The organism is Amycolatopsis sp. NPDC059235, assembly GCF_042754125.1.
GTDB lineage: Bacteria > Actinomycetota > Actinomycetes > Mycobacteriales > Pseudonocardiaceae > Amycolatopsis > Amycolatopsis albidoflava.
Genome location: NZ_JBHZAG010000013.1, coordinates 54,066 through 146,800, shown reverse-complemented (window position 1 = coordinate 146,800; position 92,735 = coordinate 54,066). Strand labels below are relative to the sequence as shown.

Annotated in this window: 91 protein-coding genes, 1 tRNA gene and 1 pseudogene (1 of these 93 only partly in view); 39 read left to right on the top strand and 54 right to left on the bottom strand. The window is 68.9% G+C overall.

Annotated elements, in window-relative coordinates:
* The first annotated feature begins 123 nt into the window (after positions 1–123).
* Positions 124–1,530: an AAA family ATPase gene (locus ACFXI3_RS12400; protein ID WP_378399569.1), complete on the top strand. Its 1,407-nt coding sequence runs from the start codon at positions 124–126 to the stop codon at positions 1,528–1,530.
* Here ACFXI3_RS12400 and ACFXI3_RS12395 read toward each other — a convergent pair.
* Positions 1,506–2,927 carry a M1 family metallopeptidase gene (locus tag ACFXI3_RS12395; protein ID WP_378399568.1) on the bottom strand — a complete coding sequence of 474 codons (1,422 nt, stop codon included), beginning with the start codon at positions 2,925–2,927 and terminating at the stop codon, positions 1,506–1,508. The genes ACFXI3_RS12400 and ACFXI3_RS12395 overlap by 25 nt on opposite strands.
* Positions 2,928–2,984: 57 nt before the next feature.
* On the opposite strand from ACFXI3_RS12395, the gene ACFXI3_RS12390 reads away from it, so the two are divergent.
* Positions 2,985–3,737 (top strand): alpha/beta hydrolase, encoded by a 753-nt coding sequence (locus ACFXI3_RS12390; RefSeq protein ID WP_344265415.1) that lies wholly within the window; start codon positions 2,985–2,987, stop codon positions 3,735–3,737.
* Between the two features lie 46 nt (positions 3,738–3,783).
* Here the strand turns inward: ACFXI3_RS12390 and ACFXI3_RS12385 are convergent, their stop codons facing one another.
* The 4 genes from ACFXI3_RS12385 to ACFXI3_RS12370 form a co-directional block, all read right to left on the bottom strand.
* Positions 3,784–4,737, bottom strand: a complete 954-nt coding sequence (locus tag ACFXI3_RS12385; protein ID WP_378399567.1) for an N-acetylmuramoyl-L-alanine amidase — start codon at positions 4,735–4,737, stop codon at positions 3,784–3,786.
* 91 nt (positions 4,738–4,828) lie between these two features.
* Entirely contained in the window at positions 4,829–5,704 is an 876-nt protein-coding gene (locus ACFXI3_RS12380) for an A/G-specific adenine glycosylase (protein WP_370933637.1), read from the bottom strand.
* A 23-nt stretch (positions 5,705–5,727) separates the two neighbouring features.
* On the bottom strand, positions 5,728–6,219 hold the full coding sequence (locus ACFXI3_RS12375) for a carbonic anhydrase (RefSeq protein WP_344265407.1): 492 nt from the start codon (positions 6,217–6,219) through the stop codon (positions 5,728–5,730).
* A gap of 162 nt (positions 6,220–6,381) precedes the next feature.
* A complete protein-coding gene (locus ACFXI3_RS12370) occupies positions 6,382–7,482 on the bottom strand; it encodes a LacI family DNA-binding transcriptional regulator (protein WP_037809317.1) in 1,101 nt (366 codons plus the stop codon).
* Between the two features lie 178 nt (positions 7,483–7,660).
* On the opposite strand from ACFXI3_RS12370, the gene ACFXI3_RS12365 reads away from it, so the two are divergent.
* The 3 genes from ACFXI3_RS12365 to ACFXI3_RS12355 are packed head-to-tail and all read left to right on the top strand — an operon-like array spanning position 7,661 to position 10,296.
* Positions 7,661–8,572: a metal ABC transporter solute-binding protein, Zn/Mn family gene (locus ACFXI3_RS12365; RefSeq protein ID WP_378399566.1), complete on the top strand. Its 912-nt coding sequence runs from the start codon at positions 7,661–7,663 to the stop codon at positions 8,570–8,572.
* Positions 8,572–9,408 carry a metal ABC transporter ATP-binding protein gene (locus ACFXI3_RS12360; protein ID WP_344265395.1) on the top strand — a complete coding sequence of 279 codons (837 nt, stop codon included), beginning with the start codon at positions 8,572–8,574 and terminating at the stop codon, positions 9,406–9,408. The genes ACFXI3_RS12365 and ACFXI3_RS12360 overlap by 1 nt, the downstream gene beginning before the upstream one ends.
* A gap of 3 nt (positions 9,409–9,411) precedes the next feature.
* Positions 9,412–10,296, top strand: a complete 885-nt coding sequence (locus ACFXI3_RS12355; RefSeq protein ID WP_378399565.1) for a metal ABC transporter permease — start codon at positions 9,412–9,414, stop codon at positions 10,294–10,296.
* Here the strand turns inward: ACFXI3_RS12355 and ACFXI3_RS12350 are convergent.
* Positions 10,293–10,988, bottom strand: a complete 696-nt coding sequence (locus ACFXI3_RS12350) for an NAD(P)-dependent oxidoreductase (protein ID WP_378399564.1) — start codon at positions 10,986–10,988, stop codon at positions 10,293–10,295. The two genes, ACFXI3_RS12355 and ACFXI3_RS12350, sit on opposite strands and share 4 nt — an antisense overlap.
* Before the next feature lie 58 nt (positions 10,989–11,046).
* Here ACFXI3_RS12350 and ACFXI3_RS12345 point away from each other — a divergent pair, with 58 nt between their 5' ends.
* Positions 11,047–11,457 carry a winged helix-turn-helix transcriptional regulator gene (locus ACFXI3_RS12345; RefSeq protein ID WP_378399563.1) on the top strand — a complete coding sequence of 137 codons (411 nt, stop codon included), beginning with the start codon at positions 11,047–11,049 and terminating at the stop codon, positions 11,455–11,457.
* On the opposite strand, the gene ACFXI3_RS12340 is transcribed toward ACFXI3_RS12345, so the two are convergent.
* The 4 genes from ACFXI3_RS12340 to ACFXI3_RS12325 all read right to left on the bottom strand — a co-directional run bounded on the left by ACFXI3_RS12340 (position 11,411) and on the right by ACFXI3_RS12325 (position 16,550).
* Complete coding sequence (locus ACFXI3_RS12340) at positions 11,411–12,727, bottom strand: hypothetical protein (protein WP_378399562.1); 1,317 nt, start codon at positions 12,725–12,727, stop codon at positions 11,411–11,413. The genes ACFXI3_RS12345 and ACFXI3_RS12340 overlap by 47 nt on opposite strands.
* A gap of 65 nt (positions 12,728–12,792) precedes the next feature.
* Positions 12,793–14,016 (bottom strand): DUF445 domain-containing protein, encoded by a 1,224-nt coding sequence (locus tag ACFXI3_RS12335; protein WP_378399561.1) that lies wholly within the window; start codon positions 14,014–14,016, stop codon positions 12,793–12,795.
* Positions 14,017–14,062: 46 nt separating this feature from the next.
* Positions 14,063–15,238, bottom strand: a complete 1,176-nt coding sequence (locus ACFXI3_RS12330) for a DUF445 family protein (RefSeq protein WP_344266677.1) — start codon at positions 15,236–15,238, stop codon at positions 14,063–14,065.
* An 82-nt stretch (positions 15,239–15,320) separates the two neighbouring features.
* Positions 15,321–16,550 carry a DUF445 family protein gene (locus ACFXI3_RS12325; protein WP_344265377.1) on the bottom strand — a complete coding sequence of 410 codons (1,230 nt, stop codon included), beginning with the start codon at positions 16,548–16,550 and terminating at the stop codon, positions 15,321–15,323.
* Between the two features lie 130 nt (positions 16,551–16,680).
* Between ACFXI3_RS12325 and ACFXI3_RS12320 the strand changes: the two genes are divergently transcribed.
* Positions 16,681–18,387 (top strand): hypothetical protein, encoded by a 1,707-nt coding sequence (locus tag ACFXI3_RS12320; RefSeq protein WP_378399560.1) that lies wholly within the window; start codon positions 16,681–16,683, stop codon positions 18,385–18,387.
* 287 nt (positions 18,388–18,674) lie between these two features.
* Positions 18,675–19,145: a hypothetical protein gene (locus tag ACFXI3_RS12315; RefSeq protein ID WP_378399559.1), complete on the top strand. Its 471-nt coding sequence runs from the start codon at positions 18,675–18,677 to the stop codon at positions 19,143–19,145.
* 110 nt (positions 19,146–19,255) lie between these two features.
* Here the strand turns inward: ACFXI3_RS12315 and ACFXI3_RS12310 are convergent, their stop codons facing one another.
* From ACFXI3_RS12310 to ACFXI3_RS12295, 4 genes are all read right to left on the bottom strand, one after another.
* On the bottom strand, positions 19,256–20,695 hold the full coding sequence (locus ACFXI3_RS12310; protein WP_378399558.1) for an FGGY-family carbohydrate kinase: 1,440 nt from the start codon (positions 20,693–20,695) through the stop codon (positions 19,256–19,258).
* Positions 20,692–22,023, bottom strand: coding sequence for an MFS transporter (locus ACFXI3_RS12305; protein ID WP_378399557.1), 1,332 nt, complete (start codon positions 22,021–22,023; stop codon positions 20,692–20,694). The genes ACFXI3_RS12310 and ACFXI3_RS12305 overlap by 4 nt, the downstream gene beginning before the upstream one ends.
* 76 nt (positions 22,024–22,099) lie before the next feature.
* The gene (locus ACFXI3_RS12300) at positions 22,100–22,894 is read right to left on the bottom strand and encodes a DeoR/GlpR family DNA-binding transcription regulator (protein ID WP_344265361.1); all 795 of its coding nucleotides are present in this window, start codon (positions 22,892–22,894) and stop codon (positions 22,100–22,102) included.
* A 7-nt stretch (positions 22,895–22,901) separates the two neighbouring features.
* On the bottom strand, positions 22,902–23,513 hold the full coding sequence (locus ACFXI3_RS12295) for a histidine phosphatase family protein (protein WP_344265359.1): 612 nt from the start codon (positions 23,511–23,513) through the stop codon (positions 22,902–22,904).
* A gap of 104 nt (positions 23,514–23,617) precedes the next feature.
* Here ACFXI3_RS12295 and ACFXI3_RS12290 point away from each other — a divergent pair, with 104 nt between their 5' ends.
* From ACFXI3_RS12290 to ACFXI3_RS12265, 6 genes are read left to right on the top strand one after another with little or no spacing between them, the layout of a single operon-like run.
* A complete protein-coding gene (locus ACFXI3_RS12290) occupies positions 23,618–24,301 on the top strand; it encodes an HAD family hydrolase (RefSeq protein ID WP_378399556.1) in 684 nt (227 codons plus the stop codon).
* Between the two features lie 3 nt (positions 24,302–24,304).
* The gene (locus ACFXI3_RS12285) at positions 24,305–25,990 is read left to right on the top strand and encodes a dihydroxyacetone kinase family protein (protein WP_378399555.1); all 1,686 of its coding nucleotides are present in this window, start codon (positions 24,305–24,307) and stop codon (positions 25,988–25,990) included.
* On the top strand, positions 25,990–26,445 hold the full coding sequence (locus ACFXI3_RS12280) for a ribose-5-phosphate isomerase (RefSeq protein WP_067576815.1): 456 nt from the start codon (positions 25,990–25,992) through the stop codon (positions 26,443–26,445). The genes ACFXI3_RS12285 and ACFXI3_RS12280 overlap by 1 nt, the downstream gene beginning before the upstream one ends.
* A gap of 53 nt (positions 26,446–26,498) precedes the next feature.
* Entirely contained in the window at positions 26,499–27,539 is a 1,041-nt protein-coding gene (locus ACFXI3_RS12275) for a 2-hydroxyacid dehydrogenase (RefSeq protein WP_378399554.1), read from the top strand.
* A complete protein-coding gene (locus ACFXI3_RS12270) occupies positions 27,536–28,984 on the top strand; it encodes an FGGY family carbohydrate kinase (protein WP_378399553.1) in 1,449 nt (482 codons plus the stop codon). The genes ACFXI3_RS12275 and ACFXI3_RS12270 overlap by 4 nt, the downstream gene beginning before the upstream one ends.
* Positions 28,985–29,635: a class II aldolase/adducin family protein gene (locus tag ACFXI3_RS12265; protein ID WP_378399552.1), complete on the top strand. Its 651-nt coding sequence runs from the start codon at positions 28,985–28,987 to the stop codon at positions 29,633–29,635.
* Between the two features lie 1,036 nt (positions 29,636–30,671).
* On the opposite strand, the gene ACFXI3_RS12260 is transcribed toward ACFXI3_RS12265, so the two are convergent.
* The 11 genes from ACFXI3_RS12260 to ACFXI3_RS12210 all read right to left on the bottom strand — a co-directional run bounded on the left by ACFXI3_RS12260 (position 30,672) and on the right by ACFXI3_RS12210 (position 42,283).
* The gene (locus ACFXI3_RS12260) at positions 30,672–31,037 is read right to left on the bottom strand and encodes a hypothetical protein (protein WP_101437200.1); all 366 of its coding nucleotides are present in this window, start codon (positions 31,035–31,037) and stop codon (positions 30,672–30,674) included.
* An 86-nt stretch (positions 31,038–31,123) separates the two neighbouring features.
* Entirely contained in the window at positions 31,124–32,557 is a 1,434-nt protein-coding gene (locus ACFXI3_RS12255; protein ID WP_344265325.1) for an MBOAT family protein, read from the bottom strand.
* A 515-nt stretch (positions 32,558–33,072) separates the two neighbouring features.
* Entirely contained in the window at positions 33,073–33,744 is a 672-nt protein-coding gene (locus tag ACFXI3_RS12250) for a TetR/AcrR family transcriptional regulator (protein WP_378399551.1), read from the bottom strand.
* A gap of 36 nt (positions 33,745–33,780) precedes the next feature.
* Complete coding sequence (gene rlmB / locus ACFXI3_RS12245) at positions 33,781–34,737, bottom strand: 23S rRNA (guanosine(2251)-2'-O)-methyltransferase RlmB (RefSeq protein ID WP_378399550.1); 957 nt, start codon at positions 34,735–34,737, stop codon at positions 33,781–33,783.
* A gap of 31 nt (positions 34,738–34,768) precedes the next feature.
* Positions 34,769–36,154 (bottom strand): cysteine--tRNA ligase, encoded by a 1,386-nt coding sequence (gene cysS, locus ACFXI3_RS12240; protein WP_378399549.1) that lies wholly within the window; start codon positions 36,152–36,154, stop codon positions 34,769–34,771.
* Between the two features lie 43 nt (positions 36,155–36,197).
* Positions 36,198–36,884 (bottom strand): HAD family hydrolase, encoded by a 687-nt coding sequence (locus ACFXI3_RS12235; RefSeq protein ID WP_344265313.1) that lies wholly within the window; start codon positions 36,882–36,884, stop codon positions 36,198–36,200.
* Between the two features lie 55 nt (positions 36,885–36,939).
* Positions 36,940–38,412 carry a hypothetical protein gene (locus ACFXI3_RS12230; RefSeq protein WP_344265310.1) on the bottom strand — a complete coding sequence of 491 codons (1,473 nt, stop codon included), beginning with the start codon at positions 38,410–38,412 and terminating at the stop codon, positions 36,940–36,942.
* Positions 38,409–40,406: a hypothetical protein gene (locus ACFXI3_RS12225; RefSeq protein WP_378399548.1), complete on the bottom strand. Its 1,998-nt coding sequence runs from the start codon at positions 40,404–40,406 to the stop codon at positions 38,409–38,411. The genes ACFXI3_RS12230 and ACFXI3_RS12225 overlap by 4 nt, the downstream gene beginning before the upstream one ends.
* A gap of 203 nt (positions 40,407–40,609) precedes the next feature.
* On the bottom strand, positions 40,610–41,074 hold the full coding sequence (gene ispF / locus ACFXI3_RS12220) for a 2-C-methyl-D-erythritol 2,4-cyclodiphosphate synthase (protein ID WP_344266674.1): 465 nt from the start codon (positions 41,072–41,074) through the stop codon (positions 40,610–40,612).
* 5 nt (positions 41,075–41,079) lie between these two features.
* Positions 41,080–41,736, bottom strand: coding sequence for a 2-C-methyl-D-erythritol 4-phosphate cytidylyltransferase (locus ACFXI3_RS12215; protein ID WP_377926727.1), 657 nt, complete (start codon positions 41,734–41,736; stop codon positions 41,080–41,082).
* Between the two features lie 55 nt (positions 41,737–41,791).
* A complete protein-coding gene (locus ACFXI3_RS12210) occupies positions 41,792–42,283 on the bottom strand; it encodes a CarD family transcriptional regulator (RefSeq protein ID WP_009084200.1) in 492 nt (163 codons plus the stop codon).
* A 274-nt stretch (positions 42,284–42,557) separates the two neighbouring features.
* Between ACFXI3_RS12210 and ACFXI3_RS12205 the strand changes: the two genes are divergently transcribed.
* Positions 42,558–43,250, top strand: coding sequence for a hypothetical protein (locus ACFXI3_RS12205; RefSeq protein ID WP_378399547.1), 693 nt, complete (start codon positions 42,558–42,560; stop codon positions 43,248–43,250).
* A 43-nt stretch (positions 43,251–43,293) separates the two neighbouring features.
* Complete coding sequence (radA, locus tag ACFXI3_RS12200; protein WP_344265295.1) at positions 43,294–44,655, top strand: DNA repair protein RadA; 1,362 nt, start codon at positions 43,294–43,296, stop codon at positions 44,653–44,655.
* Here the strand turns inward: radA and ACFXI3_RS12195 are convergent, their stop codons facing one another.
* The 6 genes and pseudogenes from ACFXI3_RS12195 to ACFXI3_RS12170 all read right to left on the bottom strand — a co-directional run bounded on the left by ACFXI3_RS12195 (position 44,656) and on the right by ACFXI3_RS12170 (position 52,672).
* Positions 44,656–45,750, bottom strand: coding sequence for a hypothetical protein (locus ACFXI3_RS12195; protein ID WP_378399546.1), 1,095 nt, complete (start codon positions 45,748–45,750; stop codon positions 44,656–44,658).
* Positions 45,747–46,351: pseudogene (locus tag ACFXI3_RS12190) on the bottom strand (RNA polymerase sigma factor). The gene ACFXI3_RS12195 and the pseudogene ACFXI3_RS12190 overlap by 4 nt, the downstream one beginning before the upstream one ends.
* Positions 46,352–46,390: 39 nt before the next feature.
* Entirely contained in the window at positions 46,391–46,924 is a 534-nt protein-coding gene (locus ACFXI3_RS12185; protein WP_378399545.1) for a hypothetical protein, read from the bottom strand.
* Positions 46,925–47,054: 130 nt separating this feature from the next.
* A complete protein-coding gene (gene otsB, locus ACFXI3_RS12180; protein ID WP_378399544.1) occupies positions 47,055–49,589 on the bottom strand; it encodes a trehalose-phosphatase in 2,535 nt (844 codons plus the stop codon).
* A gap of 41 nt (positions 49,590–49,630) precedes the next feature.
* The gene (locus tag ACFXI3_RS12175) at positions 49,631–51,082 is read right to left on the bottom strand and encodes a trehalose-6-phosphate synthase (protein ID WP_378399543.1); all 1,452 of its coding nucleotides are present in this window, start codon (positions 51,080–51,082) and stop codon (positions 49,631–49,633) included.
* Between the two features lie 84 nt (positions 51,083–51,166).
* Positions 51,167–52,672 (bottom strand): threonine/serine exporter family protein, encoded by a 1,506-nt coding sequence (locus tag ACFXI3_RS12170; RefSeq protein WP_344265275.1) that lies wholly within the window; start codon positions 52,670–52,672, stop codon positions 51,167–51,169.
* Positions 52,673–52,881: 209 nt separating this feature from the next.
* Between ACFXI3_RS12170 and ACFXI3_RS12165 the strand changes: the two genes are divergently transcribed.
* Positions 52,882–52,954, top strand: a tRNA-Thr gene (locus ACFXI3_RS12165).
* Positions 52,955–53,166: 212 nt separating this feature from the next.
* On the opposite strand, the gene ACFXI3_RS12160 is transcribed toward ACFXI3_RS12165, so the two are convergent.
* From ACFXI3_RS12160 to ACFXI3_RS12115, 10 genes are all read right to left on the bottom strand, one after another.
* Entirely contained in the window at positions 53,167–53,445 is a 279-nt protein-coding gene (locus tag ACFXI3_RS12160) for a hypothetical protein (RefSeq protein WP_378399542.1), read from the bottom strand.
* Positions 53,446–53,605: 160 nt separating this feature from the next.
* Positions 53,606–54,229, bottom strand: a complete 624-nt coding sequence (locus tag ACFXI3_RS12155; RefSeq protein WP_378399541.1) for a DUF4190 domain-containing protein — start codon at positions 54,227–54,229, stop codon at positions 53,606–53,608.
* 73 nt (positions 54,230–54,302) lie between these two features.
* On the bottom strand, positions 54,303–54,872 hold the full coding sequence (locus tag ACFXI3_RS12150) for an XRE family transcriptional regulator (protein WP_344265266.1): 570 nt from the start codon (positions 54,870–54,872) through the stop codon (positions 54,303–54,305).
* 146 nt (positions 54,873–55,018) lie between these two features.
* On the bottom strand, positions 55,019–56,344 hold the full coding sequence (locus tag ACFXI3_RS12145; protein WP_344265263.1) for an MFS transporter: 1,326 nt from the start codon (positions 56,342–56,344) through the stop codon (positions 55,019–55,021).
* Positions 56,345–56,525: 181 nt separating this feature from the next.
* Positions 56,526–57,482 (bottom strand): PDR/VanB family oxidoreductase, encoded by a 957-nt coding sequence (locus ACFXI3_RS12140; protein ID WP_378399540.1) that lies wholly within the window; start codon positions 57,480–57,482, stop codon positions 56,526–56,528.
* Positions 57,483–57,509: 27 nt separating this feature from the next.
* Positions 57,510–58,253, bottom strand: coding sequence for an SDR family NAD(P)-dependent oxidoreductase (locus ACFXI3_RS12135; protein WP_378399539.1), 744 nt, complete (start codon positions 58,251–58,253; stop codon positions 57,510–57,512).
* A complete protein-coding gene (locus tag ACFXI3_RS12130) occupies positions 58,250–58,753 on the bottom strand; it encodes an aromatic-ring-hydroxylating dioxygenase subunit beta (RefSeq protein WP_378399538.1) in 504 nt (167 codons plus the stop codon). Before ACFXI3_RS12130 ends, ACFXI3_RS12135 begins: the two co-directional genes overlap by 4 nt.
* Complete coding sequence (locus ACFXI3_RS12125) at positions 58,746–60,017, bottom strand: Rieske 2Fe-2S domain-containing protein (protein WP_378399537.1); 1,272 nt, start codon at positions 60,015–60,017, stop codon at positions 58,746–58,748. The genes ACFXI3_RS12130 and ACFXI3_RS12125 overlap by 8 nt, the downstream gene beginning before the upstream one ends.
* A 14-nt stretch (positions 60,018–60,031) precedes the next feature.
* Positions 60,032–60,412 carry a hypothetical protein gene (locus ACFXI3_RS12120; protein ID WP_344265248.1) on the bottom strand — a complete coding sequence of 127 codons (381 nt, stop codon included), beginning with the start codon at positions 60,410–60,412 and terminating at the stop codon, positions 60,032–60,034.
* Between the two features lie 32 nt (positions 60,413–60,444).
* Complete coding sequence (locus ACFXI3_RS12115) at positions 60,445–61,566, bottom strand: acyl-CoA dehydrogenase family protein (protein WP_378399536.1); 1,122 nt, start codon at positions 61,564–61,566, stop codon at positions 60,445–60,447.
* 135 nt (positions 61,567–61,701) lie between these two features.
* Here ACFXI3_RS12115 and ACFXI3_RS12110 point away from each other — a divergent pair, with 135 nt between their 5' ends.
* The 4 genes from ACFXI3_RS12110 to ACFXI3_RS12095 all read left to right on the top strand — a co-directional run bounded on the left by ACFXI3_RS12110 (position 61,702) and on the right by ACFXI3_RS12095 (position 65,247).
* A complete protein-coding gene (locus tag ACFXI3_RS12110; protein WP_344265242.1) occupies positions 61,702–63,159 on the top strand; it encodes a PAS domain-containing sensor histidine kinase in 1,458 nt (485 codons plus the stop codon).
* 96 nt (positions 63,160–63,255) lie between these two features.
* The gene (locus tag ACFXI3_RS12105) at positions 63,256–63,762 is read left to right on the top strand and encodes a flavin reductase (RefSeq protein ID WP_344265239.1); all 507 of its coding nucleotides are present in this window, start codon (positions 63,256–63,258) and stop codon (positions 63,760–63,762) included.
* Positions 63,763–63,784: 22 nt separating this feature from the next.
* Positions 63,785–64,033 (top strand): hypothetical protein, encoded by a 249-nt coding sequence (locus ACFXI3_RS12100; protein WP_344266668.1) that lies wholly within the window; start codon positions 63,785–63,787, stop codon positions 64,031–64,033.
* Positions 64,030–65,247, top strand: a complete 1,218-nt coding sequence (locus ACFXI3_RS12095; RefSeq protein ID WP_378399535.1) for an amidase — start codon at positions 64,030–64,032, stop codon at positions 65,245–65,247. The genes ACFXI3_RS12100 and ACFXI3_RS12095 overlap by 4 nt, the downstream gene beginning before the upstream one ends.
* Here the strand turns inward: ACFXI3_RS12095 and ACFXI3_RS12090 are convergent.
* Together ACFXI3_RS12090 and ACFXI3_RS12085 are read right to left on the bottom strand one after the other, a co-directional pair.
* Positions 65,237–65,851, bottom strand: a complete 615-nt coding sequence (locus ACFXI3_RS12090) for a response regulator transcription factor (RefSeq protein ID WP_378399534.1) — start codon at positions 65,849–65,851, stop codon at positions 65,237–65,239. The genes ACFXI3_RS12095 and ACFXI3_RS12090 overlap by 11 nt on opposite strands.
* The gene (locus ACFXI3_RS12085) at positions 65,848–66,456 is read right to left on the bottom strand and encodes a nuclear transport factor 2 family protein (RefSeq protein ID WP_378399533.1); all 609 of its coding nucleotides are present in this window, start codon (positions 66,454–66,456) and stop codon (positions 65,848–65,850) included. The genes ACFXI3_RS12090 and ACFXI3_RS12085 overlap by 4 nt, the downstream gene beginning before the upstream one ends.
* Positions 66,457–67,368: 912 nt before the next feature.
* Here ACFXI3_RS12085 and ACFXI3_RS12080 point away from each other — a divergent pair.
* The gene (locus ACFXI3_RS12080) at positions 67,369–67,914 is read left to right on the top strand and encodes a TetR/AcrR family transcriptional regulator (RefSeq protein WP_378399570.1); all 546 of its coding nucleotides are present in this window, start codon (positions 67,369–67,371) and stop codon (positions 67,912–67,914) included.
* 727 nt (positions 67,915–68,641) lie between these two features.
* On the opposite strand, the gene ACFXI3_RS12075 is transcribed toward ACFXI3_RS12080, so the two are convergent.
* Positions 68,642–68,854, bottom strand: coding sequence for a hypothetical protein (locus ACFXI3_RS12075; RefSeq protein ID WP_344265227.1), 213 nt, complete (start codon positions 68,852–68,854; stop codon positions 68,642–68,644).
* A 330-nt stretch (positions 68,855–69,184) separates the two neighbouring features.
* Here ACFXI3_RS12075 and ACFXI3_RS12070 point away from each other — a divergent pair, with 330 nt between their 5' ends.
* Complete coding sequence (locus ACFXI3_RS12070; protein ID WP_378399532.1) at positions 69,185–69,739, top strand: hypothetical protein; 555 nt, start codon at positions 69,185–69,187, stop codon at positions 69,737–69,739.
* 19 nt (positions 69,740–69,758) lie between these two features.
* On the opposite strand, the gene ACFXI3_RS12065 is transcribed toward ACFXI3_RS12070, so the two are convergent.
* Together ACFXI3_RS12065 and ACFXI3_RS12060 are read right to left on the bottom strand one after the other, a co-directional pair.
* Positions 69,759–70,583, bottom strand: a complete 825-nt coding sequence (locus ACFXI3_RS12065) for an acyl-CoA thioesterase (protein ID WP_378399531.1) — start codon at positions 70,581–70,583, stop codon at positions 69,759–69,761.
* A gap of 21 nt (positions 70,584–70,604) precedes the next feature.
* Positions 70,605–71,333: an alpha/beta fold hydrolase gene (locus ACFXI3_RS12060; protein ID WP_378399530.1), complete on the bottom strand. Its 729-nt coding sequence runs from the start codon at positions 71,331–71,333 to the stop codon at positions 70,605–70,607.
* Positions 71,334–71,380: 47 nt separating this feature from the next.
* Between ACFXI3_RS12060 and ACFXI3_RS12055 the strand changes: the two genes are divergently transcribed.
* Entirely contained in the window at positions 71,381–72,652 is a 1,272-nt protein-coding gene (locus tag ACFXI3_RS12055) for a cytochrome P450 (RefSeq protein WP_378399529.1), read from the top strand.
* Positions 72,653–72,657: 5 nt separating this feature from the next.
* On the opposite strand, the gene ACFXI3_RS12050 is transcribed toward ACFXI3_RS12055, so the two are convergent.
* Both ACFXI3_RS12050 and ACFXI3_RS12045 read right to left on the bottom strand, forming a co-directional pair.
* Entirely contained in the window at positions 72,658–73,416 is a 759-nt protein-coding gene (locus ACFXI3_RS12050) for a maleylpyruvate isomerase family mycothiol-dependent enzyme (protein ID WP_378399528.1), read from the bottom strand.
* A gap of 86 nt (positions 73,417–73,502) precedes the next feature.
* The gene (locus ACFXI3_RS12045; RefSeq protein ID WP_378399527.1) at positions 73,503–74,501 is read right to left on the bottom strand and encodes a small ribosomal subunit Rsm22 family protein; all 999 of its coding nucleotides are present in this window, start codon (positions 74,499–74,501) and stop codon (positions 73,503–73,505) included.
* Between the two features lie 135 nt (positions 74,502–74,636).
* Here ACFXI3_RS12045 and ACFXI3_RS12040 point away from each other — a divergent pair, with 135 nt between their 5' ends.
* The 3 genes from ACFXI3_RS12040 to ACFXI3_RS12030 are packed head-to-tail and all read left to right on the top strand — an operon-like array spanning position 74,637 to position 76,750.
* Entirely contained in the window at positions 74,637–75,062 is a 426-nt protein-coding gene (locus ACFXI3_RS12040; protein WP_344265209.1) for a YciI family protein, read from the top strand.
* Positions 75,062–75,418: a YciI family protein gene (locus ACFXI3_RS12035; RefSeq protein WP_344265206.1), complete on the top strand. Its 357-nt coding sequence runs from the start codon at positions 75,062–75,064 to the stop codon at positions 75,416–75,418. Before ACFXI3_RS12040 ends, ACFXI3_RS12035 begins: the two co-directional genes overlap by 1 nt.
* 54 nt (positions 75,419–75,472) lie before the next feature.
* Positions 75,473–76,750, top strand: a complete 1,278-nt coding sequence (locus ACFXI3_RS12030; RefSeq protein ID WP_344265202.1) for an RNA polymerase sigma factor — start codon at positions 75,473–75,475, stop codon at positions 76,748–76,750.
* Positions 76,751–76,936: 186 nt separating this feature from the next.
* Here ACFXI3_RS12030 and ACFXI3_RS12025 read toward each other — a convergent pair whose 3' ends face one another.
* The gene (locus ACFXI3_RS12025; RefSeq protein WP_081684630.1) at positions 76,937–77,716 is read right to left on the bottom strand and encodes an IclR family transcriptional regulator; all 780 of its coding nucleotides are present in this window, start codon (positions 77,714–77,716) and stop codon (positions 76,937–76,939) included.
* 242 nt (positions 77,717–77,958) lie between these two features.
* On the opposite strand from ACFXI3_RS12025, the gene ACFXI3_RS12020 reads away from it, so the two are divergent.
* From ACFXI3_RS12020 to ACFXI3_RS12005, 4 genes are read left to right on the top strand one after another with little or no spacing between them, the layout of a single operon-like run.
* Entirely contained in the window at positions 77,959–79,185 is a 1,227-nt protein-coding gene (locus ACFXI3_RS12020; protein ID WP_344265193.1) for a MurT ligase domain-containing protein, read from the top strand.
* Entirely contained in the window at positions 79,178–79,885 is a 708-nt protein-coding gene (locus ACFXI3_RS12015) for a glutamine amidotransferase (protein WP_344265190.1), read from the top strand. Before ACFXI3_RS12020 ends, ACFXI3_RS12015 begins: the two co-directional genes overlap by 8 nt.
* Before the next feature lie 29 nt (positions 79,886–79,914).
* Positions 79,915–81,303 carry a HAMP domain-containing sensor histidine kinase gene (locus ACFXI3_RS12010; RefSeq protein WP_344265187.1) on the top strand — a complete coding sequence of 463 codons (1,389 nt, stop codon included), beginning with the start codon at positions 79,915–79,917 and terminating at the stop codon, positions 81,301–81,303.
* A gap of 2 nt (positions 81,304–81,305) precedes the next feature.
* Complete coding sequence (locus tag ACFXI3_RS12005; RefSeq protein WP_009084133.1) at positions 81,306–81,974, top strand: response regulator transcription factor; 669 nt, start codon at positions 81,306–81,308, stop codon at positions 81,972–81,974.
* A 45-nt stretch (positions 81,975–82,019) separates the two neighbouring features.
* On the opposite strand, the gene ACFXI3_RS12000 is transcribed toward ACFXI3_RS12005, so the two are convergent.
* The 3 genes from ACFXI3_RS12000 to ACFXI3_RS11990 are packed head-to-tail and all read right to left on the bottom strand — an operon-like array spanning position 82,020 to position 83,576.
* The gene (locus ACFXI3_RS12000) at positions 82,020–82,421 is read right to left on the bottom strand and encodes a CoA-binding protein (RefSeq protein WP_378399526.1); all 402 of its coding nucleotides are present in this window, start codon (positions 82,419–82,421) and stop codon (positions 82,020–82,022) included.
* Positions 82,422–82,463: 42 nt separating this feature from the next.
* The gene (locus tag ACFXI3_RS11995) at positions 82,464–83,030 is read right to left on the bottom strand and encodes a hypothetical protein (RefSeq protein ID WP_378399525.1); all 567 of its coding nucleotides are present in this window, start codon (positions 83,028–83,030) and stop codon (positions 82,464–82,466) included.
* Positions 83,031–83,072: 42 nt separating this feature from the next.
* On the bottom strand, positions 83,073–83,576 hold the full coding sequence (locus tag ACFXI3_RS11990) for a VOC family protein (RefSeq protein ID WP_378399524.1): 504 nt from the start codon (positions 83,574–83,576) through the stop codon (positions 83,073–83,075).
* Between the two features lie 152 nt (positions 83,577–83,728).
* On the opposite strand from ACFXI3_RS11990, the gene ACFXI3_RS11985 reads away from it, so the two are divergent.
* Positions 83,729–84,526, top strand: coding sequence for a 2-keto-4-pentenoate hydratase (locus ACFXI3_RS11985; protein WP_378399523.1), 798 nt, complete (start codon positions 83,729–83,731; stop codon positions 84,524–84,526).
* Positions 84,523–85,284: a 2-keto-4-pentenoate hydratase gene (locus ACFXI3_RS11980; RefSeq protein ID WP_378399522.1), complete on the top strand. Its 762-nt coding sequence runs from the start codon at positions 84,523–84,525 to the stop codon at positions 85,282–85,284. The genes ACFXI3_RS11985 and ACFXI3_RS11980 overlap by 4 nt, the downstream gene beginning before the upstream one ends.
* Here ACFXI3_RS11980 and ACFXI3_RS11975 read toward each other — a convergent pair.
* Both ACFXI3_RS11975 and ACFXI3_RS11970 read right to left on the bottom strand, forming a co-directional pair.
* Complete coding sequence (locus ACFXI3_RS11975; RefSeq protein ID WP_378399521.1) at positions 85,274–86,131, bottom strand: alpha/beta fold hydrolase; 858 nt, start codon at positions 86,129–86,131, stop codon at positions 85,274–85,276. The two genes, ACFXI3_RS11980 and ACFXI3_RS11975, sit on opposite strands and share 11 nt — an antisense overlap.
* Positions 86,132–86,135: 4 nt before the next feature.
* A complete protein-coding gene (locus tag ACFXI3_RS11970) occupies positions 86,136–86,606 on the bottom strand; it encodes a DUF1579 family protein (RefSeq protein WP_378399520.1) in 471 nt (156 codons plus the stop codon).
* Positions 86,607–86,659: 53 nt separating this feature from the next.
* Between ACFXI3_RS11970 and ACFXI3_RS11965 the strand changes: the two genes are divergently transcribed.
* The 6 genes from ACFXI3_RS11965 to ACFXI3_RS11940 form a co-directional block, all read left to right on the top strand.
* Positions 86,660–87,094: a MarR family winged helix-turn-helix transcriptional regulator gene (locus ACFXI3_RS11965; RefSeq protein WP_378399519.1), complete on the top strand. Its 435-nt coding sequence runs from the start codon at positions 86,660–86,662 to the stop codon at positions 87,092–87,094.
* Between the two features lie 62 nt (positions 87,095–87,156).
* Positions 87,157–87,594, top strand: a complete 438-nt coding sequence (locus tag ACFXI3_RS11960) for a hypothetical protein (RefSeq protein ID WP_378399518.1) — start codon at positions 87,157–87,159, stop codon at positions 87,592–87,594.
* A gap of 32 nt (positions 87,595–87,626) precedes the next feature.
* A complete protein-coding gene (gene boxC, locus ACFXI3_RS11955) occupies positions 87,627–89,264 on the top strand; it encodes a 2,3-epoxybenzoyl-CoA dihydrolase (RefSeq protein ID WP_378399517.1) in 1,638 nt (545 codons plus the stop codon).
* 4 nt (positions 89,265–89,268) lie between these two features.
* A complete protein-coding gene (boxB, locus tag ACFXI3_RS11950) occupies positions 89,269–90,690 on the top strand; it encodes a benzoyl-CoA 2,3-epoxidase subunit BoxB (protein WP_344265151.1) in 1,422 nt (473 codons plus the stop codon).
* 10 nt (positions 90,691–90,700) lie between these two features.
* Positions 90,701–92,263, top strand: coding sequence for a benzoate-CoA ligase family protein (locus ACFXI3_RS11945; RefSeq protein WP_378399516.1), 1,563 nt, complete (start codon positions 90,701–90,703; stop codon positions 92,261–92,263).
* A gap of 13 nt (positions 92,264–92,276) precedes the next feature.
* Positions 92,277–92,735: the 5' portion of an amidohydrolase family protein gene (locus tag ACFXI3_RS11940; protein ID WP_378399515.1), read on the top strand. Its footprint extends 396 nt past the window's final position; the window shows 459 of its 855 coding nt (coding positions 1–459); the start codon lies at positions 92,277–92,279; its stop codon lies beyond the right edge, outside the window.

Below are 92,735 nucleotides of genomic sequence, written 5' to 3'. Positions count from 1 at the left end.
GCTGCGCGCCCGGCCCGGGGGGCCGTGCACGCAGCTCCGTCAGACGCCGACGCGATCCCGCGTTGTGGCTGGGTTGGGTGGCTGCGGCTGGCCCGGGTTCGCGGGTCGTGCCACTCTGTTTGCATGGGGGACGACGGAGTCTTTGGCACTGAATTGGCCCGTAACCTGCAGCGGCTCGTGAAAGCTGCGGCGGAGTCGGCCGGTTCGGGTAACGGGAATGAGCTGATCGGGCGCGTCACTGGGCACCTTGGCGTGCCGCTCGCGCAGGCGCTCGTGGTCACGCGCAATTTCGAGGACTGGGAACACGCGACTATCCAGGCCGGGGTCGACGCGTATCTCTCCGAGCACGGGGTCGGCACCGACTGGTTCGGCATCGTCGGCGGGCTGCGCGGCCACGAAGACCTGGTCGGCATGCTGTTCACGGCCAAGCAGCACGGCCACTACGAGCTGGGCGCGGTGGACTACGCGACGGTCGCGGTCGGCCCGGACGAAGCGGCGGATGTCGTTCAGCTCGGGCTGGTCGGCACGACCGCGCCGGACGGTTCCCCGGTGCTGGTCGGCATGCGCGGCGCGGCCCCGCAGTACGGGCAGGCGAACTGTCGGCTCGAGGTGATCGCCGAAGACCGGCGGGCGGCGACCGAGACCCGCGACCGCATCGAAACGTTGATGACCGAACACGACGTGCTGCGCGGCCAGGTGATCGCCTTCGGCCTGAGCGAGCACCGCAACAACGAGCTGATCACCTTCCTGCCGCGGCCGGAGCTGAGCAGCGAAGACGTGGTGCTGCCGGACGGCATCCTGGAATCGATCGAGCGGCACACCATCGGCATCGCCGAACACGGCGCGCGGCTAGCTGCGGCGGGTCAGCATCTGAAGCGCGGCCTGCTGCTGCACGGCGCGCCCGGCACTGGAAAAACGCACACCGTGCGATACCTGATGGGTCAGCTCCCGGAGTGCACGGTCGTGATCCTCACCGGCACCGCGATGCGGTTCATCTCGAAAGCCGCTTCCCTGGCGCGCCGCCTGCAGCCGAGCATCATGGTGCTGGAGGACGTCGACCTGATCGCCGAGGATCGCGACCTCGTGCACGGCCCGACACCGCTGCTGTTCAGCCTGCTCGACGCGATGGACGGCGTCGGCGGCGACGCGGATGTCACCTTCCTGCTCACCACCAACCGGGCGAGCAGCCTGGAGAAAGCGCTGGCAGACCGGCCAGGCCGAGTCGACCTGGCGGTCGAGGTGCCGCTGCCGGACGCGGCGGGCCGGGAAGCGTTGCTGCGCCTCTACTCCCGAGGTCTGGAGCTGACGGCTGATCTCGCACCGGTGGTCGAGGCGACCGACGGCGTCACGGCGTCGTTCATGAAGGAACTGCTCCGCCGGGCATCACTGCACGCGCTGGCGCTTCGGCCGGACGACGAAGTGCGGGTCGGCGACGCCGAGCTCGGCGAGGCCCTGGCCGAGATGAACGATGCTCGCAGCAGCCTGACCAGGTCGTTGCTCGGCAGTCAGGGTCGCAACCCGCCCGGGTAAAGATCGGCATCCGACGGCACCTTCGTCCCGTGGAACCAGTCGTTGAGGAACCCGCTCACATCGCGGCCGGCGACCTTCGACACCAGCTTTTCGAAGTCCGCCCACGTCGCGTTGCTGTTGCGGTGCTGGCCCACCCATTCGTGCAGCACCTTCTCGAATCCTGGCTCGCCCAGTTCCCGGCGCAGCGCGTGCACGGCGAGGATGCCCTTGTCGTACGCGCCCTCGAACAGGTGCTCCGGCCCCATGTCGACGAGCTTCTGACCCCAGAAATCCGTGCTGCCCTTGGTGATTTCGACGGCCGCGCGATAACGGTCGTCCAGATTCTGGCCCTCGCGCTCGCCCCACATCCACTGCGCGTACGACGCGAAGCATTCGTTCAGGCAGATGTCCGCCCACGAGTTGAGCGACACCGAATCGCCGAACCACTGGTGCGCGTTCTCGTGCACCATGGTCAGGATTTCCGCCCATTTCGCATAAGTGGGACGGGTTTGCGTTTCCAGGGAGAAGTGGATGTCCTCGTCCAGATAGATCCCGCCGGCCGCGCTCTGCGGGTATTTGCCGAACTTGCTCTCCAGGAACGAGAGCACCTCCGGCAGCCGGTCGCCGGTGGCCTCGCGGGGTTCCGCGCCGGGCGCGTACCCGGAAACAACCGGCGTGCCGTCCGGGAGCGTGGAGCGCTGCACGGTGAACTTGTCGATCGCGATCGTCGTCAGGTAGCTGGCCACCGGATTCGGATCGGCCCACGTCGTGGTCGTTTTGCCGTCCTTGGCGCTGGTGCCCTGTTCGCGGCCGTTGGACATGACCGTCCAGCCGGTGGGCACGTGCGCGGTCAGCGTGAACGTCGCCTTGTCGCGCGGGGTTTCGTTGACCGGGTACCAGAACGACGCCGAATGCGGCTCGCCGACCAGGTACGCGCCGCCGTCCTCGGAGCGGGCCCAGCCGTTTTCGGACCCGCCGTCGTGCGGGGTTTTCGCCGGAACACCCGAATAGCGCACGCGCGTCCGAAACGTCGAACCCGACCGCAGCGGTTCGGCCGGAGTCACGATCAGCTTGTTCTTTTCCCGGCTGTACTTCGCCGGTTTTCCGTCGATCTCCACCGCGGCGACGTCCAGCCCGCGCAGGTCGAGATCGAAGCGGCTGAGGTCTTGGGTGGCTTTCGCGGAGACCGTGGTGTCGCCGTCGAGACGGCCGCTCGGCGGGTCGTAGCTGACGTCGACGTGGTAGTCGAGGGCGTCGTACCCGCCGTTGCCGTCGTCGGGGAAGTACGGATCGCCCGCACTGCTCGCGCCCGGCGCGGGATGCATCGGCGGCGGAGCGGCGGCGGGCTCGGCGGGGCTGCACGCGGACAGCGCGAGCACGCCGATGAGGGCGAGGACGGCGGTCTGGCGGCAGCGCATTCCTTCACCCTAAGCGCAGGTTTGTGATGAAGTGGCAGTGAAAACCCAGGAGGACTAATGCGACCAGGCCTGATCGACTTCGGTGGCGACGAACGCCCCGGCGTGTCGATCCTGCTGCTGCACGGGCTGATGGGCCGCGCCCGCACCTGGTGGCCGGTCGCGCAATGGCTCAAGCGGTACGGCCGCGTGCGCGCCCTCGACGCCCGCGGTCACGGTCGCGCGCCGCACACCGGGCCGTGGACGACCGAGCGGTTCGCCGAGGACGTCGCGGACGTGCTGGCCGATCTCGGTCCGTCCGTGCTGATCGGGCATTCGATGGGCGGCCTGCACGCCTGGGCGACGGCGGCGAAGTACCCGGAGCTGGTGCGCGCGGTGGTCAGCGAGGATTTCGCGCCGGACCAGCGCGGACGCACCGTCGAGACCTGGCGCGGCTACTTCGAGAGCTGGCCGGTGCCGTTCGAATCGCTGGCGCACGTGCGCGAGTTCTTCGGCACCGCGGGCGGCTACTTCACCGAATGCGTCGAGGAACGCGAAGACGGCTATCACCTGATCGCCGACCTGGAGAACCTGTACGAGATCGCCGCCGAATGGGGCCGCCGGGACTACTGGTCCATTGTGGACGGCATCCGCTGCCCGCTGCTGCTGGTCGAGGGCGAGCACACCGCGATGCCGGCCGGTCAGCAAGCCGAGGTCGCGGCGCGGGTGCCCGGCGCGAAGCACCTGATCGTGTCTGGTTCGGCGCATCTGCCGCACGCTGAGGCTCCGGAGACGTACCGCGGCGCGGTGGAGGCGTTCCTGTCCGGCCTGTGACGCCTCACGCGTGCTGCCCTCGCTGGCACACGTGAGGCGTCCCCGGTCAGCGGGCCAGCTCGGTGCGCCACGCGGCGGTCGAGCGGTCCGCCGGCACGATCAACGGCCAGACGTCCGAGCCGAGGTACGCGGACTCGTCGCTGGCCCGAGCCGCGGTGCAGCTGTCACGGGAAAGCCTGTGCGCAGCCGCCAAAGAGGACACCGCATCGGCGGTCGCCTTGCCGAACACGCCGTCGGTGGGCACGTCGAACCCGGCCGCGCGCAGGAACCCTTGCGCGGTCCTCACCTGCGGCCCGGTGTCACCCGGCTTGAGCAGCGGCCACTCCGGCGCGTCGAGCCGCGCGACGGACAGGCCTAGCTGCTGCCCGACCGCCTTGCGCAGCTCCGGCAGCCGGTTGTAGAGCACCTGGCCGCAGCACTCGGTCGAGTTGAAATCCCGGTGGCCCTTGATGAATTCGGGGGTGATGCCGTATTGGTGCGCGATGTAGGCGATCAGCTGCACCAGCGAATTCCACAGCGCGACCGGCACGTCGACCGTGCTGTAGAGGCCCTCGTTCTCGATGCCGAGGCATTCGCTGTTGTGGTTGGCGACGTTCGCGCCCTGCACGTGTTGCTTCCCGCCGCGCAGGATTTCGAGGCTGCGATGCCGCCCTTCGGTGACGAAGCCGCCGCGGCTGTTCGTGAACTGCTGGCCGGTGTCGATCCAGCCGCGGGTGTCCATGTGGAAATTCTGGATGTCCCGCGAGATCTGCAGGGCGTGCGCCAGCGAGTAGTCGGTGTTGTTGCCGGGATCGACGGTGTGGTGCACGACGATGTAGGTCGGCTTGTGGTTCTCCACCACGATCGCGCCCGAGGCGGGCCGGGCGTTCCATTCGGCCGTCGAATGGATGACCGGCGTGGTGACGGCGGCCGCGGATCTCGCCGTGGCGAACCCCAAAGCGCCCACGGCAGTGACGGTGAGGCCGCCCTTCAAGACGGCACGACGCGTTGCTTCCCCCATGCGGAACTCCTCAGCCCGGAAGTGCGACGGGAGGAAAGCTAACCCGGCGCCCCGGAGGGGACAACTTTTTGCCGACTTTCGTCGTAGTGCGTCAGTGTTCCCCGGGGAGCGCGAAGAGCCCGTCGGGCGTTTGCTCCAGCAGACCGTCCACGAGCAGCGAATCCAGGCACCGGTCGCGCTGGCCGGATTCGTGCCACACGAGGTCGAGCCGCGCCTTCTCGACCGGCCCCTCGCTGCCGCGCAGGACGTCCAGCAGCAGCCCGCGCACCTGCCGGTCGGTGCCGGCGAACTTCTGCACCGGCTTGGCCGGACCGGCGTATTCGGGACGGCCGTTGTGCTGCCAGGCGCATTCGGCGTAAATCGGGCAGTCCGCGCACTTCGGCGACCGGGCGGTGCAGATCAGCGCGCCCAGCTCCATCAATGCAGCGGACAGCTTGGCCGCCGGCGCGTCTTCGGCGGGAAGCAATGCCTCGACGTCCGCCATGTCGCGGGTATTCGACGCTGGGCCTGCATCTCCCGCGCCATGCACGGCGCGCGCGACTACCCGCCGGACGTTCGTGTCCACGACCGGCGCGCGCTTGCCGTACGCGAACGCCGCCACCGCACGCGCCGTGTACGCGCCGATGCCGGGCAGCGCGAGCAGAGTGTCCACATCGGACGGAACGACGTCGCCGTGCTCCTGAGCGATGACGGTGGCGGCGGCATGCAGCCGAAGCGCGCGACGCGGGTAGCCGAGCTTGCCCCACGCACGCACGACCTCGCCGGTGGTCTCCGCGGCCAGCGCCGAGGGCACCGGCCAGCGGGCCATCCACTCCAGCCAGATCGGCTGGACGCGCGAGACCGGCGTCTGCTGCAGCATGATTTCGCTGACCAGCACGCCCCACGCCGAGCAGTCCGGTTCCCGCCACGGCAGGTCGCGGCCCACCTCGGCGAACCAATCGATCAGAACGTCGGTGTCTACTGCCACCCCGCCATTGAATACGACGGCTCTTACTTGACCTCGGTCAGGCTCCCGGCCTTCACGTCGTAGACGAATCCGCGCACGTTGTCGTTGTGCAGCAGGAAGTCGCTGCGCCGGGCGCGCTCGATCGAGGTGCGCACGCTGTCCTCGACCCTGCGGAACGCCTCGACCGCCCAGGTCGGCCGCAGCCCGGTGGCGGACTCCAGTTCGTCCTTGAACTCGTCCTCGGTGACCGTGGAGAGGCCGCAGTCGGTGTGCTGGACGATCAGCACCTCGCGGGTGCCGAGCTTGCGCTGGCTGAGCGCGAGCGAACGGATCATGTCGTCGGTGACCACGCCGCCCGCGTTGCGCAGCACGTGCGCCTCGCCCTGGAGCAGGCCGAAGATCTCGAACACCCGGATCCGCGCGTCCATGCAGGTCAGGATCGACACCTGCAGCGACGGCTTGGGGGAGGACCGGTCGCCGGGGACGATGTCGCCGATTTCCTGATTACGCTTGAGCAGCACGTCGATGGAGGTCATGGGGCACCTTTCGGCCTGCGCTTCCCCGCGGGAGCGGGCGGTTCTTCCCATGGAACCGGCCCGCGGGCGCGCACACAATGCGGTGGGCCCGAAATCACGGCAAAGGCTGGGGTGACTTGTGAGTGTTTACGCCGGTTCTAACCGGCGTAAACACTCACGACGTCAGCCGCCGAACCAGGGCTCCTCGACCGTCCGCGGCGGCGCCGACGTGCGTCCCACCCGCAGCTCCGTCGGCAGTGTGATGACCTTGGGCCCGACCCGTTCGGCCGAGCTGAGCAGCAGCCGTCCGGCCACCTTGCCCTTCTCCAGCACCGGCTGATGCACCGTGGTGAGCCCGGAGCGCTCCGCCTCGGCGATGCCGTCGAAACCGGTCACCGTGAGGTCGAGCGGCACTCGCAGCCCGCGTCGCGCGGCCTCGGCCAGCGCACCGAGCGCGAGAATGTCTGAGGTGCATACCAGGGCGGTGACCTGCGGATACGCGTCCAGCAGCTGGCGTGCGGCAGAGGCGCCGTCGTCCACCGTGTGGTCGAAGCGCTCGACCACCGGCACGGTCGCCCAGTCGACGCCCGCCGAGGAGAACGCCGTCGCCAGTGCCTCCAGCCGGGTGCGCTGCACGTGGAAGTGCGCGCCGCTCTGGCGTTCGGAAGTCACGAAGTCGTCGTTGCGCTCGCGGCCGAGCCGCATGCAGAGGACGCCGATCTGCCGATGGCCCAGCGCCACCAGATGGTCGGCGAGCTGCGTGACCGCGGCGGCGTCGTCTGGGCCGACCCGGTCGACGCCCTCGATCCGGGGCTGGTCGATGATCACCGTCGGCACGGGCCGTTCTAGTACGGCCGCGAGGTGCGGATCGTCGTCCGGCACGGAGTACACGACGAACCCGTCCACGCCCGCGCGGTGCACCGCGGCGAGGTCCTCGCGACCGGGACTGGCTGGCACGAGATGCAGGCCGACGCCCGCGTCCTCGCAGGCCAGCGCGAGCCCTTCGAGCACGCCGACGGCGGCCGGGTCGCGGAAAGCGTAGGAGAGGTTCTCGGTCAGCAGCAGCCCGACCGCGCCTGCCTTGCGGGTGCGCAGCGAGCGCGCGACCGGGTCCGGGCCGGGGTAGCCGAGCCGCCGCGCGGTCTCGAGCACCCTGCGGCGCAGTTCCGGGGAGAGCTGATCCGGGCGGTTGTAGGCGTTGGACACGGTGGTCCTGGACACCCCGAGTTCCGCCGCGAGCGACGCCAATGTCGCCTGCCTCCGGGTGCGAATAGGACGGCCCATCCGCAAACCGTAACGGTTCAGATCGTTTTCCAGAAGCGACACCCCTGTGGTGAGTGTCTCGATCCTCTCGGTGATCAAGAGCGGGTACGGCCACCCGGTGGAGTGAGGCTCGCCGTTCGGATGGGGTAAAGTGAATCTGACAACGGTTTCCATTAGCAGTTCGACCCAGGAGTGCCCGATGACTTCCCGCCGCACCACGAGCGTTCTCGCCGCCGCGTCGGCTTTGGCCGTGTTCGCGCTCGGCGCGTGCTCCAGCACGTCCTCGACCGGTTCCGGGGCGGGAGGGGGAACGGGCGACCAGGTGAAGGTCGTCGCCTCCACCGACGTCTGGGGCAGCGTCGCGTCCGCCATCGGCGGCGACAAAGTGCAGGTCACGTCGATCATTCACGACCCCTCCGCCGACCCGCACTCGTACGAATCCACCGCCGACGACGCGCTCGCCGCCAAGAAAGCGCAGCTGACGCTGGCGAACGGCGGCGGTTACGACGAGTTCTTCACCAAGCTGTCCGGTGAGGCGGCCTCGGCGAAGAAACTGGTCGCTTACGACATCGCCAAGCCGGGCGAGGAGAACGAGCACGTCTGGTACGATCTGCCGGGCGTCGAGAAGGTCGCCGACCAGGTCGCGGCCGCGCTCGGCGAGATCCAGCCGGCGTCGAAGCAGACGTTCGAGGACAACGCCAAGAACTTCAAGGGCCAGCTCGACGGCCTGATCAAGAAGGCGGGCGCGCTCGGCGCCGCGCACCCGGACACGAAGGTCGTCGTCACCGAACCGGTCGCGCACTACCTGCTCAAGACCGCGAACATCGGCGACGCCACCCCGAAGGCGTTTTCCGACGCGATCGAGAACGAGACCGACGTGCCCGCCGCGGCGGTGTCCGAGTTCACCAAGCTGATCAAGGAGAAGCAGGTGAAGGCGCTGGTCAACAACGTGCAGACGGTCACCCCGCTGACCAAGCAGGCAGTCGCCGACGCGAAGGCGTCCGGGGTCAAGGTGGTCGACGTATCCGAGACGCTCCCGGCGAACGTCACGGGCTACATTGACTGGATGACCAAGGATGTGGACGCGCTGTCGGGGGCTCTGAACAGCTGATGTCCGTCCAGCTTCCCGATGCCGGCCCCGCGGTCCGCGTGCGCGGGGCCGGGCTCGCCTTCGGCGACCGCACCCTCTGGTCCGGTTTGGACTTGGACGTCGAGCCGGGCGAATTCCTGGCGGTCCTCGGTCCGAACGGTTCCGGCAAAAGCAGCTTCCTCAAGGCGTTGCTGGGCATGCAGTCGCTGTCGGCGGGCACGGTGGAAATCGCCGGCGGCCGTCCGGGCGGCGCGAACCGCAAGGTCGGCTACATCCCGCAGCAGCGAGCGATCGACGATTCGCTCACGTTGCGCGGCGTCGACCTGGTCGGCTTAGGACTGGACGGCCACCGCTGGGGCCCCGGCCTCGCCGGAATGCGCGCACGGAAACGCCGCGTCGCCTCGGTGATCGAATCGGTCGGCGGCACGCGCTACGCGAAACAGCCGGTCGGCCGCTTGTCCGGCGGCGAGCAGCAACGGCTGCGGGTGGCGCAGGCGCTGGTCGGCGACCCGACCGTGTTGCTGTGCGACGAACCGCTGCTGTCGCTGGACCTCGCGCACCAGCGCGCGGTCAGTGAATTGATCGACGCGCGACGGCGCGAAGCCGGGTCCGCGGTGCTGTTCGTGACGCACGAGATCAACCCGGTGCTGCAGTTCGTCGACCGCGTGCTGTACCTGGTGAACGGCCAGTTCCGGATCGGCAAGCCGGACGAGGTGATGACCTCGGAGACGCTGTCGGATCTGTACGGAACGAAGATCGAGGTGCTGCGCGTCGGCGGGCAAATCCACATCGCGGGTGCGCAAAGCGCGCTGTGCGAGGACGAACCGCATCACCACGAGCAGGAAGCAGTGGGCTGAGCCTTGGACGGCATGTTCGACTTCGCCAAGACGTGGGAGCTGATCGCGGAACTGGACAGCGTCCGGATCGCGCTGATCGCCGCCGCGGTGCTCGGCTTGCTGGCCGGGGTGCTCGGCCCGCTGATCGTGATGCGTCGCATGTCCTTCGCGGTGCACGGCACGTCCGAACTGGCCTTCACCGGCGCGGCCGGCGCGCTGTTGCTGGGCGTCGGAGTGGAATACGGCGCACTGGCCGGTGCGGTGGCTGCCGCGCTGTTGCTGGGAATCCTGGGCATCCGCGACTCCGACCGCGATTCGGTCATCGGCGTGATCCTGTCCTTCGGGCTGGGCATGGGCGTCCTGCTGCTGTCGTTCTACAAAGGACGGTCGGCGAACAAATTCGGGATTCTGACTGGTCAGATCATCACCGTGGACAGCACGAACCTGACCGCCTTGGTGATCGCCGCGGTGGCGGTTCTGGCGGTGCTGTCGCTGATCTACCGCCCGCTGCTGTTCGCCAGCGTCGACCGCGCGGTGGCCGAGGCGCGCGGGGTCCCGGTCAAGACCTTGACGGTGCTGTTCTCCCTGCTGGTCGGCGTTGCGACGGCGCTGAGCGTGCAGGTGGTCGGATCGCTGCTGGTGGTCGCTTTGATGGTCACTCCCGCCGCGGCCGCCGCGCGAGTGACCGCCAGTCCGCTGCGCGCGACGGTGTTGTCGGTGGTCTTCGCGGAGATTTCCGCGCTGGGCGGGATCGTGCTGTCGCTGGCCCCGGGGCTGCCGGTGAGCGCGTTCGTGACTTCGATTTCGTTCTTGATCTATCTGGTGTGCCGGGTGCTCGCGTGGGTCCGCGACCGTCGGCGCGGGGTTCGGACCAGCCCGGTGGAAGCAGCCCCGGTTCCGGTCGGCTAGCGGTACACGCTCACCTGCTGGCGCGAAATCGTCGGCTGGTCGATCTGGTCGAGGATGGCTGTCGCAAGATCCGCGTAGGACAACGGGATTGACGCTGTTTGGGCGTCGAGCACGTCGCCCCCAATCCGGTACTCGCCGGTCGCCGGTGCTTCGAGCGACAACGCGGGCGGCGGTGTGACGACCAGCCAGTCCACCTCGGCGGGCTGTTCCCGCCAGGCGGCCAGACTCTTCATCCGGGCTTCGGCGAAGGGGCGCAGGAAAGCGGGAAAGACCGCGGGATCCTCGAACATTCGGCCGCTGCCGGTACGAAGAGTCGCGGCGAGGCCGATTTCGATCAGCCGGGCTCCCCTCGCGCCCCGAACCAGGTTCTCGACCAAACGCACGTAGTGCTCAGGGTCGAAGCCATCGAACGACTCCGGCGGGCCAGGAAACGGCGCCACCGCATTCACTAACGCCGCGACCTCGCCCGACACACCAGCCAGCACAGCCGCGACACTGTCCGAGTCGGTCAGATCTCCTGCGACGACCGTGACGTCGTCCCCGAGGGCGGAGATTTCGGAGTGCCGGGCGGGATCGCGAACCACCCCGAGCACCGGGCGTCCGCGTCGCAGCGCCTCGGCGACTACGGCGAGCCCAGCCCGCCCGCCAGCACCGAAAACCACGACCGGACTGTTTCGCTTCTCAGGCACCATGTGCGCGAAGGTATCTTCGGAAAACTGGTTACTTCAACGAAACCGGAGGCTCGCGGACATGTCTGCCGATGCCCAGCTCAGCGCCCGGATGGACCCGGCGTGCCCGATGGCCGCTTTCCCCTTCCACGTCGGCGGGAAGTGGACCGGGATGGTCGTCGTCGCGTTGCTGGACGGCCCGCGGCGCTTCGGCCACCTCCGGCGAGTCCTGGGCGCCAGCAGCGCCAAAGTCCTCACCGAAACCCTGCGCGACATGGCCCGCGACGGTCTCCTCACCCGCACCGACCACCAGGCCAATCCGCCGCACGTCACCTACGAACTGACCGACCTGGGCCGCAGCCTCCTGCCCGTCATCGACGCCATGCGAGAGTGGAGCGATCAGCACCTGGCCGATCTCCTTGCCCACCGCCGAAACCACCCGCTGGCTACCGGATCGGATGCTGCGCCAACGCCGTCTTCACCGCCGAAATAAACCCCTCGTCGGTGAACGGCACCAACCCGCCGGCGACATTCCGCTCCACCGCCTGCAAAACCACCACGTGCGAGTTCACGAACTGGTCCACTGCCTGCGATTGCGGCGTCTTGTCCGTCGAATACGCGAGATACGTGAGATTCGTGAACGCCGCCTCCAGATACCGCGACGACGCGAGGCTGAACGAGTCGCCGTAGACGAGGGTCGGCTGGTCGATCGTGCCGACGATCGGCGCGGCCGAGCGGTGCACCGGCTGGTCGATGCTTCCGACGAATTCTCCCGCGCGGTCGGTGACGCCGTCCGGGCGCAGGTTGTACCGGGTGTTCGTCTTGACGCCGGTTTGGCCGAGCAGCAGCGGCAGGTCCGCGACCGCGTCGTACTGGCCGTCCGGGGCGCTCAGCCAGCTGTTGGTGGCGCCCGGCTTGAGCGTCTCGGCGAGCGCGCGGGTCAGGACGAGGCCGCCTTCGTCGCGCCAGTGCGTGTCGTTGGGGGCGTAGATCGGGTGCCCGACCCTGGCCGCTTCGGCGGCGAGCTGCGGGCGCAGGTCGAGCGAGTGGCCTTCGGTGGTGATCTTGTACCAGTCGTTCGGCGAGGCGGCCTGCGAGCATTCCTTGCCCGGGTAGCTCGCGGGCAGGAACTGCGGCACCATCGTTGTCTTGTCCGGCGTCACCACGAACACGAACTTCCGGCCGGACGCCTCGACGGCCGCGCGCAGTTCGTCGATCCGCTTCATCGTGGTGTCGATGTCCTGGGTCGGCGTGCACTTCGCCTCGGAGTCGTAGCCGTAGTACAGCCAGCCGTCGGCACCCTGAACCACCTTGCGGTATCCGGCCTGGCTGGAACCCGGTCCGCTCGGCACGGCCGGACCCGTGTTCGGTGCGCCCGGCTGCTGCAGCGGCGGTGCCGGGATCGGGCCGTTGTTCGACGCCGAGCCCTGGTCGAGCGGCGCGGCCTCGCCGAAGACGCCCTCGCTGATCCCGTTGGCCGCGTTGATCGCGCCCGCCCGGAACGACAGCTGGTCCGTCGCCCATTTGGGGAGGTTGGTGAAGAACCTGAACCCCTCGCCGAGGCTGGGGAATCCGGCGAGCTTGTGGTTCTCGATCTCGCTCGGCCGGACCCCGACGACCCACAGCAGGGTCGGCGTCACGAAGAACAACAGGGCGCTGACCAGCGCGGTCAGCTGCCGCTTGCCGTGCCGCGGGCGATGCAGCGCGTGCTCGCGGGGCAGGTAGGCCTCGTGGACTGCGGGCAGCTGCGGTGGCTCGGACACGTCACTGAGGTTAGTCAGTTCGAGTGAGCCCGGCGCGAACAACCACCGAAAAGTCAGCCGAGCATTCAGCCGAGCATGAGGAGGACTTGCAGCTCGCCGACGAGGAACCCGATCACGCCGCCCACCGCGATGAGCTTCCATTCGTCCTGCCGGAACGCCGGCCGCAGCAGGCCCTCGAACTCCAGCGGCGTCAGCGCGAGCATCCGCTGCTCCACCATCTTCGCCACGTCCATCGCCTCGGTCAGATACCCCTCGGCGTACCGCGCGGTCAGCGGCAGCTCAGCCAGTGCCCGCTGCGCCGCGGCGTGCTTCATCTCCTGCAGCCGCTGCGCGCCGACAGCGAGCGCGACCACCGGTTTCGCGGCGCTGACCTGCGTGTCCACCGCGTGCCCGACGGCGCGTTCGACCATCGCCACGAGCCGGTCCGACTTCGGGCCGCGCAGCAGGGCGTCGAGCAGATTCGGGACGGTCAGCACCTCGTTGGCGACGAGTTCGCCGTACTGCCGGGCCACCTCGGCCCGCCGCCGCTGGAACTTGCCCTGCAGGATCACCCGGCCCAGCCGCACCGGTTCGCGCGGCAGGAAGATCATCTTGATCGCCAGCCAGTCGGTGAACAGCCCGATCGCGCCGCCGAAGATCGGCAGCACCAGCGGCTGCCGGGTCAGCGCCCAGACCAGGGCCTGAACGAGACCGAGCACGAAACCGAACACGATCCCGGCGCGCGCGATGAACGTCATCTCCGGCCGGGACGTCTCCCGGATCAGCCGGACCAGCAGCGCGCGGTCGCGGGTGAGCCGTTCGACGGTCATGTGCCGGACGTCGAGGACCTCGTCGAGATTTTCGCGGACCTCGTCCAGGAATTCCCGGACCAGCTGCGGCGCGCTGGCCTGCACTTGTTTGATCAGCAGTTCCTGCGCGATCGTGGGCATCACTTCCCACAGCCGCGGGTGATGCTGCTCGAGCACGTCGCGGGCGATCCCGTCGACCGCGCGCAGCAGCGGCTGTTCGAGTTCGCGGGTGATGATCACCGGGTCGACGCGCGCGAAGACCTCGTCGATGTCGAGCAGGTTGGCGGTGAGCAGGTCGGTCGCGATCGCGGCCATCCGCCCGCCGTGCTTGGGCACCACGCCCTGCCAACCGAGGAACGGCCGGATACCGACGAATTCGAGCGGCCGGAACATCATCTCGATCGCGACGCGCTTGGTGACGTAGCCGATCAGCGCGGCGACGAACGGCATCGAGACGTACACCGGCCAGTGCCGCGCGAAATCGTCCAGCACCGCGTCCACCGGGTCTCCCTCCCCGCTCCGGAAGGAAACCGTATCGCGTGCCTGGCTACCCGAGGAGAAGCAACGCCTGCAGCTCGCCGACCAGCCCGCCGATCACCGCGCCGACCGCGATCAGCTTCCATTCGTCCTGCCGGAACGCGGGCCGCAGCAGCTGCTCGAACTCGAGCGGGCTGAGCCGGCGCATCCGGTCCACGATGGTGTTGCGGACGTCGAGCGCGTTGATCGCGTACGTCTCCGCGTGCCGGATGGTGTCCGGCACCCGCTCGGCGGCTTTCGCGGCGGCGACCTGCTTCATTTCCTGGAACCGTTTCGTGCCCACCGCGATCGCGACGAACGGCTTCACGACGCTCGCCTGCGCGTCGATCGTCTTCTGCACCTCGCGGCTGATCAGCGAGAACAGCCGGTCCGCCTTCGGCCCGCGCAGCACGGCTTCCAGCAGATTCGGCACGGTGATGATCTCGCGCGCGATCATGTCGCCGTAGTCGGCGGCCACCTCGTCGCGGCGCTTCTGGAACACGCCCTGCCAGTTGTAAAAGCCGAAGAACCGTTTCGGCTCGCGCGGCAGGAAGATCATTTTGAGCGCGAGCCAGTCGGTCAGCCAGCCGATCGCGAGTCCGAACAGCGGAAGCACGATCGGCGACTTGGTCAGCGCCCACACGAGCAGCTGCACGCAGCCGAGAATGAACCCGAACCAGATCCCCGACCGCGCGATGAACCGCATTTCCGGGCGCGAGATGTCGCGGATCAGCCGGTTGAGCAAAGCCTTGTCGCGCACCAGGTTCGTGACGACCATGTGCTTGAGGTCGAGCACGTCCTCGATGTTCTGGGAGATCTCGCGCATGATCTTCGTGATCGCCCGCGGCGCCTCCGCCTGCACGCGTTTCAGCAGCAGCTGCTGCGCGCCGGACGGCAGCATTTCCCACAGCCGCGGCTGGTAGGTCTCCATCACCTCGCGGGTGACGTCTTCGACCACGCGCAGCAGCGGCTGTTCGATCTCCTTCGCGACCTGCGCCGGGTCGAGCCGGGCGAAGATCTCCCGCGGATCGACGAGATTGGTCGTGAGCATTTCGGTCGCGGTCGTCGCCATCCGCTCGGCGTTCGCGGGCAGCACGCCCTGCCAGCCGAGGAAGGGCCGCAGGCCGACGAATTCGAGCGGCCGGAACATCATCTCGATCGCGACGCGCTTGGTGACATATCCGATGAGCGCCGCGATGAACGGCATGGAGACGTACACCGGCCAGTGCTCGGCGAATGTGTGCACGCGCGTCCCCTCCGTGTTGCCTACGGAACGGTAACCCGCGCGTTCAGTGGAGCAGGAGCAGGACCTGCAGTTCGCCCACCAGCCCGCCGATCACCGCGCCGACCGCGATCAGCTTCCATTCGTCCTGTTTGAACGCCGGCCGGAGAATGCCCTCGAACTCCAGTGGCGTCAGCTGCTGCATCTTCTCGACGATGGTGTTGCGGACGTCGAGCGCGTCGGTCGCGTAACTCTCGACGTGCTTGACGGTCTCCGGCAGATACGCGATGGCCTTCTCTGCGGCAGCCTGCTTCATCTGCTGATACTCACGCCCGCCGACAGCCAGCGCGACCAGCGGTTTCGCCAGCCCAGCCTGCGCGTCGACGGTTCGTTGGACTTCCCGCGTGACAAGCGCGAACAACTTGTCCGCCCGCGGCCCGGTCAGCACAGCCTCCAGCACATTGCCCGCCGTGAGCACTTCTTCCGCGATCAACGCACCGTAATCCGCCGCGACCTGTGCGCGGCGTTTCTGGAACATTCCCTGCCAGGTGAAGAAGAGGAACTTGCGCGGCTGACGCGGGTAGAAGATCATTTTGAGCGCGAGCCAGTCTGTGACGAAGCCCGTGACGAAACCGAAGATCGGCATGATCACCGGTTGTTTCGTAAGCGCCCACGCGATGAGCTGGACGAGCCCGATGACGAATCCGAACCCGATCCCGCTGCGCGCGATGAACCGGAACTCGGGCGCGGCGACCTCGCGGATCAACCGGCAGGTGAGCGATTTGTCCCGGACCATGGCGTTGATCAGCATGTCGTTGACGTCGAGAACTTCGTCCACATTGGCCGACACTTCCCGCATCAGCCGCTTCACGACCACCGGCGCCTGCGCGCGGACGCGGTCCACCAGCAGTTGCTGCGCGCGGGCGGGCAACATTTCCCACAGCCGCGGCTGATAGGTCTCGAAGACTTCGCGGGTGACCTCGTCGACCGCCTTCAGCAGCGGTTCTTCCAGCTGCGCGACCATTTCTTCGGGATCGAGCCGGGCGAAGACCTCGCGCGGGTCGAGGAGGTTCTTGGTCAGCAGGTCGACCGCGGTGGTCGCCATCCGCCGGGAGTTGGCCGGGATGACGCCCTGCCAGCCGAGGAAGGGCCGGATGCCGCGGAACTCGAGCGGCCGGAACATCATCTCGATCGCGACGCGTTTGGTCAGGTAGCCGATGAGCGCCGCGATGAACGGCATGGTCGCGTACACGTGCCAGTGCGCGGCTAGGTCGGCGGCGATGGCTGAAAGGTCCATGCGTCTGCCCCGTTCGCCCGCGCGGTACGTCGAGGGGACAGGATGCCATGCGTGACGTCGGGTTTCGCGCTTTGTAATACAGCCGTTTGGCGGTACGTGCCGCAGGTGCCCCGATCACTAAGGTAGCCCGATGGTCGCGCCCGAAAAGCCGCAGCACCCCGCCTTTGCTGTTACCCGGAAGGGCTACGACCCGCATCAGGTCGACGCCCGCATCGCTCAGCTGACCAGCGAACTGAGCACGACTTCCCACGGCCGCGACGAGGCGGTGGCGACAGCGGGCGAGCTCACGAAGGCTCTGACGACAGCCCAGTCGGAGCTCTCCGAAGCGAAGGCCGCGCTAGTCCGAGTCACCTCGAGCCCAGCCGGTGCCGGCGCGATCTCCGAACGCGTGCGGATGATGGTGCAACTGGCCGAGGAGGAAATCGCCGACCTCCGCCGCTCCGCGGAAGCAGACGCGACCTCGACCCGCGGCGAAGCGGACCGCTACGCGCACGAAACCCAACGGGCAACGGACAAAGCGGCTAAAGAAGCGGAAGCGGAACGCCAGCGTCTGCTGACGGAGACCAACGCCGACCTCGCCGCGCGCTCGGAAGCCCTGGACGCCCGGGTCGCGGCCGCGGAGAAGGACTTGGCCACGCGACAGGCGGATCTGGAGTCCCGGATCGCGGCCGCGGAAGCGGATATCGCTACTCGCACCGCCGCCGCGGATGAGGAGATCGCGACCCGCCTGGCGGATCTGGAGGCACGGCTCAAGGCGGGCAACGAAGACATCGCCACCCGCACTGCGGCGGCCGATGCGGATATCGCCGCGCGCACGGCCGCGGCCGATTCGGAGATCGCGACCCGCCTGGCCGCGGCCGACGAGGACATCTCCACACGCACGGCTGCGGCTGATTCGGACATCGCTACTCGCACCGCCGCAGCTGATTCGGATATCGCCACCCGTACCGCGGCGGCCAATGAGGACATCACCTCGCGCACCGCCGCAGCTGACGCCGAGATCGCGTCCCGCACCGAGGCCGCCGACCGCGCCCGCACCGAAGCCGACGAAGCCGCCGCCCGGGCTCGCACCGAGGCCGACCAGGCTTCCGCCTCCACTCGTGCCGAAGCCGACCAGACGGCGCTAGCTGCCCGCACCCAGGCCGACGAAGCCGCAGCCGAAGCCCGAGCCAAGGCCGACGCCGAATCCCAACACGCCCGCCTGGCCGCAGACGCCGAAGCCCGCCGAATCCGCGACGAGAAGGACGCGGAAGCCCTCCGCGTCCGCACCGAAGCCGACGAAGCAGCCGCCCAGGCCCGCGCCGAAGCAGACGCCGCCGCCGAAGCCGCCCGCCTCGCCGCCGACGAAGAATCGGCACGCGTCCGCGCCGAAACGGACGCCGCCGCCGAAGCCGAGGCCGCCAAACTCCGAGCCGAAGCCGACCGTCGAGCGTCGGAAGAGATCGCGATCAAGAAGGCACAGGCCGAAACCGCCCTCGCCGACGCTCTCCAAAAGCAAACGGAAGCCACCGAATCGCGCACCCTGGCCCTGGACCTGCGCACCAAGGTCGCCGACCGGATCGCCGCCACCAACGAAGCCGTCCAGGAGGCATTGCGCTTTCTCGGTACGCAGGAAGAGGAAGCCGCCGCTGCGGAGACGTCGCAGGCTTCAGCCGACGCACCTTCGCCGACTGACTCACCCGCACCCGCCCTGCCCCAGCCGACCCCGCGCCCGGCCGCATCCGCGACTCCGGACGCGGCCCCGCAGGAAACCGCCAAACCCGCGGACCCGTCGGCCCCTCGTACGGGCAATGGCAATGGCCGTCGCCCCGGTCGCCCCCGGGCAGGACGTTCCTGACCTACGCCAGCTGACCCGGGTCGCATCCGCGACTCGGGACGCAGCGGCGGCCGGAGACTCGCAGTCAACCGCCAAGCCCGCAGACCCGGCAGCAAATTCCCTGGCCGGAACGGAACATGCGGGAAGATCGCGCCGAGGACGAGTTGGCTCCGCCTGGCAAACCTGCCGGGCCGGTGCGATCACGGCTGCTCGCGCGGTGAATTCCATGGCCGGAACGGGACAACCGCGTGGATCCCGCCAAGGAAGATGAGAGGCTAGCGACTACCCGCGATCCTCAGGAGTTCCGAATGTCCGTGCCACCGGGTTTCCCTTCACCGACCCCCGCTTTGGCCCGCCGCCGGACGAATCTTCCGGCCGGTGTGGTCGCGGCCGTCCTCGGTGGCTGCACGGTGATCGCACTGGTGTGGTTCGTCTTCGCGAACTTGGTGATCGGCGGCCCGTTCAGCAAGTGGCCGGGCATGGTGTGGACGAACGTCGTGTGCGGCCTGATCTCCGCGTTCGCCGTGGCCGTGCCTGCCGGTTTCCTGCTCGCGCGGCACGTCTGGGCGGCCTGGACCTTGTTCGGGCTGTGCCTGCTGTACGTGGTGGTGGTTGTGGCCGTACCGATGCCGGTGGGCACGAGCTTTAGCGCGCACCTCGACTTCGTTCTCGGCTTCCACAAGAGCAACGGGGTGCCGATCGGTCTGGCCACGATCTTCGCGTTCCTTACCGCGATCGCCGCGCTCGTCTCCGCGACGGTGCGGACGCCGCGCCGCTGAACGAAGTAGCAGAAAGCCGGTCCGATTCCCTCGGCGCGCGTCTCCTTCAGAGTGCCGCCTGAGACGGGCTGACCAGACCGAGGGTCAGCCTCGCAACGAGCCCAGTCGCATCACCCCACCGCCACCGTGAACAGTTCTTCGTCAATCCAGCCACGGTCCCGTAGCTCCCGGCAAAACCGTTGATACGAAGCCAGCACCGCCGCTTCCTCGCGAGGATCAGGCTCGACGAGCGACCCCACCGGCATGTCCGCGCACACCGCACCGAGCCCACCCGGAGTGCACCCCGCCGCCGCGAGGAGCGCTGCGCCGTATCCCGTTTCTGCCTGTGGTGCCACCTGCAGTCCAAGGCCGCTCACTGTAGCCCGGATCTGAGTCCACAAAGGACTCTTGCTGCCGCCGCCCGCCGCGAGGAGCGGGTCGCGGACCGGAATGCCCAGTCGTCGCAGATGATCCAGTGCGAGTCTTTCGAGGAAGGCGACTCCTTCCAGCCGGGCCCGGTGCAGTTCGACCTCGTCAGCTGGAGTGCCGAGGACGAATCCCTCCGCTTCGCCATGCGCGAAGGGGAAACGTTCTCCATTGCGCCGCAACGGAAACACCACCACTTCGGCCGGGCCGCGTGCGGCAGCGGCGGCATCCAGTTCCGTCAGCCGTGGACTGTCCGAAACGGACTCACCACCGGTATTCGACGCGCCGCCTGGCAACCACCAGCCGTCTGGATGCCGGTGGCTGTACATGACTCCCGTGGGATCCGGCACCAGTGATTCCGTGACACCCTTCAGGACATAAGTGGTCCCCAGAATCCCGACGAACCGGCCTGGTTCGACCGCGCCCGCGGCCAGCTGTCCCGCGCATCCGTCGGTCATGCCCGCCACCACGAGACATCCGGCGGGCAATCCAGCGATCGGCACTGAAATCTCACCGAGCACGGTTGTCGGAGCGACGACCGGTGGCAGCATTCCTTCTGGCACGCCCAATCCGGCGAACACCTCGGACGGCCATTCCTCGGCCAGCGGGTCGTAGCCACTCTTCAGCGCGTGCGACCAATCCGCCGCGACCGGATGTCCGGTCAGTTTCGCCGCGATCATCTCCGGCGTGTGCCGGACGCCCGCTGCCTCGGTGTTCTCGGCCAGCCACGCGATCCGGCCGAGCGCCGCCGTCGGCGAGACTCCCGAACCCAGTTTCCGCCACCGGTTGGCGCCGAGTTCCACGGCCTTCGCGTTGTAGTCCGCGCCGCGCCGGTCGTCGTACATCAACGCGGGCGTAACCGGTTCTCCTGCGGCATCGACTCCGACGATCGTCCCGGACGTCGCCGCGATCGCCACTGCCGAGACCTCCGCGCCGCGTCCGGGCAGCGCGGCAGTGACCTCGGTCAACACCGAACAGACCGCGGGCCACCACGCCGACGGATCCTGTTCGCTGCGGCCGCCGCCCGTGCGCACCGGCGCCGGCAGCGACGCCGATGCGGTGGCGAGGACCGAGCCGCCGCGCACCGCGAAGGCGCGAACCCCCGCGGTGGCGACGTCGATGCCGACCGAGACCTGCTCGTTCACGCCGTGCTGATCCTTTCTTCGACATCCTGCAGGCTGCCGTCGTGTGCGAGTGCTTTCTCGGTTTCCTCAGGCAGCTTCAGGAATCGCACCAGCACCGCGGCTACCAGGTACAGCGCGGCGAAGATGATGACCACTCCGGCGGCGCCGGCCGGCCCGAGGAACAGCGACACAATCGCCGGCCCGACGAACGCCGCCGCACCCGCGCCGAGGTTCAGCAGAGCCATCGCGCCGCCCTTGTGCTCCGGCGCCAGCGACGGCAGCAGCGCGGAGATCGGCACGAACCCGGCGAGCGTCGCGCCGTAGAGTGCGCCGACGAGCAGCGCGAGCCAGTAGTACTGCGCGCCCATCGCGACCGGCACGAAGTACAGCAGCAGGATCGAGATCGCGCAGCCGATCGCGCCGAACCAGAAAATCGTGGTGCGCCAGCCGATCCGGTCGCTCAGCACGCCGAAGATCAGATTGAAGAAGATGTTCGTCCCGTAGATCACCGACACCAGCAGCAGCCAGCGGCTCTCCCCGAACCCGATCTGGGAGATGAAGATAGTCGGGAAGAACACCAGCATGCCGAATTCGGGCGCGGTGTTGATGACCCGCACGATCATGCCGACGCCGACCCGCGGTTTCTTCCACGCGATCGACACGCTGGAGACTAGGCTCTGCACGGGTTTCACGTCAGGCGGTGCGAGCCTGCGGTATCCCGTGCGCTGCCGGACCCCGAACACCGCCACGAGTCCGCCGATGCCGAGCAGCACAACCGCCACCCACAGCGTGCCGTAGTGGCCGAACAGCGGGTTGGTGAAACTCGCGACGAGCGCGCCGAGCGTGGGCAGGCCGCCGGTGAAAGCGAAGTAGAACCAGCCGACTGCCGCGCCGAGCCGGGCGACCGGAGCCACCGCGGTGATCCACACCAGGAAACCGAACGCGAACATCGGATAGCCGAATCCGCGGATGCCGTAGCAGATCAGCATCGCCGCGTAGTTCCCGCCGGCGAGGCCGAGCGTCAGGAACAGCGCGTCGAACACCAGCCAGATGACCAGGCCGATGACCATCACCCGCCGTGGTCCCCACAGTTCGGACAGCGCGCCCGACAGCCACGACGCCAGCATCACGGCGATGCCGTACACGGTGATCACGTACGACGCTTTGATTTCCGTGCCCGCGCCGTTGTCCGCCATGTACGGCGCGATGAAGCCGGACTCCACTCCGTCGCCGATCATGAACAGGAGCAGTCCGACATACCCGAGGAACAGGGGCGCGGGCAGCCCCCATTTCGTGAGCAAGCGCCCGAAGCCCGACTTGGGCAACTCCGCTGTTGCCGACTCGTTCATACACGCCTCCATGACGTCGAGATCAAACATATCATGGACTGTGTGAACTTCGCACGCAAGAGTGTTATGAAGTCGATCAGTTGTCGGGATGTTCGGCGACCTGCACCTCGACCCGGCTGCGCAGCTCGTCGACGTAGTGCGGATCGGCCTCCTCGTCCACGATCAGCAGGTCGTAGTCGTCCAGCGGGGCGAGCCGGTGCAGGGCCGTGCGCTTCATCTTGCTGTGGTCCATCAGCAGCACCTTGTGCCGCGCGGCGGCCAGCATGGCCCGCTTGATCATCACGATCTCGGGCTCTTGGTGGAAGCTCATCGACGTGCTCATCGCCGAGGTCGACACGAACGCGATGTCCACCGAGAGCCGCTCGATCGACTCGATGCTCTGCATGCCGAGGAACGAGTCGTGGGTGGGCGAATAGTCGCCGCCGATGCAGATCAGCCGCAGTTCGTGCACGTTCTTGAGGACGTCGATCGCGGCGAGGTAGTTCGTGGCCACGGTCAGCGGAGTCACGTCGACCAGCAGCCTGGCCAGCGCGAGCGCGCTCGTGGAATCGTCGAGCAGCACCGACATGCCGGGCTCGACCTGCTCCACCGCGTGCATCGCGATCAGCCGTTTGGCGTCGACGTGCGCGTTCATCCGGTATTCGGCGTTGCTCTCGAACACCGTCGACGGCATCGCCGAGACGCCGCCGCGGTACTTCCGGACCAGGCCGCGCCGGGACAGCTCGTCGATGTCCCGGTGCACCGTCATCATGCTGACGCCGAGCAGGTCGACGAGCTCGCCGATGGTCGCCGAACCCTGCCGGAACACGTGCTCGGTCAGCTTCTGCTGACGGTTCTCGCGGGGGTGGGCGGCAGGCTTTTCGCTCGACATGCCGTGATTATCGCGGTTCCACTGGGAGGTTGAAGCGCACCAGGGCAGTTCGGTCACCGCTCACCTCCAGTTCGGTGACGGCCGCGTTGTCCAGGCGCGGGAACACGCCGCGGTAGCGGGACAACGGGATGCCGAGCAGCTGGCACAGCGTGAGCCGCAGCAGCGTGTTGTGCGCGACGACCAGTGCGGTTCCGCTGGTCGCGGCGGCAATCGCGCGGATCGCGCGTGCCCCGCGCTCGGCCGCTTCGGCCGGATCGTCGGCGCCCGGGAACGCGCCGGCGACCGGGTCGGCGAGGAAGCGTTCGACCGCCTCGGGATTGGTCTGGCGCACCTCGTCGCGGGTGCGGCCCTCGGCGATCCCGAAATAGGTTTCCCGCAGGTCGGCAACGATTTCCGGGACCAGTTCAAGTGCCTCGGCCGCCGGTTCGATCGTGCGCCGGGCGCGTCGTTGCGGCGAGCAGAACAACCCGTCCGGTTTCACCCGGCGGGCGTACGCGGCCAGCGCGTCGGCCTGGCGGATCCCCTCCTCGGTCAGCGCCACCTCGCTGGTGCCCGCGTAGCGGTTCTCCGCGTGCCATTCGGTCTGCCCGTGCCTGGCCAGCAGCAGCCGTGCTCCCACTCGTGCCCTCCTTGCGTGTGAACACCCTTGCGAACTTCTCAATGTCGCTGTTAACTTAACATTGCTCGTGTGAAACGGGCTCGCTCTCTGAAGGGATCTGGTGGATGACGCTCGACGCGGTGGTGTTCGACCTCGACGGTGTCCTGGTGGAAAGTGAACACCTCTGGGAGGAGAACTGGGTCGCTTTCGCCGCTCGCCACCAGGTCGAGTGGACGGCGGAAGACACGGCCCAAGTACAAGGCATGAGCGCGCCCGAATGGGCCGGTTATCTCGCGCGCCGGTGCGGGGTGCCGGACCAGGCGGACGAGGTGGAACGCGCGGTGGTCGACGGCATGATCGCCTCGATCGACGCGGGCGAAGCGCCGTTGCTTCCCGGCGCGGGCGCGATGGTGCGCGAGGTCAGCGAGCGGGTCCCGGTCGCGCTCGCGTCGTCGGCCGCCCGCCGGGTGATCGACGCGGTGCTGGAGAAGCACCAGCTCGCCGGCGAGTTCACCGCGACGGTGTCCAGCGCCGAGGTCGCGCGGGGCAAGCCGAATCCGGACGTGTACCTGGAGGCGGCGGCCCGGCTCGGCAAATCGGGAAGCGAATGCCTCGGGGTCGAGGACTCGAGCAACGGCATCCGGGCGGCGGCCGCGGCCGGGCTCACGGTGATCGCGCTGCCCAACCCGACGTACCCGCCGAAGCCGGACGCGCTGGAGCTGGCCAGCGCGGTGGCCGCGAGCAATGACGACGTCCGAATGAAGCTCCTGGCCTATCTGGCCGGCGAGCCGGTGGCTGCGAAGGACTGAACGATGACCACCTTGGGTTCCCCGGACACGTTCAAGCGGCAGTGGCTGGACGGGTTCGTCACCGCGTACGGCCGCACAGTCCAGAAGGTGCCGGATGCCTACGGCGTCGTCCGCCGAGAGGCTCCGGCGAGCCCGAAGGTCGCGGTCGTGATCGGCGGCGGATGCGGGCATTACCCGGCGTTCGCCGGTCTCGTCGGACCTGGCCTGGCGGACGGCGCGGTGGTCGGAGACGTGTTCACGAGCCCGAGCGCGGAGCAGGTCTACCGCACGGCGCGGGCGGCGGACAACGGCGCTGGCGTCCTCTTCGGTTTCGGCAATTACCAAGGCGACGTGCTCCACTTCGGACTCGCCGCCCGCAGGCTGGCGGCGGAAGGCATCCCGAGCCGCACCATCCTGGTCACCGACGACATCGCGAGCGGTCCGGCGACTGAACCGGAGCGCCGTCGCGGCGTGGCTGGCGATTTCCTGGTCTTCAAGATCGCGGGCGCGGCGGCGGAACGCGGTTACGGCCTCGACGCGGTGCACGAGGTCGCGGCGAAGGCGAACGCTCGCACGCGGACGTTCGGTGTCGCGTTCGGCGGCTGCACGCTGCCCGGCGCGGAGGCGCCCCTGTTCACCGTCGCGGACCAGGAAATGGAGCTGGGCCTCGGAATTCACGGCGAACCGGGCGTGCGCACGGTCGGCCGGTTGTCCGCGGCGGAGCTGGCGGACGAATTGGTCGACGGCCTCCTGCCGGAGCTGCCCGAGGGCGACGGCCGGGTGGTCGTGCTGGTGAACGGGCTCGGCCGCACCAAATACGAGGAAATGTTCGTCACGTACACCCGCGTGCACGAACGGCTCGCCCAGGCCGGGCTCAGCCCCGTGCACTCCGAGGTCGGGGAGTTCGTCACGTCGCTCGACATGGCCGGAGTTTCGCTGTCGATCCTGGTGCTGGACGACGAATTGGCCGAGTTGTACGCCGCGCCGTGCGACACCCCGGGCTATCGCACCAGCGGTGCCGAACTGGCCACGGTCGAGCTTGAGTCCACAGTGGACGAACTGCTGACCGCGGAGGCTCCGGGAACCAGCGTCGTCGACCGGGTGCTCACCGCGGCTTTGCGCAGCATCGAGGAGAACGAAGCAGAGCTGGGCAGGCTCGACGCGGTGGCCGCGGACGGCGACCACGGGCTCGGCATGACTCGCGGAATGCGCGCCGCGGTCGCCGCCGCGCGACGCGAGCCGGACACGGTTTCCGGCGCGCTGCTGGCTGCTGGCACTGCGTTCGCCGATGCGGCTGGCGGTGCCTCGGGCGCGTTGTACGGCGTGCTGCTTGCTGAAACCGGAGCCGGCCTGAGCGGCGTGGCTGCCGACGACATCACCACGGCAATGCTCGCCGACGCGGTCGACGGTGCGGTTCAGGCGTTCTGCGAGCTGGGCAAGGCCGAACCAGGGGACAAGACGATGCTCGACGCGATCGAGCCGTTCCGGGCCACGCTGCGAGAGCAGGCGGGCTCGGAGGTAGTGCAGGCATGGCGGAAAGCCGCTGGAGCGGCTGTCGTAGCCGCGCGGGAGACCGCGCATTTGCGTCCGGCAAAGGGACGCGCGGCGCGGCTCGCGCAACGGAGCGAGGGTCATTCGGACCCGGGTGCGGTGTCGTTCTCGCTGCTGGTCACGGCTGTCGGCGAGGAGCTGGAAAGGAGCGCGGACTGATGCGCATCGTGGTGGCGGCGGACAACGCCGGGGTCGAACTGAAGAATCAGCTGCGCGACCTGCTTCAAGCCGATGAACGAGTCACCGAGGTGACCGACCTCGGCGTGCCGGACGCGGCGGACGACCGGGCGTACCCGTTGCTGGGGCTGGCCGCGGCGGAAGCGATCGCTCGCGGCGAAGCAGACCGAGGCGTCCTCGTGTGCGGCACCGGCATCGGCATGGCGATTTCGGCGAACAAGGTGCCTGGCGTGCGGGCGACGGTCGCGCACGATTCGTACTCCGCCGAGCGGTCGATCAAATCGAACGACTGCCAGGTGATCACCTTCGGAGCGCGCGCGATCGGCCCCGAGGTGGCGAAGAAGATCGTGGCCGAATGGGTCGGGTACCGCTTCGACCCGGCGTCGGCCAGCGCGACCAAGGTCGCGCACATCACCGAATACGAGAACGCCCACTGACCAAGGCGTCCGTCGTGGCGCACAATCGGCACAGAGCGAGTGAGGGAGCAGAGTTGCACATTCTCGCTGCGGGAGACCACTTCGTCAGCCCCGGCCTGCTGGCCGGAGCCGTCCGCGCGGAACTCGGCGGCGACCACGAGGTCGCCGAGCTGACGCTGCCGTGGCCGGTCGAGCCGTTCGGGCCGGTCGGCAACGTGCTGGAGGCCAGCGGTACCGAGGACCAGGTGATCGAGGCACTCGCCGGTGCCGAGGCCGTCGTCACGCAGATGGCTCCGTTCACCAAGAAGGTCTTCGCCGCCGCGCCGGCGCTCAAGCTCGTGTCGGTGTGCCGGGGCGGGCCGGTGAACGTCGACCTCACTGCCGCCACCGAGGCCGGTGTCGCCGTCACCTACGCGCCGGGTCGCAACGCGGGCGCGGCGGCCGAGTTCGCGGTCGGCATGATCCTCGCCGCGATGCGGCGGATCTCGACGTCCTCGGCCGAGCTGCTCGCCGGCACCTGGCGCGGCGACTACTATGCCTACGACCAGGCCGGGCTCGAACTGGGCGGCACCACCGTCGGTCTCGTCGGATACGGCGCGATCGGGTCCCGGGTCACCAAGGTGCTCGTCGCGTTCGGGGCGAACGTCCTGGTGGCTGACCCCTACGCCGACCGGGCCGCGGTCGAGGCCGATGGCGCACAGCTTGTCGAGCTGGATGAGCTGCTCCGGCAAAGCCGCGTCGTGAGCTTGCACGCGCGGCTCACCGAGGAAACCCGGCACCTCATCAACGCGAGCAAACTCGACCTCCTGCCGGAGGGCGCGGTCCTCGTGAACACCGCCCGCGGCGGCCTGCTCGACTACGCGCCGCTGCCCGAGGCTCTGCGCTCCGGTCGGCTCGGCGCGCTCGCGCTGGACGTCTACGACGTAGAGCCGCCGCCGGCGGACTGGGCGCTGCGCGACGCGCCCAACGTGATCGCGACCCCGCATCTCGCCGGTGCGAGCAGGCAGACCGCCGAGCGCGCGGCCGCGATCGTCGCGGCGGAGGTCGGCCGGTACGCGCGCGGCGAGCAGCTCGCCAACCTCGCGAATCCCGAGGTGCTGGAGCGACGGCCGTGATTGTCGGGGTCGACATCGGGACGTCGCTCACCAAGGCCGTGGTGTTCGACGAGGACGGCAGCTCCATCGCGAGCGCGTGCACGCCGTCCGAGGTGCACCACCTTCCGGGCGGCCGGGTCGAGCAGGATCTCGACCAGGTCGTCGGCACGGTCGCGACGGTGGTGCGCGAGGTCGCGGCCAAGCTGCCCGAGCCGGTGTCCGCGTTGGCGTTGACCGGACAGGGCGACGGCCTCTGGCTCCGCGACGAGACTGGTGCCGCGGTGCACCCAGCCATCTCGTGGCTCGACGGCCGGGCGAACACGGTGCTCGCGAAATGGCAGGCCGACGGCGTGACGGCGGAAGTCTTCCGCCGCACCGGTTCCGGCATGTTCCCCGGCTGCACCGCGGCCATCATGTCCTATTTGGACACTCATGAGCCCGAGGTGCTCGACCGCGCAGCGGTGGCCGGATACTGCGTGGACGCGGTGTTGCAGCGGCTTACCGGCGAGATCACGGTCGATGTTTCGGATGCGTCGTTGCCGTTCCTGAACCCGGCCACGCGCAGCTATGACGACGGCGCGATCGAGGCCTGTGGGCTGGGGCATCGCAGTTCTTTGTTCGCGAAACCAGCCCCGGCGAAGTCGGTGTTCCGGCTCGATCGGCGCGGTGCCGAATTGCTCGGGCTGCCAGTCGGGCTGCCCGTCACCGCAGGGCCTTTCGACCTGCCAGCCAGCGCAATCGGTGCTGGCGTACGGAAACCGGGCGACGGAATCCTCACCGCCGGGACCACGCTCGCCTGTCAGGTGCTCACCTCCGATCCCGCGTTCGACCCCGAAGCGGAACCGGCAGGCATGTTCCTGTGTACTCCCGACGAACACGAGTACCTGCACGCGATGCCCGCGATGGTCGGTACGGCCGGCATCGATTGGGCCTGCGAGTTGCTGGGCATCAGCGTCGAGGAAATCGACCCGCTGCTGGCGAGCAGCAAGCCAGGCGCTCGCGGGGTACGCGCCCTGCCGTTCCTTTCGGTCTCCGGCGAACGCGCGCCATTCGTCGACGCTGGAGCGCGCGCCCAATTCTCCGGGCTGAGCCTGGAAACCGGCCGAGCCGACCTGGTGCGGGCGCTCTGCGAGTCGATCGCTTACGCCGCACGGCATTGCTTTGAAGCAGCCGGCCTGTCGGGTCAGCTCTACGCCTGCGGCGGAGGAGTCCGCTCGCCCGAATGGCTGCAGATTTTCGCCGATGTACTCGGCCGTCCGGTCGTGATCCCGAGCGATCCCGGCGTCGGCGCCCGCGGTGCTGTGCTTACGGCCGCGGACGCGTTGGGAAGGCCGTACGATCGGGACCGCTGGGCCGCGAACTCGCGAACAGTCGAGGCCCGGCCCGAAAATGTGGCTGATTACGAGCGCGGCTACGCCGACTATCAGGCTTCCCTGTCTGCCGCGCGCGGACTGTGGAGGCTGTGAATGATCCTGGAGAACGAGCGTGCCGCAGTGTGCGAGTACGCCCGCCGCCTGACATCGGACGGCTTGGTCGTCGGCACGTCAGGAAACGTGTCCGCGCGGGCAGGCGAACTGGTCGCCGTAACCCCGACCGGCGTCGACTACGCCGCCCTCGCGCCCGCCGACATCCCCGTGGTGGACCTCGACGGCAACCCCGTCGACGGCAGCCTGAAACCGACGAGCGAACTTCCGATGCACCTGGCTGTGTACACCCGAGCCGCCGATCCGGAGTCCGCGCCGGTGAACGCCGTGGTGCATACGCATTCGGTGCACGCCACCGCGGTGTCCACTTTGGTCACTGAGGTTCCGCCGATCCACTACATGCTCGCGGCCATCGGCCCCACCGCCCGCGTGGCCCCGTACTCGACCTACGGCACCACCGAGCTTGCCGACGCCATGCTGGAGGCCTTGGCCGATCGCCGAGGCTGCCTCCTGGCAAACCACGGGACGATCACCTATGGCGACTCGCTGTCGAGTGCGTATAGCCGCGCTCAGCAATTGGAATGGGTCTGCCAGGTGTGGCTGCTCGCCCGCTCCGCCGGTACCCCGGGTCTGCTGCCGCCGGAGGAAATCGAGCATGTGGTGGAGAAACTGAAGGGATACGGCCAACGCTGACCGATTAGTGCGAGGGCGGCCCGCCTTGCTGGCCGCCCTGGCCCGGCTGATGCTCGGGCTGTTGCGGATACCCAAGCTGGGGCGGATGGCCGGGCTGTTGCGGGTGTCCAGGCTGGGGCGGGTATCCGGTCTGCGGTGCGTGCCCAGGCTGCGGCGGGGCGGTTTGCGCCGGGTAACCGTTCTGGGGCAAGGGATTCTCCGGCCAGGGCGGTGTTGGGTGCCCAGTCTGGGGCGGAGCCCAGGGCTGTGGGGGAAGCCCGGACTGTGCAGGACCTCCGGGCTGCGGCGGAACCCCGGTTTGCGTGGGGACCCCCGGCTGCGAAGGAACCCCTGGCTGCGCGGGAACCCCGGGCTGCAGCGGAAATGACTGCGGTGGAAACCCGGGCTGTGCAGGACCTCCGAGCTGAGGCGGAACCTCGGGTTGCGCGGGAATCCCGGATGGCGGCGGAAACCCGGACTGTGCAGGAACCCCAGGCTGCCCCGGATACGCCGCACCCGGCTGAGGCGCGTACCCGGCTTGCGGGACCTGCCCGGCGTATCCCTGCGGAGTGAACTGCGCTCCCGGTGCCGGCCAGGCCGCTGGTCCGTAACCCGCCCCGGCAGGTTGCGCGCCCCGGAGCATCTTGGCGACCGGAGGCAGCAGCATCGCGATCGCCGTCAGCGCGGCGACAATGGCCGCGATCCCGGTCTGAAGTTCCACGACGGCAAGCACGTGCCGCGAGAGCACGCGCGACAACGAAACAATTGCCACCACCGCTTGCACTACCGCAGGCACCACGAGAAAACGCGCCGGGCGCAGACCGCGGGTCGCGAGTAATGCCGCTCCGGGCAGCACTGCGATACCGAGCACGGCCAGCAGCGGATGCACGTAACCGCCGCTGGTCCAACTGTGGTTGATCATGGTCGCGGCTTCGGCCCACAGCACGACTATCTCGCTGAGACCGAGCACTCCCGCGAGCACCAGAGCGAGGTTGCGTGCCTGTGCGGTTGGCCCGGGCATGCCGGGATAACCCATAATTCCCCCTCCGTGGTCCCCTTACGGTAGCGGGACGAGCGCCCCCATGCCCGCCCGTGCGAACTGGGTCGCCAGCCGCTGCGGTAACGGATTCGGGTACAAAATGATCGACGCGAACGGCGACGGCGTGTAGCCGGCCCCGCCGTTGCTCTGCAGGTGCACGCTGACATGGACGTTGCGGTCAGCGGGAATCTCGAACGACACCGCGCCCCAGGAAACGACGTACTGCCGGCCGTCGATTCCCGCGAACGGGATGTACGCGCCGGCGTGGAAAATATGCGTGGAAATGTCGATCGTGAGCAATCGTCGGGGCCCGTCGTGCGGGTCGACGTACGGAATCACGTTCGGAGTCGAGGCCAAATCCGGCGGCTCGGTCGGGTCGGTCATCGTTCCGGGCCTTCCGTTAGGCAACGGGCGAAGTTTACTCTCGGCGGCGCTCTGGCCGGAGCGCAAGCCTGAAGCGCCCGCGGTGATCAGAATTGGTAGTACAGGAACGGGCTGAAAGTCCCCGTAGCCACCAAGATCGCCGCATAAACCAGGCCCACCGTCATGACCCCGATCCGCAGCGCCGTGGCTCCGCGGCTTCGGGACGATTCCAGCAGTGGGCCGGTCACCGGGTGTGCCGGGAGGATGAACACGATCAGCGCCAGCAGCAGGATCACCAACCGCTGGTTCGTCAGCGCGCTTTCCACGACGTCGCCCAAACCGCCGAAGTCGGGGATCAGCATGTGGCCGATCATCGACAACGCGTGGCCGAGGTCGGCTGAGCGGAAGAAGACCCAGCCGAACACCACGAGGATCAGCGTCAGCACTCGGCGGGCGATGCGGGCTGCCGGGCTGGCCGGGGAGTCGCCGAGGTTGAAGCGGCGTTCGATGACCAGCAGCGCGCCGTGGTAGCAGCCCCAGATCAGGAACGTCCATTGCGCGCCGTGCCAGAAACCCGTCAGCACGAAGACGATCGACAGGTTCCGGTACGTCTTTCCAGCACCCGAACGGTTCCCGCCCAGCGGGATGTAGACGTAGTCGCGGAACCAGCGCGACAGCGACATGTGCCAGCGGCGCCAGAACTCCGTGATCGTCACCGACGAGTACGGGCGGGCGAAGTTCTCCGGCAGCCGGAAGCCGAGCATGCGGCCCAGGCCGATCGCCATGTCCGAATAACCAGAGAAGTCGAAGAACAACTGCAGAGTGTAGCCGATCGCGCCGAGCCAGGCCGTCGTGAACGTCATCTGGTTCGCCGGGGTCGAGAAGCAGGCCTCGACCATCGGGCTGAGCGAGTCGGCGATGATCGACTTCTTGCACAGGCCCAGCGCGAACCTCGGGAAGCCCGCGGCGATGTCGTCCAGCCGGTGCGAACGCCGCTGCGGAAGCTGGTCGGCGATCTCCCGGTACCGCACGATGGGACCCGCCACGAGCTGCGGGAACATCGCGATGTAGGCGGCGAACGACACCGGATTGCGCAGCGCGTGCCGCTCGCCGCGGTAGATGTCCACCACGTACGAGATGTGGTGGAAGGTGTAGAAGGAAATGCCGATCGGCACCACGATGTTCGCGACGCCGAGATCGCCGCCGAACCAGTGTGCGACGGCCGCGATCTGCTGCGTCGCGAAACCGGCGTACTTCCAGATGACGAGCACGAGCACGTCGAGCGTGATGACGCCGATCAGGATCCGCTTCCGGCGCTTTCCGCGGACGTCCCACGGGCTGGGTTCCAGCGCCGGTCCGGCGAGGAAGTTCACCGCCATGCAGAGCAGCAACAGGAACAGGTACGGGCCGGCGCCGATCGTGTAGAACAGCAGGCTCGCGACCGCGACGATGCCGTTGCGCCAGCTGCGCGGGCACGCCAGGACCGCGATCAGCACCGCGGGCATGAAGTACCACAAGAACAGCGGCGAAACGAACGACATCGGTGACGGACCCCCTCGGTTCCGGAGGAGACCTTAGCCCGAGCGGGTGGCTCCGCGGGGCGATGCCCGACGGATCACAGCACGAATCACCGAGGGTGACGGATTTGGGCGGATTCTGCCCCTCGCGGCGGGGAACCGGGCGGGCGGGTGAAGCTGCGCTGCGGCCGGGAGTCGAGGAAGTTCCCAAGGGCGCGGGCGGGGGCGACCAGGGGCGGTGGTTGGGCTGCTGAGTGGAAGGGCGGCTGGCGTGCGATGCGGGAGTGCGGGGCGTGGCGGAGCAGGAGAGCGATGGTTGCGCGATGCAGGAGCGTGGGGCACGGCGGTGCGGGAGATCGATGGCCGCGCGAAGCGGGAGTGCGGGACGCGGCGGATGTCGCGGCGGAGCGGAAGCGCGATGGCCGTAAGACAAGGCGGCAGTTAGAGCAGCTGAACGGCAGCCGCGCGAGAACGGCAGTGCGAAAGGGCTGAAGGGCTGAGGGGGATGCGGGGCTGAGCCAGAAAAGATGCGAGCGGGCTCAGTCCGTGATCCGGCCCAGCCACTCGCCCATCAACGCCTTCTCCGCCTCGCTCAACACCGACACCTGCGGCAACACCGCCCGCAAAGCCGTCGCCGCGGCAGCCGGTCCAGGGGCGCGGGACACCGGCCGATCCGTGCTTATCGCGGCGATCACCGCCTCTCGGGCCGCGATCGAAATCGTCAGGTCGCGGGACTCCGGCGGAGTGCCGATCAGGCTCAACGTCGCCCCGGACCCGGCAGCGTGGATCAAAGCCGCCGCCAGGGTTTCCGGCACTCGGAGCCGTCCGGCTGAGGCGATGCGGCTGACTCGGGCCGAGAGGATCTCCAGCGACTTCTCCAGCGCGGGAGAAGGACCGGGACGGGTGGTCATCAGCCGGTACAACGCGGGGTTGGCCAGGCCGAACTCCAGGTGCTGGTCCCAGCCCCGCCGCAGGTCCTCGAGCGGATCGTCTGCGGGGGGCTGGGCCGTTTTCGCTTCCAGATAGTCCGCGTAGCCCTGGACGGTGATGGCGTCCAGCAGGCCGTCCTTGTCGCCGAACAGTCGATAAATCGTCGGCGGCTGGACGCCTGCCGCGGAGCTCACCGCGCGGGTCGACACCGCGTCCGGGCCGCCGGTGGACAGCAGGTCCAGGGCGGCGGCGATGATCCGGGCGCGGGCGTCGTCGGGCATGTTATCGACGATAACAGGCCGGTGATTCCAGTGAAATCAGACGCGTCCGGCGATCCGGCGGCGGCGGGCGACCTCGGCCAGCAGCACGCCGGCGGCGACCGAGGCGTTCAGCGATTCCACGCCTGCCGCCATCGGGATCGACACTGTCGCGTCGCAGGTCTCGCGGACCAGCCGCGAAAGGCCGCGGCCTTCCGAGCCGAGCACGATGACCAGCGGGTCCGCTGCCAGGTCGAGGGCGTCGATGTCGACCGTGCCGTCCGCGTCGAGGCCGACGATCATCAGGCCCTTCGAAGCCCACGCGCGCAGCTGGCGGGTGAGGTTCGTGGCGACCGCGATCGGCAGCTTCGCCGCGGTGCCGGCGCTGGTACGCCACGCGACCGCGGTCATTCCGGCGCTGCGGCGTTCCGGCAGCAGCACGCCCTGCGCACCGAACGCCGCGGCGGACCGGATCACCGCGCCCAGGTTGCGCGGGTCGGTGACGCCGTCGAGCGCGACGAACAGCGGGGTGTTGCCCGAGTCGCGCGCGGCCTCCATCAGGTCGTCCGGGTGCGCGTACTCGAACGGCGGCACCTGCAGGCCGAGGCCCTGGTGCATCGCGCGGTTGGTCTTGCGGTCCAGCTCCTCGCGCGGGATCTCCAGGATCGAGATGCCCTTGTCGCCCGCGAGCCGGACGGCCTCGTTGACCCGGTCGTCGATGTCGATGTTGAGCGCGACGTACAGCGCCGTGCCCGGCACGTCCGCGCGCAGCGCCTCGACGACCGGGTTGCGGCCGGCGATCAGCTCCGGCCGGTCGGCCTTCTTCTGCCGGGCCTGGTCACGCTTGGTGGCGGCGTTGGCAGCGCGGTACGCCTTGTGCCCGGGCCGGTCCTCGGCCTTCGGGGTCGGGCCCTTGCCCTCGAGCGCCTTGCGCCGCTGCCCGCCCGAACCGACGACGGCGCCCTTCTTGGTGCCGGTCTTGCGGATGGCACCTTTGCGCTGTGAGTTGCCTGCCATGAATCCTCAATCTCTGCTGCCGCGAAGGAAGTCAGGAGTTCCTGACTGTCCATTGCGGACCGTTCGGGGTGTCTTCCACCGCGATCCCGGCCGCCACGAGACGGTCGCGGGCGGCGTCCGCGCGGGCGAAGTCCTTCGCCGCACGGGCCTCCTGGCGTTCGGCCAGCAGGGCTTCCACGAGCGTGCCCAGCGCGTCGCGGACGGGAGTGTCCGAGCCGCCGTCCGCCCAGTCCGGCGACAGCGGGTCGATGCCGAGCACGCCGGTCATCCCGCGGACCGTGCCGGCCAATTCGAGTGCCTTCGTGGTGTCGCCGCCGTCGAGGGCGGCGTTACCGTCGCGGACCGTGTTGTGCACCACGGCGAACGCCGCCGGGGTGGCCAGGTCGTCGTCCATCGCCGCGGCGAACTCCGCCGGAACCTCGCCCGCCGAGACCGTGCCCGCCGACTCCGCCCGGCGCAGGAACGCCTCGATCCGCCGGTAGCCCTGCGCGGCTTCGGAAACCGCGCCCTCGGAGTACTCGACCGTGGACCGGTAGTGCGGCTGCACCAGGTAGTAGCGCAGTTCGGGCGCACGGTAGCGCTCCAGCATCGCCGGGATCGCGACCGTGTTGCCCAGCGACTTCGACATCTTCTCGCCGGACATGGTCACCCACGCGTTGTGCAGCCAGTAGCGGGCGAACCCGTCGCCGGCCGCGTTCGACTGCGCGCGCTCGTTCTCGTGGTGCGGGAACACCAGGTCGACGCCGCCGCCGTGGATGTCGAACTCGGCGCCGAGGTAGTTGGTCGCCATCGCCGAGCACTCCAGGTGCCAGCCAGGCCGCCCGTCGCCCCACGGCGTGGGCCACGACGGCTCGCCCGGCTTCGCGCTCTTCCACAGGGTGAAGTCGCGCGAATCACGCTTGCCGCGGGTGGGCGTCTCGCCCTGCTGGACCTCGTCGAGCTGCTGCCCGGAGAGCGTGCCGTACTCCGGGAACGACTTCACCGAGAAGTACACGTCGCCGTCGACGGCGTACGCGTGCCCGGCTTCGATCAGCCGATCCATCAGCTGGACCATCTGAGTGACGTGCCCGGTCGCGCGCGGCGTGACCGACGGCGGAAGGCAGCCGAGATCCTCGTACGCCTTCTCGAACGCACGCTCGTGCGTCGCCGCCCATTCCCACCACGGCCGTCCGGCGTCGGCGGCCTTGGCGAGGATCTTGTCGTCGATGTCGGTGACGTTGCGGACCAGCAGCACGTCCAGTCCACTGTGGAGCAGCCAGCGGCGGAGCACGTCGTAATTCAGCATGCCCCGGACGTGCCCGATATGCGGTACTCCCTGCACGGTGGCCCCACACACGTAGATCGACGCCGTTCCGCTGCGGACGGGAGAGAACTCCCGGGGGGCACGGGTCGCGGTGTCGTACAGGTGCAAAGCCACGAGGTAAAGGGTACCGGGAGCACTGTGGGAGACGTCGCAGACGTCAGAGCACGCCGTGCTCCCGCAACACGCCTAGCAGCGCGTCCGGCCGTTCCGCCGTGGGCAGCGGGTCGACCAGGGCGAACTGGCAGCCCAGCGCACGGGCGCCGCCGTCGGCCTCTTCGCTGTCGCCGACCATCAGCGTCTCCTCGGCGCGCACGCCGAGCCGCTCGATGGCCGTCTGGAAGATCTCCGGCTCCGGCTTCACGGCTCCGACCTCGAAGGACAGGGTGAATTCGGCGACGTGCGCGTCCCAGCCGCGCTGGCCGAACGCGGGCCGGATGTCGAACGCGATGTTGCTCAGCACGCCCGCCTTGCGCCCGCTGCTCGCGACGGCCTTCAGCGCGGCCTCGGTGTCCGGGTACGGCGTCCACTGGTCAGGCGCGATGAGCTGCGCGTACAGCGCCTCGGCCTGGTCGCGCCGGGGCACGCCGGACAGCCGCAGGACCTCGAGGTACACCTTCCGGTGCAGCTCCGGGTCGCGGTCGCGGTTGTGCCAGGCGTGCAGGTGCTCCTCGTCCAGTTCGACAGACTGCTCGACCGGCGCGGTCATCCGCCGCATCAGCTCGGTCTGGGCTTCGACGTCGAGCGCCGAACCGTCGTCGTCGCGTACGTCGTCGAGCCAGCCGTCCTGCTGCTCAAGCCGGAAAAGAGTGCCGGAGAAATCGAACAACACCGCGTTGATGGCCACGCGCCAACCCTATCGGGCATTCCGGGTGCGATGCCGCCCGTTTGTGGTCCCCAGCTCATCCAGCCGGGACGTACAGCTCCACGAACTCCGGCGTCGCGTCGAGCCGGACCTTCAGGATCGGCACCGCCTTGTTCACCGGGTCGCCGCGGTCGTCGAACGAGATCATGCCGCTCGCTCCCGGTACCGCGGACTGTCCGTGCAGCCGGTTCCTGGCCTGCAGCACGTCCTGCGCGGTGACCTGCTCCGGCGACACCCGCGGGATGCCCCGGATGGCCCAGACCACGGTCAGCAGCGCGTCGTGCGCCAGGATCGCGATGCCGTCGTCCAGCCGCTCCCGGGGGAAGACCGCCGTGAAGCAGCCATCGCACCCTGGTTCTTCGAAGCTCGCGACGGCCGCCTTGTTGAACGACTCCGGATGGTCGCGCCAGGCCTGCGGGTGCGCGAGCCCGGGCGCGAGCACGGTGACGTTCGCCTGGAGGCCGCGGCGCATTTCCGGACCGGGCGGGCCGACCTGGGCGAGGTCGCCGGTCAGCACAGTCAGGTGCTTGTCGAGACACGGTCGCTGGGCGAGCTGCGCGACGAACGACTTCAGGTGGTCCTCGCGGCCGGCGAAGTAGACGACGTCCGGGTTGTCGCCGCAGATGTTGGGCATCATCTGCAGGAACGTGTTCTCGATGCCGGGCAGGCTGGAGTCGTAGGACTCGGTGCGCCCGACGATCCGGTGCGTGGCGTCGGCGAACGTCTTGGTGAACGCCGTGGCCAGCGTCTTCGGGTAGAGATCGCCGGGGTTCTGGTCCTGCACGACGGTGGCGGTGTGCGCGGTCGGCTTCACGTAGCCGGCCATCGAACTGCCGTATGTCGAGCTGGTCGGGGACACCCGCAGGAACCCGGGGATCTGCGAGAACTCGTCGGCGGCCAGGTGCGAGGCGACGACCGGGACGCGGTGGTCGGACAGTTTCTGGATGGCGCCCCGCGCGGTGTCGAGGCTCAGCCCGATCCCGGTCACGCCCACGATCCGGTCCGCTCCGGTGCGGCCGATCAGGTCGTCGACCACCGGCTCCCACTGTTTGAGCTGGCTGCCGGGGTTCGCGAGCAGCAGCCGGATGAGCGGCACGCTGCCCCACGACTGCGTTTTGTTGGCCCGGTGCTGTGCGACATACGCTCCTTCGAGCTGATGCCGCACCCATTCGCGGGAAAGAATGTCGTGGTCGGTGAGCGTCATCGGCAGCAGCACCGCGATCGTCACGTACGGTTTGCCGGAGCCGACGGTTTCGGTATTTTCCTGATGAATTCTGTTTTCCACATCAGCGAGGTCGGGTGAGAACACGAATTCGCCGTCAGTCGTGCCGATGCATTCGGAATTCTCACCGCGCTCCTCGACGCCGGCACCGCACGTGCGATTCGCCTCGCTGATCGCCGGGACCACGACGAACGCCGCGACGACGATGACCGCGACCAGCAGCGCAGCGCCGCCGCCCCACAGCCACTTCGCCCAGGTCGGCCTCGGCGGCTTGATCCGTTGCGTCATCGGTAGCGCTCCGCTCGCTCGTGCAGCAGCATCGATCCTCGTCCCCGGCCTTGGGCCAGATGGTGGAATCCGCTCTCGATCGTGGCGTTGAGGGTGCCGCCCGGGTCACCGAGCGGATCGCGCGCCAGCCACAGCGAAACGACCAGCCACGCCACGGTGGTCTCCAGTTCGCCTTGCCATTCCCCGACGTGCTGCTGCACCTGCGTGTACGGATCCGCGTTCTCGACCAGGCGGTTGGGCGCGGCGGTGATCGTGTCCAGTTCGGCGAGCCACGCCTCCGCGGTCGGCACGTCGAACTCGGCGTGCGCTGCGGCGAGCGGCTTGCACAGATGCGTCACGACCGCGTCGACGTTTTCGAGCGCCAGATCGTGGTAGCGCGCGGCGGCGACCCGGCCGTTCTTCTCGTAGAAATCGCGGCAGCGGGTGTGCACCTTCTCCCAGCTCAACGGGTGATCGTCGGCGCGCGTGGCCAGCTTCCGCAGCAGCAGCCGGCGCAGCCACGGGTGCAGGACGTAGCGCGACGGATCGTCCGGATCCGCCCGCAGCCACAGCTGGTCGGCGAGCTGCTTGAACAGCGGTCCCTCGCCCATCGGGTTGCGCAGATCAAGAATTTCCTTGTGGAACAGCATTTCCACGTCGACCGCGGCGCTCGCGGTGACGAGTTCCTGGCGGCTCGCGGTCGAAAAGTCCTGCAGCAGGTAGTCGCACATCTCGGCGAGCAAAGTGGAATCGCTGCCGTCTTCCGCGGTTACCTTGGTGTACAAGGCTTCCCGCAATGTGTTCGGGTTGGAAGGCTCATACCGCGCGGCGACAGTGTGCAGCACCTCCCGCACTGCGCCGGGATGTCCGTCGGTGAGCCGGGACAGGAATCGCGGCAGCCGCGACGTCGGATGCACGTCGTGCGCGGCGGCGACATCGACGACGTCGCCGCTGGAAAGCGCGCCGAGTTCCAGCAGGTACCACGGAGACCAGCGGTTGTCCGGCTGGCCGGGGATCCAATCGGTCTCCACGTGCGCGGGCAGCCGCGGCACCGGCCATTCGAGACCGCTCGTCCGATGCTCCGGGTTCCGGCGGATTTCCCGGTCGCTGGCGGGATGCGCGGTGACCATCGACCAGCTTTCGCCCCAGTCCGGATTCCACGTCCGGCTCGTCGCGATCACCACCAGCGGATCGGCCTCGTCCGGCGTGTGCCTGCGCGATTCGGCGAGCGCGCGCAAGAAGTCCTGCCCGCCCTTCGTGTGCGCGTTGTCCAGCAATACCAGGCAATTCATCGTCCGGCGGGTGCCGGAGAGGCCGGAGTACGCGCGGCGCAGATCGGCGAGGAACGCGTCGCAGATGATCGCGTCGACCGCCGCCCGGTCGTCCTCGTCGCCGTGCGCGTGCTTGGCGATCTCGATCAGGAAGTCCTGGTGATTGCCGTGCCCGGTCGGCATGGCCTTGACCTTGCCCATCAGCCGCCGCCGGTCGTACCAGCTGAGCCCGCGCAGCAGCAGTTCGGTCGCCTCGTTCCAGCCGGGAAGGCTGTTGCCGGAGGTGACCCCGCCGACGAGCTTGACGACGTCCACGATCGCGTCGCGATTGCGTTCCAGCGGCTGGTTTTTCGCGATCAGGTCCCGGAGCTTGCGCAGCGCGGCCCTGCGGTCGCCGAGTTCGACCGGCGCGCTGAGCACGAGCATGCATAGCCACAGCCGGGGAAACGCGATACGGCCGAATTGCCGCCATTGCCTGCCGAGATCGAAAGCCAAGTGGCCCAGCAGTTCCCTCGGTTGAATCTGCTCCCAGTCGCGTCGCTCGAAATCGACGAGCGCGTGCGGGATGTCCTCGCAGCGGGTGCGCAATTCCTCCAGCAGCGCTGACTTCCCGGAGCCGCGCACGCCTAGCGCCACCGCGATCGGCAGTGGTCTGCTCTGTCCTCCCGGACGGCTCAGCAGTTCTTCGACCAGCCTTCCGGTGATCGAACGTACTCCGGACAAGCGATGCGCATCGACGGGCATCGTCCCCCTTTGGCCCGGGCGGCCCCGCTCCCTGCCGCCGCAAACGTCGCGGAATAACTATAATGAGCCGCCGGTAGCCGCGCAGAAGTTAGCGGAGATCTTTGCCCGATCGGCGAAGATCGTTTTCCCGGGCCGTGTTGTTCTCGCTGGTCAAGTATCCGGGAAAATGGAATATCACGATTTCCCGCACGAGCGCATTTCGCTCAGCCGCGCACCAGCAGCGCGGTCGCGACCGCCGCGATGCCCTCGCCGCGACCGGTGAGCCCGAGCCCGTCCGACGTCGTCCCCGAGACGCTCACCGGCCCGCCGATCGCGTCGCTCAGCACCTGCTGCGCCTCGTCGCGCCGCTTCCCGATCCGCGGGTGGTTGCCGATGACCTGCACGGTCGCGTTGGCTACCTGCCAGCCCTCCGCCCGCAGCAACGCGCGCACCTCCACGAGCATGTCGGTGCCGTGCGCGCCGTCCATGCGCGGATCGCCGGTGCCGAATACCGCCCCGAGGTCGCCGAGACCGGCGGCGGACAGCAGGGCGTCGCACAGGGCGTGCGCCGCGACGTCGCCGTCCGAGTGGCCCGCACAGCCGTCGACTCCGGGCCACTGCAAGCCGGCCATCCAGCATTCCCGGCCCGGCTCGACCGGATGGACGTCGACGCCGTTGCCTACCCGCAGATCGGTCACAGGGGGTCCTCTCGGTCCCCGCCCGCGACGAGCGCCTCGGCGAGGGTCAGTTCGAAGGCGCTCGCGACGCGCATCGCGTCCGGATCGCCGGGGACGGTGGCCGCGCCCGCGGTGTCGGCGAGACCGGGGTCAGCGGAATCGGCGAGCGCGGAGCGGAATGCGGAAAGGGAAAAACCAACCGGGGTTTGTGCGCTGCGGAGTCCGTCGCGATCCACCGTGGCGGTGACAATTCCGGTTTCGTCAGTGGTTTTCACCGTGTCGGACATCGGCAGCACCGGAACCGCGACGGGCGCGCCGTCCCGGACCGCGGCCAGCACGCGCTGGACCGTCCGTTGTGGAGTGAACGCCCGCAGCGCGTCGTGCACCAGCACGACGGCGTCGGGGGAAAGAAGCGGCTCGACGGCGGCGAATGCCTGCCGGAGCGAAGCGCCGGGAACGACCCGGCAATCGAGGCCGCTCAGAGCCTCTGAAAACGACTTCGCACACCGCTCGGGGGCTGCGGCGACCACCAGATCGATCTCCGGTGTGCCGAGCAGCCCCCGCACGGTGTGCGTGAGTAGTGCTGCACCACCGACCGCCGTGAGCGCGAGCTCGGGATCGGCCGGACGGTGCGCGACAGTCACGAACGCGACACTGAGCACCTGTGGGTTCATCAGGTCGTGATCGTAGGGAACCGGTTGCCTCGGCGGCGAACCGGAGGACCCAGGGTCAGACCGTCGCGGTCTCTAGAACCTCGTCGAGGAGCGTTTCCGCCTTGCCCTCGTCGGTGCCCTCCGCGAGCGCGAGCTCGCTGACCAGGATTTGCCGTGCCTTCGCCAGCATGCGTTTCTCGCCGGCTGAAAGTCCGCGGTCCTTTTCTCGCCGCCAGAGGTCGCGCACCACTTCGGCCACCTTGTTCACATCGCCCGAGGCGAGCTTCTCCAGGTTGGCCTTGTACCGACGAGACCAGTTCGTGGGCTCTTCGGTGTGCGGAGCACGCAGAACATCGAAGACCTTGTCCAGTCCTTCTTGCCCGACGACATCGCGTACGCCGACGATCTCGGCGTTGTCAGCGGGCACGCGAACCGTAAGATCCCCTTGCGCGACTTTGAGGACGAGGTACTTCTTTTCCTCGCCCTTGATCACGCGGGTCTCGATGGCTTCGATGAGTGCGGCACCGTGGTGCGGGTAGACGACGGTCTCTCCGACCTTGAAAACCATGTGTCCTCTGCCCCTTTCGCTGACTCCATCCTATCACGGCTGTTCGGCGGCCACCTAGCGACCCGGGATCGTCGTCGCAGGTCAGCGGCCTGAGCAGGGCTTGACAAACCGGTTTTCGCCGTGCTCATGCAGGTGAGCCGACAGCGCCCCGACCGGCACCGTGGGATCCTTTGTGGACAGTCGATCGGCCGGGAACGCACACCGGTTCCGCGCGCGAAGAACCGCCCGGCTAGTCTTCGGGAAGGACGAGGCCGTGAAAGGGAAGGACTCTGACGTGAGGCTGCAGAATCGCCGCGTGCTCGGCGCAGGCGTGTCGGCGCTCGGCGCCGCACTCGTGCTCGCCGGTTGCGGAGCCGGTCAGATCACCCAGACCGACACCCAGCAGCCCGCCGTCAACGGCACCTACGCCCAGGTGAAGACGATCGTGCTCCGCAACGTCGCGGTGCAGTACCCGGCGCAGGGCCCCGGCTACGCGGCCGGTTCGCCCGCCCCGCTCACGCTGACTGTCGTCAACCAGGGCCAGAAGGACGACAAGCTCGTCTCCGTGACGTCCGAGGGCGCAACCGGGCCCGCCCAGATTTCCGGCGACTCGGCCATCGTCGCCGGCCACTCGCTCGTGATCGGCCCGGCCGACGCGGTCGAGCAGGGCGCTCCGGCGCAGCCGGAATCGGCCAACAGCACGCCGGCCTCCGAGACCAACTCGGCCGCCAACGGCGCGCCCAGCTCGGCCCCGGGCTCGGCCTCGAACAGCGCGTCGAACTCCGCCCCCAACTCGGCGTCGAACGCGCCGCAGGCGGGCGAGAACGGCGGCGCGGCGAGCCAGCTCGGCACCGGCAAGGTCGTGCTGCAGGGCCTCAAGCAGCCGCTGTGGCCGGGCGCGACGATCAAGGTCACCTTCACCTTCCAGAACGCCGGCCCGATCGTGGTCGAGCTGCCGGTCGCCGCGCCGGCGCACCCGCGCTCCTGATCGCCGCCGCGTTTCTGTCGGTGCCCGCCGATAGCCTCGCGGCGTGGTGAAGAAGAGCAACACCGTCCACCGGTGCGCGGAATGCGGGTACGAAACGGCTAAGTGGCTCGGCCGCTGCCCGGAATGCCAGGCGTGGGGCACGCTCGAGGAGCGCGGCTCCGCGAAACCGGCGATCGCGCGGGTGGCCGCCGGAGCGCCGAGCGCGCCCGCGAGGCCGATCGCCGAGGTGGACGTCGAGGCGGCCCGGGCGAAGGCCACCGGCGTGCCGGAGCTGGACCGCGTGCTCGGCGGCGGGCTCGTGCCCGGCGCGGTCGCGCTGCTGGCGGGCGAACCCGGGGTCGGCAAGTCCACGCTGCTGCTCGAAGTCGCCTATCAATGGGCGGTCACGGCCGGGCGTTCGCTGTACGTCACGGGCGAGGAATCCGCGGGACAGGTCCGGCTGCGCGCCGAGCGCACCGGCAATGTGCACGGTGAGATGTACCTCGCCGCGGAGAGCGACCTGTCCGCGATCCTCGGGCACGTCGACGCGGTGAAGCCGGGCGTGCTGATCGTCGATTCGGTCCAGACCATGGCGTCGCCGCAGGTCGAGGGCTCGCCGGGCGGGGTGACGCAGGTCCGCGCGGTCACCTCCGGGCTCGTCGCGCTGGCCAAGGAACGCGGGCTGCCGGTCGTGCTCGTGGGACATGTCACGAAGGACGGGTCGGTCGCCGGTCCGCGCGTGCTGGAGCACCTGGTGGACGTGGTGCTGCAATTCGAGGGCGACAAGCATTCCACGCTGCGGATGGTGCGCGGCATCAAGAACCGGTTCGGCGCGGCGGACGAGATCGGCTGTTTCGAGCTCACCGAGGAAGGCATCGTCGGCGTGCCGGACCCGTCCGGCCTGTTCCTGAGCCGGACGGCGGAGCCGGTGCCGGGCACCGCGGTCACCGTCGCGGTCGAAGGGAAACGGCCGCTGCTGGGCGAGGTGCAGGCGCTGGTGTCGAGCAGCGGGATGCCGCAGCCGCGACGCGCGGTGAGCGGCCTCGATTCGGCGCGGATCGCCATGGTGCTCGCCGTGATGGAAAAACGCGGCCGGATGAAGCTGGGCGACAAGGACGTCTACGTCGCCACGGTCGGCGGCATGAAGATCACCGAGCCCGCGATCGACCTGGCGCTGGTGCTCGCGCTGACCTCCTCACTGCACGACGTGGCCCTGTCGCCGCGATTGGTGGCGGTGGGCGAAGTCGGGCTGGCGGGCGAAATCCGGCGGGTGCCGAACGTCGCCCGCCGGCTGGCCGAGGCGGCCCGGCTGGGCTTCACGCACGCGTTGGTGCCGCCGGATTCCGGCAAGCTCCCGGACGGCATCCGGGTGCTGGAGGTGCCCGACGTGGCGAGCGCGCTCAACGCGGCGAATCACGCGAAATGATCAGTCTCCCGCCCGATCGGTCGTCTCGGAGGAGAACTGGGCGGAGCTGACCAAGGTGCCGGGCGCGAAGCCGGTGACGGTGCTCGTGGAGAGCACCTGGATGTCGGTGAGCTGAAGCCGCGTCGCGTCGACTGAGACGAGCATTTTGTACGGGCCGGTGAACACCGCGTACTGCGTGAAGCCCGGACCGGTCTGCACCCGCTGGAAGCCGAGCGTCGGGTCGTCCATCGCTTTCATGAAGGCGACCCGCAGCTCGCGCGACGCGTACCCGGAAGCGAGCACGTTCAGGATCATCCCGGTCGCCGACGGATAGCTGATGCGGCTAGGGACCTTCGGAGTGCCGTAAGCCAACGGCTGTGGCAGTGGCCCGTCGCCGATGGGCGACAGCGCCGGAGGGATGCGGTCCTTCAGGAGGCGATTGGCCAGGCTGTTGGGGTCGGTCGGCAGGCTCGCGACGAATTCCGGGGTCGGCAGGGACCAGCCCACAGTGCCGGCGGGTGAATCTCCGCTGGGAACGCGGAAGTCGGGCGTGAACCGCCCGCCGGGCGCGGACTGCTCGGCCTGGGACGGCCCGGGCAATTTCGCGCTGTCCCGGGGCTCCCCGCCGAGCAGCGTCGGCGGTTCGGCCCGGGTCCAGCGGCGTTTCCAGATTCCGGTCGGGTCGGCCGGGATCCACAGGTCCACCTGGTCCCGAACCCTGAACACACTGGTCCCGTTCACCAACGCGGTGCGGCTGTACTTGGTCACGACGTGGTTGAACGGCGCGCCCGCTTCGCGGCCGTCCGTAGCGGAGCCTGGGCCCGCGGGAGCCAGCGTCGACGGTGCGCTGGCCAGTTCCCGCACCACGACCACGCCGCCGGTGACGAGCGCGACCGCCGCGGCGACCGCGATCCATCGCCACGCGCCGGAGCGCTGTTTTCGTTGCGGGACAACGGGTTCATCCGATTCGCTCACTGCCGCGGCGGCCCGCATCATGCGCGCGCGGGCCCGGTCGAGTTCGGCGCGGTCGGTGGTCGCCTCGTGCGGATGCAGCGCGGCGAGAGCCTCGTCGAGTTCGGCGTCGGACCACAGATGCCGCACGGTGTCGTCGTTCACTGTTCCTTCGCCTCCTCGCGGCTCGATGCGCCTGGATTGGTGCGCAGCCATCTGCGGATCCGGTGCAGTCTCGAACGCACGGTGCCCGGCGGGATGCCGAGCGCCTCGGCGACTTCGACCGGTTCCAGCCCGGCCACGAGACCAGCAGCAGCGTGTCGCGATCGGCGACGCTCAGCTTCGCGAGCGCGCCGGCCAGCTGTACCGTGCGGGCCTGCGCGTCCACCTGCTCGGCGACCCGGGTGTCGTGCCCGCCGTGGCCGCGGTCGCTGGAATTCGCGAGCCGCGCGGTGGCCCGCAGCGCCCGGGTTTCGCTGCGGACGTGATGGCGCAGCAGGTTCGTCGCGATCCCGTACAGCCACGAGCGCGCGGTACCTAGCTCCGGCTGATACGACTCCCGGCGGCGCAGCGCGACGAGGAACGTCTCGGCGACGAGGTCGTGCGCCGTGTCCGGGCCGACGCGGCGCGCGAGGTAGCGGTGCATGGTCGCCGCGTGCGCGTCGAACAGCCGCCCGAACGCCGGGGCCGGATCGGGTCCGCCCAGGTCGGGGCGGTCCTGCGGGCCGGTCGCCACCGGCTCGGGACCGTCATGGGTCACCTGCATGCCTGTTCTTGCCCGCAGGACGGACGAGCGTTCACGACCTCACCAGATGGGGTGGTCGCTGAACTTCTCCAGCGTGCTCACCGACGGCCGGACGAACCAGAGCCCGGCGCTGTAGCCGATCAGGCCGATGGCGAAATTCGCGAACGTCGCGAGCAGTTCGGTGAAGCCGAGCTTGCCGTGGTTGCCCCAGAGATCCACCAGCGCGGACACCCCGAGCGCGATCAGGCAGCTGATCGACAGCGCGGTGAAACAGGCGGCCAGCGCCGCGCGCGTGCCGCGGGCCCGGGCGATCACCAGGTAGTCGCCCTGCAGACAGCGGCGCGCGGACAACACCACCACGGCGGTGGCGAGCACGGACAGCATCGGCAGCAGCAGGGCGGCGAGACCGAGCAGGCCGCGGGGCAGGCTGTGCCCGTGCAGCGGACGGTTCACGAGCACGGTGATGCCGAAAACGAGCAGCGTGCCGATCGCCAGCGAAACCCCGATGACCACGGACGCGACGCGCACCCGGGCGGCGAACAACGGCGGCAGCGGGGCGTACTCCGCGGACTGCTGCCCGTAGTACTGCTTCACCGCATCACCTCCGCGCCGGCAACCCGAACGAACGTGCAAATGCTCGTGAAGACCACCTTAACGGAATGCGATTCCGGCAAGGCGGCCTTCACGGCACTTGTCACCGAGGCGTGCTAACGGGCTTGCCTGATCAAGCCTTCTCGGCCAGCAGATTCGCGCACCGGATCAGGCCGATGTGCGAGTACGCCTGCGGGTGGTTGCCGAGCGAGCGCTCCGCGACCGGGTCGAACTGCTCCGGCAGCAGCCCGGTCGGGCCCGCCGCGCCGACGATCTGCGCGAACAGCTCCTCGGCCTCGTTGCGCCGCCCGGTGCACAGGTACGCCTCGATCAGCCAGGCCGCGCAGATGTGGAAGCCGCCCTCGCCGCCGGGGAGGCCGTCGTCGCGCCGGTAGCGGTACACCGTGGAACCGCTGCGGAGCTCGGCCTCGATCGCCGTCACGGTCTTCTGGAACCGCTCGTCCGCCGGGTCGATCAGGCCGGTCAGGCCCACGAACAGGGACGCCGCGTCGAGGTCGGTGCCGTCGTAGGCGGTGGTGAACGCCTGCACCTCGTCGTTCCAGCCGTGCTCGAGCACGTCGGCCTTGATCCGGTCGCGCAGCTGAGGCCAGGCTCCCGGGACGCCGCGGCCGTACTCGTCGCCGAGGCGCACCGCGCGGTCGATGGTCACCCAGCACATCACCCGCGAGTACACCCGGTGCCGCGGCACGTGCCGCTCTTCCCAGATGCCGTGGTCCGGCTCGTTCCAGCGCCGCGTGACGGCCTCGGCCATCGCGCGGACCATCTGCCAGTCCTCGTCGCGCAGTTCGCCGCGGACCTTCGCCAGCGTCGCGACCAGCTCCACGACCGGGCCGAACACGTCGAGCTGCACCTGGTGGTTGGCCAGGTTGCCGACGCGCACCGGCCGCGAACCGGCGTACCCGGGCAGCGATTCGATGACCGCCTCCGCGCCGATGACGCTGCCGGCCAGCGTGTACAGCGGGTGCAGCCGCTCCGGGCCGGCCAGCGTGGCGAGCACGCCGTGCAGCCACTTCAGGTAGCCCTCGGCCTCCTCGTGCGAACCGAGGTGCACCAGCTCGCGCACGGTCATCGCGGCGTCGCGGATCCAGCAGTAGCGGTAGTCCCAGTTGCGGACCCCGCCGATCTCCTCCGGAAGCGACGACGTCGCGGCGGCCAGCACGCCGCCGGTGTCGGTGTTGACCAGCCCGCGCAGGGTCAGCGCGGAACGGCGCACCAGTTCGGTCTGGACGGTCGGCAGCTTGAGCTTCGCCGCCCAGTCGCTCCAGTACCGGCCCGCCCGGTCCCGGCGGTCCACTTCGGACAGTTCGTGGGCGGTGAAATCCGTGGTGCCGCAACGCAATTCGAGCACCACCGGCTGCTCCGGAGCCGGCTGGACGAGCGCGGTCGCGGTGTCCTGCAGGCCGTCGGAGGTGATCGACCATTCGACCCCCGGCGAGCGCAGCACGAACGGCTCCGACGTGCCCAGCACGCGCAGGCCCTCGGCCTCCGCGACCAGCTTCACCGGCACGCCGCCGAATTCCGGCCGCGGCGCGAACACGACCTGCGCCACCGCTTCGCCGGAGACCACGCGCACGAGGTCGGTGCGGTGCCCGGGGCTTTCCGGTTCGAGGTAGTCCGTGACGAGCAGCCGCGACCAGCGGGTCTCGACCGTCATCGTGTTCGGCAGGTACCGCTGCCCGAGCGGGAGCCCGTTGCGGTGCGGTTTGATCGAGAAGTGCCCGGCCCCGGGGCCGCCGAGCAGGTCGGCGAACACCGCGGGGGCGTCCGGGCCGGGGTGGCACAGCCAGGTCAGCTTCGCGTCCGGCGTCACCAGCGCGACCGAGCGCTCGTTGGCCAGCAGCGACAGCCGCTCGATCGGCGTCGCGGACTCGCCGTAGAGCCAGTTGCGCCGCTCTTCCAGCAGGAACGCGAGCACCATCGCGACGTCGACGGTGTCGGGCACGTGGTACTCGGCGAGCGATTCGCCGTCGCCGACCTTGATGCCGAGGTCCGGCCCGGCCAGCCGGGCGAACGCCTTCTCGTCGGTGACGTCGTCGCCGAGGAACACCGCCGCGGTGGCCCCGACCTGGTGGCGAAGGGTGTCGAGGGCGTTGCCCTTGTCGGTCTTCACGACCGCCAGCTCGACGACTTCCTTGCCGTCCGTGGTCGTGACGCCTTCCCACTTCGCCGGGCCTTCGTGCACGTCCGAGAGGACGCGCCGGCCCGCGTTGTGCTCGGCGCGGCGCACATGCACCGCGATGCTCGCCGGCTTGACCTCGAGCGACACCCCCGGCACGTCGAGCACCAGCTGTTCCAGCTCGTGTTCGAGCCGCCGGTGCAGCGCCTTCGCGTCCTCGTCGAGCGCGTGGATGAAGCCGATGTCGAACTCGGATCCGTGACTGCCGACCAGGTTCACTTCGGACGGCAGCCGCGACAGCGTCGCGAGGTCCCGAAGAGCCCGGCCGGAGATCACGGCGGTGGTCGTTTCGTGCAGGCCGGCGAGAGATCTCAACGCGCCCACGGACTCAGGCAGCGGCCGCGCCTCGTCCGGGTTCGCGGTGATGGGGGCCAACGTGCCGTCGTAGTCGCAGGCGACCAGCAGGCGCGGGGTACGGGCGATCTGCACGATCGCGCGCCGTAGCTCCGCGGGCAACGCCTCGGCGGTCAACACTCCTCCTCAGGAGGTCCAGCGCGGTACGGGGGAGGGGGTCAGTCGGCCGGTTCGGCACCCAGCGCCTGGAGGAACGAACGCGCCCACCGGTCGACGTCGTGGGTGAGGACCTGTCGACGCATGGCGCGCATCCTGCGTCGGCCCTCGGCGGGGTCGAGCGTAATGGCAGCCTCCAACGCGTTCTTCACCCCGTCCAGATCGTGCGGGTTGACGAGGAAAGCGCTGGTCAGTTCGGCCGCCGCGCCGGCGAACTCGCTCAGCACCAGCGCGCCGCCCAGATCCGGCCGGCACGCGACGTACTCCTTGCAGACGAGATTCATCCCGTCGCGCAGCGGAGTCACCACCATGACGTCGGCCGCGGAGAAGAAGGCGGCCAGCTCGGTGCGGTTCACGGATTGGTGCAAATAGTGCACGACCGGGTGGCCGACGCGGGCGAACTCGCCGTTGATCCGGCCGACCATCTGCTCGATCTCGCCGCGCATCCGCTGGTAGTGCTCGACGCGTTCGCGGCTCGGCGTGGCCAGCTGCACGAACGTGACGTCACCGGGTTCGAGCCGGCCCTCGTGCAGCAGTTCGTGCAGCGCTTGCAGCCGCAGGTCGATGCCCTTGGTGTAGTCGAGCCGGTCGACGCCCAGCAGCACCGCCTTGGGGTTGCCGAGGTCGCGCCGGATCTGCTTGGCGCGCTCGCCGACGCCCTTGCTGCGGGCGAGCGAGTCGAGGCCGGCCGCGTCGATGGAGATCGGGAACGCGCCGACGCGCACGGTGCGGTCGCCGACCTGCACCATGCCCGGCCGGGACCGGACGCCGACCGCGCCGCGGGTGGGTTCGAGGCCGACCAGCTGCCGGGCCAGCCACAGGAAGTTCTGCGCGCCGCCGGGCCGGTGGAAGCCGATCAGGTCCGCGCCGATCAGGCCGCGCACGATCTCCGCGCGCCACGGGAGCTGCATGAAGAGCTCGACCGGCGGGAACGGGATGTGCAGGAAGAAGCCGATGCGCAGGTCGGGCCGCAGCTCGCGGAGCATCCGGGGCACGAGCTGCAGCTGGTAGTCCTGGATCCACACAGTCGCGCCGTGCGCGGCGACGGTGGCGCTGGCCTCGGCGAAGCGGCGGTTGACCTTCACGTAGCTGTCCCACCACGCCCGGTCGAAAACCGGCCGCGCGACGACGTCGTGGTAGAGCGGCCAGAGCGTGGCGTTGGAGAAGCCCTCGTAGTAGTCGCGGACCTCGGCCGAGGTGAGCGACACCGGGTGCAGGACGAGCCCGTCGTCGTCGAACTCGTCCACCTCGACGTCCGGCACGCCCGGCCAGCCGACCCACGCGCCCTTGCGGGACCTGAGGAACGGTTCGAGCGCGGAGACCAGCCCGCCGGGACTGGCCGTCCAGCGCTGTTCCCCGTCCGCGGTCCGTTCGAGGTCGACGGGCAGCCGGTTGGCCACCACGACGAAATCCGCGGACGGTGCGCTTTTCTCCTCGGCGATCGCGTCAGTCACTCCAGCTGCTCCCTCGTCATCGGCGGGTCGCGGCCCCACTGGAAACCCTAGCGCGCGCGGAGTGACCGGCCGGTGACCAACTGGTTACTCCAAACGCCTTTCGGTCGGCTCCATCGGCCCGGCCAGCCGGGGCCCGGAGAGCTTGCGCTCGAGCCTGCCGAGCCCGGTGCGGACCGGCTGGGCGAGGTATTCGCCCAGTACAACGCCCGCCGCGAGGGCGAGCCCGACGGCGACCGCGGTCATCAGGGTGGAGATGTTGCCGCCTGGCGACACTGCCAATTGGTATAGACCACGATAGGTGGAGAGGCCGGGGAGCAGCGGAGTGATCCCGGACACGGCGACCACGAGCGGAGTAACCTTCAGCCGCCGCGCCATGACGCCGCCGCAGAACCCGACGAGCGTCGCCGCGATCGCTGACGCGCTCACCGCGTCCAGCGTCGCGAGGATCAACGCGCCGTAGACGAGCGCGCCGATCGCGCCCGCCGCGGCGGCGACGAGCATCGCGCGAAGTTTCGAATACGAGGCGAGCGCGAAGCAGGCGGCCGCGCCGGCCCCGCCGATGACGATGATCGGCAGGTCCTGCGCGGTCGAGATCGGGACGTCGGGCAACGGCTTGCGCGGCAGTTCGAGCATCACCGCGATGCGAAGCGCGAGCACGACGCCGGCGATCAGCCCGGCACTCATCAACGCGGTTTCCATCGTGCGGCCGGACGCGGTGACGTAGTACCCGGTGATCCCGTCCTGCACCGCCGAAACCGTGGACAGCCCGGACAGCAGCACGGTGACCGCCGCGGCGACCACCAGCGTCGGCCGGTCGGTGGTGAGGATGTTGCTGCTGACGATGATCATCGCCGACAGCGTCGCGAACAGCCCGCCGACCACCTGCTGGAAGAAGAACGGGAGGTTGAACTTGTTGAGCAGCCTGCCGATCCGGTCGATCGCGGCGGAGATGACCATCGCGACGAGCGCGATGTCGAGACCCCCGCCGAGCAGCAGCGTGATGAACCCGGCCAGCCCACCCCAGGCGGCGGTCGCGGTCCAGCGCGCGTACGGGTGCGGAGCGGAGGTGATCCGGTCCAGTTCGGTGACCGCTTCCTCCGCCCCGGTGTTGCCGCGGACGATCTGGCGCACGAGCGCCTCGGTCTCGTTGAGCCGGGTGTAGTCGAGACTGCGCGAACGGACCACTCGCAACGCGGTGACCGGCGCGAGGTCCGTACCGCGGTGGCAGGTGACGGTGATCGACGTGAAGATGACGTCGACCTCGCAGTGCGGCAGCCCGAGTGCGGAGGTGAGCGCGAGGATGGTCGCGGTGACGTCGGAAGCCCCGGCGCCACTGGCCATCTGGACTTCGCCGATCCGCAACGTGAGATCCAGAACGAAGTTGACGGTCGCGTCGTCGGGCGGCTTGGGCCCGAGCACCTCCTCGGACTCGACCGCGGGCTGTTCCGCCGTCGGAGCCTCGAGAATGTGCCAGGCGCGGCGGCGCAGAAGATTGGGCCGATGCCGCTGGCTGGACCGCGGGTGCGGAGGCTCGAGAATCGGCCACCGTCTGCGCGCGGCCCCCTGGCCGGTACGCTCGTTGATCTTCATGATCGATCCCCACCTCCTCGTTCGTTCCCGGGGACCATCGGCCGTACCGCCCCAGCTGTTGCAGTGGCGTCCGCCACACCTGTCATCGATCGTGCCGCATGGGGTTGGATCTTGTCGATTTTCGCCGCTGACCTGGGGGTTAGGGCGGGTTGTCCGGGTGCGGTCGGGGCAGCCCGATATACTTCGGGCGCGCCCGGTGCCGGGTGCGCGCCGGTATAGCTCAGTTGGTAGAGCATCTGTCTTGTAAACAGAAGGTCAGGGGTTCGAACCCCCTTGCCGGCTCCGTTTCGATCATGGACCTGTCCGGCCGTAGATAACCGCCTCGGCTGGTACCTGAAACATGTTTCGGCCGCTGAGGTCGGCGACCCCGTGCTCAAGCTCGACGACCGTCACCGCGACGTTGTCGTGAGGTCGTCATCCACCACTCGCGTGGCTGTGCCGTTGAGGTATGCCATCACGCGAGAATGCCGTATCCGCAACGACAGCGCGGTGGTTCAGGCAGCGGACCGCGGGACGTCAGCGGCGGGCAAATCGATCGCGGCTCGACCGGCGTCGGTGAGGAGCGCGGGGACGCGTTCGCCGCGGCGGCCTGCGCGCAGCGGGACCACCAAGGCGAACCGGGCGAGGCGGTGGGCGGTGAATTGGTCGCAGCACGGGACGCCGTCGATGTAGAGATCGGGTTCGCAGCTGCAGGTCATTTCGGCGCGGCCGAGGCCGACGGCGGTGAGAGTGGCTCGCTCGCGATGGTTCAGCGTAAGGATCTCGGCCGACATGACTGCCTCGCTGGTGGGTTCGCTCAGTGCTTCACCCCACTGTCCGAGATCCTTCTGGTGCCAGCCAGAGCCAGTTTCGGGCCTATTTCGCGGTACCAGTTGAGACCGCTCGCGACGGCCCGTCCGGTGGACGGGCCGCCGCGAACGGATGGTCTCGGAATCAGAACCCGTCGCAGGTGGCGGTCGCGAACTTGCCCGACGCCTTCGCCGTCTTGGCTTCCTTGCCGTCCACGACGACCTTGCAGGTCACGTCTCCGCCGTCGGCGCCGGTGGTCACCGACAGGGCTCCGCCCTTGAACAGGCCCTTCGTGGTGATGTCTTTCGACCACGGCAGGGTCTGCGGCTGATCCTGGCTGGCGGACGTGTTGCCGTCGCCGATGGTGGTGTAGGTGATCGAGGCTTCCTTCGCGGTGCCGGTGACCTCGTAGTGGATCGTCACCGTGCGGTTTGCTTCGGTGTTGATCTCGTTGACGGCCTTGGCGGTCGTCACGGTCCACACGATGCACATCGCCAGGCCGATCACCGAGAGCGCCAGACCGGCGATCGAGAGGCCCTTGTTCGTGGCCTTTCCGGACCGCGTCCGGACGAAGCCGAGCGCGGAGAAGATGATCCCGAGGATCACCAACGGCCACGCGATGAGCCCGATGACCGGGATGAACGAGAAAATCAGGCCGACCAGTCCGAGCACGAACCCGGCGGTGCCGAGCCCGTTCTTCGGCGGGAGCTGGTGGGCCGGCGGGGCCGCCTGGGGTGCGGGCGGCGGAGGATAGTCAGGGGCGGACATTAAGAGCCTTTCGTGATCGACCGTGCACAAACAGGTCGCACTAGTCGCCACGGGTGTTACGTCATTTCTGGTATCAGTTCGGGCGCGGCTCCACGTGCACTCGTTCTCCCTGCAGTCCGAAGAGGATCAGCAGCTCAACCGCGCCTCCGTCGGCCGAGCCGAGCCAATGGGGTTCCGTCGTGTCGAACTCCGCTGCCTCGCCGGGTGGGACCGTCAGGTCCTTCGCGCCTACGATTAACCGCAGGTGTCCATTGAGGACGTATAGCCATTCGTAGCCGCTGTGCGTTTTCAATGCGGGTTCCGCAGAACGGCCGGGGATCAGCATTTTGTACGCGTGCACCCCGCCCGGGCGGCGGGTGAGCGGCACGTAGGTCATCCCGTGCTGGTGGATCGGGCGCAGGTGGACGCGCGGGTCGCCGGCTCGGGGTGCGCCGACCAGGTCGTCGATCGGGACGTCGTAGGCGCGCGACAGCGGCAGCAGCAGTTCCAGGTTCGCCCGGCGCTGGCCGTTTTCCAGGCGGGACAGGGTGCTTTCCGAGATGCCGGTCTCGGCCGACAGGTCGGCCAGGGTGATGCCGCGCCGGTTGCGCAGGGTTCGCAGCCTCGGGCCGACCGCGTCCAGGACTTCGTCGATCTCACGCATACTGTGCTGATTGTACTAATCCGGCCACAGCCACGGCCTGATGACTTCGCTGCAGCGGTTACGTGCCGCTCCAGGGGCGGCCTACTTTTGGCCGGATTAGCACCACCCCAGTCTCGCCCAAACCAGGAGACTGGGGTGCGGCCGCGTCAGCTGACCAGTTCGGGAGCCGGTTTCGCGGCACGCCGAGCGGGGGCGGTTTCCGGGAGGATCAGCAGGCAGACCAGGCTCAGCACAAGCAGCGCGGCCAGGTAGTAGCCGACCGCGAGGGCGTCTCCGGTCGCGGCGACGATCCGGTTGGCGATCATCGGCGACAGGCCGCCGCCGAGCACCGCGCCGACGTGGTAGCCCACGCCGAGACCGGACTGGCGCTGCTCTCGCGGGAACAGCTCGGCGAACCAGGTGTACATCGGTCCAAAGAGGATTCCGGTGGCGGTGAAACCCAGCAGCAGCGCGACGAATACCGAGCTGACGGTGCCCGCCGAGGCGATCGGGAACATCACGAGCGCGGCGGCGATGGACAGGACCGAGCCGGTCAGCATCACCGGTTTGCGGCCGATCCGGTCGGACAGCCAGGCGGCTCCGACGTTCGCGGCGGCGTGGCACAGGAGGGTGATCGTCGAAATGGTGACGATCGGGGCGCGCGGGAGGCCGAGGCCTTCCGGGGCGGCGGCGGTCGCGTACGACAGCATGAACGTGACCAGCGCGAAAGTGCAGGCGGTGAGACCGAGGTTCGCTCCGGCGATCAGCAGCAGCCGTCGCCAATTCGAGCGGAGGACGTCGGCGAGCGGCTTTTTCGCGCGCGTTTCGGCGGCGGCCATTTTCTCGAATTCCGGGCTTTCCGATACGCCGCGGCGGACCCAGATGCCAATCGCCAGCACGATGCCGCCGGCGAGGAACGGAAGCCGCCAGCCCCAGCTCATGATGTCGTCGTTGGGCAGCAGGAGAACCAGTGCGAAGGCCAGGTTCGCCAGCACGACGCCGATCGGCGAGCCGAGCGCGACGAAGGAACCGTAGAGGCCACGCCGTTTTTCCGGCGCGTGCTCAACGGCGAACACGGCCGCTCCGGCGCTTTCCCCGCCGCGGGCGGCGCCGTGCAGCAGGCGCAACCCGACGAGCAGCAGGGGCGCGGCGATGCCGATCACCGCGTACGGCGGGAGAACGCCCATGCCCAGTGTCGCGAAACCCATCAACAGGAACGCGGCGTACAGCGCGGTCCGGCGGCCGCGACGGTCGCCGATCCAGCCGAAAAGCGCCGCGCCCAGCGGGGCCATCACGAAGCCGATCGCGAAGGTCGCGAGGCTCATGAAGGTGCCGAACCAGGCGTTGCCGGTTTTGAAGAACACCGACCCGAACACCAGTGCCGCTGCGGTGCCGTAGATCGAGAAGTCGTACATTTCCAGGGAAGTGCCGACGCCGGCTGCGAATCCGAGCCGCAGCACGCCGGGAGAGTGCGCTTCGTCGCGCTTGGCCATAGCAGGCCTTTCGTCGTCTCGCGCGAGAATGCGCGGAGTGTCCGGTGGTGGGGAAACGGTGGACACAGCTTAGGGAAAGCGTGACGAAGGAGGCAAAGTCCGATTTGCGGCGGATTGATAAATAAAATCGATCAATTAATAGACAGGACGGCCGGAATCGCGAGGATTCCGGCCGTCTGCGTCAGTACAGTTCGATCATCAGTTTTTCCGAGCGGGCGCGCGACACGCACAGCGCCATCTGGTCGCCGGAAGCCTTGTCGCTGGCCGAAAGACACTGGTCCCGGTGCTCCGGCGTGCCTTCCAGCACCCCGGAAACGCACGAGCCGCAGATGCCTTCCTCGCACGATTTGAACACCTCGATCCCGTTGTCGGTCAGCACCGAGAGGATCGACCGGTCCGCCGGGATCTCGAACACCTCGCCGGTGTCGAGTTCGACGGTGAACGGCTGATCTCCGCTCGTGTCGACCTCGGCCGCGGTGAAATGTTCGACGTGCACCTGCGTTTCGCCGACCACCGGGGCGAACACGCCGGTGACCTGCTCCATGAACCCTTCCGGGCCGCAGGTGTAGACGTGCCCGGCGGAACCGAGCCCAGCAGCCACTTCCGTGAGCACGGCGGGCTGTTCGTCGCGCGGAACGCCGAAATACAGCAGCACCCGGTCCCGGAATTCAGCCTGTTCTTCAAGCAGGGAAACAAAAGCCGCCGACTCCCGGTCGCGCGCGAAGTAGTGCAGTTCGAATTCCGCACAGTCCGCGTGCAGCTGATAAGCCAGGCTCAGCAATGGAGTGATGCCGATGCCGCCCGCGATCAGCACGTGCCGGTCCGCGCCCGGAGCCAGCGACAGCAGGTTCCGGGACTCGCCGACCTCGAGCTTGTCGTTCTCCGCGACGGCGTGCAGCGCCTCGGAACCGCCACGCGAATCCGGCTCCCGCTTCACCGCGATGAGCAGCGACGACGTGTCGTCCGGCCGCCCGCACAGCGAATACTGGCGCAGGATCCCGGTCGGGCCGGTGACGTCGACGTGCGCACCGGCGGGGTGCGGGTCGAACGGCAGACCGTCGGCGCGGACGAGGCGAAGCGCCCGGATCCCGGGCGCTTCCTCGACGACCTCGGCCACGCGGACCACGGTGTTCGGCATCGGCTCTCCGTTTCAGGGCAAGGGAGTTCAGCGCAGGTAAAGGCCGCCGTTGGCGTCCCAGCACGCCCCGGTGACCGAGGCCGCGCCCGGTGAGGCGAGCAGCGACACCATCCGCGCGATGAACGCCGGGTCGCCGAGCCGTCCGACGGGGATGTTCTTCGTGAAGGCCTCGAGGTTGTCCTCGCCGACGATCGAATGCACCATCGGGCTGTCCAGCGGCCCCGGGGACACGGAGTTCACCGTGACTCCGCGCGAGGCGAGTTCGCGCGCGAACACCTTCGTCGCGGACATGATCGCGCCCTTGGACGACGCGTAGTGCCCGCCGGTCGCGGTGCCGCCGTTCTGGCCGGCCAGCGACGCCATGTTCACGATCCGTCCGTAACCCTGCTCGGCGAAGTACGCGCCGAAGAGCTGGCAGGCGGTGAACGTGCCGGTGAAGTTGACCGCGAGGACCGCGTCGAGGTCTTCCGGCGTGATCTCCATCAGCGGGGCCGCCTGAGTGCGGGCCGCGTTGTTGACCAGCACCTGGACGCTGCCGAAATCACGGACGACGTCGTCTTTCAGCTGCGCGAGCGCCGCTCGATCCCGCACGTCGACCGTGTAGCCACGGCAGTTGCCAAGGGACACGGCCAGTTTCTCGGCCGCTTCGCCGTTGACGTCCGCGATCGCGACGCGGTAGCCCTCGGCGTGCAGCTGCCGCACGATCGCTTCTCCGAGACCGCTCGCGCCGCCGGTGACCACGGCGACGTGCGGCTCCGCTGGCGCGCTCACAGCAGGAATCCCGCGGCCGGAACGGCTTCGTCGCTGTTGACCAGCCGGACGACCTTCAACGCGATCCGGTCGCCCTCGGGGCCTGCCGGCGACAACTGGATGCGGTGCACCAGATCCGCTGCCCACAGGTCGTGGTTGCCTCGCTTGTAGGCGACCAGGATCTGTGCCGAACGCAGCACAACTTCGTCGTCCGAAACGGATTCCGGTACGAATCGCGACACCGTGCGCACGGTGCGGGCGGAATCGACGGCGGCGAGCGCGTAGCCCTCGGTCATCCGCGCGATGCGCATCTGCCGCATCCGCGCGTCGTCGTAGACCATGTTCAGCGAACCGGCGAAATCGTCGGTGTCCCGGTCGATCGGGATGACGTAAATACCGTCCTCGGTGAACAGCTTCTCCCACACGTGATACTCCGTGCGGTCCAGCAGTTCTGCCTCGCGGTTGACCAGTTCGACGGCGCGTGCGACGCGAGGGTCAGTGACGGGGATGGTTTCAGTCATCGCCCATCATCTCCTTCCACTGGGCGTACGCGGCGCGCATGCCGGTTTCGTCGGTGACGTGCGAGGTCGGCCAGCCTTCGGGGCTCGCCTTTTCCCGCGCCAACCCGCGGTTGACCAGGATCGGCAGGTCCGGGCCGCCGTGTGCGCCGCGCTGCACGCGGTCCCAGCCCTCGGCGTCGTCCGGCGTGCCGAACCCGAACGGACCCTGGAAGTGCTCGTGGATGCGCATCCGTTCGCGATTCACGATGTCCAGTTCCGGCGGGCCGTCGGGGCCGATAGCGACGTGCTCGATCAGGGTCTCGTTGACCGAAATCGGCCGCAGCACGCGGAAAAACGCCGCGGACATCGAAACGTTCGGGAACAGGTTGAGGTTGAAGCCGGTGCCGTGCATGGCCCGGACGACCTTGCGCACCTGCGCCTCGTCGAGGGTCTTCGACAACTCGGCCACGACGTGGTCGAAGCGGCCCTGCAGCGGTTCGGTGCCGTCGTCGACGTCCAGGTCGGAGTGCTCCGGCACCATCTGCATGACGCTGTGGCCGTTGCCGAGCGAATGCGTGATCGCCGACGGATCGGTCATGAACGACATCATGTCGGCGGTTTCCGCGTCCACCGAAGCCATCCACGACCGGTGCACGATCGGGAAGTGATAGCCGTCGGTGGTGTTCTCCAACTGGATTTTCCAGTTGCCGCGGAACTTGAACTGGTGCTTGCCCAGCACCTTGATCGGATAACCGCCGCCCTGCTTCATAAAGCGGTCGATCCACAGTTTCGCGTCGCCGAGGAAGTCCTCAAGGGACTCAGCGTCCTCGTCGAAGGTCGCGAAAACCATGCCGCCGTACGACTCGGTGCGCAGTTTCTTCAGCGACAGCTCGCCCTTTTCCAAGACGCCTTCGTAGCCGTCGGGATAAGGGATGCCGCGCAGCTTGCCGTCGAGGCCGTAGCTCCAGGCGTGGTACGGGCAGGTGAAGCCGTTGGCCTTGCCGCTCGGCTTCTCGCAGAGGCTTGCACCGCGGTGACGACAGCGGTTGAGCATCGTGTGCAGCGTGCCCTTGCGATCGCGGGTCACGATGACGGGCTGGCGGCCGACGTAAGTGGATTTGAAGTTGCCTGGCTGCGCCAATTCGCTTTCGTGCGCGACCCACACCCACGAACGCTCGAAGATCTGCGTCATCTCGCGTTCGAAGATTTCCGGGTCGGTATACAGCCGGGCGGCGACGCGGTCGCTTTCGGCGAAATCCGCGGGAACGCTCGAGTTCTCAGTCATGAGGTCTCCGATTTTCAGTCGGGCAGTTCGACGTCTTCGCGGACGGTCAGCGGACGGCCGATCCGGGCTTCGATCTTGGCGAAGCGCCACAGCTTGACGCCATTGCTGCCGACCTCGGTCGTGCGCAGCAGGTTGCAACCGGCCTTGACGGTTTCCTGGCTGTCGGCGTCGGCGAGGATGTAGCAGGTCCACGGCCAGCCCTCAGACGGGCCGACCATGTGCGCGTCGTCGTCGATGTCACCGATGAAAGTGATGCCCGGCAACGCTTTCAGCTGGTCCATCATGGACACGAAGGACTGCCAGACGTCGCCGATGGTGATGCCGTCGGCGGGCAGGTCGAAGAAGTTCTGGTTGATGCCGATGCAGAAAAGCACCCGCAGGGGCTGCGTGCTCACAGTCGGAGACTCCTCGTCGTGGTGGTGGCTGGTCAGCGGAAGCCGGGGCTGGTCGGCGGCTGTCCCATGAGAACCGCGCCGGCGGCGTCGTGGATGGCCGGGCCCAGGAACGCATGCTGCTTGGGTACCAGTGCGTCGCCCTGAAGTCCACGCAGCGGATGCGTCGAGTAGATCGGCGCGGTGCCGGAAATCTCGACGAGCTTCGAGACGACCTCGGACGACGTCTTGGCCAGGTGCGCGGCCGAAAGCCGCAGCTGGGCGTTCTGCTCGTCGCTGGCCTCGTCACCGGAGACGACGGTGTCCCAGACCTCGTGGCTGACCTCGTAGAACCAGGCGCGCGCGGACCGCAGCGCGGCCTCGGCGTCTGCGTACCCGGTGCGGTAGTAGCCGCGGTCGGCGAGTTTCGGCGCGCCGGTGACGCCGGTGTAGCCAGCGCCGACCTCGCGGGCGTGGTCGAGCGCGGCACGCGCGACACCCGCGCCGACGATAGCGAGAACCTGTGCGGCGTAAGCGATTGTGGGGTACCGGTAGAGCGGCTCGTCGACCATGGGCGCGCCGCCGCGGATGAACGTCCACTCGCGCGGGACCTCGACGTCGCGCACGACCAGGTCGAACGAACCGGTGCCGCGCATGCCGACGACGTCCCATTCCTGGACGATTTCGACCTGCTCGGGCCGCAGCAGCGCGGTGCGCGGTTTCCCGCCGGTCGATTCGTCGCCGGGGATGCCGACGCCGAGGATGTCCGCGCCCATGCAGCCGCTGGCGAACTTCCAGCGACCGTCCACGCGGAAGCCGGTTTCCGTCGCCGGGGCGGGCTGGACCGGGAAGAGACCGCCGGCGAACGCGACGTCCGGACCGTCTTTGTACAGCTCGGCCTGCGTGTCCAGCGGGAGCGCGGCGAGGTAGATCAGCGACGAGCCGAAGCTGGCGACCCAGCCGGTTGAACCGTCCACAGTGGAAATACGCTCGATCAGGCGGAGGAATTCGGCGGGCGGGAGCGGGTTGCCGCCGAACTTCGCCGGCGTGCTGGCCCGGTAGATGCCGAGCTGCTTGAGCCGGTCGATGAAGTCCCGCGGAACGTAGCGCTGCTGCTGGAACTCGTCCTTGCGCGTGGCGAGCTCGGCGAGCACCTCCTCCATGGTGACTTCGCTCATCGCTGCTCCTCAGAATGCCGGTGCGGTCGTTCCGACGGTACGAACCACGGCGGCGCGCGGGAATTGGTAGTGCCTGAGCGGGCGTAGGGGATTTCTTCAGTGCGAGCCGCCAGCCAGGGGCTTTACGCTGAGCCGATGGAGGCAGACCCGCGCGCGCCAGAGCTGACGACGCACGATTTCGTCGCGATGCTCAACGCCAGCCGTACGTGCGTGCTCGTGCACGACGGCGCGACGAAGAACATCCTGTGGGCCAACCCGGCCGCGTGCGAGATGCTCGAATGGAGCGTCACCGAGCTGCGGCCGTTGAAGGCGAACCACATGAGCAGCTCCGCGCAGCAGTACGACCGGGTGATCGGGCGGGCGTGGCTGCAGGAGGCCGTCGACAAGGGCGTCAGCCGGATCGAATGGCACTACCGCACGAAATCCGGCCGGGTGATTCCGACGGACGCGGTGGCTACCCGAGTCGAACTGGCGCAAGGCCCGGCCGTGATGGTGCAGTTCCGCGACATCGAACGCGAGCAGGAAATCGAGCGTGAGCTGCGGTTGACCACGTCCTGGGTCGATGCGCTGGCCCGGCACACGTCCGCGCTCGCGGTGATGCTCGACGCCTCGGGCGCGCTGCGGTTCGTCACCGACTCCGCGGCGGAGCTGTTCGGCGCGACCCCGGACGAGCCGCTCGGCTGTCTCACCGACCACGCTGGCCTGCGTCTCGACGACCGTCCGGCCACTTGGGACGAGGTCCGCGAGCGGGCCGCGCCGGGCACGCCGGTGCGGCTGGAGATCCAGGGTCGCGTCTGGCTGGAGGGGAGCGTCGAACGTCTTCGAGAGCCTGGTGGAGACGCGTTTCTGATGCTGCTCTACGACGTGTCCGAACGCGTCCGCGGCGAGGTCCGACGCGAGCGGGAGCTGCACCGGGAGAACTACCTGGCGCGCTACACCGCGATGGGCGATATGGCGATGGCGATCGCGCACGAACTGAGCCAGCCGCTCGCCGCCGCGGGCAACTTCCTGGCCGGGGTCCGTTCGCGGACGCTCGACGCCGCGCCCGTGGTGTACGGCATCGACAGCGCCGTCCGGCAGATCGAGCGGGCGAGCCAGATCGTGTCGTCGGTGCGGGCGTTCGTCGGGCATCTGGAGCATGTGGAGCAGGTGGCTGACCTCAACGAGATTGTCGAGGAATGCCTGTATTTCGTGCGATTGCGCGCGGAACCGGCCGCGATCGAGGTGACCTTCGACCGGTCCGCCGACGCCGTGCCGGTGCACTGCGAACGCGTGCTGACCGGCCAGGTCGTGCTGAACCTGTGCTTCAACGCGATCGAGGAAATGGCCCAGTGCCCGCAGCAGCGGCGCAGCCTGGTGCTCACCACGCGCCGCGACGGCGACACCGGCGTGGTCACTGTGGACGATCGCGGCCGCGGCTTCCCGCGCAATCCGTTCGACGAGTCGTTCACCGCGAAGGAACGCGGCAGCGGCATCGGACTGGCGCTGAGCCACCGCATCATCACCCGCCAGCACGGGACGATCTGGGCCGAACACCGCGCGGGCGGCGGTTCGACGTTCGGCTTCGCACTGCCCGCGACCGGCCCGGGTTAGGAATTCTTCAGCTGTGCCGGGGAAGTTCTCGATACCCCGCGACCGGTGCGGCTTTGTACGGTCAAAGGAGTCCCGGCCCCAGTCCTAGGAGGCACCGTGTCCGAGCTGACCCGGACCCAGCGCGAATTCCGCACCGCGATGGCCAACCTCTCCGCGGCCGTCAACGTCGTGACCACCGCGGGCCCGCACGGCCTCGCCGGCATGACGGTGAGCGCCGCCTGCTCGGTCACCGACAGCCCGCCGACCGTGCTCGTGTGCGTCAACCGGTCGAGCCGGTCGCACGCGATCCTGGTCGGCAACGGCCAGGTCTGCGTCAACGTCCTCGGCCCCGGCCAGGAGGACCTGGCCATGCACTTCGCCGGCGCGACGAAGGTGCCGACCGCCGACCGCTTCAGCGAGGACTGCTGGGACCTCGACAGCGAGGACGCCCCGGTCCTGCGCGGCGCCGCGGCCTCGCTGGTCGGCCGGATCGTCGCCGAGCAGGAGCACGGGTCGCATTCGGTGCTGTTCGTCGAGATCGAAAAGGTGCTGACCGCCCCGGACAGCGGCGCTTTGGTGTACTTCCAGCGCCGCTTCCACCGGCTTGCCGCACTCAGCGCCTGATCGAGGAGAACCCGTGGACCGGATGACCCTGACCTGCTACAACGACACGCACGGCTACGGCTGGCGGCACGTCGACCTCTTCGTGCACGACGAGCACGGCCGCGAACTGGACTGGGTGCACTGGCAGGTGCCGGCCGACGGTCCGGACGCCGCCGACGAGGCCACCGCGCGCGTCGAACCGCTGCTGCGCCGGACGTCCGACTGGCGGCATTCGGTCAGCGCGAGCGGCATGGACTACTGGACCGCCGACGCCGCCTGGACCCAGCCGTGACCGCCCCGTGGTCGCTGCGCGCCCTGGTCGCCGATCTGGCCGCTGGCCGGACGACGCCGGAATCCGCTAGCGCCGAGGCCCGCTCGCGAATCGCCGCGGCTTCCTTCGACGCCTGGGTTTCGTCGGCTTACGTGCCTGCGTCGACGGGTCCGCTGGGAGGGGTTCCGTTGGGCGTCAAGGACATCATCGACTTGGCCGGACTCCCGACCCGCTGCGGCTCCGTCCTGCGCGCGGACGCTCCACCGGCCACTGTGGACGCTTCGATCGTGCGCGAATGGCGGCGGGCCGGAGCGGTGCCGATCGGCAAGACGGTCACCACGGAATTCGCTTTCTTCGCGCCTGGCCCCACGGATAACCCCGCTGCGCCCGGTCACACGCCCGGCGGTTCCTCCAGCGGTTCGGCGGCTGCCGTTGCCGCTGGACACGTCCCGCTGGCTTTGGGCTCGCAGACCGCTGGCTCGGTCACGCGCCCGGCCGCGTTCTGCGGAGTCGCTTCGCTGGTCATGAGCCGGGGCCGATACCCGGTCGACGGCGTCACCGGCCTGAGCCCGAGCCTCGACAGCCACGGCATGTTCACCGCGACGGTTTCCGATCTGGCCTTGGCCTGGTCAGCGTTGTCGGGGGAGCCGGAGGCTGCCGTTTCTCCGGCTCCGCGGTTGCTCGTGTGGTCGTCCGAGGACGCGACTCCAGCGATGCGGAACGCACTTGGTTCCGCGGTTGCCGGGCTGCGAGCCGCCGGTGCCGTGGTCGACGAATTCCCAGACCCGGCTCTGGTCCCCGCTTTGACCGCCGCGCACCCCGTGGTGATGGCCTACGAGGCGGCGCGGGAACGTTCTGTCGAGCTTGCCTCCGCGGACCGGCTCAGCGCTCCCTTGGCGCAATTGCTGCGTACCGGCGCGGAGATGCCGCTCGCGGAATACGAAGCCGCGCAGGACGTCGTCGCTTCTGGTGCTTCTAGGCTCGCCGAAATCGTGGCCGGTTATGACGCCGTCCTGGCCCCGGCCGCGCTCGGGTCGGCCCCTGCCGGCTTGACCGCGACCGGCGATCCCGTGCTCAGCCGCCCTTGGCAAGCGCTGGGCCTGCCGGTCATCGCCGTGCCCGGCCTGCGCGACGAGGCTGGATTGCCGTTGGGATTGCAGCTAGTCGGCAGTTCTTTGGGGGAAACCGCGTTGCTGGCCACCGGCCGCTGGACGGAGACCGCGCTCAAACGGTGACGCGATGGGTGAGGATGTCGCGGACCAGCGTCCCCAGGCTGTCCGCCGACGTCTTCGCCTTGATCCGCGCCCGATGCACGTCGACGGTCTTGACGCTGGTGCCCAGCCGATGCGCGATCGCCTGGCTGGGCATCCCGTCGACCACCAGTCGCAGCACCTCGCGCTCGCGCTGGGTCAGCGTGTCGAGCCGAGCCCGGACCGCCTGCCGCTCCGCATGCTCCGCGAACCGGCGGCGCGCCTCGATGAGCTGGGTCTGGACCACCTCGACCATGCGCTGGGCCTGATAAGGCTTCTCCAGGAAATCGACCGCCCCCGCGGTGAGCGCACGGACCGACATCGGAATGTCGCCGTGCGCGGAGCAGAAAATCAGCGCAGCCGGACAGTCGATTTCCGCGAGCTTTTCCTGCAGCTGAAAACCGCTGATCGCGGGCATTCGCACGTCGACGATCACGACCGCGGGCTCGGCCGGATCGAACTCGTCCAGGAAGGTTTGCGCGTCCGGATAGGTCAGCGCCTGCACGCCGACGCTCTCCAGCAGGAACACCAGGGACTGCCGGAGGTCCTCGTCGTCGTCCACCACGTGCACGACCGGGTCGTCGCTCATGGCTTCATCAGCACCGACGCCGAGGGATAGTCGCTGGCCCAGCCTTCCGGAAGCGGGGCGATGAAGACGTTTTCGGTGCGAGTGCGGGTGATCCGCCAGGTGTCGCCGACGCGACGGAACGCGTTGTTCAACCGGCTGGACCGCAGGAGAGCCTTCCCGTCGGAGAACAGCCACGGTTGCATGTGGATCCATTGCCCGGTGGCCTCGTCGCCGTCGACGTGGATTTGCTCGGAGGTGAGGTAATGCGCGTTCAGCAGAAGTTCGGGGTCTTTTTTCTCGCCCCAGAACCGCTGGAAATGCGCCCGGATAGCGTCGGCGCCTTCCGCGCGCCCGAACTGCCCGTCGTAGTACTCGCCGACGCCCTCCCAGACCGCGTCCTCGGTGTAGAGCGCCATGATGAGGTCGATCCGCTCACTGTCGTCGGCGACGCCGAACTCCGGGCAGGGAGTGTCGCAGAGGAACATGTAGCGCGCCTGCACCCGCCGGATCTCCGCCTCGGCTTCGAGCACCACGACCCGCCTGACCAGCCCCGCGACGGTCTCCTCCAACGCGGCGACCCGCCGGTCCGTGTCCGGGTTGGCGGGTGCGGGGTGGTCGAGAGACATCGTTTTCCTCACCAGAGAAGTCGTGACGGGTGGCGCTTCGTGCCGAGGCTGGCCTTTCGGTGCGGTTTTCGGCTCGTTGACAGGGTAACCGGACCAGACCGCGCCGGGCGTTGGGAGCTTGTGACCAGCCTCTGCCCCGTTCGGAAGGGTTGTCAATCGGATCGGTGAGTTATGCGGGGCGTGTTTCAAACCGGGGGTGGTGGTTATCAATGGCGGGTTCGGCGGTTGTGATTGGTGGGTGGGTTGTTTGCGGGGTGGTGCTTCGGGGAGTCGCTTCCGGTTCGCTGCTATGCCGTAGGCGCGCGCTTCGTCGGGGCCGGGGATGTGTTGCTTGCTGGGTGATTTAAGGGCCGCTTCCGGTCTGCTGTTATCCGGTCGGCGCGCTCCTCGGCGGGGTGGAGATGCGTCGCTTGCTGAGTGGCTCTCGGGGGCCGCTTCCGGTCCGCTGCTATGTGGTCGGTGCGCTGCTTGGCTGGGCTGGGGATGTGTTGCTTGCTGAGCGACTTTCGGGACCGCTTCCGGCCCGCTGCTGTGGTCCGTGCGCTCCTCGGCGGGGTGGAGGTGCGTCGGCTCTCGGGGGCCTGCTTCTGGGCTGCCGCAGGGCCTCCCGGAGGGGTGCTGCGGCGAAGAGGTGGGTGGACCGGCCTGCGCGAAGGCGGCCGGGGCGGGAACGCTGCCGATTCTTGCGTCGGGGGGTCGTTGGTTGATGAAGAGGCTGACCATGGATCCCGAACGCGGCGGTTTGGCGGCGGTTTGGCTGCGAGGCGCACTGGCCGCCCTGCTCCGTCCGTCTGGCTGCGGGGCGCACTGGCCGCCGTCCGTCCGTTCGTGCCGTGCGCGGATTATGCGGCACTCGGCGGGTCCGCGATAACGTTGAGGCATGTGCGTTTCCACTGGTGCCGGGCGTCGGCGATGAGTGCGGCTCAGCGAGCCGACGCTCGGGAGAACCGGGAGCGGATCGTCGAGATCGCCCGCGAGGCGATCGCCGGTTCGGGGGAGTTGCGGCTGAACGCGGTGGCCAAGTCGGCCGGCGTCGGGCAGGGGACGCTCTATCGGCACTTTCCCACGCGCGAGGACCTGCTTGCCGAGGTGTACCGGCAGGAGGTGGAGGAGCTGGTCGCGCTGGCTCCGGAATTGCTGTCTTCGCACGGGCCGGTCGAGGCGTTGTCCCGGTGGTTCGACCGGATCGCCGAATACGCGCGAGTCAAGCGCGGCGTCTTCGCGGCGCTGGAAACCGCGGTGTGGAAAGGCTTGTCGGAGGAAAGCCATGGTCCGATCGGGGACGCCATCACCCTGTTGCTCGACGCGGGGAAATCCGAGGGAGCCATCCGTCGCGACATCGACGCTCGCGACCTGTTTATCTTGTCGGGCTACTTGACCCGGCTGGACGAGGACGAGTGGGATTCCCGTGCTCGGCATCTCCTGGACGTGCTGCTTCAGGGAGTTCTTTCCCGCTGACCGCTCGGCGGAGAGGTTTGCGGCACGGGCGAGCGTTGGGTGCTGCCGGAAGACCGGTGTGGATGAGATCTGCTTGCAGGACAACGGATTCACGCGCGGGTGGCGACGATCGCGATGTGGTTGTCTAGGTGCGCTAGGCGCGATGCGCGGTCCCTGCGCTGGAATACGCTGCGCGGTTGGGTGATATGGCGTGGCGCGACGCGTGGGCTTTGCGCTGCAACGCGCTGCGTGGTTGGTGGCGAGGGGTGATGTGCGGGCCTAGCGCCGCAACGCGCTGCGCGGTTGGGTGGTGTGTCGAGGTGCGCTGGCTGCGATTTGCAGGCCTTGCGCGGCAACGCGGTGCGCAGTTGGTGGCAAGGGGTGATGTGCGGGCTTTGCGCTGCAACGCACTGCGCGGCCGGTGGTGCGAGGCGTGATGCGTGGGCCTAGCGCCGCAATGCGCTGCGCGGTTGGGTGGTGTGTCGAGGTGCGCTGGCCGCGATGTGCGGGCCTTGCGCCGCAACGCGGTGCGCGGTTGGCGGTGTGGTGTGCCGCGGTGTGCGGCGCAGCTGCGTGAGGTAGCGGGCGCGGATTGGTGAGCGTCGCTGGAAAGCTACCGAAATTCAGCGCCCGAGTCGGCCGAAGGCCGCGGTGTTGGATGTGGTGTCCATATTGGACGGGCCGCTCGCGTACGCGGCCGGCCCGGTCCCCCAGAGTTCCCCAGTGGTGGTGCTGTTGGCGGTGCGGTTCAGGAGGCGACGGCCAGGCGGACCCGGCGGTCGCGGGCGTACGAGACCAGTTCGCGGACCTCGTCGGTGGTGATGATGCGGACAGCGTCTTCCAGGATCTCGGCCGTGGCCACCTGCAGCGGCCAGGAACGCAGGCCGGGAGCGGGTTCGTGCCAGAACCACTGGCCTTGGGAGAGATCTTCGGCGGCGACGGTGGGTGCCTCGGTGTTCATGCCTGCAGCCTAACTTGCACCACCGACAGAAAATCGCTCTACCGGACATCCCGGGACAACCCCGGAGGAAGCGCAAGAAGTGAATGCGGATTCGGTGATGGTTCCCGCTGGTCGAGGGGATACCAGCGAGCCGGCGGGTGGTGTGGGTCACGCGGTCTTCCACGGTCGGGGATAAGAATCCGGAGGTCGGGTGCGAAAGCGAGGAGCGGGTTAACTGGTCGCCTGCCCGGCCGGATTCAGGTGGATTTTGCACGGCCGGGCGGCCTGGCCTAGGCTTCGCCGGTCACCGCGCACACACCGGGGGTTTCCGGGACGAGAGGAACGGTGCGAATGGCTTTGCGCGACCCCGAGGCGTACCGCGATATCGATCTGCCGGCGATTCTTCGCATGGAGCGGCGGCTTCCCTGGTACGGCTGGCCGCACCTGCCGTTGGGGCTGCTGGTCTGCGTGGCCGCGATCCTCGCCGCCTACCGGGTTCCGGTTTCGTATCACCTGACTACCGCGCTGGTCGCGGGCAGCGGGGTGGTCGGCGGGTTTTCCGGTTACGGCTGCGGGCTCGTCATGGTCAGCACGCCGGGTCTGGTCCAGACCGGGTACCTGAACTGGCGGCGCACCCGGGTGTTGCGGGCGTTGCTCATCGTGCTCGGCGGGTTGTCCGCGGCATCGATGGTGGTCGTTGTCGCGTGCCATATTTCGTTGCTGGCGGGGGCTTCCGACCAGCATCCGTTCCGGCTTTCGGTGCAGGCCGGGTTGTACTTGGTGCTCGTGGTGGCCAACACCGTCCTCGCGGGGCTGGAGGCGTGGCAGTTGTCGAAGATCCTGCGCGCGCCGGTGGCCGAGGCTGCCGCGGAGCCGGCTGGGCCGGTGCGGGTTCGGCTTGGCTGACTGTCCACATCGGACAGAGTCAGCGCCTGCGCAGCAGTACTTCCTGGGTCACTGAAGCAACTAGCCGTCCGTCGGTGGTGAAGAATTCGCCGTGGGTCAGGCCTCGGGTGCTTGCGTAGCTTGGGCTTTCCATGTCGAACAGCAGCCATTCGTCCGCGCGGAACGGGCGGTGGAACCACACGGCGTGGTCCAGCGACGTCAGCTGCGGTTCGCCCGGGTCGTCGCGGTGGGGCAGCAGGGCGGTGCCGGCCAGGCGGATGTCGGAGATGTAGGTGAGCGCGCAGACGTGCGCCAGCGGGGCGTCCGGCAGTGCGTCCTTCGCTCGCACCCAGATCTGCTGACGCGGGCCGCGGCCGGTGTCGGGCAGGCCGGTTTCCGGGCTGCTGACGAAGCGGACTTCGATGGCGGACAGGACGATCGGCGAGCGGTCCTGCTCGACGACGCCTGCCTCGTCCGGGGCCGGGACGTCCGGCATTCGCGCCTGGTGCGCACTGCTGTCCGCCTCGGTCTGGAACGACGCGGACAGGCTGAAGATGCTCTCGCCGTTCTGGATCGCGACCACCCGGCGCGTGGTGAACGAACCGCCGTCACGGGTGCGTTCTACCTCGTAGATGATCGGCATGTCGGTGCGCCCGCCGCGGATGAAATAGCCGTGCAGCGAGTGCACGTGCCGCGCGGTGGGCACGGTGGCGCCGGCCGCGGTCAGCGCCTGCGCCGCGACCTGACCGCCGAACGCCCGCTGCGGCGAACCCTGGTGGCACCAGCCGCGGAACAGGTTCAGCTCGAGCGGTTCGAGCTTCAGCAGCTGGTCTAGCCCGGTGCGGGCGGGATCGATCGTCGTCACCCGGCCAGTCTAAGCGCCTGCTCAGTCGCCCCGCGGGGTGAGCAGCGCCGCCACCGCGGCTGGATCCTCGACGTGCGCGTTGTGCCCAAGCCCGGGCAGGACCACTGCCTCGGGAACGAGGGCGCGAAGCTGCTCGGGGCGGCACATCGGATCGTTTTCGCCGGCGGCGAGTACCACGGGGCAGCGCGTGGCGGCCAGCAGGCTCGGCAGGTTCGGGCGGCCGACGCCGAAGGCGGGCGGGTCCAGGACCAGCCGCCAGCCGTCCGGGGTTTCGGTGACGCCGTCCGGGTCTGCCGAAGCCAGGCCGGTCAGTCCGGCGATCTTCAGATAGGCGGTTTCGGCCTCCTCTCGGGTTTCGAACAGCCGGGGCGGGCGGGTTGCCATCGCGGCGGCGCGAGCCAGGTCGTCTTCGCTCCACTCGACCTTGATGCCGACCGCCAGCACGCTGCTGACTTCGAGGCCGTAGCGGCCACTCGCCAGCTCCAGCGCGACGACACCGCCGAGCGAATGGCCGACGACGGCAACCGGGCCGGGCTCGTCGAGAGCGTCGGCGACTGCCGCCGCGAGCGTCTCGAAGGTGTACTCGGGCAGCCGCGGCGAGCCGCCATGGCCGGGCAGGTCCGGCACGAGCAGCCGCCGGTCGAGTTGGCCGGTCAAGCCGTCCCAGACCGCGCCGGTGGCGCCGAGTCCGTGCAGGAGCAGGACCGGCGGTTCGCCTTGTCCGGTGACGCGCAGCTTCAGCTTTTCCACCGGACGGATCTTTCCGCAGGCGGCGGTCTCGGGGCTAGGGTCGGAACGTGTCGAGTGCTGTCATCGCCGACCCGGACACCTACGTCACGGGCGTGCCTTACGACCTGCTTGCCCGCCTGCGCCGCGAAACGCCGGTGACGCGGATCGGCGACTTCTGGGCCGTGCTGCGCCACTCCGACGTGCGGCACGTGCTTCGCACCCCTGCGGTGTTTTCGTCGCAGCTCGGCGGCACCCAGATCCGCGACCCGGCCACTGCCGAGGACCTGCGGTACGTGCGCCGGATGATGCTCAACATGGACCCGCCCGAGCACGGCAGGCTGCGCGGGTTGCTCACGAAAGCGTTCACTCCGCGCGCGGTCGGCCGGATCACCGAGCGGATCGAAGGCTGGGCACATGATCTCGTGGCGGCGGTGGCCGATCGCGGCGAATGCGATTTCGCCAAGGACATCGCCGCCGATCTGCCGTTGCTCACGCTCGCCGAGGTGTTCGGCGTTCCCGAGCAGGACCGCAGGCTGATGTTCGACTGGAGCAACCGGGTGATCGGCTTCCAGGACGCCGAATACGCGGTGAGCGCGACCGTCAAAGCCGACGATGTCACCGACCTCGCCCGTGCCGCGCTGGCCGTGCGTCCGGAACCGGGACCGGACGGCCGGATGCCGGATCCGCGCAGCCGCGCCGGAATGCCGGATCTCTACGCCTACGCGCACGCGCTTGGCGAGCACAAACGCGAGCACCCCGGCGACGACGTGATGAGCAACCTGATGCAGCACGTGGACGACGACGGCGGCCGTGTGTCGATTGAGGAGTTCGAGAACCTTTTCTGGTTGTTTTCCGTAGCTGGCAACGAAACCCTGCGCAACGGCCTGCCCGGCGGGATGGCCGCGTTGCTCGCGCATCCCGAGCAGTACCGCAAGCTGCTCGACGACCCGAGCCTGCTGCCCGGCGCGGTCGAAGAGATGCTGCGCTGGCACACGCCGGTGATGCACTTCCGCCGCACCGCGACGCAGGACACCCGACTGTCCGATGTGGACATCAAGGCCGGGGACAAGGTGGTGGTGTGGTTTTCCTCGGCCAATCGCGACGAGACTGTGTTTCCCGATCCTGATGTCTTCGACGTGACGCGTGCGCCGAGCGAACATCTGACGTTCGGCCACGGCCCGCACTTCTGCCTCGGTTCGCACCTCGCGCGAATGCAGATGCGCGCGTTGTTCGCCGCGGTGTTCGATCAGCTCGGCGAGGTCCGGCTCGCGGGCGAACCCCGCCGGCTGCGGTCGAACTTCCAGAACGGGCTCAAAAGCCTCCCGATCCGCTGGGACTGACCGGATCAGCCGAAGCCGACGAGCGAAAGCCAGCGGTCCAGGTACACCGTGTCGCCGCTGCGGTGCGCGATCTCCGACGGCAGCCTGCCGTAGACCATCAGCAGCAGGTCGCCCAGCGGCGCGGCCACGGTGACCGCCGCGTTCGCCGGCGGGCCCGGGTGCCAGGCCAGCTGATCGCCGGTGAGATCGACCGTCCAGGACGCCGCCTCGTCGGTCGGCGCGAGGTGGATCGTGCGGTCTGGGCCGAGCAGTTCCCGGCGTTCGGGGACGTACTCCAGCAACTGCGGCAGCGACCCGAGTTCCAGCCATTCCTCCATCGCGTCGTGCGCGACTTCCGGCGTGACGGTGAATTCCCCGCCCGCGGCCAGCGTCGCGTCGGCGCGGTGGATCAATGTCTCGTTCATGAACCGGCGTGCGTAGAACGCTGCTCGCGGCGGCCCGCTCGGGACCGGCGTGAACACCTCCGCGTCTGGACCTGCTTCGCGCAGCGTCGCCGCCAACGTCTTCGCCCCGTCCACGAGCCACGACGCCGGGCGCGGGGTGTCCACCGGATTCCGCAGTTCGTCGTCCGGCAGCCAATGGTCGGCCCGCGTGCGCACGGTCTCCTCGGCCCATCGGTGACCGGTGCTGACGTGATCGAGCAGTTGCCCGAGATTCCACTCCGGGCACGCCGCGACCCGCACCGTCCGGTCCGCGCCTTCGACGGCCGCGGCGAGAAGTTCCGTCTGCCGCACGATCTCCGCGCAACGCTCGTGAAAGTCCATCGGGTGTCCTCTCCGGTTCAGATCCGCTGACACCCGACAGTCGGAGCCGACGCAGCCATCCAGACACCGCAGCGGAAGAAACCGGGCTACTCCACGCTCCAGGCGTCTCCCCATTCCGCGTCGCGAGCGGCGCGGTAGCGCACGCCGTGCCGCTTCGACACGACAGTGCCGGGAGCGAGCCCGTCGACGGTGCAGAGGTCCAGTTGCACGAACCCCTTGTGCTTGCGCGGATGCCGGATGATCCGGGCCGACGGACGGTCGACCGGTGCCGACGTGGCCGCCACGTACGAATACTTTTCGTCCTCGAAGCCCAGTGTGCCGGACTTGATCCGCCGGTGCACCCCGCTTCGGGGCAGCCGGGCGGAGAAGTGGCACCAGTCTTCTCCCGGCTTGATCGGACAGACGTCGTCGTGCGGGCACGGCGCCACCACGCTGCGGCCCATCTCGCGCAGCACCTCGCGAGCCTCGCGGATCCGCGCGAATCCCGCCGGCGTTCCGGGCTCGATGAGCACGACGGTCCCGGCTTTCGCGGCAAGCCACTGGACGACGTCGGCGCGGCCGCGTTCGGGCAGTTCGCCGAGGACATACGAGAGCGTGACCAGGTCGGCTTCCGGTGCGGCCGACGCGGAATCGACCAATCCGCGCTGCCAGACCGCGGTGCGGACGGCTGGCTCGTCGGCATTGGCCGCCAGCTTGCGTCCCAGCGCCAGCGCGGCCGCCACCTGCTCCAGGACCGTGCACTTCTCCACCGAAGGCCAGACGTCAGCCGCGGCCCACACTGCCGCTCCGGTGCCGCCGCCGATGTCGACGTGCGTTTTCGGGTCGAACCCGGGCGCGGCGGCAGCCACCTCGCCCAGCACCGCGCTGACCGCCGCATACGTCGCCGGCATTCGGTACCCGGCGTAAGCGGCGACATCCAGCTCCGAAGAGAGGATCGGCGAGGTTGCCGAGTCGCCTTGTCGATAACGCTTGCTGAGCCGGTCCACGGCTTGCGCGAGCCGGGATTCGGGGAACCGGCCGAGCTCTTCGTCGAGGGCGGCGCGGAGACGTTCGGGGAGTACTGCCACGGACACCGATTCTCCCATGCCTGTTTTGTCCGCCGAAGTTCGCCTGACCTGCTAGTTTCGCGACCGGGAAAAAAGTTTGGGGACGGTGTCGATCCGGCCGCGGCCCGTTCGACGCAGGGGTGAAGGCAAGCCGAGAGCGAAGGGGTACCGAAGATGCGATTCATGGTGATCATGAAGGCCAGCGAAGAGAGCGAAGCCGGCCAGATGCCGAGCACCGAACTGCTCGCCGAGATGGGCAAGTTCAACGAGGAACTCGTGCGGGCCGGCGTGATGCTCGCGGGCGAGGGACTGGCTCCCAGCTCCCAGGGCGCCCGCGTGAAGTTCTCCGGCGACAGCGAGCCCAGCGTGGTCGACGGCCCCTTCGCCGAGACCAAGGAGCTGATCGCCGGGTTCTGGATCCTCCAGGTGCGTTCGCTCGAAGAAGCCGTGGAGTGGATCAAGCGCGTGCCCAACACCGACGGCGCGCACCACGAGATCGAGATCCGGCGGATCTTCGAGGCCGACGACTTCGGCGACAACCTCACCCCGGAACTGCGCGACGCCGAAGCGAAGGTGCGCGAGCAGGCTGCGCAGAACTGATGCGGTTCATGGTGCTGGTGAAAGCCAGCGAAGACTCCGAAGCGGGAGCCGCGCCCAGCGCTGAGTTGATCGAGCAGATGGGCCGGTTCAACACCGAACTCGCCGAATCCGGCCACCTCGTGCAGGCCGCCGGGCTGACTCCCAGCTCGGCCGGCGCCCGGCTGCTGTGGTTCGACGGGGACGCGGAGCCCAGCGTGGTCGACGGCCCGTTCGCCGAGACCAAGGAGCTCGTCGCGGGCGTGTGGATTCTGGAGGGGGAGTCGCTCGCCGAGATCGTCGAGCTGATGAAGCGGGCGCCCAACCCGGACCGGCAGGCGGGCACCGTCGAGATTCGGCCGTTGTCGGCGGAGCTCTGACTCCGCGCCCGCCCGAGGGTTGCCTCGGGCGGGCCGGGCCGGTCTGATGGGCCGGTGGACACGCGAAGTGCGGTAGAGGCCGTTTGGCGGATCGAGTCGGCGCGGGTGATCGCCGGTCTCGCGCGGATGACCCGCGACGTGGGCCTCGCGGAGGAACTGGCCCAGGACGCGCTCGTCGCCGCGCTCGAACAGTGGCCGGAGACCGGCGTGCCGCGCAACCCTGGCGCCTGGCTGATGACGATCGCCAAGCGGCGGGCCATCGACCTGTTCCGGCGCAACGAAACCTTCGGCCGCAAGCTCGACGAGATCGGCCGGGAGGCCGAACAGCTCGGCGAGGGCGTGCTGCCCGACTTCGACGCGGTCCTCGACGACGAGCAGATCGAGGACGACCTGCTCCGGCTGGTCTTCACCGCGTGCCACCCGGTGCTGTCCACCCAGGCGCGGGTGGCGCTCACGCTGCGCATGCTCGGCGGGCTCAGCACCGACGAGATCGCCCGCGCCTTCCTGGTGAAGGAATCCGCTGTCGCGCAACGCATCGTGCGGGCGAAGAAGACGCTCGCCGACGCCAAGGTGCCGTTTGAAACGCCGGTCGGCGACGAGCGCGTCGCACGCGTGCCCGCCGTGCTCGAAGTGATCTACCTGATCTTCAACGAGGGCTACTCCGCCACGCGCGGCGACGACTGGATGCGGCCCGCGCTGTGCGAGGACGCGTTGCGCCTCGGCCGGGTGCTGGCCGGCCTGATGCCGGGCGAACCGGAAGTGCACGGGCTGGTGGCGCTGATGGAGATCCAGGCTTCGCGCTCGGCGGCGCGCACCGGCCCGAACGGCGAACCGGTGCTGCTGATGGACCAGGACCGCAGCCGCTGGGACCGCCTGCTGATCCAGCGCGGCCTCACTGCGCTGGCCAGGTCCGAACGGCTGGCGGACGGCACGTACGGGCCGTATTCCGCGCAGGCCGCGATCGCCGCCTGCCACGCCGTGGCGGTGACGCCGGACGAGACCGACTGGGCGCGGATCGCGGCGCTGTACGCGGGATTGGCGCAGCTCACGCCGTCTCCGGTGATCGAGCTGAACCGGGCCGTCGCGGTCTCGATGGCCGAGGGGCCGGAAGCCGGGCTGGTGTTGGTGGACAAATTGCTGACTGAGCCCGCGCTGAAGAACTACCACCTGCTGCCGAGCGTGCGCGGCGACTTTCTGTACAAGCTCGGCCGCCGGGACGAGGCGCGCGCAGAGTTCGAGCGCGCGGCGAAGATGACCGGCAACGAGCGGGAGCGCGCGTTGCTTCTGGAGCGGGCCGAGTCGTGCAGCAAACTGGAAGCGGGAACGAGGTAGCCGGGCGGCACCGTGCGGTGCGGGAGTGATCTTCATGCCGGGAACGGTCCACCACCGGCCCGACAATTCCCGGTGCCACCGGCGGCCATCCCCAGGGTTGTCCACAAGTCGACACGCCTGTGGATAACCTGTTTCCGCTGGTAGAAGACGCAAGACCGGCCGAGAAAACCCGATCCGGTGAAAGACTCAGCGGTTCCGCACGTACCCCAGCCGCATCGACAACGCCGCCGCCGTCCCGGCCACCGTCGCGCCCAGCTCGTCCGCCCGGCGCATCACCCGCGGAGCGGGCCCGGCGACGCTGATCGCCGCGATCGGACGGCCCGAGTGGTCCCGCACGGCCGCCGCGACGCAGCCGACGTCCGGCTCGTTCTCCAGGTCGTCCACGGCCCAGCCGCGACGCCGGGTGCGCGCCAGTTCGTCCAGCAGCCGGACCGGGTCGTTGATGGTTTTGAGGGTGAGGCTGTCCAGCTTCATCCGGCGCACCCGCTCCACCCGGTCGGCCTCCGGCAACGCGGCCAGCCAGGCCTTGCCCAGCGACGTCGCGTGCTGCGGCCGCCGGGTGCCGAGGCGGCACGAGAGGGTGACCGCGCTGGCGCTGCGCTCGGTCGCGACGTAGACCATCGCGTCGTTGTCCGGCACCGCGAGATAGGTCGTCTCCCCGGAACGCTCGGCCAGCGCGGTGAGATACCGCGGCGCGCAGCGGTGCAGGTCGGTCGCCGCCATCGCGCGGGCGCCCAGTTCGACCAGCCGGGTGCCGAGCCGCACGCGTCCGGTGACGGTGTCCGCCTCGAGGTACTCCAGCCGCTTCAGCGTGCCGACGATCCGGTAGGCGGCGCTGCGCGAAAGGCCCAGTTGCCGGGCGAGCGCGTTCGTGGAGATTTCCTGGTGCTGCCCGACGTGTTCGAGCACCGCCAGCCCGCGCTCCAGGGTGCCGCTTTGGTCCAGCCCGCGTGCTGCTGCGTCCACGTTCGCCCTCCGCCTGTCGCTCTGCGTTCCCGGTCACCGGTGCGTGGTGCCATCAAGCGGGGTTGGACGCTAACACCTCCGATGTATGGACGGAAGATCTTGACCGATCTCTGTCATTCGGCAAGGTCGAGGTTGCGCCGAATGGTTCAACCTCCGATCGGTAAGACTGCTTACGAAGGGTAACGGAGACTGGAGTCACCCTCTCAGGAAAATCACAGCGCCCGTGCCGCACGGTTTGCGTGATGTCCACACGTCTGCGCACCCGGGCGTCGGTCGCCGCCGGGCGGCTGACCGCGTGGTTTTCCCGTACCGCCCGGCTGGGCCGCGGCGGGGTGATCGGCGGCCGCGTCACGCTGCGGCTCGACCCCAAGGCGCTGCGCAGGCTCGGCCGCGATCGCACGGTCGTGATCGTCACCGGCACGAACGGCAAAACCACCACGTCGCTGATGCTCACCCGCGCGCTCGAAGCGCTCGCCGAGGTCGCGCACAACGGCGACGGCGCGAACATGCCCGACGGGCTGGTCGCCGCGCTGGCCGCCGCCCCGGAAGCGCCGTACGCGGTGCTGGAGGTGGACGAAACCTACGTCCCGTGGGTGGCCGAGCAGGTGCAGCCGGCGGCGCTCGTGCTGCTCAATCTCAGCCGTGACCAGCTCGACCGCGTCGGCGAAGTGCGGATGATGGAGCGCGACCTCCGCGCCGCGTTCGCCGGGTTGTCGCGCACGGTCGTGGTCGCGAACTGCGACGACGTCCTGGTCACATCCGCGGCTTCGGCGGCGGCCCGCCCCGTGTGGGTCGGCACCGGACGCCGCTGGTCGGGCGATTCCGTCTCCTGTCCCCGCTGCGGCGGCGCGATCACCCACACCGATCGCGAATGGCGCTGTGCGGTGTGCGCCTTCGCTCGCCCGGAGGCGACCTGGACCCTCGACGGCGACCTGGTCCACACGCCCGGCGGCCGACAGGTGGACCTTGACCTTCGCCTGCCCGGCGAGGCCAACCGCGCCAACGCCGCTCTCGCGCTCGCCGCCGCGCACTGCGTCGGGGTGCCGCCGCACACCGCCGCGGCCCGGCTGCGCACGATCACCGACATCGGCGGGCGCTACCGAACGATTCGCCGCACCCGGCATTCAGTGCGGCTCATGCTTGCGAAAAATCCGGCTGGCTGGGCCGAAACGTTGCGTGTGCTCGACGAGGACACCCCGGTCGTCGTCGCGGTCAACGCGCACGAGGCGGACGGCCGCGACCTGTCGTGGCTCTGGGACGTGCACTTCGAGCGCCTGCGCGGCCGTCAGGTCGTCGTCGCCGGAGAGCGGTCCGCGGACCTCGCGGTGCGGCTTTGCTACGCCGAGGTGCCGCACTGGTCGGCCCCGGACCCGGTCAGCGCGATCGACACGCTGCCGCCGGGCGGGGTCGAACTCGTCGCGAACTACACCGCCTTCCGCGACCTGGTCGACCGGTTGCCTGATGTCTGATTCGACAGTCGGCATCGGCCTGCTGCTGCCCGAGGTACTGGGGACGTACGGCGATTCCGGCAACGCACAGGTGCTCTGCAAACGCTTGCAGTGGCGCGGTTACGACGCCGAGGTGGTGCCGGTTTCGCTCGACTCCGAGGTACCGTCCACTTTGGACCTCTACCTGCTTGGCGGCGGCGAGGACATGGCGCAGGTGCTGGCCGCGGACTTCCTGCGCGACTCGGCGGGGCTGCGGAGCGCCGCGAACGCGGGACGGCCGGTGTTCGGAGTCTGCGCCGGCCTGCAGATCCTGGGCACGCGCTTCCGCGGCGTCGACGGCGTCGACCACGCCGGGCTCGGGCTGCTCGACCTCGTCACCGGGCCGTCGCAGCAGCGCGCGGTGGCCGAGCTGATCGTCGAACCGAACCTGCTCGATACGCCGTTGACCGGCTTCGAGAACCACCAGGGCTCGAGCGTGCTCGGTCCGGGCAGCGCGCCGCTGGGCCGCGTCGTCCGGGGTACTGGCAACGGCGACGGCACCGAGGGCGCGGTCACCGACCACGTCGTGGGCACCTACCTCCACGGTCCGGCGCTGGCGCGCAACCCCGAGCTGGCTGACCTGCTGTTGTCGTGGGTGCTGGGCCACGCGCTGAAGCCGTTGGACCTGACTGAAGTGGAGACGCTGCGTTCGGAACGGCTGGCCGCACGCCGCGCCCGATGACGTCACTCCGCGCTCGTTACGCTGCGTGCGTGAGAATTCTCGCTGCAGCAGGCGTCCGGATGCGGACAACCGGGGTTGCCGTGCTTGCGCTCGCGCTTGCCATCGCGACCGCGTGTGTCGTCGTGGTGCTCCTGCTGCAGCAGTCGCTCGACCGGAGCGTCACCGAAAGCGCGCGTAGTACTGCAAGGCAGGTTGCCGTCCAACTCGTGCGCGCGGGCGCGCGAGACCTGTCGCCAAGCGACGTCGCGAGCACTGGTGACACCGAAGCCGTCACGCAGGTCCTCGGGCCGCGAAGCACGCCGATCGCGAGTGACCCGGCGATTGTCGGCCGTCCGGCTATCACGGCCGCGCGTCCGGCTCCGGGGCAGGAAACCGTCGAGACGCTGCCGCTCGGCTTAGACGGCGACGGCAGCGACTACCGCTTGGTCTCGGAAGGCGTCAACGGACCAGGCGGACCGTTCACCGTCATCTCGGCACGGTCGCTTGAGCCCGTCACCGAAGCGTCCGCGCGGCTTACGCTGCTGCTAGGGCTGATTTCGCTGCCATTGCTCGGTATCGCTGGCTTCGCGGTGTACCGCTCGGTCGGGTCCGCACTGCGACCGGTTGAGCGGATGCGGCGCACTGTCGCTGAGATCTCGACGCGCGACCTCGCATTGCGCGTACCGCTGCCTCCTGGCGGCGACGAGGTACATCGGCTCGCTGTCACGCTCAATGAGATGCTCGAACGGCTTGGCTCGGCGCAGGCCGCGCAACGCCGCTTCGTCGCCGACGCGAGCCACGAGCTGCGCTCGCCGCTGTCGACCATCAGCACTGCGCTCGACGTTTCAAACCAGCACCCGGAGACCACCGACGAACTCGTCCCGGTGATCACTCGCGAGACCGCGCGCCTGCGAGAGCTGGTTGACGACCTCCTGATGCTCGCGCGCACCGACGACGCCACGGACCGGCCCGCGCGCACCGAAGTCGATTTAGACGACATCGTTCGCGCCGAAGCCGAACGCGTACGCGGCGAAGCAGCTGTCGAGATCGAAGTGCGCGCAGGACCGGCGAAGGTGCGCGGCAGTGAGGCGCAGCTGCGTCGCGCCGTACGCAATCTCGTCGACAACGCGTGCGGGCATGCGCGCGAGCGGATCCGGATTGCGAGTTCGGTGCAAGATGAGATGGTCGTGGTGGAGGTGAGCGACGACGGCCCCGGAGTCGCCGAGGAGGACCGGGAGCGGGTGTTCGAGCGGTTTGTGCGGCTGGACGCGTCACGGCGGCGCGGCGGCACCGGGCTGGGCTTGTCGATCGTGGCCGGCATCGCGGCCCGGCACGGCGGCCGCGCGCGGTACGTCGACGTCGCCGACCCGAGCTACCCGGGCGCGCACTTCGTGATCGAACTGCCGAGCATTGAACTGCCCCGGATCGAGGAGGACTGAGCATGCGGTTGCTGATCGTGGAGGACGAGCTGGAGTTCGCCGAAACCCTTCGCCGCGGCCTGGTCGCCGAGGGATTCACGGTGAACGTCGCGCACACCGGCCGGGACGGGCTCTGGTCGGCGATGGAGCACGATTACGACGCCGTGGTGCTCGACATCATGCTTCCCGAGCTTTCCGGTTACGAAGTGCTGAAACGTTTGCGGGCCGCGGAGAATTGGACGCCGGTGCTGATGCTCACGGCGAAGGACGGCGAGTACGACGAGGCGGACGCATTCGACCTCGGTGCGGACGATTATCTGTCGAAACCGTTCTCGTTCGTCGTTTTGCTGGCTCGCTTGCGTGCGCTGCTTCGCCGGGGTGCGCCCGCGCGTCCGGCGGTGCTCACTGCTGGGGATTTGCAGCTCGACCCGGCCGCGCGAACTGTCCACAGAGGAGAGACGCGGATCGAGCTGACCGCGCGCGAGTTCGGGTTGCTGGAGTTTTTGCTGCGTCGGCAGGGGGCGGCGCTGACCAAGAACGAGATTCTCGGTCACGTGTGGGACGCGCATTACGAGGGCGACGAGAATGTGGTCGAGGTTTACGTCGGGTATTTGCGGCGGAAGATCGACGCGCCGTTCGGGACGCGGACAATCGAAACGGTGCGCGGGGTCGGGTACCGACTCGTCGGATGAGCGGGCACGTCGTGCTCGTAGCGGCGGGAAACGGCGTTCCCAAAGCTAAGCAACCGAAATCCCCGCCACCGCCCGAACGACAGCAGTGCACCGATCCTCGACATACTCCAACCCGGCGTCAGAAGCGATCTTCCGCGCCTCGGCCGACACAAGACCCTGCTGCAACCACAACGCCTTAGCCCCGATCGCGACCGCGGACCGGGCGATGTCCGGCGCTTCCCCGGCCGGACGGAAGACGTCCACCAGATCCACCGGCTCCGGAATGTCCTCCAGCGACCGGTACACCTTCTCCCCGAGCAGTTCGGTCGCCGACGGATGCACCGGAATGATCCGGAACCCGTGCGCCTGCAGGGAAGCCGGCACACCGTGCGCGGCCTTGCCCGGGTCGCGGCTCAGGCCGACGACCGCGATCGTGCGCGCGCTGGCAAGGATTTCTTCGGGCTTCATACTCTCCTCAACATCCCAGCACAGCCAGGGATTCCGCGACGGTCACAGCCGCCACAACCGCAGCCCGCGAACGCGGTAGACCGGCCACAGCACATGCCACGGAGACCGCCGCAGAAACGCGGAACTGCACGCTAAAACATTGCGCGCGACAGTGGACGCCACCTCGTGCCGGTCTGGCCAAGCCTCGCCGCGGGCACCGAGCGCGAGGCGAAAGACCGTCAACAGGCCGCGTCCCTGCACGTCATAGCGGGCACCGGTGTCGCCCGCGTCGGGAAGAAGACGGGCGATTTCCACGCGAAACGCACCGCCGACCGGCGCACCCGCCGGCACGTCGAAGACGCTGCCCACGATCGCACGGCCGTGCAGCCGACGCGCGAATCGCGTGAGCAGCCGTCGTTCCCACCAGGGCAGCAAGCGGCGGTGAGCCAGCAGCGCGGCGCACTCGCCGTGGCCGAGGGCGAACACCTCGGCGAGGTCGTCGTACCGGCTCACCGCGGTCGGTTCCGCCAGGTGCAGCCGCACCTCGAAGCGAACCTGCGCGATCAGTTCGTCGATCGCTTCCCGCCGGTCGAGCCGTGCCTTCTGCCGCGAAGCCGCCCAGTCGCCCATGTGCCCACACTCTGAACCCGGCAACGCACCGAGTCCAGAGGTTCAGCCGATCTTCGACCCGTACATCTCGCCGAGGTCGTCCGCGATCAGTTCGATCCGGGCGCCGTCCGGGTCGGCGAAGTAGATGGAGGTGCCGCTTTCTTCCTGGTACTTCACGCCGGCCGCGTCGAGCCGAGAACGTGCGCCCGCCCAGGCTTCCGGGGTGAGCGACAGGGCCAGGTGGTGCAGGCCGCCGAGCACCTCCGCGTACGGGCCGAGGTCGAGGCCGGGCAGGTCGAAGAACGCGACCGCGTTGCCGTTGCCGACGTCGAAGAAGAAGTGGCTCGACCCCGGGTAGTCGCGGTTTTCGATCAGCTCGGTGAGCGGGAAGCCGAGAATGTCCTGGTAGAAGGTGATCGTCCGCTCGACGTCGCTGGACAGCAGCGCGGTGTGGTGGATGCCGCGGCCCACGGTCGCCGGGCGCTCCGGCGCGGGGTGCAGATGCTGGTCCCGCAGCCGGTCGCGAGTCTGCGCGAGCTGGGCGACTTCGGTCTCGGTGGGTGCCATTTCGGGTCACGTCCTCTCTGGGAGCCAACACAGAGAACGATACGCCGACAAACTCTCGCTCGCAAGAGATTTGCGAGCGAGAGAAGTAGCTCGTACCGGTGAATGGAACGATCGGGTTGGCTCAAGTGGCGTGGTCAGGCAAAGTCCGTCCCGTGGAACCCGCTGAGCTGCAGGACGCCGTCGCGCTGCTGACGAGCGCGTACGAGCGCCACGAGCCGATCGATCCGCTCGTGAAGACCTTCCCCGACGGCACCATCGAAGACGCCTACCGCGTGCAGCAGGAGCAAGTCCGCGCGTGGGTGGCGGGAGGCGACGTCGTGCGCGGCCACAAGGTCGGCCTCGCCTCCGCCGCGATGCAGCGCCAGATGGGCGTGAACCAGCCCGACTTCGGGCACCTCACCAGCTCGATGTTCCTGCTCGAACACCAGCCGATCCCGACGACGCGGTTCCTGCAGCCGCGCATCGAACCGGAGATCGCGTTCGTGCTAGGCGCGCCGCTGCGCGGTCCGGGAGTGACCGTCGCCGACGCCGTCCGCGCGGTCGACTTCGTGCTTCCGTCGCTGGAGATCGTCGATTCGCGGGTCCGCGACTGGAAAATCTCGATCTTCGACACCGTCGCGGACAACGCGTCCTCCGGCGGCGTCATCCTCGGCAGCAGCCCGACCAACCTCCGCGACGTCGACCTGCGACTCGCCGGCTGCACGCTGCACGTCAACGGCCAGCTCGCGGCCACCGGCGCGGGCGGAGCGGTGCTGGGTTCGCCGATCAACGCACTCGTGTGGCTGGCCAACACCGTCGGCCCGCTCGGCGTGACGCTGGAGCCCGGCCACGTCGTCCTGCCCGGTTCGATGACCGCCGCGCAGACCGTCCGCCCCGGCGACACCGTCGTGGCGACCATGGCCGGCTTGGGCAGCGTGACCGCGGTGTTCGCTCCGGAGGAGGAAAAGTGACCGCCGATATCGCTGCCGCAGCGCAGGAACTGCTCAACCGGACCGAAGAGAGCGCGCAGCTCACCGACACCTGGCCGGACCTCGACCTCACCACCGCGTATGCGATCCAGGACGAAGCCCTGCGGCTGCGTCAGGAACGCGGCGAGACGCTGATCGGGGTGAAGCTCGGGCTGACGTCGCGGGCGAAACAGCAGCGGATGGGCGTCGCGGAACCGCTGCTCGCGTGGCTGACCGACGCGATGGTGCTGCCCGCGGGCGCGCCGACGCCGCAGCTCATCCACCCGCGAGCGGAGCCGGAATTGGTGTTCGTGCTCGGCGAGCGGCTCGTCGGTCCGGGCGTCACCGCGGCAACCGCTCTCGGCGCGGTTTCCCAGGTATATGGCGGAATCGAGATCATCGACAGCCGTTACCGCGACTACCGGTTCACGCTGCCGGATGTCGTCGCGGACAATGGTTCGTCGGCGTTGTTCGGGCTCGGCTCAGTCGGCCGTCCACCGTCCTCTTTGGACCTTTCGCTGGAAGCCGCACTGCTCGAAGTGGACGGTCAGATCGTCGACACCGCGACCGGTGCCGCCGTGCAGGGACACCCGGCCGAAGCACTGGCGCTGGCGGCGAATTCCTTGGCCGCGCGCGGATTGGCGCTGGAACCGGGCTGGCTCGTGCTGACCGGCGGGATGACCGACGCCGTTGAACTGCGTCCCGGATCCCGCGTCGCCGCGCACTTCTCGAACCTGGGCTCGGTGACGATCAGCGGGTAGCGAGCCGCTTGATCCCGGCGATCACGCGCGGCCACACTTCGCGCGGCAGGTCGTGTCCCATGCCGGGCACGAGGTCGAGGTCCGCCCCGAGCGCGCGGGCGGTCGCGCGGCCGCCGGACACGTTCACCAGCGGGTCGGCCGTACCGTGAATCACCAAGGACGGCAACGAAAGCCGGCGCAGATCGGCGGTCCGGTCGCGGGAGGACAGGATCGCGGCGAGCTGCCGGAACACGCCCGCCGGGTTGAGGCCGCGGTCGTACGTGCGTTCCGCGCGCTCGCGGAAATGGTCCTCGTCGAACACGTAACCGGGCGAGCCGATCAGCCTCGACGTACGCACCAGTTGCGTCACGTAGTCCTCGCGCGTGCGCGGCCCCGGAGCCAGCATCGCGAGCGCGGCCCGCGGGCTGGGCAGGCCGACGTGACGCGCGCCGGTGGTCGACATGATCGAGGTCAGCGTCCGCGCCCGCTCCGGGTGCCGGATCGCGAACTCCTGCGCGATCATCCCGCCCATCGACGTGCCGACGACGTGCGCGCGCTCGATGCCGAGAGCGTCGAGCAGCTTGCTCGCGTCGTCGGCCAGATCGCCGAGCGAGTACGGCGCGGAGCGCAGGAAGTACGCGAGCGGAAGGCTGGCCCGGCCGGTCCACCACTGCGAGCGCCCGACGTCGCGGTTGTCGAACCGGTGCACGTGGAAACCGGCCTCGGCGAGCTGGGCGCAGAACTCGTCGTCCCACCAGATCATCGGCGCGGCGAGGCCCATCACCAGCAGCAACGGCGGCGCGGACGGATCGCCGAACGATTCGTGGCACAGCGTGATGCCGCCGGCTTCGAGGGTCTGCTCGGTCATGGGGTCAGTCTCGCGCACTCCGGAGGTAGCGGGCACGGAGGAACGGGCGGAAATCGTCGTCGGACCCGAGGCGGACGTCGATTTCGTGGGTGAGGACGTCCCCTTCCGGGGTGATCCGGTGGATCGCGACGCCGCGTTCGGTCTGCTTTTCCAGCTGCAGCGCGCCGTCGCGCCAGCCGCCGCGCGCGGGAGACGCGGGCGGGAAGCCGTAGCTGTCGAAGCCGAACCACAGGGTTTCGCCAGTCGCCGGGTCGACGGTGAAGACGTGGTGTCCCAGCATTCGCGAGCCGTCTTCGCGGGTCTGGACGTAGTCCTCCAGCACGGCGAATCCGTCGAGCGCGCGGCGGTAACTGCAGGTCGCGGTGGCGGTCGCGGCGGGAGCCCAGGGCGCGGCGGCGAGTTCTTCGGTGCCGGACCAGTCTCCGACGAGGGCGGCAAGGGCTTCGTGCGCGACGCCGACGACGGGCATTTCCATGAGTGTCCCCCTTGGTTTCGACAGGTACCTGTCGAAGTGGAACACTAGCACGCATGACCTCGAGGACGCCCCGCGCGGAAAGCCTTACGCAGCTTGTCAACGAGGTCTTCGTGGCCAACGGCGCGCTGCTGGCCGCCGGCGACGCACTCACCGCCGAGGCCGGGTTGACCGCCGCGCAATGGCAGGTCGTCGGCTTCCTCGAAGACGGCCCGGCGACCGCGGCGGAGCTGGCCCGGCGGCGCGGGTTGCGGCGGCAAAGCGTGCAGGAGACGGTGAATCGCCTGCTCCGAGACGGAATGCTCTCCCGCGCCGACAATCCGGCGGACGCCCGCGCGCCCCTGTTGCGGCTGACTGCCAAAGCGCAGGCCGCGCTACGAATCCTGGGCTCCAGGCAGGCCGAATGGGCGGACGCCGTCGCTTCCGGCCTGTCCGAAAAAGACGTCGAGACGACCCTGCGCACGCTTCGCGTGTTGCGCGATCTGGTCTGAGCGGAGTGCGGGTAGTACTCTCCCGCTAGAGCGCTCTATCAAATCGCAAGGGGGCGAGCAGCATGGACGTTCTGCGCGAGAAGGGCCTCGGCCCGCTGCGGGTGATTCTGGCGTTCACCCTGGTCAGCACGGTCCTGCACTACACCCACAACGTCGTGCGCGCGGCGGACTACCCGCAGGTCCCGGGGATCAGCGTGCCGGTCACCCAGGTCGTGGTGGCGCTCAGCTGGGTCGTTTTCACCGTGTTCGGCGCGCTCGGCTATCGCGCCTACATGCGCGGCCAGTACTGGCGATCGCTGGCGTTTCTGCTGGTCTACTCGCTGTCCGGGCTGGCGAGCGCGGGACATTTCCTGGTCGGCGTGCCGCAGGTCCCGGCGTTCTGGTTCGCGACGATCTTCACCGACACGTTCGCGGCGATCGCGCTGTGGGTATTCGTCTGCTGGGCGGCGATGCGGCTCAACCGGGTGAGCGTCGCCGGGCAAATGTCTACACAACATTGACGTTCGTTGAAGTCATGTAGACAATCGAGGACGTGACCACCACCACACCTGTCACATTCGAGCGGCATCCGGACGCTTACCGGCACTGGCGGCTGACCGTCGACGGCGAGGTCGCCTGGCTGGAGATGGACGTCGACGAGCAAGGCGGCCTCGTGCCCGGGTACGAGCTGAAGCTGAACTCGTACGACCTCGGCGTGGACATCGAGTTCTACGACGCCACGCAGCGGCTGCGGTTCGAACATCCGCAGGTGCGCGCGGTGATCGTGACGAGCGCCAAGGACAAGGTGTTCTGCGCCGGGGCCAACATCCGGATGCTCGCCGCGTCGCCGCACGAGTGGAAGGTGAACTTCTGCAAGTTCACCAACGAGACCCGCAACGGCATCGAGGACGCCACCGAGTTCTCCGGCCAGACCTACGTCGCGGCGGTGAACGGCAGCTGCGCCGGCGGTGGTTACGAGATCGCGCTGGCCTGCGAAAAGATCCTGCTGGTCGACGACAACTCGTCGACCGTCGCGCTGCCCGAGGTGCCGCTGCTCGGCGTGCTGCCCGGCACCGGCGGGCTGACCCGGGTGGTCGACAAACGGCGCGTCCGCCGGGATCTCGCGGACGTGTTCGCCACGAGGCCGGACGGGGTCAAAGGCCGGACCGCGGTCGACTGGCGGCTGGTGGACGAGCTGGTGCCGCGCGTCGGGTTCCGCGAGAAGGTGCTTTCGCGGGCGCACGAACTGGCCGCCGAATCCGACCGGCTGCCCGCCGAGCAGGGGATCGAACTCGCGCCGCTGGAGCCGTCGATCACCGACGACGGGATCGAGTACCGGCATGTTCGCGTCGCCTATGACCGGCCGAACTCGCTGGTCACGCTCACCGTGCTGGGTCCTTCCGGAGAACCGGAGCTGGACGGCTGGCTGCTGCGGCTGACTCGCGAGCTGGACGACGCGATCCTGCGGCTGCGCACGAACGAACCGGATCTCGGCACCTGGGTGCTGCGCACCGAGGGCGATCCGGAGGCGGTGCTCGCGCACGAGGAGGTCGTGCTCAGCGGGAAAGACTGGCTGAGCAACGAAATCCTGCATTACTACAAGCGCACGCTGAAGCGGCTGGACGTCACCAGCCGTACCTTGATCGCGCTGATCGAACCGGGCAGCTGCTTCGCGGGCAGCCTGCTTGAGCTGGCCTTCGCGGCAGACCGGCAGTACCTGCTGGACGGACCGCCGATCGACGACGAGGACAGCCCCGAGCGTGCGTCGATCACCTTGTCCGAAGCCAATTTCGGCGTCTTCCCGATGGGCAACGGCCTGTCCCGGCTCGAGTCGCGGTTCTACGGCGACGACGACCACCTGACGTGGCTGGCCCGTGAACGCGACCGTGCGCTGAGCGCCGCCGAAGCCGTCGAACTCGGCCTGGTCACCGACGCTCCGGACGACCTCGACTGGGAGGACGAGATCCGGATCGCGTTGGAAGGCCGGGCCTCGCTGTCGCCGGACGCGCTCACCGGGATGGAGGCGAACCACCGGTTCGTCGGCCCGGAAACGATCGAAACCAAGATCTTCGGCAGGCTGACCGCCTGGCAGAACTGGATCTTCACCCGACCGAACGCCTCCGGACCCGAGGGCGCGCTGCGCCGCTACGGCACCGGGCAGAAGGCGGTCTTCGACAGGAAGCGGGTCTGAACCGATGCCCGAAAAGATCGACTACGACGCCAAAATCCCGAACAACGTGCACCTCGCCGACGACCGGAGGCTGCAGCGCGCGCTGGAGGGCTGGCAGCCGAAATTCATGAACTGGTGGGGCGAAATGGGCCCCACGCTGGAGACCGAGGGCGTGTACCTGCGCACCGCGGTGAGCGTCGGCCGCGACGGCTGGGCGCACTTCGACCACGTCAACGTCCCGGATTACCGCTGGGGCATCTTCCTCGCCGAGCGGGAACAGGACCGGCGGATCGCGTTCGGCGAGCACGCCGGCGAGCCGGTGTGGCAGCAGGTGCCCGGCGAGTACCGCGCCGATCTGCAGCGGCTGATCGTGATCCAGGGCGACACCGAGCCCGCGTCTGTCGAGCAGCAGCGACTGCTGGGGCTCACTGCGCCGTCGCTCTACGACCTGCGCAATCTCTTCCAGGTGAATGTGGAGGAGGGGCGGCATCTGTGGGCGATGGTGTACCTGCTGCACGCGTACTTCGGCCGCGAAGGCCGGGACGAGGCCGAGGGCCTGCTGCTGCGCAACTCCGGCAGCCCGGACGCACCGCGCATCCTCGGGGCGTTCAACGAGGAAACGGCCGACTGGCTCGCGTTCTACATGTTCACGTACTTCACCGACCGCGATGGGAAATACCAGCTCGGCACGTTGAAGGAAAGCTCGTTCGACCCGCTGTCGCGCACCTGCGAGTTCATGCTCAAGGAGGAGGCGCACCACATGATGGTGGGCACCACCGGCGTCGACCGGGTGGTGCTGCGCAGCGCGGAACTGATCCGCGAGCACGACACGTACGACATCGCCTCGCACGGCGGGATTCCACTCGACCTGATCCAGCGGTACCTGAACTTCCACTACACGGTGTCGCTCGACCTGTTCGGCAGCGAGACGTCCACGAACGCGGCGAACTACTACACCGCCGGGCTCAAGGGCCGCTGGCAGGAGACGCGGCGCAAGGACGACCACAAACTCACCGACGACAGCCGTCTGCTGGACCGACCGCGCGAGGACGGGACCTGGACGTCCGAGGAACTGCAGGCCATCCTGCTGCTGAACCTCGACCTGCGCGGCGAGTACACCGCGGACTGCCAGACCGGCGTGAACCGGTGGAACAAGATCCTTGCCGACGCGGGCATCGACTTCCGGTTCGCGTTGCCGCACCCTGGTTTCAACCGCGAGGTGGGCATAAACTCCGGCCACCACGTCACCCCGGACGGCAGCATCGTCGACGAGGCGACGTGGGAGGCAGCGCGGCACAAATGGCTGCCGACCGCCGAGGACCTGACGTTCGTCCGGTCGCTCATGCACCCGGTGTACGAGCGCGGGAAGATCGCCAGCTGGGTCGCGCCGCCGCGGCAGGGCATCAACGGAAAACCTTTCGACTACGAGTACGTGTACCTCACCTGAGGGGGCACCGATGACGGTTCCCGCGAACTTCAACGCCGCGGAGTACCTGCTCGGCCGCGGCCGTCCGGACGCGCTCGCGGTCGTCTCGCCGCGGCGCACGCTCAGCTACGGCGAACTCGCCGCCGAGACCCACCGGGTCGCGTCCGGCCTGCGCGCGCTGGGCGTGCGGCCGGAGGAGCGGGTGATGTTCTGCATGGTCGACGACGTCGAGCTGCTGAGCGGGATTCTCGGCGCGATGCTCGTCGGCGCGGTCGCGGTGCCAGTGTCCACTATGGTCACCGGGTTGGAACTGGGCCAGGTGCTCGCCGATTCGCGGGCGCGGGTGCTGTGCGTGTCCGGGGAGTTTTCCGCGCAGGCGGCAGGCGCGCTGACCAGTGCGCCCGAGGTGACCGACGTGGTGCTCGACCGGGCGGATCCGGCGGAATTCCCGGCCGGGGTGCGGACGCATCGGTGGCCGCTGACCGCTGTGGACGATGTCGTGGCCGCGCCGACCTGGGAGGATTCGCCCGCGCTGTGGCTGTACACCTCGGGCACGACCGGGCAGCCGAAGGGTGCGATGCACCGGCACGGAAGCATCCGCGCGGTGTGCTCGACTTATGCTTCGCAGGTGCTGGGAGTGTCCTCTTCGGACCGATTCCTGTCCGTGCCAAAATTGTTCTTCGCTTACGGGTTGGGGAATTCCGCGTTCTTCCCGCTCTCTTGTGGAGGGACGACGCTGCTGGAACCGGCGCGTCCGACGCCGGGGATCATCGCCGCGCGGGCGCGGGCGGACCGGCCGACGTTGTTCTTCGGAGTACCGACTTTCTACGCGGCACTGTTGGCCAGCGACGTGCCGGACGACTCGTTTTCCTCGGTGCGGTACGCGGTTTCGGCCGGAGAGCCGTTGCCGTCCGCGCTGTTCACTCGGTTCCGGGCGCGGTTCGGGGTGGAGATTCTGGACGGGATCGGGTCGACCGAGGCGTTGCACATCTTCCTGTCCAACCAGCCGGGCGCGGTGCGGCCGGGCAGCACCGGCGTGGCGGTGCCGGGTTACTCGGTCGAGCTCCGGGACGAGCAGGGTGCGGTCATTTCAGAGGCGGACCGGGCGGGCGAGCTGTTCGTGTCCGGCCCGTCCATCGCGACCGGGTATTGGGCGCGATACGAGACTACGAAACAGGTTTTCCAGGGTCCGTGGCTGCGGACCGGGGACAGTTACGTGCGCAACTCGGACGGCACCTACACGTGTCTCGGCCGGTTCGGGGACATGTTGAAGGCGGGCGGGATCTGGGTGTCTCCGTCCGAAGTGGAGGAACGGCTGCTGCAGCATCCGGCCGTGGCCGAGGTCGCGGTGGTCGCCGCGCCGGACGAGGACGGATTGGACAAGCCGGTGGCGTGTGTCGTTGCCGCTCCATCGGCCACTGTGGACGCTGAGGAGCTGATCGAGTTTTGCCGGGAGGGCTTGGCGGCGTTCAAACGGCCGCGTGGCGTGGTGGAGATGGCCGAGCTGCCGAAGACCGCGACCGGGAAGATCCGGCGGAACGTGATCCGCGAAATGGTGCGCGAGTCGCTGCTCGTGCCGCAGCCGCAATCGTGATCGACTGGCCGGCATGATCGACGAGCACTTCGTGGTGGACGCCCACGTGCACACTCCGCGGCTGCCCACGCTCAAGCCCGCGTGGCTCGACTGGGCGCGCGATTTCGCCGGCGAATATCCGTGGCGCACGGTGTACGACGCGGACGGCTCGGTGATCCCCGCGGCAATGGACGACCTCATGGCGAGCGAGGGCGTCGATCGGGTGCTGTTGTTTTGCGAATACAGCCCGCGGGCTACCGGTATTCAGGCGATTGAAGACAATCTTCCGCTGGTCGCCTACAACCCGGAGCGGTTCCGTCTCGTGGCGAACGTGAACCCGCATCTGCACCATCCGCTGGTCGAGGAGGTGGAACGGCAGCTAGCGCTGGGCGCGGTGGCGTTGAAGATCCATCCGGTGCACGGCGCGTTTTCCCCGGCGGACAAAGAGCTGTACCCGGTGTACGCCTTGTGCGCTGAGCGCGAGATTCCGGTG

What these genes read in the sequence shown, in the direction of transcription:
- ACFXI3_RS12400 (WP_378399569.1), top strand. Translation starts at nt 124, where the DNA reads ATGGGGGACGACGGAGTCTTTGGCACTGAATTGGCCCGTAACCTGCAG.
- ACFXI3_RS12395 (WP_378399568.1), bottom strand. Translation starts at nt 2,927, where the DNA reads ATGCGCTGCCGCCAGACCGCCGTCCTCGCCCTCATCGGCGTGCTCGCG.
- ACFXI3_RS12390 (WP_344265415.1), top strand. Translation starts at nt 2,985, where the DNA reads ATGCGACCAGGCCTGATCGACTTCGGTGGCGACGAACGCCCCGGCGTG.
- ACFXI3_RS12385 (WP_378399567.1), bottom strand. Translation starts at nt 4,737, where the DNA reads ATGGGGGAAGCAACGCGTCGTGCCGTCTTGAAGGGCGGCCTCACCGTC.
- ACFXI3_RS12375 (WP_344265407.1), bottom strand. Translation starts at nt 6,219, where the DNA reads ATGACCTCCATCGACGTGCTGCTCAAGCGTAATCAGGAAATCGGCGAC.
- ACFXI3_RS12370 (WP_037809317.1), bottom strand. Translation starts at nt 7,482, where the DNA reads ATGGGCCGTCCTATTCGCACCCGGAGGCAGGCGACATTGGCGTCGCTC.
- ACFXI3_RS12365 (WP_378399566.1), top strand. Translation starts at nt 7,661, where the DNA reads ATGACTTCCCGCCGCACCACGAGCGTTCTCGCCGCCGCGTCGGCTTTG.
- ACFXI3_RS12360 (WP_344265395.1), top strand. Translation starts at nt 8,572, where the DNA reads ATGTCCGTCCAGCTTCCCGATGCCGGCCCCGCGGTCCGCGTGCGCGGG.
- ACFXI3_RS12350 (WP_378399564.1), bottom strand. Translation starts at nt 10,988, where the DNA reads ATGGTGCCTGAGAAGCGAAACAGTCCGGTCGTGGTTTTCGGTGCTGGC.
- ACFXI3_RS12345 (WP_378399563.1), top strand. Translation starts at nt 11,047, where the DNA reads ATGTCTGCCGATGCCCAGCTCAGCGCCCGGATGGACCCGGCGTGCCCG.
- ACFXI3_RS12330 (WP_344266677.1), bottom strand. Translation starts at nt 15,238, where the DNA reads ATGCCGTTCATCGCGGCGCTCATCGGATATGTCACCAAGCGCGTCGCG.
- ACFXI3_RS12325 (WP_344265377.1), bottom strand. Translation starts at nt 16,550, where the DNA reads ATGGACCTTTCAGCCATCGCCGCCGACCTAGCCGCGCACTGGCACGTG.
- ACFXI3_RS12320 (WP_378399560.1), top strand. Translation starts at nt 16,681, where the DNA reads ATGGTCGCGCCCGAAAAGCCGCAGCACCCCGCCTTTGCTGTTACCCGG.
- ACFXI3_RS12315 (WP_378399559.1), top strand. Translation starts at nt 18,675, where the DNA reads ATGTCCGTGCCACCGGGTTTCCCTTCACCGACCCCCGCTTTGGCCCGC.
- ACFXI3_RS12305 (WP_378399557.1), bottom strand. Translation starts at nt 22,023, where the DNA reads ATGAACGAGTCGGCAACAGCGGAGTTGCCCAAGTCGGGCTTCGGGCGC.
- ACFXI3_RS12300 (WP_344265361.1), bottom strand. Translation starts at nt 22,894, where the DNA reads ATGTCGAGCGAAAAGCCTGCCGCCCACCCCCGCGAGAACCGTCAGCAG.
- ACFXI3_RS12290 (WP_378399556.1), top strand. Translation starts at nt 23,618, where the DNA reads ATGACGCTCGACGCGGTGGTGTTCGACCTCGACGGTGTCCTGGTGGAA.
- ACFXI3_RS12285 (WP_378399555.1), top strand. Translation starts at nt 24,305, where the DNA reads ATGACCACCTTGGGTTCCCCGGACACGTTCAAGCGGCAGTGGCTGGAC.
- ACFXI3_RS12280 (WP_067576815.1), top strand. Translation starts at nt 25,990, where the DNA reads ATGCGCATCGTGGTGGCGGCGGACAACGCCGGGGTCGAACTGAAGAAT.
- ACFXI3_RS12265 (WP_378399552.1), top strand. Translation starts at nt 28,985, where the DNA reads ATGATCCTGGAGAACGAGCGTGCCGCAGTGTGCGAGTACGCCCGCCGC.
- ACFXI3_RS12260 (WP_101437200.1), bottom strand. Translation starts at nt 31,037, where the DNA reads ATGACCGACCCGACCGAGCCGCCGGATTTGGCCTCGACTCCGAACGTG.
- ACFXI3_RS12255 (WP_344265325.1), bottom strand. Translation starts at nt 32,557, where the DNA reads ATGTCGTTCGTTTCGCCGCTGTTCTTGTGGTACTTCATGCCCGCGGTG.
- ACFXI3_RS12250 (WP_378399551.1), bottom strand. Translation starts at nt 33,744, where the DNA reads ATGCCCGACGACGCCCGCGCCCGGATCATCGCCGCCGCCCTGGACCTG.
- rlmB (WP_378399550.1), bottom strand. Translation starts at nt 34,737, where the DNA reads ATGGCAGGCAACTCACAGCGCAAAGGTGCCATCCGCAAGACCGGCACC.
- ACFXI3_RS12230 (WP_344265310.1), bottom strand. Translation starts at nt 38,412, where the DNA reads ATGACGCAACGGATCAAGCCGCCGAGGCCGACCTGGGCGAAGTGGCTG.
- ACFXI3_RS12225 (WP_378399548.1), bottom strand. Translation starts at nt 40,406, where the DNA reads ATGCCCGTCGATGCGCATCGCTTGTCCGGAGTACGTTCGATCACCGGA.
- ACFXI3_RS12215 (WP_377926727.1), bottom strand. Translation starts at nt 41,736, where the DNA reads ATGAACCCACAGGTGCTCAGTGTCGCGTTCGTGACTGTCGCGCACCGT.
- ACFXI3_RS12210 (WP_009084200.1), bottom strand. Translation starts at nt 42,283, where the DNA reads ATGGTTTTCAAGGTCGGAGAGACCGTCGTCTACCCGCACCACGGTGCC.
- ACFXI3_RS12170 (WP_344265275.1), bottom strand. Translation starts at nt 52,672, where the DNA reads ATGAAGATCAACGAGCGTACCGGCCAGGGGGCCGCGCGCAGACGGTGG.
- ACFXI3_RS12160 (WP_378399542.1), bottom strand. Translation starts at nt 53,445, where the DNA reads ATGTCGGCCGAGATCCTTACGCTGAACCATCGCGAGCGAGCCACTCTC.
- ACFXI3_RS12155 (WP_378399541.1), bottom strand. Translation starts at nt 54,229, where the DNA reads ATGTCCGCCCCTGACTATCCTCCGCCGCCCGCACCCCAGGCGGCCCCG.
- ACFXI3_RS12150 (WP_344265266.1), bottom strand. Translation starts at nt 54,872, where the DNA reads ATGCGTGAGATCGACGAAGTCCTGGACGCGGTCGGCCCGAGGCTGCGA.
- ACFXI3_RS12145 (WP_344265263.1), bottom strand. Translation starts at nt 56,344, where the DNA reads ATGGCCAAGCGCGACGAAGCGCACTCTCCCGGCGTGCTGCGGCTCGGA.
- ACFXI3_RS12140 (WP_378399540.1), bottom strand. Translation starts at nt 57,482, where the DNA reads ATGCCGAACACCGTGGTCCGCGTGGCCGAGGTCGTCGAGGAAGCGCCC.
- ACFXI3_RS12130 (WP_378399538.1), bottom strand. Translation starts at nt 58,753, where the DNA reads ATGACTGAAACCATCCCCGTCACTGACCCTCGCGTCGCACGCGCCGTC.
- ACFXI3_RS12125 (WP_378399537.1), bottom strand. Translation starts at nt 60,017, where the DNA reads ATGACTGAGAACTCGAGCGTTCCCGCGGATTTCGCCGAAAGCGACCGC.
- ACFXI3_RS12115 (WP_378399536.1), bottom strand. Translation starts at nt 61,566, where the DNA reads ATGAGCGAAGTCACCATGGAGGAGGTGCTCGCCGAGCTCGCCACGCGC.
- ACFXI3_RS12110 (WP_344265242.1), top strand. Translation starts at nt 61,702, where the DNA reads ATGGAGGCAGACCCGCGCGCGCCAGAGCTGACGACGCACGATTTCGTC.
- ACFXI3_RS12100 (WP_344266668.1), top strand. Translation starts at nt 63,785, where the DNA reads ATGACCCTGACCTGCTACAACGACACGCACGGCTACGGCTGGCGGCAC.
- ACFXI3_RS12090 (WP_378399534.1), bottom strand. Translation starts at nt 65,851, where the DNA reads ATGAGCGACGACCCGGTCGTGCACGTGGTGGACGACGACGAGGACCTC.
- ACFXI3_RS12085 (WP_378399533.1), bottom strand. Translation starts at nt 66,456, where the DNA reads ATGTCTCTCGACCACCCCGCACCCGCCAACCCGGACACGGACCGGCGG.
- ACFXI3_RS12080 (WP_378399570.1), top strand. Translation starts at nt 67,369, where the DNA reads ATGAGTGCGGCTCAGCGAGCCGACGCTCGGGAGAACCGGGAGCGGATC.
- ACFXI3_RS12075 (WP_344265227.1), bottom strand. Translation starts at nt 68,854, where the DNA reads ATGAACACCGAGGCACCCACCGTCGCCGCCGAAGATCTCTCCCAAGGC.
- ACFXI3_RS12070 (WP_378399532.1), top strand. Translation starts at nt 69,185, where the DNA reads ATGGCTTTGCGCGACCCCGAGGCGTACCGCGATATCGATCTGCCGGCG.
- ACFXI3_RS12050 (WP_378399528.1), bottom strand. Translation starts at nt 73,416, where the DNA reads ATGGACTTTCACGAGCGTTGCGCGGAGATCGTGCGGCAGACGGAACTT.
- ACFXI3_RS12045 (WP_378399527.1), bottom strand. Translation starts at nt 74,501, where the DNA reads ATGGGAGAATCGGTGTCCGTGGCAGTACTCCCCGAACGTCTCCGCGCC.
- ACFXI3_RS12040 (WP_344265209.1), top strand. Translation starts at nt 74,637, where the DNA reads ATGCGATTCATGGTGATCATGAAGGCCAGCGAAGAGAGCGAAGCCGGC.
- ACFXI3_RS12035 (WP_344265206.1), top strand. Translation starts at nt 75,062, where the DNA reads ATGCGGTTCATGGTGCTGGTGAAAGCCAGCGAAGACTCCGAAGCGGGA.
- ACFXI3_RS12020 (WP_344265193.1), top strand. Translation starts at nt 77,959, where the DNA reads ATGTCCACACGTCTGCGCACCCGGGCGTCGGTCGCCGCCGGGCGGCTG.
- ACFXI3_RS12015 (WP_344265190.1), top strand. Translation starts at nt 79,178, where the DNA reads ATGTCTGATTCGACAGTCGGCATCGGCCTGCTGCTGCCCGAGGTACTG.
- ACFXI3_RS12005 (WP_009084133.1), top strand. Translation starts at nt 81,306, where the DNA reads ATGCGGTTGCTGATCGTGGAGGACGAGCTGGAGTTCGCCGAAACCCTT.
- ACFXI3_RS12000 (WP_378399526.1), bottom strand. Translation starts at nt 82,421, where the DNA reads ATGAAGCCCGAAGAAATCCTTGCCAGCGCGCGCACGATCGCGGTCGTC.
- ACFXI3_RS11995 (WP_378399525.1), bottom strand. Translation starts at nt 83,030, where the DNA reads ATGGGCGACTGGGCGGCTTCGCGGCAGAAGGCACGGCTCGACCGGCGG.
- ACFXI3_RS11990 (WP_378399524.1), bottom strand. Translation starts at nt 83,576, where the DNA reads ATGGCACCCACCGAGACCGAAGTCGCCCAGCTCGCGCAGACTCGCGAC.
- ACFXI3_RS11975 (WP_378399521.1), bottom strand. Translation starts at nt 86,131, where the DNA reads ATGACCGAGCAGACCCTCGAAGCCGGCGGCATCACGCTGTGCCACGAA.
- ACFXI3_RS11970 (WP_378399520.1), bottom strand. Translation starts at nt 86,606, where the DNA reads ATGGAAATGCCCGTCGTCGGCGTCGCGCACGAAGCCCTTGCCGCCCTC.
- ACFXI3_RS11965 (WP_378399519.1), top strand. Translation starts at nt 86,660, where the DNA reads ATGACCTCGAGGACGCCCCGCGCGGAAAGCCTTACGCAGCTTGTCAAC.
- ACFXI3_RS11960 (WP_378399518.1), top strand. Translation starts at nt 87,157, where the DNA reads ATGGACGTTCTGCGCGAGAAGGGCCTCGGCCCGCTGCGGGTGATTCTG.
- boxB (WP_344265151.1), top strand. Translation starts at nt 89,269, where the DNA reads ATGCCCGAAAAGATCGACTACGACGCCAAAATCCCGAACAACGTGCAC.
- ACFXI3_RS11945 (WP_378399516.1), top strand. Translation starts at nt 90,701, where the DNA reads ATGACGGTTCCCGCGAACTTCAACGCCGCGGAGTACCTGCTCGGCCGC.